The sequence below is a fragment of the Saccharothrix coeruleofusca genome (genome assembly GCF_017876325.1).
In the GTDB taxonomy this organism is placed as follows: domain Bacteria; phylum Actinomycetota; class Actinomycetes; order Mycobacteriales; family Pseudonocardiaceae; genus Actinosynnema; species Actinosynnema coeruleofuscum.
Genome location: NZ_JAGINV010000001.1, coordinates 1,383,101 through 1,495,175, shown reverse-complemented (window position 1 = coordinate 1,495,175; position 112,075 = coordinate 1,383,101). Strand labels below are relative to the sequence as shown.

General features: G+C 72.6%; 106 protein-coding genes and 2 pseudogenes (1 of these 108 only partly in view). 41 read left to right on the top strand and 67 right to left on the bottom strand.

The genetic code is table 11. The features are described from left to right. From JOF41_RS07085 to JOF41_RS07075, 3 genes are all read right to left on the bottom strand, one after another. Positions 1 to 133: the 5' end (the start) of a hypothetical protein gene (locus JOF41_RS07085; RefSeq protein ID WP_209617236.1), read on the bottom strand. The gene continues 800 nt to the left of window position 1, outside the view; 133 of the gene's 933 nt are visible here — the first part of the coding sequence; its start codon is at positions 131 to 133; its stop codon lies off the left edge, out of view. A gap of 114 nt (positions 134 to 247) precedes the next feature. After that, entirely contained in the window at positions 248 to 1,030 is a 783-nt protein-coding gene (locus tag JOF41_RS07080) for a lipase family alpha/beta hydrolase (protein ID WP_209617233.1), read from the bottom strand. A 150-nt stretch (positions 1,031 to 1,180) separates the two neighbouring features. Then, entirely contained in the window at positions 1,181 to 3,481 is a 2,301-nt protein-coding gene (locus JOF41_RS07075) for a Tex family protein (protein WP_209617230.1), read from the bottom strand. Between the two features lie 68 nt (positions 3,482 to 3,549). Between JOF41_RS07075 and JOF41_RS07070 the strand changes: the two genes are divergently transcribed. Both JOF41_RS07070 and JOF41_RS07065 read left to right on the top strand, forming a co-directional pair. After that, the gene (locus tag JOF41_RS07070) at positions 3,550 to 4,581 is read left to right on the top strand and encodes an NAD-dependent epimerase/dehydratase family protein (RefSeq protein WP_209617227.1); all 1,032 of its coding nucleotides are present in this window, start codon (positions 3,550 to 3,552) and stop codon (positions 4,579 to 4,581) included. Further along, positions 4,578 to 6,158 carry a phytoene desaturase family protein gene (locus JOF41_RS07065; RefSeq protein ID WP_189225851.1) on the top strand — a complete coding sequence of 527 codons (1,581 nt, stop codon included), beginning with the start codon at positions 4,578 to 4,580 and terminating at the stop codon, positions 6,156 to 6,158. The genes JOF41_RS07070 and JOF41_RS07065 overlap by 4 nt, the downstream gene beginning before the upstream one ends. A 120-nt stretch (positions 6,159 to 6,278) precedes the next feature. On the opposite strand, the gene JOF41_RS07060 is transcribed toward JOF41_RS07065, so the two are convergent. The 4 genes from JOF41_RS07060 to JOF41_RS07045 form a co-directional block, all read right to left on the bottom strand. Then, on the bottom strand, positions 6,279 to 6,725 hold the full coding sequence (locus JOF41_RS07060; protein WP_189225850.1) for an SRPBCC family protein: 447 nt from the start codon (positions 6,723 to 6,725) through the stop codon (positions 6,279 to 6,281). Positions 6,726 to 6,773: 48 nt separating this feature from the next. Further along, positions 6,774 to 8,003 (bottom strand): ABC transporter substrate-binding protein, encoded by a 1,230-nt coding sequence (locus tag JOF41_RS07055; RefSeq protein WP_189225849.1) that lies wholly within the window; start codon positions 8,001 to 8,003, stop codon positions 6,774 to 6,776. 93 nt (positions 8,004 to 8,096) lie between these two features. Next, complete coding sequence (locus JOF41_RS07050; protein ID WP_229796074.1) at positions 8,097 to 8,588, bottom strand: LuxR C-terminal-related transcriptional regulator; 492 nt, start codon at positions 8,586 to 8,588, stop codon at positions 8,097 to 8,099. A gap of 157 nt (positions 8,589 to 8,745) precedes the next feature. After that, positions 8,746 to 9,213: a GNAT family N-acetyltransferase gene (locus tag JOF41_RS07045; RefSeq protein ID WP_209617223.1), complete on the bottom strand. Its 468-nt coding sequence runs from the start codon at positions 9,211 to 9,213 to the stop codon at positions 8,746 to 8,748. A 76-nt stretch (positions 9,214 to 9,289) separates the two neighbouring features. On the opposite strand from JOF41_RS07045, the gene JOF41_RS07040 reads away from it, so the two are divergent. After that, positions 9,290 to 10,075, top strand: a complete 786-nt coding sequence (locus JOF41_RS07040) for an enoyl-CoA hydratase/isomerase family protein (protein ID WP_189225846.1) — start codon at positions 9,290 to 9,292, stop codon at positions 10,073 to 10,075. A gap of 93 nt (positions 10,076 to 10,168) precedes the next feature. Here the strand turns inward: JOF41_RS07040 and JOF41_RS37655 are convergent, their stop codons facing one another. Continuing rightward, positions 10,169 to 11,719: a serine/threonine-protein kinase gene (locus JOF41_RS37655; protein WP_189225845.1), complete on the bottom strand. Its 1,551-nt coding sequence runs from the start codon at positions 11,717 to 11,719 to the stop codon at positions 10,169 to 10,171. Between the two features lie 75 nt (positions 11,720 to 11,794). Continuing rightward, positions 11,795 to 12,340: a TetR/AcrR family transcriptional regulator gene (locus JOF41_RS07030; protein WP_209617219.1), complete on the bottom strand. Its 546-nt coding sequence runs from the start codon at positions 12,338 to 12,340 to the stop codon at positions 11,795 to 11,797. Positions 12,341 to 12,422: 82 nt separating this feature from the next. Here JOF41_RS07030 and JOF41_RS07025 point away from each other — a divergent pair, with 82 nt between their 5' ends. From JOF41_RS07025 to JOF41_RS07015, 3 genes are all read left to right on the top strand, one after another. Next, the gene (locus tag JOF41_RS07025) at positions 12,423 to 12,878 is read left to right on the top strand and encodes a nuclear transport factor 2 family protein (protein WP_307867283.1); all 456 of its coding nucleotides are present in this window, start codon (positions 12,423 to 12,425) and stop codon (positions 12,876 to 12,878) included. Next, entirely contained in the window at positions 12,875 to 13,384 is a 510-nt protein-coding gene (locus tag JOF41_RS07020) for a hypothetical protein (RefSeq protein WP_189225842.1), read from the top strand. Before JOF41_RS07025 ends, JOF41_RS07020 begins: the two co-directional genes overlap by 4 nt. A gap of 275 nt (positions 13,385 to 13,659) precedes the next feature. Further along, a complete protein-coding gene (locus JOF41_RS07015) occupies positions 13,660 to 14,019 on the top strand; it encodes a peptidase inhibitor family I36 protein (RefSeq protein WP_209617213.1) in 360 nt (119 codons plus the stop codon). Between the two features lie 365 nt (positions 14,020 to 14,384). Here the strand turns inward: JOF41_RS07015 and JOF41_RS07010 are convergent, their stop codons facing one another. Further along, a complete protein-coding gene (locus tag JOF41_RS07010) occupies positions 14,385 to 14,615 on the bottom strand; it encodes an RNA-binding S4 domain-containing protein (RefSeq protein ID WP_189225840.1) in 231 nt (76 codons plus the stop codon). Between the two features lie 118 nt (positions 14,616 to 14,733). On the opposite strand from JOF41_RS07010, the gene JOF41_RS38160 reads away from it, so the two are divergent. Both JOF41_RS38160 and JOF41_RS36745 read left to right on the top strand, forming a co-directional pair. Next, positions 14,734 to 15,462: a DUF742 domain-containing protein gene (locus tag JOF41_RS38160; protein ID WP_209617210.1), complete on the top strand. Its 729-nt coding sequence runs from the start codon at positions 14,734 to 14,736 to the stop codon at positions 15,460 to 15,462. 59 nt (positions 15,463 to 15,521) lie between these two features. Next, complete coding sequence (locus JOF41_RS36745) at positions 15,522 to 15,764, top strand: Scr1 family TA system antitoxin-like transcriptional regulator (RefSeq protein WP_307867282.1); 243 nt, start codon at positions 15,522 to 15,524, stop codon at positions 15,762 to 15,764. An 84-nt stretch (positions 15,765 to 15,848) separates the two neighbouring features. Here the strand turns inward: JOF41_RS36745 and mug are convergent, their stop codons facing one another. From mug to JOF41_RS06985, 4 genes are read right to left on the bottom strand one after another with little or no spacing between them, the layout of a single operon-like run. Then, complete coding sequence (gene mug / locus JOF41_RS07000; RefSeq protein WP_307867280.1) at positions 15,849 to 16,385, bottom strand: G/U mismatch-specific DNA glycosylase; 537 nt, start codon at positions 16,383 to 16,385, stop codon at positions 15,849 to 15,851. Further along, on the bottom strand, positions 16,382 to 18,181 hold the full coding sequence (locus JOF41_RS06995) for a bifunctional metallophosphatase/5'-nucleotidase (RefSeq protein WP_209617208.1): 1,800 nt from the start codon (positions 18,179 to 18,181) through the stop codon (positions 16,382 to 16,384). Before JOF41_RS06995 ends, mug begins: the two co-directional genes overlap by 4 nt. 36 nt (positions 18,182 to 18,217) lie before the next feature. Continuing rightward, a complete protein-coding gene (locus JOF41_RS06990; protein WP_209617205.1) occupies positions 18,218 to 18,889 on the bottom strand; it encodes a copper resistance CopC family protein in 672 nt (223 codons plus the stop codon). 9 nt (positions 18,890 to 18,898) lie between these two features. Further along, positions 18,899 to 19,456 (bottom strand): hypothetical protein, encoded by a 558-nt coding sequence (locus JOF41_RS06985; protein WP_209617202.1) that lies wholly within the window; start codon positions 19,454 to 19,456, stop codon positions 18,899 to 18,901. A gap of 147 nt (positions 19,457 to 19,603) precedes the next feature. Here JOF41_RS06985 and JOF41_RS06980 point away from each other — a divergent pair, with 147 nt between their 5' ends. The 6 genes from JOF41_RS06980 (at position 19,604) to JOF41_RS06955 (ending at position 26,403) form a co-directional block, all read left to right on the top strand. Continuing rightward, a complete protein-coding gene (locus JOF41_RS06980) occupies positions 19,604 to 20,335 on the top strand; it encodes a response regulator transcription factor (protein WP_307867279.1) in 732 nt (243 codons plus the stop codon). Further along, entirely contained in the window at positions 20,313 to 21,779 is a 1,467-nt protein-coding gene (locus tag JOF41_RS06975; RefSeq protein ID WP_189225835.1) for a sensor histidine kinase, read from the top strand. Before JOF41_RS06980 ends, JOF41_RS06975 begins: the two co-directional genes overlap by 23 nt. A gap of 62 nt (positions 21,780 to 21,841) precedes the next feature. Continuing rightward, entirely contained in the window at positions 21,842 to 22,414 is a 573-nt protein-coding gene (locus tag JOF41_RS06970) for a Uma2 family endonuclease (RefSeq protein WP_209617199.1), read from the top strand. A 139-nt stretch (positions 22,415 to 22,553) separates the two neighbouring features. Next, a complete protein-coding gene (locus tag JOF41_RS06965) occupies positions 22,554 to 24,362 on the top strand; it encodes a glycosyltransferase family 39 protein (RefSeq protein ID WP_209617196.1) in 1,809 nt (602 codons plus the stop codon). 47 nt (positions 24,363 to 24,409) lie between these two features. Next, positions 24,410 to 24,553: a hypothetical protein gene (locus JOF41_RS06960; RefSeq protein WP_209617194.1), complete on the top strand. Its 144-nt coding sequence runs from the start codon at positions 24,410 to 24,412 to the stop codon at positions 24,551 to 24,553. Further along, positions 24,550 to 26,403, top strand: a complete 1,854-nt coding sequence (locus JOF41_RS06955) for a glycosyltransferase family 39 protein (RefSeq protein ID WP_209617191.1) — start codon at positions 24,550 to 24,552, stop codon at positions 26,401 to 26,403. Before JOF41_RS06960 ends, JOF41_RS06955 begins: the two co-directional genes overlap by 4 nt. Positions 26,404 to 26,509: 106 nt before the next feature. On the opposite strand, the gene JOF41_RS06950 is transcribed toward JOF41_RS06955, so the two are convergent. The 5 genes from JOF41_RS06950 to JOF41_RS06930 all read right to left on the bottom strand — a co-directional run bounded on the left by JOF41_RS06950 (position 26,510) and on the right by JOF41_RS06930 (position 33,561). After that, positions 26,510 to 27,715, bottom strand: a complete 1,206-nt coding sequence (locus JOF41_RS06950) for a hypothetical protein (RefSeq protein ID WP_189225831.1) — start codon at positions 27,713 to 27,715, stop codon at positions 26,510 to 26,512. A gap of 130 nt (positions 27,716 to 27,845) precedes the next feature. Further along, complete coding sequence (locus JOF41_RS06945) at positions 27,846 to 28,787, bottom strand: DUF389 domain-containing protein (RefSeq protein WP_189225830.1); 942 nt, start codon at positions 28,785 to 28,787, stop codon at positions 27,846 to 27,848. A 6-nt stretch (positions 28,788 to 28,793) separates the two neighbouring features. Continuing rightward, entirely contained in the window at positions 28,794 to 30,572 is a 1,779-nt protein-coding gene (gene aspS, locus JOF41_RS06940) for an aspartate--tRNA ligase (RefSeq protein ID WP_189225829.1), read from the bottom strand. A 172-nt stretch (positions 30,573 to 30,744) separates the two neighbouring features. Then, the gene (locus JOF41_RS06935; RefSeq protein ID WP_189225828.1) at positions 30,745 to 31,932 is read right to left on the bottom strand and encodes a S8 family peptidase; all 1,188 of its coding nucleotides are present in this window, start codon (positions 31,930 to 31,932) and stop codon (positions 30,745 to 30,747) included. Positions 31,933 to 32,394: 462 nt separating this feature from the next. Beyond that, entirely contained in the window at positions 32,395 to 33,561 is a 1,167-nt protein-coding gene (locus JOF41_RS06930; protein ID WP_209617188.1) for a S8 family peptidase, read from the bottom strand. A 355-nt stretch (positions 33,562 to 33,916) separates the two neighbouring features. On the opposite strand from JOF41_RS06930, the gene JOF41_RS06925 reads away from it, so the two are divergent. Further along, the gene (locus JOF41_RS06925) at positions 33,917 to 34,882 is read left to right on the top strand and encodes a hypothetical protein (RefSeq protein ID WP_189225826.1); all 966 of its coding nucleotides are present in this window, start codon (positions 33,917 to 33,919) and stop codon (positions 34,880 to 34,882) included. Between the two features lie 13 nt (positions 34,883 to 34,895). On the opposite strand, the gene JOF41_RS06920 is transcribed toward JOF41_RS06925, so the two are convergent. The 9 genes and pseudogenes from JOF41_RS06920 to JOF41_RS06880 form a co-directional block, all read right to left on the bottom strand. Continuing rightward, entirely contained in the window at positions 34,896 to 36,056 is a 1,161-nt protein-coding gene (locus tag JOF41_RS06920; protein ID WP_189225825.1) for an acyl-CoA dehydrogenase family protein, read from the bottom strand. After that, complete coding sequence (locus JOF41_RS06915; protein WP_209617185.1) at positions 36,056 to 37,918, bottom strand: acetyl/propionyl/methylcrotonyl-CoA carboxylase subunit alpha; 1,863 nt, start codon at positions 37,916 to 37,918, stop codon at positions 36,056 to 36,058. Before JOF41_RS06915 ends, JOF41_RS06920 begins: the two co-directional genes overlap by 1 nt. 7 nt (positions 37,919 to 37,925) lie before the next feature. After that, positions 37,926 to 39,521 (bottom strand): acyl-CoA carboxylase subunit beta, encoded by a 1,596-nt coding sequence (locus tag JOF41_RS06910; protein ID WP_209617182.1) that lies wholly within the window; start codon positions 39,519 to 39,521, stop codon positions 37,926 to 37,928. Beyond that, positions 39,518 to 40,666 (bottom strand): acyl-CoA dehydrogenase family protein, encoded by a 1,149-nt coding sequence (locus JOF41_RS06905; RefSeq protein WP_209617179.1) that lies wholly within the window; start codon positions 40,664 to 40,666, stop codon positions 39,518 to 39,520. Before JOF41_RS06905 ends, JOF41_RS06910 begins: the two co-directional genes overlap by 4 nt. Next, positions 40,663 to 42,161 (bottom strand): annotated as a pseudogene (locus JOF41_RS06900) (acyclic terpene utilization AtuA family protein). Before JOF41_RS06900 ends, JOF41_RS06905 begins: the two are co-directional and overlap by 4 nt. A gap of 56 nt (positions 42,162 to 42,217) precedes the next feature. Continuing rightward, a complete protein-coding gene (locus JOF41_RS06895; protein ID WP_209617176.1) occupies positions 42,218 to 42,958 on the bottom strand; it encodes a TIGR03084 family metal-binding protein in 741 nt (246 codons plus the stop codon). After that, entirely contained in the window at positions 42,955 to 43,542 is a 588-nt protein-coding gene (locus JOF41_RS06890) for a TetR/AcrR family transcriptional regulator (protein WP_209617173.1), read from the bottom strand. Before JOF41_RS06890 ends, JOF41_RS06895 begins: the two co-directional genes overlap by 4 nt. A 63-nt stretch (positions 43,543 to 43,605) precedes the next feature. Beyond that, positions 43,606 to 43,989, bottom strand: a complete 384-nt coding sequence (locus tag JOF41_RS06885) for a nuclear transport factor 2 family protein (RefSeq protein WP_189225820.1) — start codon at positions 43,987 to 43,989, stop codon at positions 43,606 to 43,608. A gap of 47 nt (positions 43,990 to 44,036) precedes the next feature. Further along, positions 44,037 to 44,966, bottom strand: coding sequence for a hypothetical protein (locus JOF41_RS06880; protein WP_209617170.1), 930 nt, complete (start codon positions 44,964 to 44,966; stop codon positions 44,037 to 44,039). Between the two features lie 145 nt (positions 44,967 to 45,111). Between JOF41_RS06880 and pnuC the strand changes: the two genes are divergently transcribed. Genes pnuC through JOF41_RS06865 form a run of 3 tightly spaced genes read left to right on the top strand, consistent with a single transcriptional unit; the run spans position 45,112 to position 48,302 of the window. Next, positions 45,112 to 45,753, top strand: a complete 642-nt coding sequence (pnuC, locus tag JOF41_RS06875; protein WP_307867277.1) for a nicotinamide riboside transporter PnuC — start codon at positions 45,112 to 45,114, stop codon at positions 45,751 to 45,753. After that, complete coding sequence (locus JOF41_RS06870) at positions 45,750 to 46,835, top strand: AAA family ATPase (protein ID WP_209617167.1); 1,086 nt, start codon at positions 45,750 to 45,752, stop codon at positions 46,833 to 46,835. The genes pnuC and JOF41_RS06870 overlap by 4 nt, the downstream gene beginning before the upstream one ends. Positions 46,836 to 46,856: 21 nt before the next feature. Then, a complete protein-coding gene (locus JOF41_RS06865) occupies positions 46,857 to 48,302 on the top strand; it encodes a YibE/F family protein (protein ID WP_209617165.1) in 1,446 nt (481 codons plus the stop codon). Here JOF41_RS06865 and JOF41_RS06860 read toward each other — a convergent pair. Further along, on the bottom strand, positions 48,223 to 48,585 hold the full coding sequence (locus JOF41_RS06860) for a DUF1304 domain-containing protein (protein ID WP_189225816.1): 363 nt from the start codon (positions 48,583 to 48,585) through the stop codon (positions 48,223 to 48,225). The two genes, JOF41_RS06865 and JOF41_RS06860, sit on opposite strands and share 80 nt — an antisense overlap. Positions 48,586 to 48,664: 79 nt before the next feature. Here JOF41_RS06860 and JOF41_RS06855 point away from each other — a divergent pair, with 79 nt between their 5' ends. Beyond that, positions 48,665 to 49,528: a spermidine synthase gene (locus tag JOF41_RS06855; protein ID WP_189225815.1), complete on the top strand. Its 864-nt coding sequence runs from the start codon at positions 48,665 to 48,667 to the stop codon at positions 49,526 to 49,528. A gap of 103 nt (positions 49,529 to 49,631) precedes the next feature. Here the strand turns inward: JOF41_RS06855 and JOF41_RS06850 are convergent, their stop codons facing one another. Genes JOF41_RS06850 through JOF41_RS06840 form a run of 3 tightly spaced genes read right to left on the bottom strand, consistent with a single transcriptional unit; the run spans position 49,632 to position 52,215 of the window. Continuing rightward, a complete protein-coding gene (locus tag JOF41_RS06850) occupies positions 49,632 to 50,255 on the bottom strand; it encodes a hypothetical protein (protein WP_189225814.1) in 624 nt (207 codons plus the stop codon). Continuing rightward, positions 50,252 to 51,514 carry a histidine--tRNA ligase gene (hisS, locus tag JOF41_RS06845; protein WP_209617162.1) on the bottom strand — a complete coding sequence of 421 codons (1,263 nt, stop codon included), beginning with the start codon at positions 51,512 to 51,514 and terminating at the stop codon, positions 50,252 to 50,254. Before hisS ends, JOF41_RS06850 begins: the two co-directional genes overlap by 4 nt. 2 nt (positions 51,515 to 51,516) lie before the next feature. Further along, entirely contained in the window at positions 51,517 to 52,215 is a 699-nt protein-coding gene (locus JOF41_RS06840) for an MBL fold metallo-hydrolase (protein WP_189225812.1), read from the bottom strand. 147 nt (positions 52,216 to 52,362) lie between these two features. Here JOF41_RS06840 and JOF41_RS06835 point away from each other — a divergent pair, with 147 nt between their 5' ends. Beyond that, on the top strand, positions 52,363 to 53,208 hold the full coding sequence (locus tag JOF41_RS06835; protein WP_209617159.1) for a peptidylprolyl isomerase: 846 nt from the start codon (positions 52,363 to 52,365) through the stop codon (positions 53,206 to 53,208). Between the two features lie 84 nt (positions 53,209 to 53,292). On the opposite strand, the gene JOF41_RS06830 is transcribed toward JOF41_RS06835, so the two are convergent. The 8 genes from JOF41_RS06830 to ruvC form a co-directional block, all read right to left on the bottom strand. Beyond that, positions 53,293 to 55,593 carry a RelA/SpoT family protein gene (locus JOF41_RS06830; RefSeq protein WP_209617156.1) on the bottom strand — a complete coding sequence of 767 codons (2,301 nt, stop codon included), beginning with the start codon at positions 55,591 to 55,593 and terminating at the stop codon, positions 53,293 to 53,295. Between the two features lie 522 nt (positions 55,594 to 56,115). After that, on the bottom strand, positions 56,116 to 56,634 hold the full coding sequence (locus JOF41_RS06825) for an adenine phosphoribosyltransferase (RefSeq protein ID WP_209617154.1): 519 nt from the start codon (positions 56,632 to 56,634) through the stop codon (positions 56,116 to 56,118). Continuing rightward, complete coding sequence (gene secF / locus JOF41_RS06820) at positions 56,631 to 57,809, bottom strand: protein translocase subunit SecF (RefSeq protein WP_209617151.1); 1,179 nt, start codon at positions 57,807 to 57,809, stop codon at positions 56,631 to 56,633. Before secF ends, JOF41_RS06825 begins: the two co-directional genes overlap by 4 nt. A gap of 1 nt (position 57,810) precedes the next feature. Continuing rightward, positions 57,811 to 59,643, bottom strand: coding sequence for a protein translocase subunit SecD (secD, locus tag JOF41_RS06815; RefSeq protein ID WP_209617148.1), 1,833 nt, complete (start codon positions 59,641 to 59,643; stop codon positions 57,811 to 57,813). A 148-nt stretch (positions 59,644 to 59,791) separates the two neighbouring features. Next, positions 59,792 to 60,145, bottom strand: a complete 354-nt coding sequence (gene yajC / locus JOF41_RS06810; protein WP_372448471.1) for a preprotein translocase subunit YajC — start codon at positions 60,143 to 60,145, stop codon at positions 59,792 to 59,794. Between the two features lie 102 nt (positions 60,146 to 60,247). Continuing rightward, positions 60,248 to 61,306, bottom strand: a complete 1,059-nt coding sequence (gene ruvB / locus JOF41_RS06805) for a Holliday junction branch migration DNA helicase RuvB (RefSeq protein ID WP_189225806.1) — start codon at positions 61,304 to 61,306, stop codon at positions 60,248 to 60,250. Next, positions 61,303 to 61,890 carry a Holliday junction branch migration protein RuvA gene (gene ruvA / locus JOF41_RS06800; protein ID WP_189225805.1) on the bottom strand — a complete coding sequence of 196 codons (588 nt, stop codon included), beginning with the start codon at positions 61,888 to 61,890 and terminating at the stop codon, positions 61,303 to 61,305. Before ruvA ends, ruvB begins: the two co-directional genes overlap by 4 nt. After that, positions 61,887 to 62,465 carry a crossover junction endodeoxyribonuclease RuvC gene (gene ruvC / locus JOF41_RS06795; RefSeq protein WP_189225804.1) on the bottom strand — a complete coding sequence of 193 codons (579 nt, stop codon included), beginning with the start codon at positions 62,463 to 62,465 and terminating at the stop codon, positions 61,887 to 61,889. The genes ruvA and ruvC overlap by 4 nt, the downstream gene beginning before the upstream one ends. Positions 62,466 to 62,657: 192 nt before the next feature. Here ruvC and JOF41_RS37650 point away from each other — a divergent pair, with 192 nt between their 5' ends. Further along, positions 62,658 to 64,181 (top strand): GGDEF domain-containing protein, encoded by a 1,524-nt coding sequence (locus JOF41_RS37650; RefSeq protein WP_209617145.1) that lies wholly within the window; start codon positions 62,658 to 62,660, stop codon positions 64,179 to 64,181. Next, positions 64,178 to 64,642: a cupin domain-containing protein gene (locus JOF41_RS06785; protein ID WP_307867273.1), complete on the top strand. Its 465-nt coding sequence runs from the start codon at positions 64,178 to 64,180 to the stop codon at positions 64,640 to 64,642. The genes JOF41_RS37650 and JOF41_RS06785 overlap by 4 nt, the downstream gene beginning before the upstream one ends. A 59-nt stretch (positions 64,643 to 64,701) precedes the next feature. Here the strand turns inward: JOF41_RS06785 and JOF41_RS06780 are convergent, their stop codons facing one another. The 4 genes from JOF41_RS06780 to JOF41_RS06765 all read right to left on the bottom strand — a co-directional run bounded on the left by JOF41_RS06780 (position 64,702) and on the right by JOF41_RS06765 (position 66,694). Further along, positions 64,702 to 65,202: a DinB family protein gene (locus JOF41_RS06780; protein ID WP_209617128.1), complete on the bottom strand. Its 501-nt coding sequence runs from the start codon at positions 65,200 to 65,202 to the stop codon at positions 64,702 to 64,704. A gap of 178 nt (positions 65,203 to 65,380) precedes the next feature. Then, positions 65,381 to 65,566, bottom strand: a complete 186-nt coding sequence (locus JOF41_RS06775; RefSeq protein WP_189225801.1) for a DUF397 domain-containing protein — start codon at positions 65,564 to 65,566, stop codon at positions 65,381 to 65,383. 52 nt (positions 65,567 to 65,618) lie between these two features. Further along, positions 65,619 to 65,816, bottom strand: coding sequence for a DUF397 domain-containing protein (locus JOF41_RS06770; protein WP_209617125.1), 198 nt, complete (start codon positions 65,814 to 65,816; stop codon positions 65,619 to 65,621). Between the two features lie 20 nt (positions 65,817 to 65,836). Next, a complete protein-coding gene (locus tag JOF41_RS06765; RefSeq protein ID WP_209617122.1) occupies positions 65,837 to 66,694 on the bottom strand; it encodes a helix-turn-helix domain-containing protein in 858 nt (285 codons plus the stop codon). 361 nt (positions 66,695 to 67,055) lie between these two features. Between JOF41_RS06765 and JOF41_RS38155 the strand changes: the two genes are divergently transcribed. Then, on the top strand, positions 67,056 to 68,111 hold the full coding sequence (locus tag JOF41_RS38155) for a helix-turn-helix domain-containing protein (protein WP_209617119.1): 1,056 nt from the start codon (positions 67,056 to 67,058) through the stop codon (positions 68,109 to 68,111). 85 nt (positions 68,112 to 68,196) lie between these two features. On the opposite strand, the gene JOF41_RS06755 is transcribed toward JOF41_RS38155, so the two are convergent. The 3 genes from JOF41_RS06755 to JOF41_RS06745 are packed head-to-tail and all read right to left on the bottom strand — an operon-like array spanning position 68,197 to position 70,329. Then, on the bottom strand, positions 68,197 to 68,937 hold the full coding sequence (locus JOF41_RS06755; RefSeq protein ID WP_209617116.1) for a DUF427 domain-containing protein: 741 nt from the start codon (positions 68,935 to 68,937) through the stop codon (positions 68,197 to 68,199). 10 nt (positions 68,938 to 68,947) lie between these two features. After that, positions 68,948 to 69,469, bottom strand: coding sequence for a DUF305 domain-containing protein (locus tag JOF41_RS06750; RefSeq protein ID WP_209617114.1), 522 nt, complete (start codon positions 69,467 to 69,469; stop codon positions 68,948 to 68,950). Continuing rightward, the gene (locus tag JOF41_RS06745; protein WP_209617111.1) at positions 69,466 to 70,329 is read right to left on the bottom strand and encodes a DUF1996 domain-containing protein; all 864 of its coding nucleotides are present in this window, start codon (positions 70,327 to 70,329) and stop codon (positions 69,466 to 69,468) included. Before JOF41_RS06745 ends, JOF41_RS06750 begins: the two co-directional genes overlap by 4 nt. A gap of 246 nt (positions 70,330 to 70,575) precedes the next feature. Between JOF41_RS06745 and JOF41_RS06740 the strand changes: the two genes are divergently transcribed. Continuing rightward, positions 70,576 to 72,708, top strand: a complete 2,133-nt coding sequence (locus JOF41_RS06740) for a discoidin domain-containing protein (RefSeq protein ID WP_209617108.1) — start codon at positions 70,576 to 70,578, stop codon at positions 72,706 to 72,708. 350 nt (positions 72,709 to 73,058) lie between these two features. Here the strand turns inward: JOF41_RS06740 and JOF41_RS06735 are convergent, their stop codons facing one another. The 7 genes from JOF41_RS06735 to JOF41_RS06705 all read right to left on the bottom strand — a co-directional run bounded on the left by JOF41_RS06735 (position 73,059) and on the right by JOF41_RS06705 (position 80,661). Further along, positions 73,059 to 73,340 (bottom strand): DUF4287 domain-containing protein, encoded by a 282-nt coding sequence (locus tag JOF41_RS06735; protein WP_189225791.1) that lies wholly within the window; start codon positions 73,338 to 73,340, stop codon positions 73,059 to 73,061. A 219-nt stretch (positions 73,341 to 73,559) separates the two neighbouring features. Then, positions 73,560 to 74,972, bottom strand: a complete 1,413-nt coding sequence (locus tag JOF41_RS06730; RefSeq protein WP_209617106.1) for a GH1 family beta-glucosidase — start codon at positions 74,970 to 74,972, stop codon at positions 73,560 to 73,562. Positions 74,973 to 74,988: 16 nt separating this feature from the next. Beyond that, the gene (locus tag JOF41_RS06725) at positions 74,989 to 75,996 is read right to left on the bottom strand and encodes an ABC transporter ATP-binding protein (protein ID WP_189225789.1); all 1,008 of its coding nucleotides are present in this window, start codon (positions 75,994 to 75,996) and stop codon (positions 74,989 to 74,991) included. Further along, complete coding sequence (locus JOF41_RS06720) at positions 75,993 to 76,976, bottom strand: ABC transporter permease (RefSeq protein ID WP_189225788.1); 984 nt, start codon at positions 76,974 to 76,976, stop codon at positions 75,993 to 75,995. Before JOF41_RS06720 ends, JOF41_RS06725 begins: the two co-directional genes overlap by 4 nt. Positions 76,977 to 76,979: 3 nt before the next feature. Then, the gene (locus JOF41_RS06715; RefSeq protein ID WP_209617103.1) at positions 76,980 to 77,960 is read right to left on the bottom strand and encodes an ABC transporter permease; all 981 of its coding nucleotides are present in this window, start codon (positions 77,958 to 77,960) and stop codon (positions 76,980 to 76,982) included. Further along, complete coding sequence (locus JOF41_RS06710) at positions 77,957 to 79,000, bottom strand: ABC transporter ATP-binding protein (protein ID WP_209617100.1); 1,044 nt, start codon at positions 78,998 to 79,000, stop codon at positions 77,957 to 77,959. The genes JOF41_RS06715 and JOF41_RS06710 overlap by 4 nt, the downstream gene beginning before the upstream one ends. Further along, entirely contained in the window at positions 78,997 to 80,661 is a 1,665-nt protein-coding gene (locus JOF41_RS06705; protein WP_209617097.1) for an ABC transporter substrate-binding protein, read from the bottom strand. Before JOF41_RS06705 ends, JOF41_RS06710 begins: the two co-directional genes overlap by 4 nt. A gap of 191 nt (positions 80,662 to 80,852) precedes the next feature. Between JOF41_RS06705 and JOF41_RS06700 the strand changes: the two genes are divergently transcribed. From JOF41_RS06700 to JOF41_RS06690, 3 genes are all read left to right on the top strand, one after another. Beyond that, entirely contained in the window at positions 80,853 to 82,115 is a 1,263-nt protein-coding gene (locus JOF41_RS06700; RefSeq protein ID WP_209617095.1) for an ROK family protein, read from the top strand. After that, positions 82,112 to 83,158: a LacI family DNA-binding transcriptional regulator gene (locus JOF41_RS06695; RefSeq protein WP_189225783.1), complete on the top strand. Its 1,047-nt coding sequence runs from the start codon at positions 82,112 to 82,114 to the stop codon at positions 83,156 to 83,158. The genes JOF41_RS06700 and JOF41_RS06695 overlap by 4 nt, the downstream gene beginning before the upstream one ends. A gap of 115 nt (positions 83,159 to 83,273) precedes the next feature. Beyond that, positions 83,274 to 85,472 carry a discoidin domain-containing protein gene (locus JOF41_RS06690; protein WP_209617093.1) on the top strand — a complete coding sequence of 733 codons (2,199 nt, stop codon included), beginning with the start codon at positions 83,274 to 83,276 and terminating at the stop codon, positions 85,470 to 85,472. A gap of 40 nt (positions 85,473 to 85,512) precedes the next feature. Here the strand turns inward: JOF41_RS06690 and JOF41_RS06685 are convergent, their stop codons facing one another. After that, positions 85,513 to 85,854, bottom strand: coding sequence for a VOC family protein (locus JOF41_RS06685; protein ID WP_209617091.1), 342 nt, complete (start codon positions 85,852 to 85,854; stop codon positions 85,513 to 85,515). 95 nt (positions 85,855 to 85,949) lie between these two features. Here JOF41_RS06685 and JOF41_RS06680 point away from each other — a divergent pair, with 95 nt between their 5' ends. Continuing rightward, complete coding sequence (locus tag JOF41_RS06680) at positions 85,950 to 86,777, top strand: helix-turn-helix domain-containing protein (RefSeq protein ID WP_307867272.1); 828 nt, start codon at positions 85,950 to 85,952, stop codon at positions 86,775 to 86,777. Here the strand turns inward: JOF41_RS06680 and JOF41_RS06675 are convergent, their stop codons facing one another. Then, positions 86,778 to 87,818 (bottom strand): MerR family transcriptional regulator, encoded by a 1,041-nt coding sequence (locus JOF41_RS06675; RefSeq protein ID WP_209617089.1) that lies wholly within the window; start codon positions 87,816 to 87,818, stop codon positions 86,778 to 86,780. 93 nt (positions 87,819 to 87,911) lie between these two features. On the opposite strand from JOF41_RS06675, the gene JOF41_RS06670 reads away from it, so the two are divergent. The 3 genes from JOF41_RS06670 (at position 87,912) to JOF41_RS06660 (ending at position 89,794) form a co-directional block, all read left to right on the top strand. Next, the gene (locus JOF41_RS06670) at positions 87,912 to 88,520 is read left to right on the top strand and encodes a TetR/AcrR family transcriptional regulator (protein WP_209617087.1); all 609 of its coding nucleotides are present in this window, start codon (positions 87,912 to 87,914) and stop codon (positions 88,518 to 88,520) included. A 174-nt stretch (positions 88,521 to 88,694) separates the two neighbouring features. Further along, positions 88,695 to 89,111 carry an ester cyclase gene (locus JOF41_RS06665; protein ID WP_189225778.1) on the top strand — a complete coding sequence of 139 codons (417 nt, stop codon included), beginning with the start codon at positions 88,695 to 88,697 and terminating at the stop codon, positions 89,109 to 89,111. Continuing rightward, a complete protein-coding gene (locus JOF41_RS06660) occupies positions 89,108 to 89,794 on the top strand; it encodes an SDR family NAD(P)-dependent oxidoreductase (protein ID WP_209617085.1) in 687 nt (228 codons plus the stop codon). Before JOF41_RS06665 ends, JOF41_RS06660 begins: the two co-directional genes overlap by 4 nt. A 19-nt stretch (positions 89,795 to 89,813) precedes the next feature. Here the strand turns inward: JOF41_RS06660 and JOF41_RS06655 are convergent, their stop codons facing one another. Then, positions 89,814 to 90,932, bottom strand: a complete 1,119-nt coding sequence (locus tag JOF41_RS06655) for a DUF418 domain-containing protein (protein WP_209617083.1) — start codon at positions 90,930 to 90,932, stop codon at positions 89,814 to 89,816. 219 nt (positions 90,933 to 91,151) lie between these two features. On the opposite strand from JOF41_RS06655, the gene urtA reads away from it, so the two are divergent. The 5 genes from urtA to urtE are packed head-to-tail and all read left to right on the top strand — an operon-like array spanning position 91,152 to position 95,733. Next, positions 91,152 to 92,375 (top strand): urea ABC transporter substrate-binding protein, encoded by a 1,224-nt coding sequence (gene urtA / locus JOF41_RS06650; RefSeq protein WP_209617079.1) that lies wholly within the window; start codon positions 91,152 to 91,154, stop codon positions 92,373 to 92,375. Between the two features lies 1 nt (position 92,376). Further along, positions 92,377 to 93,255 carry an urea ABC transporter permease subunit UrtB gene (gene urtB / locus JOF41_RS06645; protein ID WP_209617076.1) on the top strand — a complete coding sequence of 293 codons (879 nt, stop codon included), beginning with the start codon at positions 92,377 to 92,379 and terminating at the stop codon, positions 93,253 to 93,255. Beyond that, on the top strand, positions 93,252 to 94,292 hold the full coding sequence (gene urtC / locus JOF41_RS06640) for an urea ABC transporter permease subunit UrtC (RefSeq protein ID WP_209617074.1): 1,041 nt from the start codon (positions 93,252 to 93,254) through the stop codon (positions 94,290 to 94,292). The genes urtB and urtC overlap by 4 nt, the downstream gene beginning before the upstream one ends. After that, entirely contained in the window at positions 94,289 to 95,038 is a 750-nt protein-coding gene (gene urtD / locus JOF41_RS06635; RefSeq protein ID WP_189225773.1) for an urea ABC transporter ATP-binding protein UrtD, read from the top strand. The genes urtC and urtD overlap by 4 nt, the downstream gene beginning before the upstream one ends. Continuing rightward, entirely contained in the window at positions 95,038 to 95,733 is a 696-nt protein-coding gene (gene urtE / locus JOF41_RS06630; protein ID WP_189225772.1) for an urea ABC transporter ATP-binding subunit UrtE, read from the top strand. The genes urtD and urtE overlap by 1 nt, the downstream gene beginning before the upstream one ends. Before the next feature lie 3 nt (positions 95,734 to 95,736). On the opposite strand, the gene JOF41_RS06625 is transcribed toward urtE, so the two are convergent. The 4 genes from JOF41_RS06625 to JOF41_RS06610 are packed head-to-tail and all read right to left on the bottom strand — an operon-like array spanning position 95,737 to position 98,400. After that, on the bottom strand, positions 95,737 to 96,849 hold the full coding sequence (locus JOF41_RS06625; protein WP_209617072.1) for a hypothetical protein: 1,113 nt from the start codon (positions 96,847 to 96,849) through the stop codon (positions 95,737 to 95,739). Beyond that, on the bottom strand, positions 96,846 to 97,604 hold the full coding sequence (locus JOF41_RS06620) for a bestrophin-like domain (RefSeq protein WP_209617069.1): 759 nt from the start codon (positions 97,602 to 97,604) through the stop codon (positions 96,846 to 96,848). Before JOF41_RS06620 ends, JOF41_RS06625 begins: the two co-directional genes overlap by 4 nt. A 43-nt stretch (positions 97,605 to 97,647) precedes the next feature. Beyond that, positions 97,648 to 98,130: a hypothetical protein gene (locus tag JOF41_RS06615; RefSeq protein WP_209617066.1), complete on the bottom strand. Its 483-nt coding sequence runs from the start codon at positions 98,128 to 98,130 to the stop codon at positions 97,648 to 97,650. A 30-nt stretch (positions 98,131 to 98,160) separates the two neighbouring features. Continuing rightward, a complete protein-coding gene (locus JOF41_RS06610) occupies positions 98,161 to 98,400 on the bottom strand; it encodes a hypothetical protein (protein WP_209617064.1) in 240 nt (79 codons plus the stop codon). A gap of 680 nt (positions 98,401 to 99,080) precedes the next feature. On the opposite strand from JOF41_RS06610, the gene JOF41_RS06605 reads away from it, so the two are divergent. Continuing rightward, complete coding sequence (locus tag JOF41_RS06605; protein ID WP_209617061.1) at positions 99,081 to 100,043, top strand: helix-turn-helix domain-containing protein; 963 nt, start codon at positions 99,081 to 99,083, stop codon at positions 100,041 to 100,043. Positions 100,044 to 100,293: 250 nt separating this feature from the next. Then, positions 100,294 to 101,901, top strand: coding sequence for a glycoside hydrolase family 27 protein (locus JOF41_RS06600; protein ID WP_189225766.1), 1,608 nt, complete (start codon positions 100,294 to 100,296; stop codon positions 101,899 to 101,901). Between the two features lie 51 nt (positions 101,902 to 101,952). Here the strand turns inward: JOF41_RS06600 and JOF41_RS06595 are convergent, their stop codons facing one another. The 4 genes and pseudogenes from JOF41_RS06595 to JOF41_RS06585 form a co-directional block, all read right to left on the bottom strand. After that, positions 101,953 to 102,327 (bottom strand): hypothetical protein, encoded by a 375-nt coding sequence (locus JOF41_RS06595; RefSeq protein WP_229796062.1) that lies wholly within the window; start codon positions 102,325 to 102,327, stop codon positions 101,953 to 101,955. A 103-nt stretch (positions 102,328 to 102,430) separates the two neighbouring features. Next, complete coding sequence (rnhA, locus tag JOF41_RS06590) at positions 102,431 to 102,913, bottom strand: ribonuclease HI (protein ID WP_209617059.1); 483 nt, start codon at positions 102,911 to 102,913, stop codon at positions 102,431 to 102,433. A gap of 10 nt (positions 102,914 to 102,923) precedes the next feature. After that, complete coding sequence (locus tag JOF41_RS38780) at positions 102,924 to 103,442, bottom strand: beta-sandwich domain-containing protein (protein WP_504739846.1); 519 nt, start codon at positions 103,440 to 103,442, stop codon at positions 102,924 to 102,926. Positions 103,443 to 103,598: 156 nt separating this feature from the next. After that, positions 103,599 to 105,827 (bottom strand): annotated as a pseudogene (locus JOF41_RS06585) (GH92 family glycosyl hydrolase); the annotation flags it as partial. 194 nt (positions 105,828 to 106,021) lie between these two features. On the opposite strand from JOF41_RS06585, the gene JOF41_RS06580 reads away from it, so the two are divergent. From JOF41_RS06580 to JOF41_RS06570, 3 genes are all read left to right on the top strand, one after another. Continuing rightward, positions 106,022 to 106,657 (top strand): DUF4232 domain-containing protein, encoded by a 636-nt coding sequence (locus JOF41_RS06580; RefSeq protein ID WP_189225764.1) that lies wholly within the window; start codon positions 106,022 to 106,024, stop codon positions 106,655 to 106,657. A gap of 158 nt (positions 106,658 to 106,815) precedes the next feature. Then, entirely contained in the window at positions 106,816 to 107,535 is a 720-nt protein-coding gene (locus JOF41_RS06575; protein WP_209617044.1) for a hypothetical protein, read from the top strand. Positions 107,536 to 107,640: 105 nt separating this feature from the next. Next, positions 107,641 to 109,860, top strand: a complete 2,220-nt coding sequence (locus tag JOF41_RS06570; RefSeq protein WP_209617040.1) for a PQQ-dependent sugar dehydrogenase — start codon at positions 107,641 to 107,643, stop codon at positions 109,858 to 109,860. A gap of 81 nt (positions 109,861 to 109,941) precedes the next feature. Here the strand turns inward: JOF41_RS06570 and JOF41_RS06565 are convergent, their stop codons facing one another. Both JOF41_RS06565 and JOF41_RS06560 read right to left on the bottom strand, forming a co-directional pair. Further along, positions 109,942 to 111,021 (bottom strand): GDSL-type esterase/lipase family protein, encoded by a 1,080-nt coding sequence (locus JOF41_RS06565; RefSeq protein WP_307867268.1) that lies wholly within the window; start codon positions 111,019 to 111,021, stop codon positions 109,942 to 109,944. A 141-nt stretch (positions 111,022 to 111,162) separates the two neighbouring features. Next, positions 111,163 to 111,657: an RICIN domain-containing protein gene (locus JOF41_RS06560; RefSeq protein WP_189225761.1), complete on the bottom strand. Its 495-nt coding sequence runs from the start codon at positions 111,655 to 111,657 to the stop codon at positions 111,163 to 111,165. Between the last annotated feature and the right edge of the window lie 418 nt (positions 111,658 to 112,075).

Genomic DNA, 112,075 nt, shown 5'->3' with positions numbered 1-112,075 from the left:
TGTCCTGGTAGTGGATCGGCGCCCAGCGCAGCGCCAGCTCGGCGTCGGAGACCGCGTGCGCGGGGTGGACGAGGGCAGCGGAGAGCGCGACGGCCGCGGACAGGGCGGCGACCGCTGTGCGTGCAGGGATCATGCTCCACCTCTCGGGATCGGGGGTGCCCGCCGTGGAGCGAACGGGCCGCCCGGAACCCTGGGGTGAACCACCGGCCAACACAAGGGGCGGTTCAGGTGATCTTTCCCCGCCGCGTCAGGCAGCGGGGAACATGCGCGCCATGCCGGGCGGCGGGGCGAACGGCCGCCAGCGGCCGTGCCGCTGGGCCAGCCGGTCGGCGATCACCCACAGCACGGTGGCGTTGTAGCCGTAACCGAGGTGGCTCGACGCCACGGCCACGTTCTCGCGCGGCGGCGCGGGTTCCTCGACGCAGGTCCGCCACGCCACGATGCCGTCGGAGCGGGAGTACACCGACGTGGCGGCCACCGGGAACGGCGGTCGGGTGTGCTCGGGCGGCGGCAGGCCCGCGCCCGCCACGTAGAACCGGGCCAGCAGCTGGTAGACCGGGTTGACGCGGGTCTGCCGCAGGTCGCGCATGGCGTACGGGCTGCCCAGCGTGATCACCTGCCGCACCAGGTCGGGGTACTGGCGGGCCAGCTCGCGGGCGAAGACCCCGCCCAGGCTCCACCCGACCAGGCTGACCTTCCCCTCGCGCGCCAGGGACAGCAGCAGCAGCCTCAGCCCCTCGACGACCCGGACGGAGGGACCGATGTTGCGCCCCAGTCCCCAGCCGTGCACGTCGTAGCCCAAGCCCGCGAGGAACCCGCGCAGCACGGCGGTGGCGCTGTCGGTGGTGCCCAGGCCGGGCAGCACCAGCACGGTGTGACCGTCACCGCTGGGCGCGGCGCGCAGCAGCCGCCGGGCGGCGGTGTACTGACCGATGTCCACCACGGCGCGGGTCGGCTCGGTGAGGTACCACAGGAGTCCGGGCGGCGGCACCGCGTCCGGCTCCGCTCGGGTGCACGGCTGCTCCGACATGGCCACCCCCCGACTCGCCGTCGAGCCACCGGCCTCCATGGTGTTCGCCGCCCGGCGACCGCGCCAGCACCGGCGCGTCTCGATCGCGCACCACTTCGGGGCAGGCCGACGCCGTGGCGCGGTCCCGTCGGACCGCGCCACGGCGAGCGGTCAGCTCAGGCCCGCGCGCCGCAGCGCCTCGGCCATCGCGCCGTTGACCGGCGGCCGCTCCTGGCGCTGCGGGCGCTGCTGCTGGCGCGGCTTGCCGTTGCCGCCGCCACCGCCGCGCTGCTGCTCCTTGGGCTTGCGGCCCGGCTCGTCCTGCAACCGCAGGGTCAGGCCGATCCGCTTGCGCGGGATGTCGACCTCCAGCACCTTCACCCGCACCACGTCGCCGGACTTGACCACGTCGCGCGGGTCCTTGACGTAGGTGTTGGACAGCGCGGAGATGTGCACCAGGCCGTCCTGGTGCACGCCGATGTCGACGAACGCGCCGAACGCGGCCACGTTGGTGACCACGCCCTCCAGCACCATGCCGGGCTTGAGGTCGGCGATCTTCTCCACGCCGTCGGCGAAGGTGGCGGTCTTGAACGCCGGTCGCGGGTCGCGGCCGGGCTTCTCCAGCTCGCGCAGGATGTCGGTGACCGTCGGCAGGCCGAAGGTGTCGTCGACGAACTCCTCCGGCCGCAGCTTCTTGAGCACCGCGGTGTTGCCGATCAGCGGCTGGTCGCCCGCGCGCTGCTGGATGCGCCGCACCACCGGGTAGGCCTCGGGGTGCACGGCGGAGGCGTCCAGCGGGTCGTCGCCGTTGGGGATGCGCAGGAAGCCCGCGCACTGCTCGAACGCCTTGGGGCCCAGGCGCGGCACGTCCTTGAGCGCCTTGCGGCTGCGGAACGGGCCGTGGGTGTCGCGGTGCTGCACGATGTTCTCCGCCAGCCCCGCGGTGATGCCCGAGACGCGGGTCAGCAGCGGCGCGGAGGCGGTGTTGAGGTCCACGCCCACGGCGTTGACGCAGTCCTCGACCACCGCGTCCAGCGAGCGGGAGAGCTTGGACTCGGACAGGTCGTGCTGGTACTGGCCGACCCCGATGGACTTGGGGTCGATCTTGACCAGCTCGGCCAGCGGGTCCTGCAGGCGGCGGGCGATGGACACCGCGCCGCGCAGCGACACGTCCAGGCCGGGCAGCTCGGCGGAGGCGAACGCGGAGGCCGAGTACACCGACGCGCCCGCCTCGGACACCACGACCTTGGTCAGCTTGAGCTCGGGGTGGCGCTTGAGCAGGTCGCCCGCGAGCTTGTCGGTCTCCCGCGAGGCGGTGCCGTTGCCGATGGCGATCAGCTCGACGGAGTGCCGCTTCGCCAGCGCCGCGAGCTTGGCGATCGACTCGTCCCACCGGTTGGCGGGCACGTGCGGGTAGATCGTGTCGGTGTCCACGACCTTGCCGGTCGCGTCGACCACGGCCACCTTGACGCCGGTGCGGAAGCCGGGGTCCAGGCCCATCGTGGCGCGGGTGCCCGCGGGCGCGGCCAGCAGCAGGTCGCGCAGGTTGGAGGCGAACACCCGCACGGCCTCGTCCTCGGCGAACTGGCGCAGCCTGCCGCGCAGGTCGATGCCGAGGTGGACCAGGATGCGGGTGCGCCACGCCCAGCGCACGGTGTCGGTGAGCCACTTGTCGGCCGGGCGGCCCCGGTCGTCGATGCCGAACTTGGCGGCGATGGCCACCTCGTAGCCGCTGGGCCCGGTCTCGGGGGCCTGCTCCGGCTCCAGCGCGAGGTCGAGCACCTCCTCCTTCTCCCCGCGGAACAGCGCCAGGATGCGGTGGGAGGGCAGCTTGGTGAACGGCTCGGAGAAGTCGAAGTAGTCGGCGAACTTGGCGCCGTCGGCCTCCTTGCCCTCGCGGACCTTGGAGGTCATCCGGCCCTGCGCCCACATCCGCTCGCGCAGCTCGCCGATCAGGTCGCCGTCCTCGCCGAAGCGCTCGACCAGGATCGCCCGCGCGCCCTGCAGCGCGGCGGCGGGGTCGGCGACCTCGGCGGTGAGGAACTGCCGCGCGAACTCCTGCGGGTTGCGGGTCGGGTCGGCGAGCAGGCCGTCGGCCAGCGGCTCCAGGCCCTGCTCGCGGGCGATCTGCGCCTTGGTGCGCCGCTTGGGCTTGTAGGGCAGGTACAGGTCCTCCAGCCGCGCCTTGGACTCGGCGGCGAGGATCTGCGCCTCCAGCGCGTCGTCCAGCTTGCCCTGCGAGCGGATCGAGTCCAGCACCGCGGCGCGGCGGTCCTCCAGCTCGCGCAGGTAGCCCAGCCGCTCCTCCAGCGAGCGCAGCTGGGCGTCGTCCAGCGCGCCCGTCGCCTCCTTGCGGTAGCGGGCGATGAACGGCACGGTCGCGCCGCCGTCGAGCAGCTCGACGGCGGCGGTCACCTGGCCCGCCCGCACGCCGAGCTCGTCGGCGATCCTCTGGTGAATGGCTGTCGTCACAGCCGGTCATTGTGCCCGGTGGCGCGCGGCCGGTGGTTGCCCGGCTCCGAACGGGGTACAGCACCGGCATGGAGGTCGTCGTCACCGGTGCCAGCGGCAACGTGGGCACGGCCCTGCGCCGGGTGCTCGGCGCGCGTTCGGGCACCCGCGTCGTCGGCATCGCCCGGCGGGTGCCCGCCAGCGGCCACTGGGTGCGCTGCGACCTCGGCGACCCGACCGCCGAAGATCTGCTGACCAGGACTTTCACCGGGGTGGACGCGGTGGTGCACTTGGCGTGGGCGATCCAGCCGGGCACCGACGAGCCCGCCATGCGGCGCACCAACATCGACGGCAGCGCCCGCGTGCTGCGCGCGGCCGAGCGCGCCGGGGTGCCGCACGTGGTGGTCGCCTCGTCGGTGGCCGCCTACTCCCCCGGACGCCGCTGGGAGCGGGTGGGCGAGGACTGGCCGTGCGGCGGGGTGACCGGCAGCGCGTACAGCGAGCAGAAGGCCGAGCTGGAGCGGATGCTCCAAGATCACCCGAACGTGGCACGGGTGCGGCCGTGCGCGGTGGTCCAGCCGGACGCGGCCGGGGAGGTGGAGCGGTGGACCATGAGCCCGCTGCTGCCCACCTCGCTGGCGGGCCGGTGGTGGCTGCCGGTGCCGCTGTGGTCCGGACTGCGGCTGCAGCTGGTGCACGCCCAGGACGTGGCGCGGGCGATCGCGCTGATCCTGCGCGAGCGGGCGGTGGGCGCGTTCAACGTGGCCTCGGAGCCGGTGCTCGACGCCGACGAACTGGCGCGGGCGTTCGGCGGGTTCCGGGTGCCGGTGCCGCTGCCGCTGGCGCACGCGGTGGCCTGGCCGACCTGGCGGGTGGGTCTGCAGCCGCTGCACCCCGGCTGGCTGCGCCTGGCCGACCGCGCCGCGCTGGTGGACACCGGGCGGCTGCGCGCGCTGGGATGGGCTCCCCGCCACGACGCCCGCGCGGCGCTGGAGGAGTTCGTCGAGGCGCTGGCGGCGGGGCGTGGCACGTGGGGACCGCTCGCGCCGGGTGGCGCGCGGCGGTGGCGCAGGCTGGGCTGGGGTCGCCCGGCCCGCCAGGACCAGGGAGGAGACCGGTGAGCGAGACCGTCGACGCGGTGGTGGTCGGGGCGGGGCCCAACGGGCTGGTGGCGGCGAACCTGCTCGCCGACGCCGGTTGGGACGTGGCGGTGCTGGAGGCCGCCGACCGGCCCGGTGGCGCGGTGCGCACCGAGGAGCTGACCGCGCCGGGGTTCCGCAACGACGTGTTCAGCGCGTTCTACCCGCTGGGCGCGGGCTCGCCGGTGCTGGCCGGGCTGGACCTGGAGCGGCACGGGCTGCGCTGGCGGCACGCGCCCGAGGTGCTGGCGCACGTGCTGCCCGACGACCGGGCGGTGCTGCTGTCGCGGGACGTGGACCGCACGGCGGCGTCGCTGGACTCCTTCGGCGCGGGCGACGGCGAGGTCTGGCAGGAGGAGTTCGCGCTGTGGCAGCGGATTCGCGACGACCTGCTGGACGCGCTGCTGCGGCCGTTCCCGCCGGTGCGGGCGGGCGCCCGGCTGCTGCGGGCGCTGGGCGCGGCGGACGCGCTGCGGTTCGCGCGGACGTTCGTGCAGTCGGTGCGGGCCTACGGTGACGACCGGTTCGCGGGCGAGGGCGCGCGGGTGCTGCTGGCGGGCAACGCGATGCACACCGACCTGGGGCCGGACCAGGCGGGCGGGACCGCGTTCGGCTGGCTGCTGACCATGCTGGGGCAGGACGTCGGCTACCCGGTGCCCGAGGGCGGCGCGGGCGTGCTGGCCGAGGCCCTGGTGCGGCGGCTGGGCGGGGTGGTGCAGTGCGGGCGGCCGGTGGCGCGGATCGTCGTGGCGGGCGGCCGGGCGCTGGGCGTGCGGGACGCGGCGGGCGGGTTCGTGCGGGCGCGCAAGGCCGTGCTCGCCGACGTGCCCGCGCCGTCGCTGTACCTGGACATGGTCGGGGAGGAGCACCTGCCCGCGCGGTTCCGGTCGGACCTGGCCAAGTTCGAGTGGGACGACGCGACGATCAAGGTGGACTGGGCGCTGTCGAAGCCGATCCCGTGGACCGCGCCGGAAGCGCGCGGCGCGGGGACCGTGCACGTGGGCGGGGACCTCAACGGGCTGGCCGCGTTCAACACCGAGATCGCCTGCGGGCGGCTGCCGCGCACGCCGTTCCTGATCATGGGGCAGATGACCACCGCCGACCCGACCCGCTCACCGGAGGGCACCGAGTCCGCGTGGGCCTACACCCACGTGCCCAGGGGCGAGACGTGGACCGCCGACCGGCTGCGCAGGCGTGCGGACCGGATGGAGCAGGTGATCGAGCAGCACGCGCCCGGCTTCCGGGCCTCGATCCTGGCCAGGGCCGTGCACGGGCCGCAGGAGCTGCAGGAGCGCAACCGCGCCCTGGTGGCGGGGTCGACCAACTCCGGCACCGCGGGCATCCACCAGCAGCTGGTCTTCCGGCCGGTGCCGGGGTTGGGCCGCCCGGACACCCCCGTCGACCGGCTCTACCTGGCGGGCGCCTCGGCCCACCCCGGCGGGGGCGTGCACGGCGCGCCGGGGGCCAACGCCGCGCGCGCCGCGCTGGCCCGCAACGGCCTGGCGGGCGAGGCGTACCGCCTCACCGTCCAGTCCCTGCACCGCGCCCTCTACCGCTGACCCATGACGCCTGCAAGTACTACCCGCCGCACTCATGAGGGCCGGTAACTACTACCCGGAAGCTCGGTTCGGGCACCGAGAACGCTCGGTTCGCGGTGCCCGAACACGCGACTCGCGGGATCAGCCGCCTTCCCGCCGCACGGCCAGGTCGGCGAGCCTGCGCAGCGCCTCCTTGTTGCGCGGGGCCAGGAACAGCGCCTGCACGGGCTCCGGCAGCACCGACAGCGGTCCCTTGATGACCTCTTCCACCATCCGCACCGTGGTCCCCGTCCCGCCGGGGTCCTCGGTCAGCTCCAGCCGCACCACGGCCGCCCCCAGCGGCCACATGCCCGCCTCCAGCTCCAGCAGCCGCTCGGGCTCCACCGCGCGCACCGTCGAGACGTCCTCCACCTGCACCGGCCACGCCCCGATGCTGTGGTGGATGCGCGCCCCCACCGCGGGCCACGTCGAGTCCACCTGGCGGATGTGCGACGCGCCGACCACCCACCCTGCGTAGGACCACCCGTCGGCCAGAACGGCGAAGACCTGGTCGGCTGGCGCGGGCACGTGCAGGCTGACGTCGCTCATGGTCAGCGGGTTTCCCCACGTCACCAGCCCGAAAACTACCGGGCGGGACTACCGGGCGCGGGTGCCCTTGAGCGGCACCAGCTCGGACTCGAACAGCTCCGCCACCACCTCCAGCCCGCCGGGCACGTCGCGGGAGGGCCTGGCCACGTAGGACTGCGTGCTGGAGGGCCTGCCCGCCAGTGAGAAGCGCAGCGGACCGGTCAACCCGCCGGTGTCGACCGACGCGGTGTCCTGGAAGGCGCGCAGCACCCCGTCGCGGGTCAGGTCACCGGCCTGGCAAGCCTTCTCCAGCACGGTCGCGAACGCCGTGGCGGTGGCGTAGCCGTGGTCCACGAACGCGCTGGGCACCAGGTCCGGGTGGGCCTTGCCGAACGCCTCGGCGACCGCGCGCGGGCCGGGCTGGTCGGTGGCGAACGGCGCGATCGGCGAGACGACCAGCACCTGCTTGAGCACCGCAGGCGCGGCGGGCGTGTCGAGCATCTGCGGGTCGTAGCCCACCGCGTTGACCATGAACGGCACCTGCCAGCCCAGTTGCGCGGCGACGCCGACGGCGACCGCGGTCTGCGTCGGCGCGGTGCTGAGCAGGACCGCCTTCGCGCCTGCGGCCCTGAGCTGGGCGACCTCCTCGGCCAGGTCGGTGTCGGTCTCGGCGACCGACTTGGTCACCAGCCGCATCCCCCACTGCTGCGCGGCGAACTGGCTGCCCTCCAGCCCGTTGTCGCCGTAGTCGCTGTCGACGTGGATGTGCCCGATGGTGTCGCCGTCGCGGATGACGCCGTTGGCGCGCAGGTGGTCCATGCCGTTGATGACGTCGAGGTCGTAGGTGGTGCCGACGACCATCATGTGCGGGTTGCCCAGCAGGCTGGCCGACCACGACGCGGGCGCGGCCAACACGCGGGTCTGCAGGATCTCCGGTTCCAGCGCCTCGGTCATCGGCGCGCCGGTGATGTCGATGAACCCGAGCACCTCGGGTTCGAGGCGGAAGAAGCCCTCCAGCGCCCGGTTCACGTCGTAGCCGTGGTCGGCGGTGCGCAGTTCGACCTCGCGTCCGCACACGCCGCCGCGAGCGTTCAACTGCTCCAGGAACAGCTCGTAGGCGGTGATCCGGAGCTTCGCCGAGGTGGAGAACGGGCCGGTCATGTCCGTGAGCACGCCGAGGGCGATGCTGTCCTGGCCGACGCCCGGCCCGGCCTCGACCCGCGCATCGTCGCCTGCCGGGGAGGAGCACCCGCTCGCGAGCACCGCGGCGGCGGTCAGGACTAGGGCGAAAGCACGCACCGAATACTCCTACCGTCGTAGCCACTGGCCGGTAGGAGTATTCGGCGCGCCCCTCGGAAAACCTAATCCTGTGAGCGGCGGCACACCGCCGCGCTAGAGGTACGAGCGCTGCCCCCAGGGCATCGCCGCGGCCAGCTGCGCGCGGCGGCCGATGTCGAGCTTGCGGTAGATCCTGGTGATGTGCAGCTCGATCGCGCGGGTGGAGACCGAGAAGTGCTCGGCGATCTGGCGGTTGGTCATGCCCTCCAGCATCATCAGCGCGATCCGGTGCTCGTGCGGGGTCAGCGCCTCGCGCGGCCGCGACTCCGCGCCCCGCCCGTCGCGGGGCCGCACCAGGGACGGCACCCGCTCGTGGTCGGGCAGCCCGAGCAGCACGTGCCACTGCCGGATGCGCACCTCGGCTACCGACTGCGAGCGCACGTACGGGTCGCCGCGCACCAGGTCGCGTGCCGCCGCCTCGTCCGGCACCTGGCACACCAGCAGCACTCCGGACCCGTCGGCCCACGGCCCGGTGCCCACGAGCACTCCCTGCTCGGCCAGCGGCCGCCAGTATTCACGGTGCGCCAGGTGAATCGATCTGCGCACTTGGCGCGCATCGCGAAATGTCAACTCAACAGCGAAAGCCACTGGACTGATCCCCATTTCATATCCGCGGCCCGACTTTTCGTCATTACTCAACTGGGACACCCGAAACCTGTCAAGTGAGACAGATCACAGCTGATATACTGAACCCTAATGGACCCTATAGCCGCTTTTCGAACCAGTGCTCGGCGTAGCGGGCGTCGTTGAAGGCGGGCACCTCGCGGTAGCCCTGCCGGGCGTACAGGGCGCGGGCCTCCACCAGGTCGTGCCGGGTGTCCAGGCGCACCGCCGTCGCGCCCAGCGCCGCGGCGGCCCGCTCCACCTCCGCCAGCAGCACCGCCCCGCCGCCCCGACCGCGCACCGCCGGGTCGACGAACAGCCGCTTCAACTCGACCACTCCCGGACGCGCCAGGCGGAACCCCGCGCACCCGCGAGGCGTCCCGCCCCAACTGGCGACGAAGAAGCCCACCAGGTCGTCGGTGGGGTCCTCGGCGATGGCCAGGTCCACTTCCGCCTCGGTGGCCGGGCGGCCGTAGTAGCGGCCGATGATGTCGGTCAGGTAGCGCCGCACCAGCGCGGTGGCGATCGCGCCGTCGTGCGGCACTCGTTGAACGGTCCACGTGGTCATCGGCGGATCATCGACAGCGGCGGGCCGTTCGGTCACCCGGTTTTCACCGCCGCGGGCGCGTGTAAAGTCCCCGCCCGTGGTTGACCAACTGGTCCGCGTGGAGCGGGACGCCGCCGGCCTGGCCGTGCTCACCGTCGACGCGCCCCCGCTCAACCTCTACACCGCCGAGTTGCAGGACCTGCTCGGCGCGGCGGTCGACGACCTGGCCGAGCGGCCCGCGCGGGCCCTGCTGGTGCGGGCCGAGGGCCGGGTGGTCAGCGGCGGCGTGGACGTCAACCTGTTCGCCGCGCAGCGCGACGCCGACGAGGCCAAGGCGCTGTTCGACGACATGCTCGACCTGCCGGAGCGGATCGCCGAACTGCCCTTCCCCACCGTCTTCGCCGCCCACGGCCTGTGCCTGACCTGGGCCTTCGAGGTGGCGCTGGCGTGCGACGTGCTGCTGGCCTCGGAACGGGCCTCCTTCGGGCTGGTGGAGCGGGTCATCGGGCTGACCCCGACCATGGGCGGCACGCAGCGGCTGGCGGCGCGGGCGGGCGTTGGCCGCGCCAAGGAGCTGGTGATGACCGGCGAGCGCTACGGCGCGGCGGAGTTGGAACGCTGGAACGTGGTCAACCGGGTGCTGCCGCACGAGGGCTTCGACGACGCGGCGCTGCGCTTCACCCAGGACCTGGCGGCGGGCCCGACCAGGGCGCACGCGGCGACCAAGCGCGTGCTGGCGCACTTCGAGAGCGGCGGGGTGGCCGAGGCGACCGCGCACGTCACCGGGATCGCCGCGGAGCTGTTCGACACCGAGGACCTGCGCGGCGGGGTGCGCTCGTTCCTGACCGACGGGCCGGGCAAGGCGCTGTTCAGCGGTCGCTGACCCCGCGCGAGTCGCGCGTTCGGAACGCCGGGTGGTGGTCAGCGGCCCGCACGGGCACCTCGGGTGGTACTTGCCCGCGCACCGGTGGGAGGGTCAGCGCGGGTCGTAGACTGCGGAGCCGTACCAGGCCAGCGCCGACCGCAGCTCGACCACGTCCCGCTCACGCCGCTTGCGGTAGCGCTCGTGCGAGATCGGGTAGACCCGCAACCCGCCCTTGTGGGGCTGGAAGCTGCCGCGTCCCAGCGTCTCGGGCTTCTCGGCCGCGCCGACCAGCCACACCTTCAGCCACGGCCTGCCGCGGTGCGATTCCACGCGCACCCGCTCGATGGCGTACCAGGGCAGCCTGCGCGTCCGCTCGCCGTTGGACAGCACGATCCCGTCCGGCCCGACCTCCAGCGACAGCGGCGTGCTCAGCACCCCCACCGCCAGCCGCAGCGTCATCGCGGCGAAGACCAGGAACGCCAGGAACGCCAGCAGGCGCAGCGGCGCCCCGACCCCGGAGGAGTCGTGGGCGATCGCCGCGGACAGCAGCGCCGCGAACCCGTTGACCAGCGTCCAGCTCAGCCCGACCACGCGGGAGGTCTTGAAGCGCACCCCGGCGGGCCGGACGACATCCTCCCGCCCCGGCACCCGCGTCACCGGCACCTGCTTCACCGGCACCTGCTTCACCGGTGCGCTCGCCACCGGCTTGGCCACCGGCGCGACGGGCGGCACGAACGCGGCCGTGGGCGGGCGGTCCCGCACCATCACCCGCGTCGGCGGCTTGGCGGGCAGCTCCCGCAGCTCGGTGTGCCGCTGCTCGACCAGCGTCCGGATGCGCGCGGGCAGCCACGCGCCGTCCGACTGCGGCGGGCCCACCAGCTCCAGCAGCCGGGCGGGGGTGGGTCGGTGGGACGGCTCGCGCACCAGGCAGGGGACGATCAGCGGCACCAGGCCCGGCGGCACGCGGGACAGGTCCGGCTCCTGGTGCACCACCCGGTAGACCAGCGCGGACGTGGCGCCCTCGCCGAACGGGCCGGTCCCGGTGGCGGCGTAGACCAGCACCGAGCCCAGCGCGAAGACGTCGCTCTGCGGTCCGACCTCGGCCCCGACGACCTGCTCGGGCGAGAGGTAGCCCGGCGTGCCGAACACGGTCCCGGCCTCGGTCAGCGCGGAGTGCTCCAGCGCGCGGGCGATGCCGAAGTCGATCACCCTCGGCCCGTCGTCGGCCAGCAGCACGTTCGACGGCTTGAGGTCGCGGTGCACCAGCCCGGCGCCGTGGATGGCGACCAGCGCTTCGGCCAGCCCGCCCGCGAGCCGCCGCACGGCCCGCTCCGGCAGCGGCCCGAACTGCTCGACGGCCTGCTGGAGGGTGGGGCCCGCCACGTACTCGGTGGCCATCCACGGCCGCTCGGCGTCCGGGTCGGCGTCGACCACGGTGGCCGTCCAGAAGCCGCCCACCAGCCGGGCCATCTCCACCTCGCGGCGGAAGCGCTCGCGGAACTGGGGGCTGTCGGCCAGCTCGGGCTTGGCGACCTTCACCGCGATGGGACGGCCGCCTCGGGAGCGGGCCAGGTAGACCGACCCCATCGCGCCGCGGCCCAGCGCGGCGAGCAGCGCGTAGTCACCTACCCGCTGCGGGGCGTTGGGAGGCAGTGGCTGCACGGCATCCACACTAGATGTGTTCGGGAGCGGTTCGCCGCAAGACGACGAGTTCCACGTCTTCGGCGGGGAGTAAGACTACTCACCCCCGGCGCGGGCGAGCAGGATCTCGGCCACCTCGCGGGCGCGGCGGGCGGCCCCGAAGTCGCCGCGGACCGCCGCGGAGGTGATGGCGCCCTCGACCAGGAGCAGCAGCTGTTCGCCCAGCTCCTCGGGGTCTGCGGCGAACCCGCGCACCAGGTCGACGAGGTAGTGCCGGAGGGCGTCCTTGTGCTCCTTGGCGGTCCGCGCCACGGCGTCGGAGGTGGCACCCAGCTCGCCGAAGGAGTTGACGAAGGCGCACCCCCGGAAGCCCGGCTCCCGGAACCAGTTCTCCAGCCAGTCGAACACCGCGGGCACGCGGTCGTCGCGCCGGGCGACCGACTCGGCCAGCGAGGCGCGCCACCGCTGGTCACGACGCCGCAGGTAGGCGACGACGAGCTCCTCCTTGGAGGGGAAGCACTGGTAGAGGCGCTTGAGCGGGACGCCCGAGGCGGCGCGGACCTCGTCCACCCCCACAGCCCGCACACCGCGTTCGTAGAACAGCCGCTCGGCGGCGTCGAGCAGCCGGGTCCGGTGATCCATGGCCACTCCCCTGGTGTCGAGAACGCGCGTTCTCTACAGTAGCAGTCCGGAGAACGCACGTTCTCCAGTGAGGAGGCGCCCGGTGGCGCGACCGCCCTTCCCCCCGTTCACCGAGGAAACCGCCGCGCAGAAGGTGCAGGCTGCCGAGGACGCGTGGAACACGCGCGACCCGGAGCGGGTGGCGCTGGCCTACACCGAGGACTCGGTGTGGCGCAACCGCGACCAGTTCATCACCGGCCGCGCCGAGATCGTGGAGTTCCTGCGCCGCAAGTGGGAGCGCGAACTGGACTACGCGCTGCGCAAGGAGCTGTGGTCGTTCAGCGGCGACCGGATCGCCGTGCGCTTCCAGTACGAGTGCCGCGACGCGAGCGGCCAGTGGTGGCGCAGCTACGGCAACGAGCTGTGGGAGTTCACCGCCGACGGGCTGATGCGCCGCCGCGAGGCCAGCATCAACGACTTCCCGATCACCGAAGCCGACCGGCGTATCTTCGGCCCCCGAGCGGCCGACGAGCGCGGCGGGCTGATCCCGGTCCGATGACGCAGGTCTTCATCCAGCCCTCCTACGGCACCCGCGAGACGCGCAGGCACTGGGCGGACACCCTTGACGCGGAGGCGCGGTTCCGGGACCACGCCGATCTGCTCGACCCCGCGGACCTGGCCCGGCTCGACGAGCTGCACCCCGGCGGGCGGGCGCGGTTCTGGGGCGCGACGGCCAAGCACGACAAGCGGATGGACACCGTGACCACGGGTGACGTCGTGCTGATGACCGGGCAGAAGCACGTGTTGGCGATCGGCGAGGTCGGCCACTCCTTCCGCAACCCGGCGTTCGCGCAGCGCCTGTGGAACCCGGCCCCCGGCACGTGCCTGTGGAGCAACGCCTACTCCCTGCTGCGGTACTGGCCGGTCCGGATGCCCTACGAGGAGATCTGGGCGCTGCCGGGGTTCAACGCGGGCGACAACTTCATGGGCCTGCGCTTCCTCGACGCCGCGAAGGCCGCCGTGGTCCTGGCCCACACCGCCCCGGAGCGGCGGACGACGGGGTAGCCACCCGGCCGTGAGCACGAGGTGAGGACGCGGACGCGACGGCGGGCACGAGCCGCGCGACCGTCGAGGGACCGCTCCCCGCCGGAAGCGGAACGCTGAGCGCACAACCGAACCGGTGCGGCGTCCACAAGCGCCATTCCGCGCTGATCAGCAGCGAGTGGGCGAGCAGCCGCCGTCACCGGCAGACAGGTGCGGAATGCGTTCACGTTCCCTGACGGAAAGGTCGGTCGCTCATGAGTTCCCAAGTCACGTCCTCGTCCCGGAAGAGGGTGCTGGTGAAGGTCGGAAGCGCGCTGTCCGGCGCGGTCATCGCGCTGGGGGTGCTGACCGCTCCGGCGAACGCCGAGGCCACGTGGGACAGGTGTCCGCACGGCAGCTACTGCCTGTTCGAGCACCGCGACGGCGGCGGAGCGCTCTACCGGGTGTCCAACCCGAACGGGAACACGCGCGTCAACCTCCCCGGCTGGTTCAACGACAAGGCATCGGCCGTGTGGAACCGGAGCGGTCAGCTCATGGGGCTGTACAAAGACGCCAACTGCAAGGCCCCACTGGTCAAGGCGGGCCCGTACGGCAACCCCGAGAAATTGGGCGCGCACACGCAGGACCGCGCGAGTTCGATCTGCGGCCTGGCCTGAACCCCGCGCCGCCCCAGCGGCCCGGAAGGGATTTCACCTCGCCCGCCCGTGGTCGCGCATCGCGCCTGCGCACACCACGACCCGTCCATTATGGACCTGACAGGACGGTGGGATGCGCATCGACCCACGGCAGGCAAGCGGCGCTGTCAGAGGTATCCCACGCGGCGAAAATCCGGACTCCACAGGGTTTCCCGCCGCGTCAGAGGACTACCGGTCCGCATTCACGCGGACAGCAACCGGGATACCTCACCGGTGTTGGTCGCCGCGACTGCCGTGGGTCGTCCCGCCGCTGATGCGCTCGGTCCCCACCGTGGTGATGCCGATCAACCCGCCGCACGGGCACCGCCCGACAGCCCGCCCGACGGTCAACGCCCGCCGGCGGCGGAGACCACCCTGGCCTTCTCCCCGCTCACGGCCACCACGTCGCCGTGGTGCAGCTGCGCCCCGCGGCGGTTCTCCACGCGCCCGTTGACGGTCACCTCGCCCGCCTCCACCAGTTCCCTGGCGTGCACCCCGTGCTCGGCCAGACCGGCCAGCTTGAGGAACTGGCCCAACCTGATCATGTCGTCGGCGATCTCCACCTCGCGGATGCGCATCGCACCATCATCGCCCGACCCGGTTCCGGCCGCGCGACCGAGTCCGGTAACAGGGAATGCACGAGGTTGAAACGCAACTGACACGAAACATCCGTGGGGCCGGTTACCTTCTCAGGGCGTGGGCACAGCCAGTTCGGACTCCCAGCCGACCGGCGGGCGCAAGCGCCGCCGATCCTCGCGGGGCGAGGTGGGTGCCACCGGTGCCCGGTTCGGCTCCCCCGCCCTGCGTCGCAGCCTGGACCAGGAACCTCCGCAGGAGGAACCACCGCCCAAGCCCGCCAAACCGCGGCGCTCGTTACGCGGCGAGGTCGGCGCCACCGGCGCCCGGTTCGGCTCGGCGGCGCTGCGGCGCAGCCTGGAGTCGGAGGAGCGGGTGGAGCCGGTGGGGCAGGCGGAGCAGACCGCCCCCTTCACCGACCCGTTCGCCGACGACCCCCTCGACGTGATGCCCCCCGTCGAACTGGACCCCAAACCCGAACCGGAACCCGAGCCGGAGCCGGAGCCGCCCCACTCGCTGGTGCGCCCGTACGCCCGGACCGGTGGCCGCACCACGACCCGCTACGACCTGCGGCTGGAGACGCTGGTGTCGCTGGAGGCCAACGGCATCACCACCGCCATGCGCGACACCAGCGCGGAGCAGCGTTCCATCGTGGAGGTGTGCGCGTCGGCGCCCCGCTCGGTGGCCGAGGTGTCCGCGCTGTTATCCATGCCGCTGGGCGTGACCAAAGTCCTGCTGGGCGACCTCATCGCGATGGGCGTGATGGCCGTGCACGACAACGCCGCCGCGCCCGGCGGCCCCGACCTCCCCCTGCTCGAACGAGTCCTCGCGGGTCTCCGCCGCCTCTGACCCGCGTCGGCAAGTACTACCCGTCCCACCACCGCCCACCGCCAACTACTACCCGACGAGTGCGGTCAGCCTGCGTCCTCCGCCGCCATGCCTGCCAGGATCGCGTCGACTTCCGGCTCGAACGGCAACGACTCCCGGCGAGAGCGGCCCCACCCCGGATGTGGTTCGTCGTCGGTGAAGGCGCCTTGACAAGACCTGTCGGCGGCTACGACGTCCTGCGCGGCCAGCTCGCACACTTGTCCGACGCCACCGAGCAGTGGCCGCACATCACGGTTCAGGTGGTGCGGAACTCGCCCCCCTGACCCCCTGCTCGGTGGCGCCCTCACCCCGTCTGCCTGGCTCTCGAGTAGCGCGGTGCTGTCGAGCGGCGCCGGGCCGGGTAGTGGTCAGCTGCCCTCCGGCGGGGTGCGGGTGGTACTTGCAGGCGCGACCTCGGCGCGCAGGGCGGCGAAGACCTCGGCCAGGTCCCGCAACGAGTAGTGGGCGTTGAGGCCGCTGGGGTTGGGCAGCACCCACAGCCGCGACTCGGCGATCCGCTCGGCCTGCGGCCCCACCTTGGCGTCCTTGCGCCCGAACGCCGTCCGGTAGGCGGTGATGCCGACGACGGCCACCACCGACGGCCGCTGCGCGCGGGCCAGTTCGGTCAGCACCGCGCCGCCCTCGCGCAGCTCCTCGGCGGTCAGCTCGTCGGCCTTGGCGGTCGGGCGGGCGACCAGGTTGGTGATGCCGAGTCCGTAGTCGAGCAGCTCCTCCTGCTCGGACGGCTTGAGCAGGCGCGGCGTGAACCCGGACAGGTGCAGCGCGGGCCAGAACCGGTTGCCCGGCCGCGCGAAGTGCTGCCCCTTGGCCTCGGACATCAAGCCGGGGTTGATGCCGCAGAACAGCACGGCCAACCCCGGCTTGACGATGTCGGGGATGCTCACCCGAAGACCACCGGCTGCCCGTCCGCCACCAGCCGCCAGTCGGTGGAGGCGAACGCGGCCGGGTCGATTTCGCCCCGCGCCCGGACCCACTCGATGAGCAGCTGCCGGATCTCCAACTGCTGGTTGTGCAGCACCGGCGCGCCCGCGATGTGCGGGAAGTTCCCGCCGCCGGACTGGCGGTAGTTGTTCACCGCCACCGCGAACGCCTGGTCGGCCGCGACCGGCGCGCCGCCGTAGGCCAGGTTCGCGATCCGGCTGCCCACCGGTCGGGCGATGTCGATGTCGTAGGTCAGCGGCGCGTCCAGGCCCGCCAGCACGTCGTAGAGGTAGTCCGGCGTGCCGTTGGCGTTGGTCAGCGCGTCGGGCGCGTGCGGACCGGGGCCGGTGACCTGCTGGAAGTAGCTCGCCGAGCGCTCCAGGTAGTCCTTGATCTGCGCGCCGGTCAGCCGCACCCCGTACAGGGTGTTGTCGAAGGTGTAGAGACCGGCCACGTCGCGCACGGACACGTCCCCGGCCGGGATCGCCGCGGCCCGGTTGAACGGGGAGGCCAGCGACAGCACCGGCAACCCCTCCCCCAGCGACTCCTTGAGCTTGGCGGCCTGCACGTGGTTGATGAAGTCCAGCGCGGCGGTGTCCTCGTACCGGGCGTTGGCCCCGGACATGGTCGCCTTGCAGGTGCCGACCTTGGAGTTGACGTAGGCGACGACCTTGTCGTGGTCGCCGCGCAGCAGCCGCACCACCCGCGGGTCCTCGGGCACGGTGTTGCTGTTGAGCACCTGCGACCGGGACGCCCGCAGCCGCCACCCGCCGCGCGGGGCCCACTCCAGGTCGAACTCCACCAGGCTCAGCCGCTTGCCCCAGAACAGCGGCTCGGTCAGCAGCACCTGCCTGCCGGTGGCCTTGTTGGTGACGAACCGCTGCGCGATCTCCTGGTGGGCGTGGCCGACCAGGATCGCGTCGATGCCGGGCACCTCCTCGGCCACCAGCGCGGCGCAGTTCTCCGGGAACGGCAGCTGATCGCCCAGCGAGGACGACAGGTCCGCGCCGGAGTGCGCGGCCACCACGACCAGGTCGGCACCCGCCCGGCGCACCGCGGGCACCCACTCGCGGGCCTGCTCCAGCAGGCCGGGGAAGGTCATCCGCCCCTCGACGTTGGCCTTGTCCCAGACGGCGATGCCGGGGTTGGTCAGGCCCAGCACGCCCACCCGCAGCGGAGGTCCCCCGGTGCGCCACACGGTCTTGATCACGTACGGCCGGAACGCGGGCCTGCCGGTGGCCGCGTCCAGCGCGTTCGCCGCCAGCAGCGGGAAGTCCAGCTGCTTCTCGAACTGGCGCAGCAGGGGGATGCCGTAGTTGAACTCGTGGTTGCCCAGCGCCGCGGCGTCGTAGCCGATGGCGTTCATGGCCGCGGCCATCGGGTGCACGCGACGCCCGCCGATCGGCTCGACCTTGGCGTAGTAGTAGGCCAGCGGGGTGCCCTGGATGGTGTCACCGGCGTCCAGCAGCAGCACGCGGTGCGCGCCGCGCTCCTCCCGCACCGCCTGGACCAGGGTGGAGATCTTGGCCAGGCCCACGTCGTTGCGCCCGGAGTCGTCGAACTCCCGGTCGGCGTAGTAGTCCCAGTTGAAGACGTTGCCGTGCAGGTCGGTGGTGCCCAGGACGGTCAGGGTGAACGTCCGCCGCGACTCGGTCGCGGGGGCGGCGGAGGCCGTCGCCGGGCGGAATCCGGCGGCGGCGAGCACACCGGCCGCGCCGCCCGCGAGCAGGGCACGACGGTGCAGAGGGGTTCCGGTCATGCCCGGCACGGTAGTCATTGACCGTTGACGACCGGGCTATTCGGCCGACCCGGTGTCCCCCTGAGGTCGGTCCTCGCGCTTGCGCCGGACCAGCGCCACCACGACCGCCGCCGCCACGAGCGCCCCCAGCCCGACCAGGGTCCACAGCAGCACCGACGAGCCGCCCTCGTCGTCGACGGTCGACGTGGGAACGCTGCTGGTGATCGCGCCGGTGGCGCTGCTGGTCGTGGTGGTCGCGCTGTCGCCGGAGGCCGTCGTGGCACCGGTGGTCTCCGTCGGAACGGCGGCACCGGTCGTGCCGGCGGGAGGCGGCGTCGGGGTGGTGATGCCGGGTTGGGCGGCGGGCGCGTCCAGCGTGAAGCCGATGGCGCCGCTGACGAAGTCGCCGTCCAGCGACTCCACCCGCCAGCTCACCCGGTGCTGGCCCGCGGCGGCGGGACCGGGGTCGACCGACACGACCAGCGCCGTCCCCCGCGCCACCACCTCCGTGGTGCCCCACGCCCGGTTGTCCGGGCCGGTGACCTGGACCTGGGCGCTCTCGGCGGGCACCGGCTCGCTGAAGGTCAGCGTCAGCTGCCGGGGCACCTGCGCGGCCCGCGACCCGTCGGCCGGGTCGCTGGAGACGAGCCGGGTGTGCGCGAACGCGGGGGTCGCCACGCCCAGCGCGGCGAGGCAGGCCAGCAGTGCCGAGAGCGCCAGTCGGGTCATGCGCCAGTTCTACCGCGTCGGCGGCGCCTGCTGCCCGTTCCACGGCCCGCCACGCCGCTGGTGCCCCGAGGCGTCCCGCTCGGTGATCGCTTCGGCGGTGCTCTTGCCGCTGTCGTCGGTGGAGGCGACGACGGTGACGGTGTCGCCCTTGGCGATGTCGCTGATGTCCCGGTCGCGCATCGGCTCCCCGCCCATCGCCCCGATGAGGGTCTCCGAGTCGACGGTGTAGGTCTTGGTGTAGCCGTCGGCGCTGCGCACCGAGATGGACGAGTCGCTGACCTCGGTGACCTCGCCGACCTGGAACTCCCCGTGCTGGGTGTCCCCGAACAGGGGCCCCATCTGGCGCAGCCCCGGACCGCCGATCATGCCGTAACCGCGCGGACCGCCCATCTGGGCGTCGGTCCCACCCGCGGCCCAGATCACCCCGCCACCCGCCGCGGCGATGCCCACGGCGACCGCGACCGCCGCCAGCGTCTTGCGGCCGGACCAGCCGTTGCCCTCGGGCGCCGGGGACTGACGCGGGGCGGGTTCCTCGCCCCAGGTCGGGTTCTCGGTGTTGTCAGTCATGGGCACAGCGTGGCCGGGGAAGCTGTGCGTGGGCTGTGGGAGCTTTGGGCGTCACCTGTGCGTCGGGCGATTCCGGTTCACAGGTGTTACACAGGATCGCCACAGGGTCCGCTCATCGGTCCGCGTGACGATTCGGAGGTGCGCCCAGTGACCACCGCGGGGAACTCCCCCGAACTGCGCCGCCCGGACGGCAGCCCGGTGCGGGTCCTCGTCGTCGACGACGAGCCCACCCTGGCCGAGCTGATGTCCATGGCCCTGCGGATGGAGCGGTGGGACGTGCGCACCGCGCCGGACGGGGCGAGCGCCGTGCGCGCCGCCCGCGAGTTCCGCCCGGACGCGGTCGTGCTGGACATCATGCTGCCCGACTTCGACGGCCTGGAGGTGCTGCGCCGGATGCGGGCGGACGCGCCGGGCCTGCCGGTGCTGTTCCTGACCGCGAAGGACGCCGTCGAGGACCGCATCGCCGGGCTGACCGCGGGCGGCGACGACTACGTGACCAAGCCGTTCAGCCTGGAGGAGGTGGTGCTGCGGTTGCGCGGCCTGCTGCGCCGCACCGGCGTGACCGAGTCAGGCGCGGGCACCGAGCTGGTGGTCGGCGATCTGGTGCTGGACGAGGAGACCAGGGAGGTGCGCCGGGGCGGGGACGCCGTCGAGCTGACCGCCACCGAGTTCGAGCTGCTGCGCTTCCTCATGCGCAACCCCAAGCGCGTGCTGAGCAAGGCGCAGATCCTGGACCGGGTGTGGAGCTACGACTTCGGCGGCCAGGCCAACATCGTCGAGCTCTACATCTCATACCTGCGCAAGAAGATCGACGCGGGCCGCGCACCGATGATCCACACGATGCGGGGTGCCGGGTATGTCCTCAAGCCCGCGCCGTGACCGCTGGTCGCCCAGCCGCTGGCCGCTGCGCACGAGGCTGGTCGTGGAGCAGGTGGTGCTGCTGTCGCTGGTGTCGGTGATCATCGGCGTGGTCACCGGTTTCGCGCTGCGCGACTTCCTGGTCCACCAGCTGGACGAGCAGCTGGTCAACACGGCGGGGCGGGTCGAGCGGGCGCCGATGCCGGAGCTGCCCGGCAGTGCCCGGCCGCTGGACCGGCCCGGCTTCGGACCGGGCACGCTGCTGGTGGTGGCGCGCGGCGGCGTGGTCGACGCGGGCAGGCTCACCCCCGTGGCGGGCGAGCGCGAGCCGCTGACCGCGCGGCAGCGGGCGCAGGTGATGGCGATCCCGGTGGACGGCGAGCCGCACACCCTGACGCTGGACGGCCTGGGCGGCTACCGGCTGGTGGCCACCACCAACCCGCGCGGCGAGGTGCTGGTCACCGGTCTGCCGCTGGACGAGGTGGACGCCACCGTGGTGCGCATGGGGCTCATCCTGGGCGGGGTGGCGCTGGCCGGGCTGATCGCGGTGAGCCTCGCGGGCGCGCTGATCACCCGGCGCACCCTGGAACCGCTGGAGCGGGTCGCCGCCACGGCCACCAGGGTGGCCGAGCTGCCGCTGGACCGCGGCGAGGTCGCGCTGGCCGAGCGCGTGCCCGAGCAGGACACCGACCCGCGCACCGAGGTGGGGCAGGTCGGCTCGGCGCTGAACCGGATGCTCGGGCACATCGGCAACGCGCTGGCGGCGCGGCACGCCAGCGAGACCCGCGTGCGGCAGTTCGTCGCCGACGCCAGCCACGAGCTGCGCACCCCGCTGGCCGCGATCCGCGGCTACGCGGAGCTGACCCGGCGCGGCCGGGACGAGGTGCCGCCGGAGGTCGCGCACGCCATGCGGCGGGTGGAGTCCGAGGCGGTGCGGATGACATCCCTGGTGGAGGACCTGCTGCTGCTGGCCAGGCTGGACGCCGGTCGGCCGCTGGACCGGGCCGGGGTGGACCTGTCGCGACTGGTCGTGGACACCGTCAGCGACGCGCGGATCGCGGGCCCCGACCACGACTGGCGGCTGGAGCTGCCGCCGGAGGCGGTGTCGGTGCGCGGGGACGCCGACCGGCTGCACCAGGTGCTGCTGAACCTGTTGACCAACGCGCGGGTGCACACCCCACCCGGCACGACCGTGACGACCTGCCTGGCACCGCCGCGCGGCGGTGCCGTGGTGCTGACCGTGACCGACGACGGCCCCGGCATCCCGGCTGGGCTGCGGCCGGAGATCTTCGAGCGGTTCGCCCGCGGCGACTCCTCGCGGTCCCGTGCGGCGGGCGGCACCGGCCTTGGCCTGTCCATCGTGGCCGCCGTGGTCGCCGCGCACGACGGCACCGTCGAGGTCGACAGCCGTCCCGGCGCCACCACCTTCACCGTCCGCCTGCCCGCCCTGGACGTGCAGCGGTGAAAGCAGGCGCGCGTGGGATACCGGGCACCGGAGCACTGGAAGCCGGACAAGGGGCGATGGCTGTGACCACAGCACGGCGTCTGGATGGCTACACGCTGGACGATTGGGAGAGCCTTGAGCCCGTCGAAGGCCACCGGGTGGAACTCGTCGACGGGCGTTTCGTCGTGAACGCCGCCCCCTCGGCCAAGCACCAGCGGGTGGCCGACCGGCTGTGCCGACTGCTCGACGACGCGGTTGCCCCCGAGGGCATGGAAGCACTTACCGCCACCGGCGTCCGCGTCCGCGTCCGCGAAGGGCTGGCCTATATCTCCGACGTGGTGGTTTCCACCGAACGGGTGGAGACCACCACGGTGGGCGTCGACACCGTGGCCCTGGTTGCCGAGGTGGTCAGCCCGTCAACCAAGAAGACCGACCGGTTGGAGAAACCCGCCGCTTTCGCCTCGGCGGGGGTGCCCGCCTACTGGCGCGTAGAGCTGGACGAAGCGGACGGCCCGACGGTCTACTGCTACCAGTTGCACGACGGCGTTTACTCCGAAGTCGCCGTACTGAACCCCGGCGAGGCAGGCCAAGTCGCCGTGACCGGGGCCGTGTCGGTCACCTTCGACCCGAAGGACCTGCACCAGCGCCGCAAGTGAGCCGCGCAGCCGCGCTCACCGAAGTTCACGGTTCGCCCGCCAGTCCCGCGGGCACGCCCAGCGGCACTCCGATCCAGGCACAGGTGGCTCACAGGCAAGGCACAAGGGGCGCCAAGGTGGGCTCGGCACCGTGGTCGCCATGCGAGCGCGACTACCCCTGCTGCTGTTGCTCACCGGCACCGCCGTCCTCTACCTGTGGCGCCTCGGCGATTCCGGCTGGGCCAACGCCTACTACTCCGCCGCGGCGCAGGCGGGCGCGCAGAGCTGGAAGGCGTGGTTCTTCGGCTCCACCGACGCCGCGAGCTCGATCACGGTCGACAAGACTCCCGCCGCGGTGTGGGTCATGGGCCTGTCCGCGCGCCTGTTCGGGGTGAACGCGTGGAGCATCCTCGTCCCCCAAGCCCTCATGGGGGTGGCCGGCGTGGGCCTGCTGCACGCGGCGGTGAAGCGCACCAGCGGTGAGGCCGCGGGCTTGATCGCGGGGACGGTGCTGGCGCTCACGCCCGCCGCCGCGCTGATGTTCCGCTTCAACAACCCCGACGCGCTGCTGGTGCTGCTGCTCATCACCGCCGCCTACTGCGCGGTCCGGGCGACCGCGGCGGGCAGTGGCGGGTGGTTGGCGCTTGCCGGGGTGGCGGTGGGTTTCGGCTTCCTGGCCAAGATGATGCAGGCGTTCCTGGTGCTGCCCGCGCTCGTCCTGGTCTACCTGGTCGCCGCGCCCACGACCACCCGCAGGAAGGTCCTGCACCTGTCCGGCGCGCTCGGCGCGGTGGTGGTGGCCGGGGGCTGGTGGGTGCTGGCCGTCGAGCTGGTCCCAGCGGACCAGCGGCCCCACATCGGCGGTTCGCAGACCAACAGCGTGCTGGAACTCGCCCTCGGATACAACGGCCTGGGCCGCCTCACCGGCGAGGAGGTGGGCAGCGTCGGCGGTGGCGGCGGCTGGGGCTCAACGGGGTGGGACAGGCTCCTCGGTCCCGAGATGGGCGGTCAGATCGCCTGGCTGTTGCCGACCGCCGTGGTGCTGCTGGTGGCGGGCTGGTGGGCGGGCCGCGAGCGGGACCGCGCGGGATTGCTCCTGTGGGGCGGCTGGCTGCTGGTCACCGCCGTGGTGTTCAGCTTCATGAACGGCATCATCCACGCCTACTACACCGTCGCGCTGGCCCCGGCGATCGGCGCGATCACCGGCACCGGGGCGGTGGCGCTGTGGCGGCGCAGGCGGGAACCCGTTGCGGCGGCTGCGCTTTCCGGTGCGCTCGCGGTGGCGGCGTTGCAGTGCTACCTGCTGCTGCTCGACTGGTCCACCGAGCTCGCGGTCACCGTGCTGGTGCTCGGCCTGCTCGCCGCCGTGGGGCTGTTCCTGTCCACTGTGGCCCCGGCCGTGGTCGTGGTGCCGGTCGCGCTGGTCGCGGCGCTGCTCGGTCCCGGCGCGTACTCGGTGGCCACCGCCGCCACACCGCACTCCGGCGCGATCCCGTCCGCGGGTCCTGTGCGGGCGGGTCGGGATGGCGGTGGCACCCGCATGCTCCCCGCCGGCCTCAACGGGGCCGGCGGCGTCGGCGGCGCTCCGGCCATGCGCATGGGCACCCTGCTCAACGCGCCCACGCCCGGCGAGGAGCTGGTGTCCCTCCTGCGAGCAGACAGCGGTGCCCACACCTGGGCGGCCGCGGCGGTCGGGTCCAACAACGCAGCGGGCTACCAGCTCGCCAGCGGGGTGCCGGTGATGGCGGTGGGCGGCTTCAACGGCACCGACCCCGCCCCCACGTTGGAGCGGTTCCAGCGGTACGTCCAAGAAGGACGCATCCACTACTTCCTGGGCGGCATGGGCATGTCCGGCGACAGCGGCAGTGACGCCGCCGAGCGCATCGTCGCCTGGGTCGAGGAGAACTTCACCGCCACCACTGTCGACGGCCTGGCCGTCTACGACCTCACAGCGCGGGCACAGGCATGACGCACCGAGCACCCGACTCCCGCCCCCGTGATCGGGGACACCGGCTGGTGCCTGCGCAGCGGTCCGGCGGGCGACGGGCGGCCCAGCCGACCACCGCCGTCACGGCCGACCTGCTCGCCACCGTCGTGCGGTCCCCGTTGCCGCGCAACCGGCTCTTCCGCACCCGTCCCTCCCAGGAGACCACCTCATGACCACCCTGACCGCCGACGGGTCCGCCACCGACATCCCGCCCGCCGAGGGCGGCGCGCACCGGCGGCGCGACCCGCAGTGGTGGACCACTCCCGCCCTGTTCGCCCTGCTGGTCGGCACGGCCGCCCTCTACCTGTGGAACCTCACCGACTCCACGTGGGGCAACGAGTACTACGCCGCGGCCACCCAGGCGGGCGCGCAGAGCTGGACGGCGTGGCTGTTCGGCGGGCTGGACGCGGGCGGTGTGATCACCGTGGACAAGCCGCCGGTCTTCCTGTGGGTCAGCGGCCTGTTCGCCAGGGTCTTCGGGTTCTCCAGCTGGACGGTGCTGGCGCCGCAGGCCGTCGAGGGGGTGCTGGCGGTGTGGCTGCTGCACGCCACGGTCAAGCGCACCTCCGGCGCGGTCGCGGGCCTGATGGCGGGCGCGGCGCTGGCGCTCACGCCGGTCGCGGTGCTGATGTTCCGGTTCAACCTGCCCGACGCGCTGCTGGTGCTGCTGCTCGTGGCCGCCGCCTACTGCGCGGTCCGCGCGCTGGAGCACGCGCGGGTGCGCTGGCTGGTGCTGGCGGGCGTGGCGATCGGGTTCGCGTTCCTGACCAAGATGGGGCAGGCGTTGCTGGTGCTGCCCGCGCTGGCCGGGGTGTACCTGCTGGCCGCGCCGACCACGCTGGTCAAGCGCTGCCTGCACGTGCTCGCGGCGGGGGCGGCGGTGGTGGTGTCGGCGGGCTGGTTCCTGGTGCTGGTGGAGCTGTGGCCCGCCCAGTCCCGCCCCTACATCGGCGGTTCGGCCGACGACTCGCTGTGGGAGCTGGCCGTCGGCTACAACGGCCTCGGCCGCATCTTCGGCGGCCAGGGCAACGCGGGCGGCGGCATGGGCGGCAACATCGGCTTCGGCGGCAGCACCGGACTGGGCAGGCTCTTCGGCGCGAGCATGGGCGCGGAGATCTCCTGGCTGCTGCCCGCGGCGCTGATCGGTCTGGGTGCGGGGCTGTGGTTCACCCGCAACGCGCCGCGCACCGACCGCACGCGGGCCGCGTTGCTGCTGTGGGGCGGCTGGCTGCTGGTCTCCGGTGTGGTGTTCAGCTTCATGAACGGCACCGCCCACCCCTACTACACCGTCGCGCTCGCCCCGGCGATCGCCGCGCTGGTGGCCATCGCGGGCCGCGAGCTGTGGCGGGGCCGCGCGCACCCGCCCGCCCGGATCGCGCTGGCGCTGATGGTCGCCGCGACCGGGTTCTGGGGCTTCGCGCTGCTCGACCGGGTGGCCGACTGGCTGCCCGCGCTGCGCTGGTCGCTGCTGGTGCCGACGGTCCTGGTCAGCACCGCCATCGTGGTGGGCGCGCGCCGCGTCGCGGCGCTGGCGCTGGTCACCGCCGCGCTCGGCACGGGTGCCTACGGCGTGGCCACCGCGGCGACCCCGCACGCGGGCTCGATCCCGATGTCGGGTCCGGGGGATCACGCCATCTCGGGCACGGCAGGCGCGGGCGGCGGGTTCGGCGCTGGGTTCGGCGCTGGGTCCGGCGCCGCGGGCTCGACGTCGGCGGCGCTGGTCAGCGCCCTGCGCGAGACCACCGGCACCTGGGCGGCGGCCACCACCAGCGCGCAGGGCGCCGCGAGCCTGGCGCTGAGCAGTGGCAAGGCGGTCATCGGCATCGGCGGCTGGAGCGGCGGCGACCCGGCGCCCACGCTGGAGGAGTTCCAGCGGTACGTGGCCGAAGGGCGCGTCGGCTACTTCGTCCAGGGTGACGGCATGGGCGGCGGGCGCGGGAGCGGGGGCGAGATCGCGACCTGGGTCGCGGAGAACTTCGAAGCAACCTCCATAGGGGGCCGAAGCGTCTACAAGTTGAGCTGAGCTTTCTCGAAGAGGCGGTGGTCGCTGCACAGCCCGCGCGGCCGCCGCCTCGCACGTCCGCGCGCCATCGTCCGGACACCACCGGCCGGGCGCTACCGGCCGGGCGCTACCGGAAGGCCGGGTACAGCGGCAGCTCGGCCGCCTGCTCGCCGAACCGCGCCACCAGCGCGATCAGCACCTCTTCGGCGTGCGCGGCGACCTGCTTGGCCCCCAGCGCCAGCGCCTCGGATCGCATCCGCGCCCACCGCGAGGTCAGCACCGTGCTGCGCGGCGGCGAGTCCAGCGGGCGGTGGCCGCTGGTCTGCCGCGCCGACGAGCTCAGGTTCGGCAGGCCGCGCCAGGTGCTCAACCACAGCCACAGCAGCTGCGCCTCCAGCAGCCGGGGCAGGAACACCGCGTCGTCGTCCAGGTCCGGCCACACCGAGCTGACCTCGGCCCGCCACGCCGCGACCATCGCCTCCGACATCCCCGGCGGCAATCCGTAGGCGCACCAGCAGGACGGGAACGGCACGCGCAGGCAGGCCGCGTCGAACACGATGTCGCGCACGCAGCCGCCCTCGAAGTCCAGGAACCGCACGCCCCGACTGGTCACCAGGTGGTTGTCCGGGCAGGAGGTGGACGGGCTGAACGCGCGCCGCCGCGAGGTGACGAACCCGCGCACCGCCTGGTCGGCGAACTCGCGCACGGCGGGCGGGGTCTCCACCCCGAGCACCTCTTCCAGCAGGCCGGGCAGTCCCGCCAGCGCCACGTGCACGTCCACCGCCACCGGGTCGGCGCAGCACTGGCTGCCCTGGCGGCGCATCAGCGCGTCGAAGTCGGCGTCGCGGCCCGCCGTGGTGGCGTGCAGCCTGCCCATGGCGTGCGCCCAGGACAGCAGCCCGCGCTCGGCCGCCCGCGCGTCCGAGCCGAGCAGCTTCTCCGCCAGCCGGGGCGCCTTGCCCAGGTCCTCCAGCACCACCAGCCGCTTGCGGTTGTCCTGCGCCACCAGCTCCGGGGTCAGCCGCTCCTCCGAGGGCAGCGCGGTCAGCAGCTTGTGGCTGACCGCCTCGTGGGCGAACGGGTCGCGGTCGGCGATCGGCGAGGGGTAGCGCTTGACCACCAGCGTGCGGGGCAGCGAGAACGGCGTGGCCGCGACCCGCACGCGCACCACCACCGACCGGCCCGCGCCCCCGAGGTCCTCGGGGTCGGCCAGCCGCACCGGCGCGCCGAACCGGCCGCTGAGCACGGCTTCGGCGGCGAGCACCGCGTCCCGCAGGTCGGAGGGGGCGTCGTCGTCCATGTCCGAGAGGCCGGCGGTGCTCTGCAAGCTCATCCCCTCCGACCCTACTCCCGGTGGCCACCGGCCAGTGCGAGCTGACAGAACCCGTCCGGGCACCGTGACGGTAATCGGCGGACGTCGCCGGAACCACCACTCGTTGATAACGGAATCACCCCGTCCGGGGCTACCCGTCGGACAGGGGTCTACCCGTGTCCCGGACGGGGGCGCGGCGGTTGCGCAGCGCGAGCACCAGTGCCGCCGCGGTCACGACGCCCACCAGGTTCACCGCCAGCTGGGCCGCGGACCTGGCGCAGATGCCCCACTCCCCCAGGACCGCGCCGATGGCGGCGTACCCGGCGGCGGGCACCGTGGTGACCGAGATGAACACGCCCACCAGCGCCGCGGACTTGGCCGAGGTCATCGACAGCATCCCGGCCGCGCCCGCCAGCAAAGCCACGATCAGCGAGAACGGCCCCACCTGGAACACGAAGTCCAGCTCGTCCCCGGCCAGCACCTCGTCGCGCCGGAACAGGCCGGTCGCCGCGCCCAGCAGCGCGCCGCCCGCGGTGACCAGCATGGCCGCCGGGAAGCCGACGGCCAGCGCCACCGCCGCCCGCCGCACCAGGTCCCGGCGGCGCAGCACCAGGCCCACCGCGAGCGCGGCCAGCGGCCCGAACTCCGGGCCCACCACCATCGCGCCGACCAGGGTGATCGTCGAGTCGGTCACCACGGCGACCCCGGCGAGCAGGCAGGCGATGGACAGGAACGCCAGGAACGTGGCGTTGAGCCGGGACTCCTCGCCGGTGCGGGCGACCAGCTCCTCCCACACCACCGCGTCGGCCGCCTCACCGGGCGCGGCCTCCTCGGCCCGGTCGGCGGCGTCGGAGACCGAGGTGTCGACCTGCTCCAGCGCCACGCCACCGACGCGGTCCACGCCCAGCGCGCACAGGGAGGCCACCACTCCGTCGGCGGCCTCCCTGGCCACGTCCGCCTGGAGCACGTCACCGGCCGGGTCGATCCCGGCGCCGCGCAGCAGCACCACGTGCGTGACGCCGGGGTCGGCCCTGAGCGCGGCCAGCACCTGGTCGGTGGACCCGACCGGGCTGATCACGCGCAGGTGCAGCACGCCGGGCTACTGGGCCTGCTTCTGGGCGGGCTTGGCGTCCACGCCCGCCTCCTTGCGCTGCTGCGCGGTGATCGGCGCGGGCGCGGCGGTCAGCGGGTCGTAGCCGCCGCCGCTCTTGGGGAAGGCGATGACCTCGCGGATCGAGTCCGCGCCCGCCAGCAGCATGGTGATCCGGTCCCAGCCGAACGCGATGCCGCCGTGCGGCGGGGCCCCGTACTTGAAGGCGTCGAGCAGGAAGCCGAACTTCTCCTGCGCCTCCTCCGGCGTGATGCCCATGACCTGGAACGCCCGCTGCTGCACGTCGGCGCGGTGGATACGGATCGAGCCGCCGCCGATCTCGTTGCCGTTGCAGACGATGTCGTAGGCGTAGGCCAGCGCGTTGCCGGGGTCGGTCTCGAAGCGGTCGACCCACTCCGGGGTGGGCGAGGTGAAGGCGTGGTGCAGCGCGGTCCACTTGCCGCTGCCCACAGCCACGTCGTCGCCGATCTTGTCGACCGCCTCGAACATGGGGAAGTCCACGACCCACACGAACGACCAGGCGTCCTCGTCGATCAGACCGACGCGCTGGGCGATCTCGTTGCGGGCCGCGCCCAGCAGCGCGCGGGCGTCGTCGGGCTCGCCCGCGCCGAAGAAGACGCAGTCGCCGGGGTTGGCGCCGACGGCCTTGGCCAGGCCCTCCCGCTCGGCTTCGGAGATGTTCTTGGCGACCGGGCCGGTGAGCGTGCCGTCCTCACCGATCAGCACGTAGGCCAGGCCCTTGGCGCCGCGCTGCTTGGCCCACTCCTGCCAGGCGTCGAGCGTGCGGCGGGGCTGGGAGGCGCCGCCGGGCATGACCACCGCGCCCACGTACGGGGCCTGGAACACCCGGAAGGGGGTGTCGGAGAAGTACTCGGTCAGCTCGGTCAGCTCCAGGCCGAAGCGCAGGTCCGGCTTGTCGGTACCGTACTTGGCCATCGCCTCGGCGTAGGAGATGCGCCGGAAGGGCCGGGGGATGTCGTGGCCCGCCAGGTCGCGCCACAGCGCGGTGATGATCTTCTCGCCCAGCGCGATCACGTCGTCCTGCTCGACGAAGCTCATCTCGATGTCGAGCTGGGTGAACTCCGGCTGCCGGTCGGCGCGGAAGTCCTCGTCGCGGTAGCAGCGGGCGATCTGGTAGTACCGCTCCAGGCCGCCGACCATCAGCAGCTGCTTGAACAGCTGGGGCGACTGGGGCAGCGCGTACCAGGAGCCGGGCCGCAGCCGGGCGGGCACCAGGAAGTCGCGCGCGCCCTCGGGCGTGGAGCGGGTCAGGGTCGGGGTCTCGACCTCGACGAACTTCTCCGCGTGCAGCACCTCGCGGGCGATCCGGTTGGCCTCGCTGCGCAGCCGCATCGCCTTGGCCGGGCCGGAGCGGCGCAGGTCGAGGTAGCGGTGCTTGAGCCGGGCCTCCTCGCCGACCTCCAGGTGCTCGTCGAGCTGGAAGGGCAGCGGGGCGGCCTCGTTGAGGACCTCCAGCTCGGTGGCGTAGACCTCGATCTCGCCGGTGGGCAGGTCGGGGTTCTCGCTGCCCTCCGGACGGCGGGTCACGTCACCGACGACCTTGACGACGAACTCGGCGCGCAGCCGGTGGGCGCGCTCGGCCATCTCGCCCTCGCGGAAGACCACCTGGGCCACACCCGAGGCGTCGCGGAAGTCGATGAAGATGACGCCACCGTGATCGCGCCTGCGGGCCACCCACCCGGTCAGGGTGACGGACTGCCCGGCGTGCTCGGCGCGGAGCGTCCCGGCCTCGTGCGTGCGCATCACGGGTACTGCTCTCCTCGTGGTAGCTCAACTGGCGATTAGTCGTCAAGGCTAGCCAACGACCCGGTAGCCGACGCCACCAGGTTTCCCGTGCGACGCCGCTGCCCCGGTCGGCGGGGGAAAACGGCCGGGGCCGCCTCCCGGTGGGAGGCGGCCCCGGCGTCGTGCGGGTGGATCAGGCCGAGGGGGCCAGGTGGAGCAGGCGGTTCGGCGAGCCGCTGCCGGGGCTGCCGACCACGTTGGTGGTGGCCTGGCCGGTCAGGTAGCTGGACACCTGGGCCGGCGTGGCCGACCGGTTGGTGGACAGGTACCGGGCCGCCGCGCCCGCCACGTGCGGGGTCGCCATGGAGGTGCCGGAGATGGTGTTGGTGGCCGAGTCGCCGGTGTGCCAGGCCGAGGTGATCGACGTGCCGGGCGCGAAGATGTCCAGCACCGAGCCGTAGTTGGAGTAGCTGGCGCGGGCGTCGGTGTTGGTGGTGGCGCCGACCGTGATCGCCTCGGTCACGCGAGCCGGGGAGTAGCTGGAGGCGTTGGCGTTGCTGTTGCCCGCGGCGATGGCGTAGGTGACGCCCGCGGCGATCGACCGGCGCACGGCCGCGTCGAGGGTGGTGGACGCGCCGCCGCCCAGGCTCATGTTCGCGACGGCGGGCTTGACGTGGTTGGCGGTCACCCAGTCGATACCCGCCACGACACCCGCGGTGGTGCCGCTGCCGGAGTTGTCGAGCACGCGCACGCCGTAGACGGTCGCGCCCTTGGCCACGCCGTGGGCCGAACCGGCGATGGTGCCCGCCACGTGCGTGCCGTGGCCGTTGCCGTCCTGCGCCACGTTGTCGCCGTCCACCGCGTCGTAGCCGTTGCGGGCCCGGCCGCCGAAGGCGGAGTGGCTGATCCGGACACCGGTGTCGATGACGTAGACGTTCACGCCCGAGCCGGTGGAGGTGTAGCTGTAGGAGGAGTTCAGCGGCAGGTTGCGCTGGTCGATCCGGTCCAGGCCCCACGACGGCGGGTTGGTCTGGGTCGCCTGGAGGCGGAAGACCTGGTCCTGCTCGACGTACTCGACCGCCGGGTTGGCGGCCAGGCGCTTGGCCTTGGCCTCGGACAGCGAGACGGTGAAGCCGCGCAGCGCGCTGCGGAACTCGTGCTTGACCTGGCCGCCGTACTGGTTGGCCAGGGAGTTGGCGGACGCGGTGGTGCCGTCCTTGAGCTTGACGATGAAGCTGTTCTGCACCTTCTCGGCGGCGTCCGCGGCGCGGATCTCGCCCTCCGCGGCCTGCGCGGGGGAAGCCAGCAGGGAGGTCGCGGCGGCGACCATGCTCGCCACCCCGACACCGGCCAGGAAGCGGACCTGTCGTGACTGTCGCATGCGTTGTCCGTTCTCGATGCGGTGGCCTGACGTCACCCTCCGCAGTGCCTGCAGGGCTCGGGAAGTGACGGAGGGCCACCTGGCCCTCGCTTACGGTCACCGACTCTAGGAAAACGCAACTCCACCCGGAAGTGTGAAAGATTGCCAGTTTATGTTTAAGCGTGAACAAGAGCTCTGATCTGGGCTTTCCCAATAGGTGAACGCCCTGGTAGAGGCCGTGCCGGACAGCCGGTGCCGAGAACGGCGGCGAACGCCGAAGACTGCCCGATCATCCCTTCACGGGATGACGGGGATTCACCATCACTACACCGAGTGATCTACTCCGCTGAACCGTTCGACCCAGCTGAGACACCTCGGGAGTGGCGTCGCGGCCCAGGACGCGAAGCGGCCCCGGCGCGGGTGCGCCGGGGCCGCGTTCGGTGTGACCCGCGGGGTCACATGCCGCGAGTCACATGCCGCGGGTCACAGCATGGGCGAGCAGTAGAGCAGCCGGTTCGGGGAGCCGGGACCGGGGTTGACGACCACCCCGGTGGTCGCGGTGGCGGTCAGGTAGGCCGACACCACCGCGGGCGTGGCCGACGGGGCGGTCTGGAGGTAGCGGGCCGCGCAGCCGACCACGTGCGGGGTCGCCATGGAGGTGCCGGAGATGGTGTTGGTGGCGCTGTCGCTGGTGTGCCAGGCCGACAGGATGTTCGACCCCGGCGCGAAGAGGTCGAGCACCGAGCCGTAGTTGGAGTAGGCGGCGCGGGCGTCGGTGCTGGTGGTGGCGCCGACCGTGATCGCCTGGGCGACGCGGGCCGGGGAGTAGTTGGCGGCGTTGTCGTTGCTGTTGCCCGCGGCCACGCCGTAGGTCACCCCTGCGGAGATCGACCGGCGGACCGCCGTGTCCAGCGACCTGGAGGCCGGACCACCCAGGCTCATGTTCGCCGCGGCGGGCTTGACGTGGTTGGTGGTCACCCAGTCGATACCCGCGATGACGCCGGCGATGGTTCCGCTGCCGGAGTCGTCGAGCACGCGCACGCCGTAGACGGTCGCGCCCTTGGCCACGCCGTACGTGGAGCCGGCGACGGTGCCCGCCACGTGCGTGCCGTGCCCGTTGCCGTCCTGCGCCACGTAGTCGTCGTCCACCGCGTCGTAGCCGTTGCGCGCCCGGCCGCCGAAGTCGTTGTGGGTGGTGCGCAGGCCGGTGTCGATGACGTAGACGTTCACGCCCGCGCCGGTGCTGCGGTAGGTGTAGGTGCCGCTCAGCGGCAGGGTGCGCTGGTCGATCCGGTCCAGGCCCCACGGCGGGTTGTACTGCGTGGCGGCCATGCGCACGACCCGGTCCTGCTCGACGTACTCGACGGCCGGGTCGACGGCCAGGCGCTGGGCGGCCCGCTCGGACAGCGTGGCCGCGAAGCCGTGGAAGGCCGCCGCGTAGACGCGGTCGACCCGGCCGCCGACCTTGGCGACCAGGTCGTCCGCCTCGGCGGTGGACATGTCCTTCACCTTGACGAGGTAGCTGTCGGGAACCGCGTCGGGCGCGCCTGCGGCCAGCACCGGCCCCTCGGCGGCCTGGGCGGGGATCATCGCCACGGTCGTGGCCAGGACCGCGGCGCTGAGCGCCGCGGTCCACGTGAGCTTGCGCATGGAGTAGTCCTGTCGTTCGCGAGGAACGGTTCGAAGGACCCGGAGTCGGCACAGGGGACGGCGGGACCCGGTCGACCGCGCGGATGTGACTGATCTCACCCCGCGTCCAGAGGCTACGGCCGTCCGCGCAGGCGGGGAAGCATCGAAAGGGTCAGATCGGGCATAGCCACCCGCTAGGGTGACCGACCTTCACACGGACGATGTTAATGAGAATTCAAACATTCCGCCACCGACCCGGGATTTCGCCCGCCGATACGGTTCAATTCACCCCGGCAAACCCGATCGGCTGTACCGCGCGGGTGATTTAACACGATACCGTCGCTCGCCTTGTCCTCAAACCAGAACGGGAGCGCAGATGTCTACGCAAGTCGTCAGGCAGGAATCCCCTGCGGACGACCTCCGGCGGATCGGCGGGGGAGGCGACCAGTTCGCCAACGCATTGCGGGCGGCGATCCGGGCCAAAGGGCTGAGCCTGGAGCGCATCCAACACCGGCTGCGCGCCAGGGGGGTGGCGGTGAGCATCGCCGCGCTGAGCTACTGGCAGTCCGGGCGGCGCAGGCCGGAGCGGCCGGACTCGCTGGCCGCGCTCGCGCACCTGGAGGAGATCCTGGAAGTCGGCGAGGGTGCGCTGCGCACCCTGCTGGGACCGCCCCGCCCGCGCGGCAAGGCCAGGCCGAGGGGGCTGCCCCCGGCCAACCCGCTGGGCTGGGCGCCCGCCGCCGACCACGAGCCCATGGCCGAGCTGCTGGCCGACGTGGACACCAGCGCCGACCAGGACCTGACCCGGCTCAGCCTGCGCGACCAGGTGGAGCTGGCGATGGACGGCAGCACCCGCCGGGTGCGCTCGCGGCAGGTGCTGCGCGCCGAGCGCACGGGCGTGGACCGGGTGCTGCTCAGCTACGACACCCGGCTGCCCGGTGACCCGCTGCCGGTCATCGGCACGCTGCGCTCGTGCAGGCTGGGACGGGTCTCGGCGGACCCGCGCAACGGCCTGATGGTCGCCGAGCTGCTGTTCGACCGGCCGCTGCGGCGCGGCGAGCGGACCGCGGTGGAGTACGAGCTGATCCACGTCGCGCCCCACCACCCGACCTTCGACAACTCCCACACGCGCCGTTTCCGGCACACCGTGAAGGAGTACGTGCTGGAGGTCCGCTACGACTCCCGCTGCCGCCCGGCGCGTTGTGAACAATTCACCACTTCGCTGACCGGTGGAGAACCAACCGACATCCGCGAAACTCCGGTGGACGCATGGGGCTACGCCTACGCGGTGGCCCTGGACTTCGGCCCCGGCGTGGTCGGGCTGCGCTGGGAATGGCGCTGAGCCGACCGCCCGGTCAGTAGGAGCGCGGCAGCCCCAGGGTGTGCTGCGCCACGAAGTTCAGGATCATCTCCCGGCTGACCGGGGCGATCCGGGACAACCGGGACGCGGCGAGCAGGGCGCCCAACCCGTACTCCGCGGACAGCCCGTTGCCGCCGTGCACCTGGATGGCCTGGTCCACCGCCGCCGCCACCGCTTCCCCCGCCGCGTACTTGGCCATGTTGGCCGCCTCGCCCGCCGCCCGGTCCTGACCGGCGTCGTAGAGCGCCGCCGCCTTCTGGGTCATCAGCCTGGCCAGTTCGACCTGGACGGCGCACTGCGCCAGCGGGTGCGCCACGCCCTGGTGGGCGCCGATGGGCGTGCCCCAGACCGACCTGGTGCGGGCGTACGCGCTCGCCTGGTCGAGTGCGCGGCGGGCCATGCCGGTGGCCAGCGAAGCCGCCATGATCCGTTCCGGGTTCAACCCGGCGAACAGCTGCGCCAGCCCGGCGTCGGGGGAGCCGACCAGCGCGTCCAGCGGCAGCCGCACGTCGTCGAAGAAGCAGGTGAACTGCTTCTCCGGGGACACCACCTCCATGGGGATGTGCCGGTAGGTGAAGCCGGGGGCGTCGGTGGGCACGACCACCAGCGACGGCAGCAGCCGCTGGCCCTCGGCGTCGACGTGGCGGGCGACCACGAGGACCGCCTCCACCTCGTCCACGCCGGAGATGTAGTACTTGCCGCCGGAGAGCACCCACCGGTCGCCCTCGCGCCGCAGGGCGGTGGACAGCCGGTGGGAGTTGGACCCGGCCTCGGGCTCGGTGATGGCGAAGGCCATCTTGGTGGTGCCGTCGGCGAAGCCCGGCAGCCAGCGCAGCTTCTGCTCCTCGGTGCCGAAGCGGGCGATGACCGTGGCGCAGATGGCGGGTGAGACGACCATCAGCAGCATCGGGCAGCCCGCCCTGGCCAGCTCCTCGCACACCGCGGCCAGGTCGCCGATGCCGCCGCCCCCGCCGCCGTACTCCTCCGGCACGGCCACGCCGAGGTAGCCCAGCCTGCCCGCCTCGGCCCACAGCTCGTCGGTCTTCTCCCCGGCGCGGGCCTTGGCCGCGAAGTACTCCTGCCCGTAGCGGGCGGCGAACGCGGCGACGGCCTCGCGCAGCGCCTGCCGCTCGGGGCTCTCGGTGAAGTCGGTCATCACGCCTCCACGACGGCGAGCACGTCGCCCGCGTCGACCTGCTGCCCGCGCCGGGCGGACAGCCGGGTGACGGTGCCGCCCGCGGCGGCGAGCACCCGGTGCTCCATCTTCATGGCCTCCAGCACGAGCAGTTCCGCGCCCGGCTCGACGCGCTGGCCCTCGACGACCGCGACGCGGACCACCGTGCCGGGCACGGGGGCCACCGCCGCGCCCTCGACGACCTCGGCCCGCGGGTCCGGGAAGCGCGGAAGCAGCTTCAGCGACACCGCGCCGACCTCGACCCGGTCGCCGTGGACGGCGACCGGGAACGGTGTGCGCACACCGTCGCGCTCCAGCACGACGACATTCGCGGAGGTATTAACAACAGTGACTCCAAAACTCGTCTCCACCCCCGAACGGGCGTGCCGATAGTCCACCTCGATGATTTCTCCGTCGTGTTCGAATACCGTTTTTTGCGGTTGCGAAACAATGTTCCGCCATCCCAGTGGGAGGGTTCCGCGCCGCCGCTCGGCCAGCGCCAGCGCCGCGGCCAGCGCCGCCGGGCGCGCGTCGACCTCCGGGCGGGCGGTCAGGCCGTGCTCGTCGAGGAACCCGGCGTGCGTGGCGCCGCGCTCGAACTCCGGGTGCCGCAGCACCCGGACCAGCAGGTCGCGGTTGGTCACCAGGCCGTGCACCTCGGCGCGCTCCAGCGCGGCGGCCAGCTTGCGGACCGCGGCGGCGCGGGTGGGCGCCCACGCGATCACCTTCGCCAACAGCGGGTCGTAGTGCACGCCGACTTCGCTGCCGTCCTCCACGCCGCTGTCCACCCGCACGTCGCCGGGCACCCGGAAGCGGTGCAGGGTGCCGGTGGAGGGCAGCCAGTCCCGGCCGGGGTCCTCGGCGCACAGGCGGGCCTCCACGGCGTGCCCGCGCGGCGCGGGCGGTCGCTGCGGCAGCCGCTCCCCCTCGGCCACGGCCAGCTGCCAGGCCACCAGGTCCAACCCGAAGACCGCCTCGGTGACCGGGTGCTCGACCTGCAGCCGGGTGTTGACCTCCAGGAAGTGGAACCGCCCGTCGTCGGCGAGCAGGAACTCCACGGTGCCCGCGCCGACGTAGCCGATGGCCTCGGCGGCCCGGACCGCGGCCTGGTGCAGCCGCTGCCGCACCTCGGCGGTGATCGTCGGGGCGGGGGTCTCCTCGACGAGCTTCTGGTGGCGGCGCTGGATCGAGCACTCCCGCTCCCCCAGCGCCCACACCGCGCCGTGCGCGTCGGCCAGCACCTGCACCTCGACGTGCCGGGCGCGCTCCAGCAGCGGTTCGCAGAACACCGTGCCGTCGCCGAAGGCCGACTCGGCCTCGCGCCGCGCGGCGGCGACCTGCCCGGCCAGCTCGTCCGCGCCGCGCACCACGCGCATCCCGCGCCCGCCGCCGCCCGCGGAAGCCTTGACCAGCAGCGGGAACTCCGTCGCCGACTCGGGGTCCAGGTCGGGCAGCACCGGCACGCCCGCGGCGGCCATCCGCCGCTTGGCCGCCACCTTGGCGCCCATCGCGTCGATGACCTCGGGGGCCGGTCCGACCCAGGTCAGCCCGGCGGCCAGCACCGCGCGGGCGAAGTCGCCGCTCTCCGACAGGAACCCGTAACCGGGGTGCACCGCGTCGGCGCCCGCCTTCCGGGCGGCCGCCACCAGCAGGTCTGCGCGCAGGTAGGTCTCGGCGGGCGCGGCGCCGGGCAGCCGCACCGCCGCGTCGGCCTCGCGCACGTGCGGCACCCCCGCGTCCGGGTCGGAGAACACCGCGACCGGCGAGATGCCCAGCTCCCGGCAGGTGCGGATGACCCGGCGGGCGATCTCGCCCCGGTTGGCGACCAGCAGCTTGCGGATCATCACGCCCTCACATCCGGAAGACGCCGTAGCCCTCGGCACCCTCTATCCGCCCGCTGTGGACGGCCGACAGGCACAGGCCGAGCACCGTGCGGGTGTCGCGCGGGTCGATCACGCCGTCGTCGTAGAGCCGCCCGGACAGGAAGGCGGCCAGCGACTGCTGCTCGACCTGCCCCTCGATCACCTGCCGCATGGTCGCGTCCTGCTCCTCGTCGTAGTCCTGCCCCCGCGCGGCGGCGGCCTGCCGCGCCACGATCGACAGCACCCCGGCCAGCTGCGCCGGCCCCATGACCGCGGACTTGGCGCTGGGCCAGGTGAACAGGAACCTCGGGTCGTAGGCCCGGCCGCACATGCCGTAGTTGCCCGCGCCGTAGGACGCGCCCATCACCACGGTCAGGTGCGGCACGCGGCTGTTGGACACCGCGTTGATCATCATGGCGCCGTGCTTGATGATGCCGCCCTGCTCGTACCGCGCGCCGACCATGTAGCCGGTGGTGTTCTGCAGGAACAGCAGCGGCGTGCGGCTGGCGTTGGCGAGCTGGATGAACTGGGTGGCCTTCTGCGCCTCCTCGCTGAACAGCACGCCGCGCGCGTTGGCCAGGACGCCGACCGGGTAGCCGTGCAGGTCGGCCCAGCCGGTGACCAGGCTGGTCCCGTAGTCGGGCTTGAACTCGTCGAACCGCGAGCCGTCCGCGATCCGGGCGATCACCTCGCGCGGGTCGAACGGGACGCGCAGGTCGGTGGGCACCAGGCCGAGCAGCTCCTCCTCGTCGAACAGCGGCTCGTCCACCGGTTCGGGCGGCGGTCCGAGCTTGCGCCAGTTGAGCCGGGCGACGATCCGCCGGGTCAGCCGGATCGCGTCCACCTCGTCCTCGGCCACGAAGTCCGCCAGGCCGGAGGTGGTGCCGTGCATCCGCGCGCCGCCCAGCGACTCGTCGTCGGCCTCCTCGCCGGTGGCCATCTTCACCAGCGGCGGCCCGCCCAGGAACACCTTGGCCCGGTCCCTGACCATCACCACGTAGTCGGACATGCCCGGCACGTACGCGCCGCCCGCCGTGGCGTTGCCGAACACCGCGCTGATGGTCGGGATGCCCGCGGCGGACAGCCGGGTCAGGTCGCGGAAGGCCCGGCCGCCGGGGATGAAGATCTCGCTCTGGCCCGCCAGGTCCGCGCCGCCGGACTCGACCAGCCCGATCAGCGGCAACCGGTTGCGCAGCGCGATGTCGTTGGCGCGGAAGGTCTTGCGCAGGGTCCAGGGGTTGCTCGCGCCGCCGCGCACGGTCGGGTCGTTGGCGACGACGACGCACTCCACGCCCTCGACCACGCCGATGCCGGTGACCACGCTCGCGCCCACCGGGTAGTCGGTGCCCCAGGCGGCCAGCGGGGACAGCTCCAGGAACGGGCTGTCCTGGTCCACCAGCAGCTCGATCCGCTCGCGGGCCAGCAGCTTGCCGCGCTCGTGGTGCCGCTGGGTGTACTTGGGGCCGCCGCCCGCGAGCGCCTTGGCGTGCTCGGCGTCCAGCTCGGCGAGCTTGGCCAGCAGCGCCTGGCGGTTGCGCCGGTACTCGGCCGAGGCGCTGTCCAGCGCCGAGCGCAGCACGGTCATGCCGAGAACCCCAATCGCCTGGCCGCCAACTCCGCCATCACCTCGGTCGCGCCGCCGCCGATGCCCAGCACGCGCGCGTCCCGGTAGTGCCGCTCCACCTCGGCGTCGCGCAGGTAGCCGAAGCCGCCGTGCAGCTGCACCGCCGCGTCCACGACGAAGGAGCACGCCTCCACGGCGGCGTTCTTCGCGAAGCACACCCGCGCCACGCACTCCCGCCCCTCGGCCACCATGGCGGCGACCTCCCTGGTGTGGGTGCGGGCCACGTCGGTGCGCTGCGCCATCTCGACCAGCTTGTGCCGGACCACCTGGCGGCCCACCAGCGGCCTGCCGAACGCCTCGCGCCCGCGCACGTAGGCGGCGGTCAGGTCCAGGCACCGCTGGGCCGTCGCGTACGCCTGCACCGCCAGCGAGACCCGCTCGACCTGGAACTGCCGCATGATCAGCCCGAACCCGGCGTTCTCCGCACCCACCAGGTTGCCCACCGGCACTCGCGCGTCCACGAAGGACAGCTCCGCGGTGTCCGAGCAGTGCCACCCCATCTTGTCCAGCCTGCGGTCGACGCCGAACGCGCCCTTCTCCACCACCAGCAGGCTGATGCCCTGGTGGCCGGGGCCGCCGGTGCGCACCGCCGCGGTGACGAAGTCGGCCCGCGCACCGGAGGTGATGAACGTCTTGGTGCCGTTGACGACGTAGTGGTCGCCGTCGCGCCGCGCGGTGGTGCGCAGCGCCGCCACGTCGGACCCGCCGCCGGGCTCGGTGATCGCCAGCGAGCCGATCAGCTCGCCCGCCAGCGCCGGACGCGCGAACCGGTCGATCAGCCGCCGGTCGCCCGAGTCCACGATGTGCGGCACCGCGATGCCGTGCGTCATCAGCCCGGCGACCAGACCGGACGAACCGCCCGCCTGGATCAGCTCCTCGGTGACCACCACCGTGTCGAGCAGGTCGCCGCCCGCGCCGCCGACCCCCTCCGGGAACCCGACGCCCAGCAGGCCGATCCCGGCCGCCGCCCGGTGCAGCTCACGGGGCAGCTCGCCCTCGCGCTCCCACCGCGGCAGCGAGGGCACGACCTCCCGCTCCACGAACCGGCGCACCAGGGCGCGCAGGTCGCGCCGCTCGGGCGTGTCGAACAGGTCGGAGGTGATCACAGCAGCGCCTCCGGGATGTCGACGTGCCGCGACCGCAGCCACTCGCCCAGCGCCTTGGCCTGCGGGTCGAACCGCGTCGATGCGGCCACGCCCTCGCCGAGCAGCCCGCGCAGCACGAAGTTCAGCGCCCGCAGGTTGGGCAGCTCGAACCGCTCCACCTCGCCTGCCTCGGGCAGCAGCTCCTTCAGCCGCGCCGCGGTCAGCTCGCCGACCAGCCACGCGTACTGCTCGTCGGTGCGCACCCACACGCCGAGGTTGGCGTCCCCTCCCTTGTCCCCGGACCGCGCGCCCGCGATCGCGCCCAGCGGCAGCCTCATACCCGCACCACCTCACCGCCGGGCAGGACAGCTTGGTGCGCCACGGAGTCGCGCGGCACGTAGGCCGCCTCGCAGACCCCGTAAGGCGAGCCGTCGCCAGGCGGGGCGGTGACGTGGAAACCGGGGTAGGAGGCCAGCGCCAGCTCGACCGCCGCCCGCGAGAACGCCTTGGCGCGCCGGGGATCGGTGGTCCTGATGGTGGCGTGCAGCAGTGCGCTGGCCGCCTCCTGGGTGTCCGCGTCGACGTGCTCGGTACGGGCCAGGGTCCAGCTCAGCCCTTCCGCGCCGATCGCAGCTTCCAGCTGCCGACGCACCAGGGCGGCCTTGCGCTCGATCTCCAGTCCACAGAGGACGAACGTGGTGGCGTTGCGGAAGCCGCCAAGGGAGTTCAGGCACACCTTCAGCGTCTCCGGCGGCGCGCTGCCCCGCACGCCCGAGATCCGCACGCCCCGCGCGTGCGGCGCCAAGCGGATGGTGTCGAAGTGGCTGACCACATCCGGCCCGAGGTAGGCGGGCGGGCCGATCTCGTACAGCAGTTGGGCGGTGACCGTGTCGACGGTGACCGCGCCGCCCGTGCCGTCGTGCTTGGTGATCAGCGACGACCCGTCCGCCTCGACCTCCGCGATCGGGAAGCCGGGCCGGTCGGCGTCGATCTCGGCGAAGAACGCGTAGTTGCCGCCGGTGGCCTGCGCGCCGCACTCCAGCACGTGCCCGGCGACCGTCGCGCCCGCCAGCGCGTCGAAGTCCTCGCGCCCCCAGCCGAAGTGCGCCGCCGCCGGGCCGACCACCAGCGAGGCGTCGGTGACGCGGCCGGTGACCACGACGTCCGCCCCGGCGCGCAGGCACTCCGCGATGCCCCACGCGCCCAGGTAGGCGTTCGCGGTCAGCGCGTCCGGGAACCGCTCGCGCAGGTCGTCCCCGGTCACGTGGGCCACCCGCGCGCCGAGCCCGAGCCGGTCGATCGCGCGGGCCAGCCCTGCGGGGTTGAGCCCGCCCGCGTTGCTGACGATCCTGACGCCGCGCTCCAGCGCCAGGCCGAGCGCGTCCTCCATCTGCCGCAGGAACGTCCTGGCGTAGCCGAGATCGGCGTCCTCGAGGCGGTCGCGGCCCAGGATCAGCATGGTCAGCTCGGCCAGGTAGTCGCCGGTGAGCACGTCGAGGTGGCCGCCCTCCAGCATCTCCCGCACCGCCGAGAAGCGGTCGCCGTAGAACCCGGAGGCGTTGCCGATGCGGATCACGCCTTCGCCCGCCCCGCTCCGGGCGGTCCGGCGAAGGCCTGCGCGATCGGCAGCCACGCCTCGGCGGCCGGGCCGGACGCGGTGACGGCCAGGTCGTCGCGGTGGCGGCGCTGCGTGGCCAGCAGGCAGAAGTCCAGCGCCTGCCCGGAGATCCGGTCGGTCGCGTCCTCCGGCCCCCACGCCCACAGCCCGCCGTCCGGCGCGGTCAGCTCCACCCGCACCGGTATTTCCGGCACCGGCAGCCCGTTGACCAGGAAGGCGTAGCCGAAGGCGCGGACCGCGATGTGCGCGACGTGCTTGAGCCGGTGCGTGGGCTCGCGGACCACGCCGAGCGCGTCGGCCACGTCCTGGCCGTGCGCCCACGTCTCCATGATCCGCGCGGTCGCCATGGAGGCCGCGCTCATCGGCGGACCGAACCACGGCAGTTTCACACCCCTCGGCACGGCCGCCAGCGCCTCGGCCAGCACCGCCCGCCCCCGCCGCCACTGCTCCAGCGTCACCGGCTCCTCGGCCCCGCGGTCCACCGCGTCCGCGCCCGCCCCGCGCAGCGCCTCGGCGAAGGCGTCCGGGTCGGTGACCGCCAGGTGCGCGATCCGGTCGGTCCACCTCAGGTGGCTGATCTGGTGCGCGATGGTCCAGCCGGGCGCGGGCGTGGGGGTGGTCCAGTCCGCCCCGGCCACCAGGTCGTCCAGCTCCTGGCCCTCCGCGCGCAGGTCGTCGAGCAGCTGCCCGATCACAGCACCGCCTCCAGCATCTGCGCCCAGTGCCGCACGAGCCGCTCGCGCCGCCTGGTGTCGTCGGTGAGCTGGTTGGCCAGCGCCAGACCGCGCACCAGGTCCAGGGTGATCTGCACGGCCTCGCGGACGCCGGGCCTGGTCTCGTCCGCGCCCAGCAGCTCGACGGCCAGCCGGTGCGTCTCGCGGCCGATGCGGGCCTGCAGCGGCACCACCACCCCGCTCAGCTCGGGGTCGGTGCGCGCGGCCACCCACAGCTCCAGCGCGGCGGTGAACAGGTCGCTGGCGTAGAAGTCGGCGATCAGCTCGACGACCGCGGCCGTGCTGCCGCCGACCCGGCTCGCCCGCTCCTTCAGCTGCAGCACGCTCTCCGCGCCGAGGTGCTCGACGGCGGCGGCGACCAGCTCGCCGCGGGTGCGGAAGTGGTGCAGCTGCGCCCCGCGCGAGACGCCCGCCCGTTCGGCGACCATGGTCGTCGTGGTGCCCGCCCAGCCGCGCTCGACCAGGCACTCGACCGTCGCCGCCATGAGCTTGCGGCGGGTCTCGCGGCTGCGGTCGACCTGCCGCTGCCTGGTCTCGGTGGGCATCGGCCGAGTGTCGCGCGTCACTTACAAACAGTCAAGACTGTTTGTAAGTGACGCGCGAGTGGACTACCAGCCGCCCTGCGCCATGGTCTGGAACAGCCAGCGACCATCGGACTTGACCAGCAGGTCGCCGTAGCGCACCGCCTGCGAGCCGCCCTCGAAGGTGAAGGTGGCGTCGGTGATCACGAAGACCAGGTTCTCGTTGATGAAGTGCGGAGTCCGGGTGGACTCCATCTTCACCTCGCCCTCCCCCAGCGACGCGGCCATGTCCCGCAGGAACCGCTCCCGGTCCCACTGCTCGGCCGAGCCGTCGGTGACGGCGTTGACCGGGAACAGCGCCATGTCCGCCATCGCCTCGACGTCCTTGGCCGCCGCCAAGGCGTCCCACCGCTCGAACCACTCCAGCACATCCGCCACGTCCCGCTCGGTGGGCACGAATCCAGCACTCATGCCACCCACTATACCGTACGGCGTACGAAGTACGGGGTGCCGCGGGTTCACCCCGCGGCACGACCAGAGCAGTTGTGGCTGACCAGGCCGTTGGCGATGACGTCACCGGTGCCCGTGGCGATGTCGTACAGCCGGTGCGTCACCGCCAGCGGCTCCACCGACACCACCCCCAGCCGCGCCGCCCTCGGCACCGGCACGCCCTCCAGCACACCCGCCCGCGCGGTCGCCGGGTCGACCAGGTGCAGCAACCGCAGCCGCTCGGCCGGCCCGCCGGTGATCCGCACCCCGCGCACCTCCACCGCGTGCGGGACCTCCAGCCGCGCCAGCGCCACCAGCGCGGCGTCGAACACCGCGCTGTCGGAGCTGGACAGCACCAGCTCGCCCGCCACCGCGCTGCCGCGCGCGTCGAACAACCCGGCCAGGAAGCCCCTCACCCAGTCCTCGTCCGCCGCGGTGGGCCACTCGACCAGGTCACCCTCGCGCGGCAGCTCGCCCCGCGCGTACGCCCGCGCCCGCGCCAGCACCTCCGGGAGGGCGGGCAGCCCGCCGCGCACCACGCCCCACAGGTAGCCCCGCCGGTACCGCTCACCCGGCGCGGGCGGCTCGGCGAACCGGCCCGTCCCCACCAGCCTGGTCCCCTCGGCCAGGAACGGCCGCTCCTCGAAGTCCGCGCGCCTGCCGGGCGCGAGGTGCCGCCAGCCGTCCTCGGCGAGGAACCGGTGATCACCGCCCGCCACCACCCGCGTGCCGTCCTCCAGGGTGACGCGGTAGGCGGGCTCGACCGCGGACCAGTGCGCCAGCACGCGCGTGGCGGTGTAGCGGCCCTCGCGCGTGCCGAAGACCTCGTCGCCGACCGCCAGCTCCGCGATGGGCTTGGCGCGCCCGTCGGCCAGCAGGACCGGCGTGTCCCCGGCCAGGCAGTGGGCGCGGGCGCGCGGGCGGCCGCGCCGGGGTGTGGCGTTCACCTCGTGGGACACCACACCCCCGAAGCTGTTCGGAGTTCGTACGCTGCGCACCAGTCCCGGCGGACCCGACAGACCCCGTCGCGGGCCCACCCCGTCCCCCTGCCCACCCCACCGCATTGCCCCATTCGAACACGTGTTCGATCTACCGTCAATCGGAGTGCCCGTGTCCCCGCTGGACCTCGTCCTGGTGCCCTACAACACGCCCGCGCTGTCGTTCGCGGGTGCCACCACGAGCTGGGGGGAGGTGATCGGGTTCGTCACCGGCGCGCTCTGCGTGTGGCTCGTGGCCAGGCAGAACCCGTGGAACTGGCCCATCGGCATCCTCAACAACCTCGCCTTCCTGGTGCTGTTCGCCACCAGCGGCCTGTTCGCCGACTCCGGCCTGCAGGTCGTCTACATCGTCCTGGCCCTGTACGGCTGGTGGGCCTGGCTGCGCGGCGGCGACGAGCACACCGCCCTGCCGGTGAGCACGACCTCCCGCGCGCAGTGGTGGTGGCTGCTGGCGGCGGGCGTGGCGGGGACGCTGCTGCTGGTGTGGGTGCTCACCTCGTTCACCACCTCGACGGTGCCGTGGGGCGACTCGGTCACGACCGTGCTGTCGCTGCTGGCGACCTGGGGCCAGACCCGCAAGAAGGTCGAGTGCTGGTGGCTGTGGATCGCCGCGGACGTGATCTACGTCCCGCTCTACGCCTACAAGGACCTGTGGCTGACCGCGATCCTCTACGTCGGGTTCATGGGGCTGTGCGTGCTGGGCCTGGTCAACTGGCGCAAGGCGCTGCGGGAACCGGTGGCGGCGTGACGGAGTTCGACCACGCCCTGGTGCTGGGCAAGTTCTACCCGCCGCACGCCGGGCACCACCACCTGATCCGCACCGCCGCGGCGCGCAGCGCCCGCACCACCGTCACCGTCCTGGCCTCCTCCGCCGAGTCGATCCCGGTGGCCGACCGGGTGGCGTGGCTGCGCGCCGAGCACGCGGGCACGCCGGGGCTGGTGGTGCTCGGCGACCTCGACGACCACCCGATGGACTTCCACAGCGACGAGGTGTGGCAGCTGCACATCGGGGTGGCCCGCGCGGTGCTGGCGCGCCGGGCGATCCTGGACGGGGCGCCCGCGACCGCGCCGGTGGACGCGGTGTTCTCCAGCGAGGACTACGGCGACGAGCTGGCCAAGCGGCTGGGCGCGCGGCACGTGCCGGTCGACCCCGACCGCACCGCGTTCCCGGTGTCGGGCACGGCGGTGCGGGCCGACCCGCGCGGGCGGTGGGCCGACCTCGCGCCCGCCACCCGCGCGGGGCTGTGCGCGCGGATCGTGGTGGTGGGCGCGGAGAGCACCGGCACGACCACGTTGTCCCGACAGCTCGCGGAGCACTTCGGCGCGCCCTGGGTGGCCGAGTACGGACGCGCCCACACCGAGCACAAGCTGGCCGCCGCACGCGCCTTCGACCCGTCCGCCACGCTGGAGGATCTGGTGTGGACGGTGGGCGACTTCGCGGACGTGGCTGCGCGGCAGCGGGAGCTGTCCGACGCCGCTGTGGACGGACCGGTGCTGGTGTGCGACAACGACGCCTGGGCGGCGACGGTGTGGGCGCACCGGTACCTGGGCGCGCCGCACCCGGAAGTCGCGCCGGACGCTCCCCTGCCCGCCCTGTACCTGCTGACCGACCACGTCGGCGTGCCGTTCGAGCAGGACGGCTGGCGCGACGGCGAGCACCTGCGCGGCTGGATGACCGACCTGTTCCGGGAAGGGCTGGCCGCGCGGGCAGCGCCGTGGGCGGTGGTGAGCGGAACGGCCGAGGAGCGGTTGCGCACGGCGGTGGAACTGGCGGAAGCGGCCGTGGAACGGCACTTCCGCTTCTCCGCGCCCCTGTTGCCCAGGGGTTGAGGTCCGGGTTCATCGGGCACTATGTGCGACGTGCGCGCCAAGGACCTCATCGCAGCCCACGGACACGGCCACGGCCACGGGCACGGCCACGGGCACTCGCCCGCTCCCCCGGCGTCCGCGCGCGTCCGCAAGCTGCTGCTGGTCCTGCTGCTGCCCCTGGTGCTGGCCACCGCGCTCGGCGCGGTCCTGCTCTACCCGTTCGGGCACGACCAGCGGACCGGCGCGGCGGTGGGGCTGACGCAGACGCCGGTGCGCGGCGAGGTCACGGCGGTGGCCCGCAGCGGGTGCGGCGGACCGTCGGTCGACCAGCCCGGCGACGGCGGGTGCTTCCAGGTCACCGTGAAGATGACCGACGGCGCGGCGGCCGGGCGCGAGGTGCGCATCCCGATGCCGGACGAGCCGGGCACACCGCTGTTCGAGGTCGACGACGAGGTGGTGCTGTCCTTCGCGGGCGGCGACCCGAACGCCAGCGAGTCCTACCAGCTGGTGGACTTCCAGCGCGGCGCGCCGATGGTGCTGCTGGTGGTGCTGTTCGTGGCCGCGGTGCTGCTGCTGGGGCGCTGGCAGGGTCTCAAGGCGCTGGGCGCGCTGGTGCTCAGCTTCGCCGTGCTGCTGCTGTTCGTGCTGCCCGCGCTGCTGGCCGGGGAGAGCCCGCTGGCGGTGGCGGTGGTCGCGGCCGGGCTGATCATGTTCGTGGTGCTGTACGCGACGCACGGCGTCAGCGCGCGCACGTCCACCGCGGTGCTGGGCACGCTGGGCAGCCTGGTGCTCATCGGCGGGCTCGGGGCGCTGTTCTCCGCGGCCACCGAGCTGACCGGGCTGGACCAGGAGACGGCGAACCTGGTGGGCGTCCTCGGGCACGGCATCGACGCCCGCGGGCTGCTGCTGGCGGGCACCATCATCGGCGCCCTGGGCGTGCTGGACGACGTGACGGTGACCCAGACCAGCGCGGTGTGGGAGCTGCGGCGGGCCAACCCGGCGCTGGGGTTCCGCGAGCTGTACGCGGCCGGGTCGCGGATCGGCCGCGACCACCTGTCGTCGGTGGTGAACACGCTGGTGATGGCCTACGCGGGCACGGCGCTGCCGCTGATGCTGGCGTTCGCGCTGTCCGGGCGGGACCTCACCGACATCCTGACCGCCCAGCAGGTGGCGCAGGAGGTGGTGCGCACGCTGGTGGGCAGCATCGGCCTGGTGGCGGCGGTGCCGATCACCACCGCCCTGGCCGCGTTCGTGGCGGGCCGGGAACCCGTGCCCGAAGCCGAGCCCGAACCGGAACCCGAGCCGGAGCCGGAGCCGGAGCCGGAACCCGCTCGGCCGCAGCCCAGGACGCGGATCACCGGCGACCTGCGCACCGGCTACGACCCGGCCAAGGGGCCGTGGCGTCGAGTCAGCGAGCCAACACCGCGACCAGCAGCGCGACCGCGGCGGGCGCGCTCTGCACCACGAGAATCCGGCGGCTCACGGTGAACCCGCCGTACAGGCCCGCCACGATCACGCAGACCAGGAAGAACACCGCGAACGCGAACCCGGTGCTCCCGCCCGCGACCAGCGCGAACACCAGGCCCGCGACCAGGAACCCGTTGTAGAGGCCCTGGTTGGCGGCCAGCGGGGCGGACTCTGCGGCGAACTCCTCGGTGGTGCCGAACACCGCGCGCCCGCGCGGCTTGCTCCACAGGAACATCTCCAGCACCACGATGTAGACGTGGATCAGCGCGACCAGCGCGATCAGGACATCCGCCAAGATCTTCACCGCGGCAACGTACCCGCCGCCGCGCGCGCCTGCCCCACCAGGCTCGGAGGTGCCGGGGAGCGTCCCGGATAATGAGCCGGTGGGACGCACCCGGAAAGCCGACGAAACCCTCACCAGGGAGGTCGACTCGGGCATCGCCGAACTCGTCCCCGACCCCTACGTGACCAACGCGTGGACGCTGCACCTCAACGGCACACCCCAGTCGCACGTCGACCTGGACGACCCCCGGCACCTGGAGTTCGAGTACGTCCGCAGGCTGGGCCACGTGGTGGACCTGATGCGCGAGCCCGGTGAGCCGATCCGCGCGCTGCACCTGGGCGGCGGGGCGCTGTCGCTGCCCCGCTACATCGCCGCCACCCGCCCCCGGTCCACCCAGCAGGTGGTGGAGGTGGACGCGGCGCTGATCGAGCTGGTGCGCGGGCTGCTGCCGCTGGACCGGGGCTGGCGGGTCAAGATCCGCAACGGGGACGCGCGCGAGGTGCTGTCCCGCGCGCCCGAGGACACCTTCGACCTCGTGGTGACCGACGTGTTCGCGGGCGCCCGCACACCCGCCCACCTGACCTCGGTGGAGTACGTGGAGCTGGCCGCCCGGACCATGCGGGCGGGCGGGGTCTACGCGGCCAACATCGGCGACGGCGGCAAGCTGGCGTTCGCCCGCGCCCAGGCGGCGACCGTGCGGCGGGTGTTCCGCCACGTGTGCGTGCTGGCCGAGCCCGCGGTGTTCCGCGGTCGCCGGTTCGGCAACTTCGTGATCGTCGCCTCGCAGGCGGTGCTGCCGATCATCTCGCTGGCCCGGCTCACCGCGGGCGACCCGTTCCCCGGCCGCGTCGAGCACGACGACTCCCTGGAGAAGTTCATCGGCGGCGCTCCCCCCACCACCGACGCCACCGCCACCCAGTCCCCGTCCCCGCCCAAGGGCACCTGGGGTCTCCCCGACGACTGACCCGCGCGAACCGAGCGTTCGGGCACCGCGAACCGAGCGTTCGCGACGCCGGGTGGTGGTTACCGGCCCTTCCCGGCGTGACGGGTGGTACTTGCCGACGTGTTCAGTCGAGGCTGGACACGAAGCGGGAGATGGCGTCCGGGGTGAGCTTCTGCGCCAGCTTCCCCGACGGGGCCAGCGTGCCCAGCCGGTACAGCGGGCGGTCGGCCGCCGCCGCGCCGCGCGCCTCCGCCTTCAGCTGCGCCACCAGCAGCTCGGAGAACACCAGCCCGCGGGTGTCCCCCCGGCCCGCCAGCACGTCGGCCAGCGTGCGCAGCGCGTACACGCCCTGCTCCCGCCCGCCGGTGCCCGCGTAGATGGCCAGCGCCAGGTTGATCGCCTTGCCGCCGCCCCGGACGAACAGCCCGATCGTGCGGGTGCCGCGCACGTCGGTCACCAGCAGGTCCAGCTGGTCGGCCGCGCGCAGGTCCACCGAGCGGGTGCCGAAGGCGCGCACGGACAGCACGTGGCCCTCCAGCCACACCCGCCTGCGCGCCTCCGACCACGCCAGCAGCAGCAGCGGCACGGCGAACACCGCCGCCGTGACCAGTCCGGCCGTCCGCCCGGCGAGCAGCCCCAGCAACCCGCCGAACGCCGCGGCCACGATGAGCGCGCCGACGGCGACCGTCCGCGCGCGCTTGCGGACCGCCGCCGGGTCCAGCAGGTCCAGAGGGGTGCGCTCGCTCACCGGCCCAACGCCTCCCGCACCGCGACCACCGCGTCCACCAGCGGCACCTCCCGCTGGTCGCCGGTCGCCAGCTCCTTGAGCTGCACCACGCCCGCCTCGATGTCCCGCTCGCCGAGCACCAGGGCGAACCGCGCCCCGGACCGGTCCGCGCCCTTCATCGCGCCCTTGAGGCCCTTGCCGCCGTAGGCCAGGTCGAACCGGACGCCAGCCGCGCGCAGCGGCGCGGACAGCGCCACCAGCCGCGCCTTGGCCGCCTCCCCCAGCGGCACGCCGTAGACCTCGCAGCGCGCCGGGTCACCGGGCACCACGCCCTCCACCTGGCAGGCCAGCAGCGCCCGGTCCACGCCGAGGCCGAAGCCGACGCCGGACAGCGGCTGCCCGCCCAGCTGCTCCATCAGCCCGTCGTAGCGCCCGCCGCCGCCGATGCCCGACTGCGCGCCCAACCCGTCGTGCACGAACTCGAAGGTCGTCTTGGTGTAGTAGTCCAGCCCGCGCACCATCCGCGGGTTCTCCGCGAACTTCACGCCCAGCTCGCCCAGGTAGCCCTTGACCCGCTCGTAGTGCTCGCGGGTCTCCGGCGAGAGGTGGTCGACCATCAGCGGCGCGTCGGCCACCAGCTCGCGCACCTCGGGGCGCTTGTCGTCGAGCACCCGCAGCGGGTTGAGCTCGGCGCGGCGGCGCGTCTCCTCGTCCAGCGGCAGCTTGGCCAGGAACGCCTGCAGCTTCTCCCGGTACTGCGGGCGGCACGTCGAGTCGCCCAGCGAGGTCAGCTCCAGCCGGTACCCGGTCAGGCCCAGCGCGCGGAACCCGGCGTCGGCCACCGCGATGACCTCGGCGTCCAGCGCCGGGTCGTCGACCCCGATGGCCTCCACGCCGACCTGGTGGAACTGCCGGTAGCGCCCGGCCTGCGGCTGCTCGGCGCGGAAGAACTGGCCCGCGTAGGCCAGCTTCACCGGCAGCTGGCCGCGGTCCAGGCCGTGCTCGATCACCGCCCGCATCACGCCCGCGGTGCCCTCGGGGCGCAGCGTGATCGACCGGCCGCCGCGGTCGGTGAAGGTGTACATCTCCTTGCTGACCACGTCGGTCGACTCGCCGACACCGCGCGCGAACAGCGCGGTGTCCTCGAAGACGGGCAGCTCGATGTAGCCGTAGCCCGCCCGGCGCGCGGACTCCACGAGGGTATCGCGGACCGCCAGGAAAGCGGCGGAGCTGGGCGGGAAGTAGTCCGGCACGCCCTTGGGCGCGGAAAAGGTGCTCACTTCTACAGTCCTCGGTGCGGTGCGGCCTGCGCGCCCTGGCCCAGCTCCAGCAGGAACGGGTTGCTAGCGCGCTCGCGGCCGATGGTCGTGGTGGGCCCGTGGCCGGGCAGCACCACCGTGTCGTCCTGCAGCGTCAACACCTTGCGGCGCAACGACGTCAGCATGGCCCGGTGGTCCCCGCCCGGCAGGTCGGTGCGGCCGATCGAGCCCGCGAAGAGGGTGTCGCCGGACAGCACCAGCCGCCCGCCCTCCTCGGTGCCCGCGCGGAACATCACCGACCCGCCGGTATGGCCCGGGGTGTGGTCGACGACCAGCCGCAGGCCCGCCAGGTCCAGCTCCGCGCCGTCGGCCAGCTCGCGCACCTCGCCCGGCTCGCGCATCTCCAGCTGCCCGCCGAAGAACGCCCGCGACTCGGCGCTGATGCCCTTGAGCGGGTCCGACAGCAGTTCGCGGTCCTGCGGGTGCACCCACGCGGGGATGTCGTTGCCGTCGCAGACCGGGGCGACGGAGAAGCAGTGGTCGAAGTGGCCGTGGGTGAGCAGCACCGCGACCGGGGACAGGCGGTGCTCGCGCAGCGCCTCGGCGATCGGCTCGGCGGCGTCCTGGCCGGGATCGACCACGACGCACGCGCCGCCCGCTTCGGCCGCCAACAGGTAGCAGTTGGCCTGCAGGGCGCCGGTGGGGAACCCGATCACCAGCACGCGGACACCTCTCGACGGCAACAGATCGACAACGGATCGCGAAGGACCCCGGCACCAGCCTATCCGGCACACACCAGTCATATGCGAGCCCCCTAGACTGCTGGCCGGTCGTCGCCGTCAACACAACGAGGTCAAGGAGGGTGCAGGGTGCCGAACAACGTGCAGCGCCGCGAGCAGGCCAAGCGGAAGCTGGAGCGGCAGATCGCCCGGCGGGCGGAACGCGCGAAGCGGCGCCGGATCACCGCCGTCATCGCCACCGCCGTCGCGGTCGTGCTGGTCGCGGGCGGCATCTACTTCCTGGCGACGTACGACTTCAGCGGCGGCGACGACGCGGCCGCCAGCACCACGCCGTCCGCGCCCGACGACAAGCCCTCGTCCATCCCCACCGCGCTGCACCCGGCGGTGAAGCGGCCCACCCCGCTGGCCGCCAAGGTCAACTGCGAGTACCCGGCGGGCCAGGAGCAGGCCAGCAAGCAGGTCAACGCGCCCGCCGCGGGCGAGGTCTCCGCCGAGGGCACCGTGGGCGCCACCCTGGCGACCTCCATCGGCGACCTGAAGCTGACCCTGGACCGGGCGCTGGCGCCGTGCGCGGTCAACAGCTTCGTCAGCCTGGCCGAGCAGGGCTTCTACAACGACACCACCTGCCACCGGCTGACCACCTCCGGCATCCAGGTGCTCCAGTGCGGCGACCCGAGCGCCACCGGCCGCGGCGGCCCCGGCTACAGCTTCAAGGACGAGGTGTTCCCCGAGCTGAGCTACGGCCGCGGCGTGCTGGCCATGGCGAACTCGGGCCCGGACACCAACGGCAGCCAGTTCTTCATCGTCTACGGCGACGGCTCGAACCTGGAGGCCAAGTACACCGTGTTCGGCACGGTGGACGAGGAGAGCCTGAAGAAGGTCGACGAGGTCGCCATGCAGGGCACCGACAGCGGCTCCGGTGACGGGAAGCCGAAGACCCCGGTGGACATCAAGACGGCCACCGTCGTCAAGTAACCCCCTGGACGGCGATCGGGCGGGCCATCCCCGGATGGCCCGCCCGATGTCGTTCCCGGCGTCGTTCCCGGCTCGGAACGTCCCTCAGGACGCCGAGGTCACCCGGTAGACGTCGTAGACGCCCTCCACGCTGCGCACCGCCTTGAGCACGTGGCCCAGGTGCTTCGGGTCGCCCATCTCGAAGGAGAACCGGCTCACCGCCACCCGGTCGCGCGAGGTGGTCACCGACGCGGACAGGATGTTGACCTTCTCGTCGGCCAGCACCTTGGTCACGTCCGACAGCAGCCGGTGCCGGTCCAGCGCCTCGACCTGGATGGCCACCAGGAACACCGAGGACGACGAAGGCGCCCACTCCACGTCCAGCAGCCGCTCGGGGGTCTTGAGCAGCTCGTCGGCGTTGGTGCAGTCGGTGCGGTGCACGCTCACCCCGCCACCGCGGGTGACGAACCCGAGGATGTCGTCACCGGGCACGGGCGTGCAGCAGCGGGCCAGCTTGACCCACACGTCGGCGGCGTCCTTGACGATCACGCCCGCGTCGCCGGTGACCCGCCTGCGGACCACCGTGGACGGGGTGGACCGCTCGGCCAGCTCGTCCTCGGCGTGCTCCACGCCGCCGAGCTGGGCCACCAGCCGCTGCACCACGTGGCGGGCGGAGGTGTGGCCCTCCCCCACCGCCGCGTACAGCGCGCTCACGTCCGGGTAGTGCAGCTCCTTGGACAGCGCGCCCATCGCGTCGGCGGACACCAGGCGCTGCAGCGGGAGGCCGACCCGCCGCACCTCCTTGGCGATCGCATCCTTGCCGACCTCGATGGCCTCTTCCTTGCGCTCCTTGGCGAACCACTGCTTGATCTTGGCCTTGGCGCGCGGCGAGGCGGCGAAGCTCAGCCAGTCGCGGCTGGGCCCGGCCCCCTCGGCCTTCGAGGTGAAGATCTCGACGACCTCGCCGTTCTCCAGCTTGCGCTCCAGCGCGACGAGGCGGCCGTTGACGCGGGCGCCGATGCAGCGGTGCCCGACCTCGGTGTGCACGGCGTAGGCGAAGTCGACCGGCGTGGACCCGGTGGGCAGGGTGACCACGTCGCCCTTGGGGGTGAAGACGAAGATCTCCCGCGCGGCCAGGTCGAAGCGCAGCGACTCCAGGAACTCGCCGGGGTCGGCGGCCTCGCGCTGCCAGTCCAGCAGCTGGCGCATCCAGGCCATCTCGTCGACCTCGACGCCCTTGCCGCTGTGCGTGCCCCTGGTCTCCTTGTACCGCCAGTGCGCCGCGATGCCGTACTCGGCGGTGCGGTGCATGTCGTAGGTGCGGATCTGCACCTCCAGCGGCTTGCCGTCCGGGCCGATGACGGTGGTGTGCAGCGACTGGTAGACGCCGAACCGGGGCTGGGCGATGTAGTCCTTGAAGCGGCCGGGCATGGGCTGCCACAGCGCGTGCACGACACCCATCGCGGCGTAGCAGTCGCGCACCTCGTCGACCTGGATGCGCACGCCAACCAGGTCGTGGATGTCGTCGAAGTCGCGGCCCCGGACGATCATCTTCTGGTGGATCGAGTAGTAGTGCTTGGGCCTGCCCTCGACCTTGGCCGCGATCCGGGCGCCCTCGAGCTGGCTGCTCAGCTCCGTGATCACCCCGCTGAGGTAGGTGTCGCGGGACGGGGCGCGGTTGGCGACCAGGCGCACGATCTCGTCGTACTTCTTGGGCTGGAGGATGGCGAAGGCCAGGTCCTCCAGCTCCCACTTCACCGTGGCCATGCCCAGCCGGTGCGCCAGCGGGGCCAGCACCTCCAGCGTCTCGCGGGCCTTGCGGGCCTGCTTCTCCGGCGGCAGGAAGCGCATGGTGCGCATGTTGTGCAACCGGTCGGCCAGCTTGATGACCAGCACGCGCGGGTCCTTGGCCATGGCGATGACCATCTTGCGGATGGTCTCGGCCTCGGCCGCGGCGCCCAGCTTGACCTTGTCCAGCTTGGTCACGCCGTCGACCAGCAGGGCGACCACGTTGCCGAAGTCCTCGCGCAGCTGGTCCAGCGAGTAGTCGGTGTCCTCGACCGTGTCGTGCAGCAGGGCGGCGACCAGGGTCGTGGTGTCCATGCCCAGCTCGGCCAGGATGGTGGCCACGGCCAGCGGGTGGGTGATGTAGGGGTCACCGGACTTGCGGCGCTGCGGCCGGTGCTTCTCCTCGGCCACGTCGTAGGCGTGCTGGAGCAGCGCCAGGTCGGCGTTCGGGTGCATGTCGCGGTGCACGGTGGCGAGCGGCTCGAGCACCTGCTTGACCGGTGCGGCCCGCTGGGCGGTGATCCGCCGGGCGAGCCGCGCGCGCACGCGCCTGGTTGCCGACGGTGGCCGTGCGGGCACGGGCTGCGCCGCCGCTGCGGGTTCGGTGTCCTGGCTCAACCACGCTCCTAGAGGTCTAGGTCCCGAGGATAACTCCGCTCGCGAGCGCTCCTCGCCGAGGAACCGGTGAGCGGCGCGGTTCGCACGACGAGCAGCACCACCCGATCGGTCCAACCCGTCACGGAGACGTCCATCACGACGCCCCCTGGGTACCCCGCTCGGTCCCCCACATCCTGAACTGACCGTTCCGCTCCCAACCTCCCACCGCAGCGCGTCAGCAAGTACTACCCGAGGGGCGTGCGGGAGTCGGTGACTACTACCCGGTGGGTGGGGGTTCAAAAGCGGCGCTCGCGGGCACCCCGCTGCGCGCGCGCCTGGTGCGTGGGCAAGTACTACCCGACGGGGTTGGCAGGGCCGGTAACTACTGCCCGAGGGGCGCGGAAGCGCCGGTCAGGGCGGGAAAGTGCGGGTCGGGGTACGCGAATGTCGAGTTCAGGGTGTCTGAGCGTTCGACTCGCGGGGGCGACACGCCCAACACGCCCATAGGTGGGTGACACCAGGGGCGGGCGTGGAGGGCGTGGGCTAGACGGCGAGGAGGGCGTGGACCTGGCGGCCCGCCAGGTGGGCCCGGCCGCCCAGGGCGGGCAGCTCGATCACCACGGAGACGCCGGTGACCACGCCGCCCGCGCGCTCGACCAACTCGCAGGCCGCCGCGGCGGTGCCGCCGGTCGCCAGCACGTCGTCCACGACGACGACCTTCTGACCAGGGGTGATGGCCCCTTCCGGCAGTTCGAGGGACGCCGTGCCGTACTCCAGGTCGTAAGAGACCCGGTGCGCCACGGCAGGCAGCTTGCCGGGCTTGCGCAGCGGCACCACGCCGTAGCGCCAGCCGTAGCCCAGCGCCGCGCCGAGCAGGAACCCGCGCGACTCGACGGCCGCCACGACCTGGGTGGACGGCTCGACGTGGACTTGCAGGGCGTCGACCACGGCGCGCAGCGCGTCGGGATCGGCCAGGACGGGCGTGAGGTCCCGGAACACCACCCCCGGTTGGGGGAAGTCCGGGACCTCACGCAGGAGCCCTAGCGCTCGTTCCAGCTTCAACGCTGCTTCTTGCCGGTCGGCCTGCCGCGCCGGACGTCGCCCGCCTTGCCGTGCCGGGCGGGCACGCTCGCGGCGGCGGCCACGGCCTTCTCGCGGCGCAGCTCGGCGTCGAGCGCCTCGTCGTCGGTCGACTCGACCACGTCGACCGCCGGGACCTCGCCGCCCGCCTTGCGGGCCAGGTTCGCCCGCCGGGCCATGACCCGCTGGGCCTGGGCCTTGTAGCGCGGGTCGCGCATCTTCAGGTCCACCGCCACCGGGGTGGCGATGTAGATCGACGACAGCGCGCCGACCGCCATGCCCGCCAGCTGCACCAGCGCCAGGTCCTTGAGCGTGCCCACGCCCAGCAGGCCCACGCCGATGGCCAGCAGGCCGATCACCGGCAGCAGCGCGATCAGCGAGGTGTTGATCGAGCGCATCAGCGTCTGGTTGACCGCCAGGTTGGCCGCCTCGCCGTAGGTGCGCCTGGTCAGGCCCAGGATGCCGCGGGTGTTCTCCTTGACCTTGTCGAACACCACCACCGTGTCGTACAGCGAGAAGCCCAGGATGGTGAGCAGACCGATCACCGTCGCGGGCGAGACCTCGAAGCCGACCAGCGAGTAGATGCCCGCGGTGATCAGCACGTCGTGCAGCACCGCGACCAGCGCGGCGACCGCCATGGACAGCTCGAAGTACAGCGCCAGGAAGATCGCCACGGCCAGGAAGAACACGCCCAGCGCGATCAACGCCTTGGTGGTGATCTCCCCGCCCCACGAGGCCGACACGGCGCTGTCGCTGATCGCGCCGATCCCGCCGTCGGGCTTGAGGTCGTCGTTCAGCCCGGTCTTGACCTTGGTGACCTGGTCGGCGTTGAGCGTCTCGGAGCGGATCTGGATGGTGGCCGCGTCACCGGTGCCCACGGTCTGCACCGACGTGGGCTCCTCGCCCATCGCCTTGCCGAAGCTGTCCTTGACCGCCTCGACCGTGATGGTGCCCGACGAGCTGGCGGCGGGCAGCTGGATGCGCGTGCCGCCGGTGAAGTCGATGCCCAGGTTGAAGCCCCGGAACACGATCGAGGCGATGCACGCCAGCAGGATCAGGCCGAAGATGACGTACCACCGCTTGCGCTTGCCGACGATGTCGAACGCGCCGGTCCCGACGTACAGGCGGTGGAACACGCTGCCCTTGGACTTCGCCACGTCAGACCTCCTTCACGGCGGTGCTCTTGGCGGCGGTCGCGCCCGCGCGCTGCTCGGCACCGGCCTGGACCGCCCCGCCGAGGCCGGAGAGCTTCGGGCTGGACAGGGACTTCGACTTGGACACCAGCGCCACCAGCGGGTGCGTGACCAGGAAGACCACGACCAGGTCGAGCACGGTGGACATGCCCAGGGTGAACGCGAAGCCCTTCACCTGGCCGACCGCGATCACGTACAGGATCGCCGAGGCCAGGAAGCTCACCGCGTCCGCGGACAGGATGGTGCGGCGGGAGCGGACCCAGGCGCGCGGCACGGCCGAGCGGAACGTGCGGCCCTCCCGCACCTCGTCCTTGAGGCGTTCGAAGAACACCACGAACGAGTCGGCGGTGATGCCGATCGAGACGATGAAGCCCGCGATGCCCGCCAGGTCCAGGGTGAACCCGATCCAGCGGCCCAGCAGCACGAGCACCGCGTAGACCACCGCGCCGGACAGCGCCAGCGACAGGATCGTCAGCAGGCCCAGCAGGCGGTAGTAGAGCAGGCAGTAGATGAACACCAGCGCCAGGCCGATGCCGCCCGCGATCAGGCCCGCCTGCAGCGAGGCCAGGCCCAGCGTCGCGGACACCGTCTCGGCCTCGGAGGCCTCGAACGACAGCGGCAGCGAGCCGTACTTGAGCACGTTGGCCAGCTGGTCGGCCTCGCGCTGGGTGAACTGGCCGCTGATCTGGGTGCTGCCGCCGAGGATGGCCTCGTTGATGTTCGGCGCGGAGACCACCTGGCTGTCCAGCACCACGGCGACCTGCTGGCCGACGTTGGCGGAGGTGAACTTGCCCCACTTCTCGCCGCCGGGGCCCTTGAAGGTCAGGTTGACGATGAAGCCGGCGCCCTGCGGGTCGGTGCCCGACACCGCGTTGTCGATGTCCTCACCGGTCAGCCGGGAGTACAGGCTGTAGTCGTCCTCCTTGACCGAGCCGTCCGACGGCGGGGTGACCGGCGCGAGCACGTACTTGTACTCGAGCTTCTGGTCGCAGGTCAGCAGCGGCAGGGCCGGGTCGTCGTTGCCCAGCAGCGGGTCGTTGGTCGGGCAGGTGAACGCCTGCAGCGCCTGCTGGACCGTCTGCGGGTCCAGCGTGGTCAGCTGCGGGTCCTGCCTGCACTGGCGCGACTCGGTGATGGCCTGCGTGGGGTCGTCGGAGTACTGGCCCATGAACACCGCGCGGCAGTCCACCTGCTGCTGCTCGGCGGGCGGCTGGCTGGACGGCGGCGCCTCGCCGGTGGTGCTGGGCGGCTGCCCGGTGGTCTCCGGCTGGCCCTCGTGGGCCGGGGCCGGGCGGCCCTGCGCGGTCGTCGTGGGCGCGGCGCCCGCGCTCTCCGACGCCGGGGGGGTGCTGCTGGGCGGCGCGGAACCGCTGGTCGACGGCGGCGCGCTGGAGGAGCTGGGGGCGGGCTGCTCGTTGGGCAGCGGCGAGCCGACCACCTTGCGGAAGTTCAGCTTCGCGGTCTGGCCCAGGCTCTTGGCGCCCTCGCTGTCCTCGCCGGGGACCGTGATGACCAGGTTGGTGCCGTCGCGGACGACCTCCGCGCCGGACACGCCCAGGGCGTTGACGCGGGTCTCGATCAGCGTCCGGGCCTGGTTGAGCGCCTCTTCCGTCGGCGTCTGGCCGTCCGGGGCGCGCGCGGTCAGCGTGACGCGGGTACCGCCCTGGAGGTCGATGCCGAGCTTGGGGGTCGCCTTGCCGTTGCCGGTGAAGAACACCAGGGCGTACAGCGCGACCACGATGAGGACAAACGCGCCCAGATACTTCGCGGGGCGGATTTGCCCGGCCGGAGGTGCCACGGTCCGTCCGTCTCCTGTAGTTGACAAGTTCAGCGAGGGCGCAGCGTACCCCTAGGGGTGTGAACTGCGCGTCACTGCCTGGAGTCGGCGTTGTTCACAGTTGCCGGCTCCAGGCGGTGCGCGGCGCGGTTCGCGCCGCCGGTTCTTCTTACTTCTTGGTGTCCTGCTGCGCGGGCTCGGCCTCCACCGCCGGGGCGTCCTCGACGTCGTCGACGACGGCGTCGGTGGTGGTGTCCGCGACAACCTTCTCGCGAACGGCCTGCCGCAGCCAAGTGGTCACCACGCCGGGCGCCACCTCCAGCTTGATCTCGGAGTCGTCGGAGGCGTCGACCACCGTGGCGAACACGCCGGAGGTGGTCATCACCCGGTCGCCGGGCTCCAGCGAGTTGAGCAGCGCCTGCTGCTCGGCGACCGCGCGCTTCTGCTTGCGCGCGCTGAGGAACAGCGGCACGGCCAGCAGCACGAGCAGCAGCGGGAACATCAAGGAAGACAGGTTGCCCATCATTCTCCGTTCGGTCGGCCGCACGGGCGGTGCCCGGAACGTCCGAATCTGTGGGATCCGCCGCCGATTGTGCCAGGTCGGTAGCGCGGATCACCCGGCACGTCAGCCCTCGGGGTCGTCGAACAGCGAGCGCACCTGCTCGCCGGGAGTCCCCTCGGGTGGTTGCAGCCCCAGGTGCAGCCACGCCGAGGCGGTGGCCACCCGGCCGCGCGGGGTGCGCGCCAGCATCCCGGCCCGCACCAGGTACGGCTCGCACACCTCCTCGACCGTGGTCGGCTCCTCCCCGACCGCGACCGCCAGCGTCGAAACGCCCACCGGGCCGCCGCCGAAGGAGCGCACCAGCGCGCCCAGCACGGCCCGGTCCAGCCGGTCCAGGCCCAGCTCGTCCACGTCGTAGACGGCCAGCGCGTCGCGGGCGACCGCGCGGTCCACCGCGCCGTCCGCGCGCACCTCGGCGAAGTCGCGCACCCGGCGCAGCAGCCGGTTGGCGATGCGGGGCGTGCCCCTGGAGCGGCCCGCGATCTCGGCCGCGCCGTCCGGCCGCAGGTCGACGCCGAGGATCTTGGCCGAGCGGCGCAGGATCAGCTCCAGCTCCTGCGGGCTGTAGAACTCCATGTGCCCGGTGAAGCCGAACCGGTCGCGCAGCGGCCCGGTCAGCGCGCCGGACCGGGTGGTGGCGCCGACCAGGGTGAACGGGGCGATGTCGAGCGGGATGCTGGTCGCCCCCGGTCCCTTGCCGACCACCACGTCCACCCGGAAGTCCTCCATCGCCAGGTAGAGCATCTCCTCGGCGGGCCGGGCCATCCGGTGGATCTCGTCGATGAACAGCACGTCGCCCTCGACCAGGTTGGACAGCATCGCGGCCAGGTCGCCCGCGCGCTCCAGCGCTGGGCCGGAGGTGATCCGCAGCGACGCGCCCAGCTCGGCGGCGATGATCATGGCGAGGCTGGTCTTGCCCAGGCCGGGCGGGCCGGACAGCAGCACGTGGTCGGGCGGAGCGCCGCGCCGCATGGCGCCGTGCAGCACCAGCTCCAACTGCTCGCGCACCTTCGGCTGCCCGACGAACTCGTGCAGGTCCTTCGGGCGCAGGGTGGACTCGACGTCCCGCTCGAACGGGTCGGGCAGCGGGTCCAGCGCGTTGTCCTCGGCGAACTCGCTCACCGCTTGCGCCCCAGGGTCGCCAGTGCGCGGCGCAGCACCGCGGAGGTGCTCTGCGCGCCGTCCTCGGCCAGCACCGCGTCCACCGCCTGCTCGGCCTGCTTGGCCGGGAAGCCCAGGCCGAGCAGCGCCTCGGTGACCTGGGTGCGCACCAGCGCGCCGTCGGCCGCGGCGGGCGCGGTCGGCAGCTGGCCGACCTTGTCGCGCAGCTCGATGACCAGCCGCTCGGCGCCCTTGCGGCCGATGCCGGGCACCTGGGTGAGCACGGTGGTGTTGCCCTCGGCCAGCGCCGCGCGCAGCTTGTCCGGCTCCAGCACCGCCAGCGTGGCCAGCGCCAGCCGGGGGCCGATCCCGGAGACGGTCTGGAGCAGGCCGAACAGCTCGCGCGCGTCGGCGTCGGCGAACCCGAACAGGGTCAGCGAGTCCTCCCGCACCACCAGCGCGGTGGCCAGCTGGGCCTCCTCGCCGCGGCGCAGCGTCGCCAGCGTGGCCGGGGTGGCCTGCACGGCGAAGCCCACCCCTCCGACCTCGACCACCGCGTGGTCGAGCCCCACGGACAGCACCTGCCCCCGCAGCGACGCGATCACTGTGCCTTCCTCCCCGTCTCGGCGACTGCTCGGGCAAGTCTCGCGCGGTGCGCCTTGGCCAGTTCAGCCGCCCTCGCCTGGGCCTGCTCCAGGCGCGAGCGCATGGGCGCGCGCCACAGGTGGCAGATGGCCAGCGCGAGCGCGTCCGCGGCGTCGGCGGGCTTGGGCGCGACCTTGAGCCCGAGCAGCTTGGTGACCATGGCGGTGACCTGCGCCTTGTCCGCCCGGCCCGAGCCGGTCACGGCCGCCTTGACCTCGCTGGGGGTGTGGAACATGACCGGGAGGTCGCGTCGCGCGGCGGCCAGCGCGACGATGCCGCCCGCCTGGGCGGTGCCCATCGCCGTGCGCACGTTGTGCTGGCTGAACACCCGCTCCACCGCGACGACCTCCGGCTGGTAGCGGTCCAGCCACACCTCCACCGCGTCGGCCAGTCGCAGCAGCCGCCGCGACAGGTCCTCGTCCGCGGGGGTGCGCACCACGTCCACCGCGACGCAGCGCACGGTCCGGCCCGGTCCCCCGTCGACCACCCCGAACCCGCACCGGGTCAGGCCGGGGTCGACTCCGAACACGCGCACGCTGATCCCTTCGCCGAGCGGTGCCGCGACCTGGTGGCGAACACCAGTTCGAACCTTACGGCCTGACCCCGGTCACGCGCCTCGCCGACACGCGCTGGGTGACGAACCGCTACCCCTTGTCGACACAGCGTCACCGTCTTACTACAGTGGCCCGGTCCACTGATCGACTCCAGTCGCGGCGAGCGGGGTGCCATGACCCTGAGGCGGTTCAGCGTCCTCGCGGTCGCCGCCTGCGCGCTGCTGACCGGCGTCGTGGTGCTGGTGGTCTCCGGGGTGCTGGAGCGCTCGACCTCGGTGGCCGTCGACAAGTTCAGCCAGCTCGTCGCGGCCGTGGCGGCGCTGGTCTGCTACTGGCGGGCGGCCCTGCGGCGCCAGGGCACCGCCCGGCGCTGGCGGATGTGGCTGGTCGCGGCCACCGCGTCGCTGGTGCTGGGGCTGGGCGCGTGGATCTGGGGCCAGGTCTTCCTCGGCGTGCCGATGCCGACCTCGACGCTGGCGCCGCTGGGCTTCCTGCTCGTGCCGTGCCTGGCGCTGGGCGGGGTGATGGTGCTGGCGCACGGCTCGTCAGGCTCGCTGACCGACCACCGCAGCCGGGTCGTGCTGGTGCTCGACGGGCTGATCGTGGTCGGCTCGCTGTTCGTGCTGACGTGGGTGTCGGCGCTGGAGTCGATGGTGCGGGCCTGGGCGGCCACGGGCGTGGGGTTCGCCACGGTGGTCGCCCACCCGGCGGCGTACCTGGTGCTGCTGGTGGTGCTGCTGGTGCTGTCCTGGACGCACCGGGCGGTGCGCCAGCTGCCGATGCTGTTCCTGGCCTTGGCGGCGCTGGCCCAGTCCGCGTCCGGCTGGGTGTTCGCCTACCTGGTCAGCCAGGGGGTGACGACCATCCCGACCGCGGCCGACATCGGCTTCATGGCCAGCCCGGTGCTGCTGTTCCTGTCCTCGGTGGCGCCCGGCAGCCCGCGCCGCGAGCGGCTGCCCGCCGACCGGCTGCGCGCGGGAGAGCTGCTGCACCTGCTGGCGCCCTACCTGCCGCTGCTGGTCACCGGGCTGTTCGTGGTGGTGGGCACGGCCACCGGGGTGCGGCTGAACCCGCTGGAGGTCTACGTCGGGCTGGGCGTGGTGGGGCTGGTGATCGCCCGGCAGCTGTTCACCCTGATCGACAACGTGCGGTTGCTGGAGCAGCTCAAGGACAGCCGCGAGCGGCTGCGCCACCAGGCCTACCACGACCCGCTGACCGGGGTGGCCAACCGGGCGCTGTTCCGCGAGCGGCTGACCGCCGCGCTGGCCGGGCCCGAGCCGGTGGTGGTGCTGTTCATCGACGTGGACGGGTTCAAGGACGTCAACGACAACTTCGGCCACGCCGAGGGTGACGAGGTGCTGCGGATCGTGGCGCAGCGGTTGCAGCGGTGCGTGCGCCACGAGGACACCGTGGCGAGGCTGGGCGGCGACGAGTTCGGCGTGCTGGTCGAGGGCCGCGCGCCCGCGCCGGAGGAGATCGGCGAGCGGGTGCTGGAGGCGCTGCGCTCCCCGCACCGCACCAGGAGCGGGGAGCACCTGATCCGGGCCAGCGTGGGCATCTCGCACAGCGCCAGGAGCGGGACCAGCGCCGACGAGCTGCTAGGCAGCGCCGACGCGGCGATGTACACGGCGAAGCGACTGGGCAAGGGCGTCGTGGTGGTGCACGGCGCCGAGCCGGTGGAGGCGGAGCTGACGTGACCAGGGGGAGCGCGATTTCAGCCGATGAGGTGATCGCCCGGCTCGGACTGGTGGAGCTGCCCGTGGAGGGCGGCCACTTCGCCCAGTCCTACCGGTCCGAGCAGGTCTCGGCGATCTACTACCTGCTGCGGTCGCCGGAGTTCTCCGGGCTGCACCGCCTGGACCACGTGGAGATCTACGCCCACCACGCGGGCGCCCCGCTGCGGATGCTGCTGCTGCACCCCTCCGGTGAGGTGGAGGAGCCCGTGCTCGGCCCGGACCTGGCGCAGGGGCAGCGCCCGCAGGTGGTGGTGCCCGCCGGCGTGTGGCAGGCCAGCGCGCCCGCGGGCGAGTGGTCGCTGGTGGGGACCGTGGTGGTGCCGCCCTACACCGACGACGTGGTCACCTTCGGCGCGGCCGACGAGCTGGCCGCCGCCTACCCCTCCCACGCCGACCTGATCCGCCGCCTGTCCCGCTTCTGACCGCGTCGGCAAGTACTACCCGAGCGGTGTCCCCACGCCCCCAACTACTACCCGCCCGCTCACCCCATCGACTTCTGCCCGTCGATGCCCTCCCGGATGATGTCGGCGTGCCCCGCGTGCTGCGAGGTCTCCGCGACCAGGTGCACCAGCACCCGCCGGAACGACCACTGGGCGCCCGGCTCGAACCAGGGGGCCTCGGGCAGCGGCTGCCGCGCGTCCAGGTCGTGCGTGGCCACCAGCTCGTCGGTGCGGCGCGCGACCTCCTCGTAGCGGTCCAGCAGCCCCTGCAGGGTCTCCCCCGGCAGCATCCGGAAGCCGTTGGCGTGCTCCTCGTAGTCCTGGTTCATCGCGGCCGGGCCGTCGAGGACGAAGTCGATCCACTTCTCCTCGACCTGCGTCACGTGCTTGATCAGCCCGGCGACGGTCAGCTCGCTGACCGTGGTCCGGGTGGTGGCCTGCTCGTCGGTCAGCCCTTGGGCGGTGAACCGCAGGAAGCCCCGGTGCTGGGTCAGCGCCTGCAGCAGTTCCGCGCGCTCTCCGGTGGTGATCACGGTGGTCATGGCGTCCGCCTCTCTCGTCGTTGAGAGCACGCTATGACCCATCGAGGACAACTTCCGCCCTCGATCCCCCGCGAGTCGAACGCCCAGAACCCCTGAGTTCAACGCTCAGGACATCCGAACGTCGAACTCGCACGACCGGAACGTTCGACTCGCGGTGGCCGGGGATGCGCGAGGGTGATCACCGAGCGCGCAGGAACGCCTTCCACGACGCCGCGCTGACCGCGATGACCGGCCCCGCCCCGTCAGCCTTGCTGTCCCGGACGCGCACGATCCCGTCGTCGAAGCGGACCTCGACGCAACTCTGCGCCGGATTGGAGTAGCTGGACTTGAACCAGCCCGTGCGGATCGGGTTCCGGTGGCTCATCAGGTCTCCACTTTCCAACACCTCTGGAAACGTGAGGTGAGTTCGAGTGCGGCTACCGGTCGCGTTGCCGAGCCCCGCCGGTGAAGAGTCGCCACGCGGCAGGACCGAATGCGAGGATCCCAGCCGCCGGATTCTTCGAGTCGCGGACCAGCGCCTTGCCCCCGGCGAAGGTCATCTCCACGCAAGCGCCGTTCTGCCCGTTGGAACGGCTGCTCTTCCTCCATGCCAACCGGTTCGCGGCCGCCCTCATCCCGCCCCCTCCGCTTGCGCTCACAGGCTCGAGCGCAGCCTATCCATCAGGTCGACCGATTCGGAAGGAGTGAGCGCGAGCTGTCCGGCTTGCTCGAACATCTCCCGGTACCGGGCGACTTCGGAGGGGTGGTCGAGGTATTCCGCGACGAGGTCGCTCTCGATGAAGACCACGTCCTTGCGAGGTTCCGGAGGCAGTCGCAGCACCGCGAAACCCGCGCCTTGTGCCGCATATGCCCCGGCCTCGAACGGGATGATCCTGAGATCCACGTTCGGCAACCCGGCAACGTCCGCCAGCAGGCCGAGTTGCTCCCGCATCACCTCCCGGCCACCGACTTCACGGCAGAGAACCGCTTGATCGAGCACGATGTCGACCGCCGGAGCCCGATCACCGGTGAGGTCCTTGAACCGGAACTGCCGAAGCTCGACCGAGGCCGCCAGATCATCCTCGTCGCTGTCCGGCTTCGCGGCCCTGCGGATCGCACGCACGTAGTCGGGGACTTGGAAAGGACCGAACACCAGGCCGGGCTCGTGCACCCAGATGGCCTCCGCCTGTCCCTCCATCTCGTGGTAATCCACGAAATCGCCGCGCAGAATCGTGCTGTACCGACTGAGCCGCCCAGGCTTGCCCGACTCCTCCGCCATGCGGAGCAGGCGGGCGCGCTCCTCCGCGTCGACCGCGTACAGCGGCCACATGAGCTTCACGTAGGCGGGTTTGACCGCTTGCTTGCCAGTTTCGATCTTGCTGAGGGTGGCGGTGGAGATGCCTATCTCCGCTGCCACCTCCTTGGGCGTCAGGCCCGCTGCTTTGCGCAACTCGCGCAGTCGGTCACCGAGACGCCTCCGCAGGAACGGCGCTCGCTGCTCGACATCACTCATCCAAGCCTCCACCGGTCGGCGTCGCCGCCAAGTGTGGTTCATGCGCGGCGATTCGGGAGGAAGACCACCCTAACGAATGATTTCTTAACGAAATTTCGTCCCGTAAGTTTTCGTCATCAGTCCGGTGTGGACTGACAGACCCCAGGAGATGCCATGCACATGTCGATGACCAGTCGTGTCACAGCGGAGGTGTCGTGATGGGCGTCCGACAGTTCCGCCGGTTCCCTCACGAGGGCGGTCCTTACGCAGTCACGCGCCAACTCGTGGCGGACGACGAGGGTCTGACGTTGTGCGGTGCTCCGGCGACGATCGCGTGCGGGCCCCACCCCGCGTTCCTCCGCAGCGGCAGGCCGGTGGGGCGATGACCGGGTTCCGCGAGTTCGTGACCGCGGAGTACGCCCGTGGCAGGACGATCCGCGCGCTGGCGGCGCTGACCGGCCGCTCGTACGGGACGGTCCGCGCGGCGCTGGTCGCGGAAGGCGTCGCACTGCGGTCGCGCGGCATCCGGGCGGACCGGCGCGAGTGCGGCGACGCGCGTTCGGAGCTGTCCGCCCTGCTGCTGTCCTGCCGCCTGAGCGCGGGCTTGACGGGCCGGGAGGCGGGCGCGCTGGCGGGCATGAGCCAGTCGAAGCTGTCGAAGCTGGAAACCGGTCGCCTCGCGCCCAAGGCCGTCGACGTGGCGCGGCTGGCCGAGGGCTACCGGGTCGCCCCGGAGGTGCGGGAGCACCTGGTCGGACTGGCACGGCTGGTGGCCGAGGAGAGCGGGCACCGCAGGGCGGTGCTGTGCCTGGGCACCACGCGCCGAGTCGCGCAGGTCGAGCAGTCCGCGTCGGTGGTGCGGGTGTTCGGCCTCGGCAGCTTCCCGGAACAGCTGTGGGAACAGGACGCGGGCAAGGAGTTGATCGTCCTGGTCACCGAGGGCGTGGCCCGCTCGTCCCGGTACGCCGGGCGCGTGCGGGAGCTGATGGCGCGGGACGACCTCCGAGCGGGGATCATCCCGTTCGCGGCCGATGTCGAACTGCCCGACGCGGGTTTCCGGATCATCGACGAGCGGATGGTCGTGGCGGAACTGCCCGCGGGCACGGTGGTGGTCACCGGTCCGACCGACGTGCGCGAGCACCTGCGGCAGTTCCACCGCCTGCACGAGCACGCGGTGTTCGGCGAACCCTCTCGCCCGCCGCGGTGGGGCTCAAGCGGCGAGGAGCGCCCTGCCGGACTCGGTCAGCCGGGCCGGACCCGGCTGCGCGGCGATCAGCCCCGCGGCGGCCAACCGGCGGCCGACGAACTGGTCGCAGCACCCGATCCCGTCCACGAGCAACCTGCCCGCGTGGAACTCGCAACGGCCCGCCGCGACGGCCCTGAGCACGGCGCGGTCTCTGGGGGTGAGCTGAACGGTCATGGCACAGCCTCCTCCTGACGTAGTTATCTCCTACACCAACGTCGAAGAAGCGTGCCCCGGTTCGACATGCGATCCATATATTCCACTAGTCGGCCGAACCCGGTCAGCCGGGCCGCTCCTGGAGCACCCCGTCCAGCGTGATGTCGACCTTCTCGTTGTAGAACGCCACCAGTCCGGCGATCTTCTGGCTCTCCGGCAGCGGTGTCCGGTACCCCCACACGACGTTCTCGTGCACCTCGTCCCCCACCACCACCGACCAGTACTCGGCGGTCCCCTTGTAGGGGCACCCAGTCCTCAGGTCCGTGGGCCGCAGCAGGTCCATCCGCACATCGGTCATCGGCAGGTAGTAGCGCGGGGGCAGGCCGGTCTCGAACAGGACCACCGGCCTGCGCGAGTCCGCCACCAGCACGCCACCGACGGAGACCTGGACGTGCCTGCTGCTGGCCAGCGCGTCGATCCGCGTGTACGGGCTGCGGGGGTGGACGTAGACTGGCTCGTCCTCCTCGAACCACTCGTCCACCGCGTCCCACTCAACACGCACCAGGCCGCGCAGCGGCTCCAGCGGGGAAGTCGGGTAGCGCAGCGCCGCACCTCCGGCCACCGCCGCGCCCGCCTTGACGTCGAACACCTCGCCGTCGCCGCGGCTGGGCGAGCGGCGGATCTCGCCGGTGGGCACGAGGGTGGCCCGCACGTCCTCGACGGGCACGTAGTACGTCGGGTAGTACGGCTTCTCCCACACCAGGAACGGGCGCACGGTGTCCAGGACCGGTTCCCCCGCCAGGTACGCCCGGACCCGCTTGGCCCCGGCCTCCACCCGCACCCGCCCGCGCTCGGCAGCAGTCATGCCACCGACGTTACGCCGATTCCAGGCGGCTCAGCTCCGCCAGCTGCGCGGTCCTGGCGCTGGACACCGCCGCGGCGAGGTCCTTGACCGCCAGGTTCGCGCCCGCGTCCAGTTCACCGCGGGCCACCAGGGCGGACTGGTCCAGGTGCTCGCGCAGCTCGCCCGCCAGACCCGAGGGGAAAAGCCGCAGAGCGGCCAGGTCCGCCTCGGTGACCAGGCCGGGCATCTGGTGGCCCGCGTGGAGGTTGGTGTCGGGCAGACCGGCCTCGGCTCGCAACCGTCTCAAGTGGACAAGTTCGCGCTGGTGGCTCTCCTTGACGGCGGCGGCGAAACCGGCCAGCTCCGGCGGGGCCAGGTCCAGCGCGGGAAGCGCCTGCTCGTTCATCGGGATCATCAGTTGCAGCCACGCGGTGTCGGTGGGGTTGAACGCAGGCGGGGGCGGTGGGGTTGGCGTGGAACAGGCTGCCAGGAGCAGCAGGGCCAGCAGGCCACCCCGGCGCGTCCGCTCCGGGGTGGCCGGGGTGCTGCTCACCGGGGCAGCCGGTAGTCGGGGCCGAGCGCGGCGCCCCGGTTCGGCTTGTACTGGTCGAAGCCGCGCGGGTCGCACTGCAGGCCGCCGTTGACGCAGTGGCTCACCAGCGCCTGGAGCGTCGGCCCGTCCCAGGCGTTCATGAAGTCGTAGTGCCAGGAGTACCCGCGTCCGCTGGACAGCCGGACCCGCGACATGTCGCCCGACACCGGGAAGGCCATCTTGAACTCCAGCATCGGCACCGCGACGGGGTGCGACGGCGGGCAGACCAGCGTCGCCCGGTCCGGGTAGGCCATGTGCGACTTGTGGTCGACCGAGTCAAGGTCGCGGCCGTTCCAGCAGCTGGGCGCCTGGTAGCGGATGTTGAGCTGGCTGCCCGGCGGGCACCACGACGGGAAGTCCCAGTTGTGGAAGCTGTCGCCGCACTCCCAGCCCTCGACCGCGCCGGGGGCGTGCTGGAACTGCTCGCGGGTCGCGGCCTGGTCGCCGACGACGAAGCGCAGCCCGGCCGGGAACGACCGCACCTGCTGGTAGGCCAGGATTCCGGACTTGTAGTAGATGACCTGCGGACCGCTGGGGGCGACCACGGCGTCACCGTTGTAGAGCGTGGGGAACCAGTAGGCGGACTTGTCGTCGGGCGTCTTGCAGTTGGTGGCGCCCGCTTTGAGCGAGTCGTTGGTGCTGCCCGCGTTGGTCGAGTCGTTGCCCAGGAACGTGTGCATGTGGGAGGCCCCCGGCAGACCGGGGTAGACGATCGGGTCGTCCGGGCGGTGGGTGGTGACCGAGCAGTTGGCCTGGAACTCGTGGTGGGTGACCAGCTCATCGGCTTGCGCCGCTCGGTCGGCGGCCGAAAGGGTGGTCATGGTCAGGACCGCCGCGAGAACGGCGGGTAGCAGTAGTCGCTTTCGGGACACGGTTCCTCCTGCCTACGTGGGACGAGCCAGGCAGGAGAGCGCTCTCCAAACAGAGGCTCCCGGCATCCCACGCGACTGTCAAGAGGGCCACCGGAAGCCATTCCTTGACAGCTGCGTAGCACTGACGTAACACTCCGTACGGGTTGTGAGAGCGCTCTCCCGCACATCAGCCCGCGAACCCCGGCAGGAGACGCCATGCAACGCCTCCGATCCGCCAGCCCGCTCGTCGCCGTGATCGCTCTGCTCGCGAGCCTGGTGCTCGCGCCCGACGCCGCGAACGCCGCACCCGTGCTGCTGTCGCAGGGCAGACCCGCCGTGGCGTCCTCCACCGAGGGCGCGGGCACACCCGCCGAGGCCGCTGTCGACGGTGACGGCGGCACCCGCTGGTCCAGCGCCCGCAGCGACCCGCAGTGGCTGCGCGTGGACCTGGGCGCGACCTCCGCGATCAGCCGGGTCGAGCTGGACTGGGAAGCGGCCTACGCGACCGCGTTCGAGCTCCAGGTCTCGGCGGACGGCGCGAACTGGACGACCGTGCGCTCGGTCGCCAACGGCACGGGCGGGCGCCAAGGCTTCGACGTGACCGGCACCGGCCGGTACGTCCGCGTGCACGGCACGCAGCGCGCCAACGGCTACGGATACTCCCTGTGGGAGTTCAGGGTTTTCGGCACTCGGGGGGACGGCCCGCAGCCCGGCACGGGGGTCCGGGTCACCGGTGGCCAGGGCGACTGGCAGCTCACCGTGGACGGCGCACCGTGGGTGGTCAAGGGCCTGACGTGGGGGCCACCTGCCGCCGACGCCGCCCGGTACATGCCGGAACTGCGCTCCATGGGCGTGAACACGCTGCGCACGTGGGGAACCGACGCCTCGACCCGGCCGCTGCTCGACGCCGCGGCGGCCAACGGCCTGCGCGTCATCAACGGTTTCTGGCTGCAGCCCGGCGGTGGCCCCGGCAGTGGCGGCTGCGTCAACTACGTCACCGACACCGCCTACAAGACGTCCATGCTCGACACCATCCGGCAGTGGGTCGCCGCCTACAAGGACCACGCGGGCGTGCTGATGTGGAACGTGGGCAACGAGTCCATCCTCGGCTTGCAGAACTGCTTCTCCGGCGCCGAGCTTGAGAACCAGCGCGTCGCCTACGCCCGCTACGTCAACGAAGCGGCGCGGGCCATCCACGCCATCGACCCCGACCACCCGGTGACCAACACCGACGCGTGGACCGGCGCCTGGGTCTACCTCAAGGCGCACGCGCCGGACCTGGACCTGTACGCGGTCAACTCCTACGGCAACGTGTGCCAGGTGCGCCAGGACTGGATCGACGGCGGCTACACCAAGCCCTACATCCTCACCGAGGCCGGGCCCGCCGGTGAGTGGGAGGTGCCCGACGACGTCAACGGCGTGCCCGCCGAGCCGACCGACGTGCAGAAGCGCGACGGCTACACGCGGGCGTGGAACTGCATCATCGGCCACACCGGCGTTTCCTTCGGTGGCACGCTGTTCCACTACGGCACCGAGTACGACTTCGGCGCGGTGTGGTTCAACCTGACCCCTGCGGGCAAGAAGCGGCTGGGCTTCTACGCGGTGCAGCGCGCGTTCGGCGGCGCGACGCCCGCCAACACCCCGCCGGTGATCACGTCCATGTCGTTGAGCCGCACCACCGACGTCCCGGCGGGCGGCCAGTTGTCGATCGACGTGGCGGCCGCCGACCCCGACGGCGACCCGATCACCTGGTCGGCGGCGTTCAACAGCAAGTACGTCGACAACAGCGGCGCGCTGGTGCCGACCCCGGTGTCGGTCAGCGGCAACCGCCTCACCGTCACCGCGCCGGACCGGCTGGGCGTGTGGAAGGTCTACGTGATGGCCGAGGACGGTCGGGGCAACATCGGCATCGAGACCAAGTCGATCCGCGTCGTCGCACCGCCGGTGGCGGGCACCAACGTGGCGCTGGGCAAGCCCACCACGGCCTCGTCCTACCAGCAGGTCGGCGACGGCGCACCGTTCCCGCCCTCCAACGCCACCGACGGCGACGCGGGCTCGCGCTGGGCCAGCGACTGGAGCGACCCGCAGTGGCTGCGCGTGGACCTGGGCGCGTCGACCACCTTCCAGCACGTGCAACTGGTGTGGGAGGGCGCTTTCGGGCGCGCGTACGAGATCCAGGTTTCCGACGACGGCAACACCTGGCGGTCGGTCCACGGAACCACTTCGGGCAACGGCGGCGTCGACTCGATCGACGTGACGGCGACCGGCCGGTACGTGCGGGTCAACGGCACGCAGCGCGGCACCGGCTACGGCTACTCGCTCCACGAGTTCGGCGTCTACCGACGCTGACCCCACACGCCCGCCTCCAGCGCCACCCACCTATGGGCGTGTTGGGCGTGTCGCCCCTGCGAGTCGCGCGTTCCGACACCACGAACCGAGCGTTCAGACACCTCGGGCGGTACTTACCGGCCCTCCCAACCCCGCCGGGTAGTACTTGCCCACGCACCAGAGGGGCGTGCGCGAAGCGCGCGCAGCGGGGTGCCCGTGAGCGCCGTCCTTGGCGACCTGCCGCGCGGCGAGCGCCGCTTTTAAAGCCTCCAACGCTCAACTCGCAGTGCCTGAACGCTCAGTTCGCGCGACCTGAACGTAGAACTCAGGGGTTCTGAGCGTTCGACTCGCGGAGGGAGCGGGGCGGGTGGTCAGCGGTTGGCGAGGCCGTCCACGCGCAGCGTCGTGGACTCGTCCCGGTGCGCCCCGGCGCTGCCCACGTGCTTGTCGCCGATCTCGGTGCCGTTCTTGAGCACGTGGTACAGCGCCATCCCGTGCCCACGCCCCAGGTCGTAGTCGGCCTTGAGCCACTCCAGGACCACCCCGGCCTTGGTGGTCGCGTCGTAACCGCGCTCACCGGCCTCGGCCAGCAGCTCGGCGGGGGTCTTGCCGGTCTTCTTCTCGATGCCGTCGAGGTAGGCCTGGAAGGACACGTCGTTCTCCGTTCATCAGCGGTACTGGGACGACCCTACGACGAACCACCCCTAACCGACAACTTTTATTTTCGGTCCGGACGTGCTCGACTCCGCCGTCGTGCTCCCCCGCCGTGCTCATCACCGACGCGCCGGACACCACGACGCGGGCCCCGGCCGGGAACGTCGAGGCGATCCTCGACGGCCCGACCGGGGCCCGCGTCCGACTCGGGTGAGCTCTCAGCTCCCCCGCACCCGGCGGATGACGTCCCGGTACCACAGCGCGCTGCGCTTGGGCGTGCGGACCTGCGTCTCGTAGTCCACGTGCACGATGCCGAACCTCTTGTCGTACCCGTAGGACCACTCGAAGTTGTCCATCAGCGACCACGCGAAGTAGCCCCGCACGTCCGCCCCCGCCTGGCGCGCCTTCGCGACCGCCGCGATGTGCGAGTCCAGGTAGGCGGTGCGGTCGTCGTCCCGCACGAAACCGGACTCGTCGGGCCGGTCCTCGAACGCGGCGCCGTTCTCGGTGATGACCATCGGCACACCGGGGTACTCCCGGCTCAGCTGCACCAGCAGGTCGGTGAAGCCCTCCGGAACGATCTCCCAGTCCATCGCGGTGACCGGCTTGCCGAAGCGCACCACGCGGTCCACCGGGTGGCCGTCCTCGTCGGCGACCGCGCCGTCCTCTGCCACGCCGGAGTGCTTGGAGCTGGAGTAGTAGTTCACGCCCAGCACGTCGATGGGCTGGGAGATGATCTCCAGATCCCCGTCCCGCACCGGGATCTCCACCAGGCGCTTGGCCAGGTCCGCCACCACGTCCTCGGGGTAGTGCCCGCGCAGCAGCGGGTCCAGGTAGATGCGGCGGGACAGGCCGTCCGCGCGGCGGGCCGCCTCGCGGTCGGCTTCGCTGTCGGTGGCCGGTGAGGCGTGGCCCATGTTCAGCGTGATGCCGAACTCGGTGGGCGGAGTGGCCGCCTCGCGCATCCGCCCCAGCGCCAGGCCGTGACCCAGCAGCAGGTGGTGCACCGCGTGGATGGCGGCGGTGAAGTCCTGCCTGCCCGGCGCCTGCCTGCCCTCGTAGTAGCCCAGCATCGCCGAGCACCACGGCTCGTTGAGCGTGGTCCAGGTGCGCACCCGGTCGGACAGCGCGTCGAACACCATCATCGAGTAGTCGGCGAAGCGGTAGGCGGTGTCGCGCACCGGCCAGCCGCCCGCGTCCTCCAGCTCCTGGGGCAGGTCCCAGTGGTAGAGCGTGACCCAGGGGTCGACGCCCTTGCCCAGCAGCTCGTCCACCAGCCGGTCGTAGAAGGCCAGGCCCTTCGGGTTCACCGGGCCGCGGCCGCCGGGCTGCACGCGCGGCCAGGCCACCGAGAAGCGGTAGGTGTCCACGCCCAGTGAGCTGATCAGCGCGACGTCCTCGGGCATCCGGTGATAGTGGTCGCAGGCGACGTCGCCGTTGTCGCCGTTGTGCACCATGCCAGGAACGCGGCAGTAGGTGTCCCAGATGGACGGTCCGCGACCGTCCTCGTCCACCGCCCCCTCGATCTGGTAGGCGGAGGTCGCCACGCCCCAGCGGAACGAAGCGGGCAGGGTGTCGATCGCGGGGTCGATCGCGAGATCGATCCCGACGGTCGGCGCCGTGGTGTCCATTGATCTCCTCAGGAGGTCAGAACCTGTTGTCCTGAACGGGATGCAACCAGCAGGCCACGGTGCGGTCGGAGCCCCGGCGATCGCCGGGGACGCCGAGCACCGGGACCTCAACACCGCAGCGCTCCATTGCGCGCGGACATCGGGGGTGGAAGGAGCAGCCGGACGGCATCGACCGCAGGTCCGGCGGAGCGCCGGGGATGCCGGTCAGCTCCCGGCGCGGCCCGCGCAGGGCGGGGAACGAGTGCAGCAGGCCGTCGCTGTAGGGGTGCAGCGGGTCGCGGTACAGGTCGGCCGCGGCGGCCTCCTCGACGATGCGCCCGCCGTACATGATCGCGATGCGGTCGGAGAACTCCACCAGCAGCGACAGGTCGTGGGTGATGAACACCACCGAGAAGCCCAGCCGCTCGCGCAGGTCGACCAGCTGGCGCAGGATCTGCCGCTGCACCACCACGTCCAGCGCGGTGGTCGGCTCGTCCATGATGACGACCCTGGGCTCCAGCGCCAGCGCCATGCCGATCATCACGCGCTGCCGCATGCCGCCGGAGAGCTGGTGCGGGTAGCTGTCCAGCCGGTCCGGCGCGATGCCGACCAGCGCCAGCAGCTCGCGCGCCCGCGCCAGGCGGGAGGCGGTGGTGCTGCGCGGGTCGTGCGCCTTGATGACGTCGGTGAGCTGGGTGGAGACGCGGTGCACCGGGTTGAGCGAGTTCATCGCGCCCTGGAACACGATCGCGGTCTCCGCCCAGCGGAACGCGCGCAGCTGCGCGTGGTCCATGCGCAGCACGTCCACCGGGTCGCCGCCGTCGCGGTGGTAGAGCACCTCCCCGCTCGCGACCACGCCGGGCGGCGGGAGCAGCCGGGTCATCCCGTAGGCGAGGGTGGACTTGCCGCTGCCGCTCTCCCCCGCCAGCCCCAGCACCTCGCCCCGGTGCAGCGTCAGGTTGACGTCGCGCACCGCGTGCACGGCGTCCGCGCCAAGTCCGTAGTCCACGTTGAGGCCGCGGATCTCCAGCACGGCGTCGCTCACGGCTTCTCCTCCCGAGCGGTCCCGTCGCCCAGCACGGGGGTGAAGCCGACGCGCATCCGGACCGTCCGGCCGTCGACCGTCTTGACGCTGGTCCTGCCGCCGCCGCGCAGGCGGGGGCTGACGAACTCGTCGATGCCGAAGTTCACCAGCGACAGCGCGGTGCCCAGCAGCGCGATGGCCAGGCCGGCGGGCACGAACCACCACCACGCGCCCTGCGCCAGCGCCTGCTGGCTCTGCGCCCAGTACAGCACCGTGCCCCAGTTCCAGCCGCTGGAGACCGAGACGCCGATGAACGCCAGGGTGATCTCCGAGATGACCGCGAAGATCACCGTGCCGACGAAGCCGGAGGCGATGACGGCGGTCAGGTTCGGCATGATCTCGAACAGGATGATCCGCCAGGTGGACTCGCCGGTGGCCCTGGCCGCTTCCACGTAGTCCCGGCGGCGCAGCGACAGGGTCTGCGCGCGCAGCACCCGCGCGTTCCACGCCCACGACGTCAGACCGATGACCAGCGCGATGGTGAGATCGGTGGTCTCGGGCAGCGACGAGGTGATGATGATGATCAGCGGCAGCGCCGGGATCACCAGGAACACGTTGGACAGCGCGGAGAGCCCTTCGCCGCCCATCCCGCCGAGGTAGCCGGAGGTGACGCCGACCAGCACCGACAGCACGGTGGCGACGATCCCGGCGAGGAAGCCGACGAACATGATCGAGCGGGTGCCCACCAGCACCTGGCTGAAGATGTCCTGGCCCAGGTGGGTGGTGCCGAACCAGTGCGCCCCCGAGGGGCCCTGCATCAGGTCGCCGCCGCGCTCGGAGGGGTCGAACGGCGCTATCCACGGGCCGATGACGGCCAGCACCGCGAAGGCGCCCAGCAGCACCAGGCCGGTGGTGGCCTTGGGGTTGGCCACGAAGCGCAGCCTGCGGCGCTTGGCGGGCGCCGCGACCGGGGTGGCCTCCGTGGTGGTGATGACGGCCATGGGTCAGCCCTCCCGTCGGGTGCGCGGGTCGAGCGCGAGGTAGGCCAGGTCGGCCAGGAAGTTGGCCAGCAGCACGGACAGCGTGATGACCAGGAAGATGCCCTGCATCAGCGGGTAGTCCTGGGCGCCCACCGCCTGGAACAGCAGCAGGCCCAGTCCGGGGTAGGAGAACACGATCTCCACCAGCAGCGTGCCGCCGACGATGAAGCCCAGCGACAGCGCGAAGCCCGACACGTTGGGCAGCAGCGCGTTGCGCGCGGCGTAGCCCACCATCACCCGGCGCTCGGGCAGGCCCTTGGCGTGCGCCACGGTCACGTAGTCCTCGGAGGCGACCGTGACCATCATGTTGCGCATGCTCAGCACCCAGCCCGCCATGGACGAGATCAGGATCGTCGCGGCGGGCAGGATGCCGTGCTGCACGACGCTGCCGATGAACTCCAGGTCGAAACCGGGCACCAGGCTCGTGTCGTAGGCCCCGGTGGCGGGGAAGAAGCTGTCCGGTCCGGTCAGCAGGGCGATGGCGAGCAGGCCCAGCCAGAAGTACGGGATCGACGACAGGAACGTGGTCACCGGGATCAGCAGGTCGGCCAGCGACCCGCGCCGCCAGCCGATGAGCGTGCCCGCCGCGGTGCCCAGCAGGAAGCCCAGGACGGTGGTGAAGCCGACCAGGCCGACCGTCCACGGCAGGCCGTCGCCGATCACCTCCGCCACCGGGGTGGGGAAGAAGGTGAACGACATGCCCAGGTCGCCGCGGGCGAGCTGGCCGAGGTAGCGGAAGTACTGCTCCACCACGCTCTCGTCCTTGTCCAGCCCGAACAGCACGTACAGCGACTGCACCGCGTCGGTGGTCATCTGCCCGCGCGCCCTGGTGATCAGCGCCTGCACCGGGTCGCCGGGCATCAGGCGCGGGATGAAGAAGTTGATCGTGATCGCGGCCCAGGCGGTGAACAGGTAGAACGCGATCCGCTTGAGCAGGTAGCTCATCCCGCCGCTCCCTCGCCGTACAGCCAGCACGCGGCGAAGTGACCGGGGCCGTCGTCGAGCGGGAACGGCGGGGGCACCTCGGTGCGGCAGATGTCCATCGCGAACGGGCAGCGCGGGTTGAAGCGGCAGCCCCGCGGCGGGTCGATCAGGCTCGGCGGCTCGCCCGAACCGCCGTCCTTGTCCTCGGCGGCGGGCCGGTCCGGGTCGGGCGCGGAGTCGATCAGCAGCTGGGTGTACGGGTGCGCGGGGTGCTGGGTGACGGTTTCGCTGTCGCCGCCCTCCACCACGCGCCCGGCGTACATCACGAACGTCTCGTCGGCGAAGTAGCGCGCCGAGGCGATGTCGTGGGTGATGTAGAGGATCGCCAGGCGGAGCCGGTCCTTGAGGTCCCGCAGCAGGTTCAGCACGCCGAGCCGGATCGACACGTCGAGCATCGACACCGGTTCGTCGGCCAGCAGCACCTCGGGGTCCGCGCCCAGCGCCCGCGCGATCGCCACGCGCTGTCGCTGGCCGCCGGACAGCTCGTGCGGGAACTTGTCGAGGTAGCGCTCGGGCGGGCTGAGCTGCACCCTGGTCAGCAGGTCGGTCAGCGCCTGCTCCGAGTCCTGCGCGGTTTTGCCCGCGCGGCCGTGGATCTTCAGCGCCCTGGTCAGGTGGTAGCGCACGGTGTGCACCGGGTTCAGCGAGGCGAACGGGTCCTGGAAGATCATCTGGACCCGCTTGCTGTAGGCGCGGAAGGCCCTGCCGCGCTTGACGGCGACCTCCTCGCCGCCCAGCCGGAGGGTGCCCGAGGTCTGCGGGTGCAGCTGCGCCAGCAGCCTCGCCACGGTGGACTTGCCCGAGCCGGACTCGCCCACCAGCGCGGTGACCCGACCCCGGCGCAGCACGAGGTCCACGTCGTCGACGGCGTGCACGCCGCGCGTGCCCCTCGACAGCAGCTCGCGCCCGCGCTTGCGGATCGGGAAGTGCTTGGTCAGGCCGTCGGCCTCCAGGACCACTTCGGTGGTCCCGGAGGCCGCCGGTGCGGTGCTGTGCGTCATGCGGCCGGCTTCAGGCGCATGACGACGTCGAGGGCGTTCTCCAGCGTGGGCTGGACCGGCCCGTAGGGGTTGCTGTCGTCCGGCCAGCCGACCCAGTTCTTGGTGCTGTACTGGCCGCCGCCGTTGGCCGCGGAGGTGATCACGACCGGCATGTCCTTCACGTGCAGCCGCTGGAGCACGTGCAGCGCCTCGGTGCGGGTGGCCTCGTCGGCCGCGTTGGCGTAGTCCTGCAACGCCTTGGTGGCCTCGGCGCTCTCGTAGCGGCCGTAGTTGCCGTTGATGCCGCCCTGGCCGATCGGCTTGTAGAGCGCACCGTCCATGATGGACTGGTAGATGTCGTACATGGTGGGGCCGTTGTTGGTCCAGTGCATGGCGGCCTGGAAGTCGCCGGTGTCCAGCGCCTTGGTCCAGGAGTCGGCGTTCTGCAGGTCGACCGTGGCCTCGATGCCGATCTTGGACACGTTGTCCTTGATGATCTCCAGGTCGGTGACGTAGTCCGACCAGCCCGAAGGCACGGTCATCTTCAGCGTGACCGGCGCGCCCGAGGGGTCCTTGAGCTTGTCGCCGTCGAAGGTGAAGCCGTTGTCGGTCAACTCCTTCTTGGCTGCGTCGACGTCGACGGTGACGACCTTGTCCTTGAACTCCGGCGCGATGAACGACTCACCGGCAGGGGTGGGGATGCCGGTGATGTTGTCCACCTTGGGGTAGAAGTACCCGGCCTCGCCCTGCATGAAGATGTCGTCGCGGTTGACCACCAGGTTGACCGCGCGGCGCAGGGCCGGGTTGTCCCACGGCTTGCTCTTGGTGTTGAACCACAAGCCGTGCACGCCCAGCACCGGCGGGAACCACAGCTTGTAGTGCTGCGGGTCCTTGCTGGTGTAGACCGCCTGGTAGTTGGGGATGAACACGAAGCTCCACTCGCTGGCGCCGGTGGCCAGCGCGGTGGTCTGCGCGTTGTTGTCCGCGTAGGAGGTGTAGCGGACTTCCTTGACCTGGGGCTTGTCCTGCCAGTACGTGTCGCGGGCGGTGAGCGTCACCGTCTGCGGGGTGAAGGACTTGAGCGTGAACGGCCCGCTGCCCACGGGCTCCTTCACGGTCTCGGTGCTGGGGTTGCCGTAGGTGGACCAGATGTGCTTCGGCACCACGAACTGCTCGAAGATCTTCTTCTGGTTGACGAACTGCGGCCGGGGGAACGCGACGGTGACCTGGTTGCCCGACGCGGTGGTCTCGCCGTAGGGCACGCCCTCGATGTTCAGGCCGGGGTTGTTCTTCAGCAGCTCGAAGGTGAACGCCACGTCCTCTCCGGTCAGCGGCTTGCCGTCGGACCAGGTGACGCCGTCGCGGATGGTCAGCGCGAGCTTGGTGTAGTTGTCCGACCACTCCCACCCGGTGGCCAGCCACGGCTTGAACGGCTCGGTGACCTTGACCTCGTTGACCATGGCCAGCGGCTCGAAGATCAGCCTGCGGTAGCCCAGCGAGGAGGCGGCCGAGGAGTTGAGGAACGGGTTGTTGTTCTCGGTCTGCGGACCGTTGGGCATGCCCACGTTCAGCACGCCGTTCGCGCCCGAGCCGCTGCCCTGGTTGCTCGTCGAGCAGGCGGCCAGTGCGGTGAACGCCAGGGTGGCCGCGACGGCGAGGGCGGATGTTCGCCTGAGTCGCATGGATTCTCCTCGGGGGACGGGTTCTGCGAGCGCAAGTGGGGCGGACCGCGCGTGCCATCGCGGGTGGGACGTGGCCGACGTCCTCGGTGCCGCAGACTCAACCCCGGTGAGCCAGGTCACGTCAATAACGAACAAGTTACAAACTTAGGCTAATTTTAAGTCGAAAAGTAAGTGCCGGTCATGCTGTGGCCATGCCGCCCAAGCGCACCACCGTCCGTGACCTGCGTCGACAGAACCGCTCCGCGCTGCTGTCCACCCTCTACTTCGACGGGCCGCTGAGCAGGCACGAACTGGGCGCGGCGACCGGCCTGAGCGCGGCGACGGTGAGCAACGTGGTCGGCGAACTGGTCGAGGAGGAGCTGGTCGTCGAGGCCGGGTCGGTGGACTCCGACGGCGGCAGGCCCAGGGTGCTGCTGCGGGTGAACCCCTCGTACGGCCACGTCGTCGGCGTCGACATCGGGGAGACCGGGGTCAAGGTCGAGCTGTTCGACCTGGTGATGACCAAGCTGGCCGCCGTCGAGCGCCCGCTGCCGCCGCTGGCCCCGCCCGCGGTGGGACGGGTGGTGTCGTCCTGCCTGCTGGAGGTGCTCGACCGCGCGGGGATCGCCGAGGACCGCGTGCTCGGGGTCGGCATCGGCGTGCCGGGCACGGTGGAGCAGGGCCCGAGCCCGCTGGTGCACGCGCAGAGCATCGGGTGGGACCGCGTTCCGCTGGTGGAACTGGTGCGCTCGGGCGGGACGTCGCTGCCGCTGTTCGTGGAGAACGGGGCCAAGACGCAGGGGCAGGCCGAGATGTGGTTCGGCGCCGGGCGGGGCGCGCGGCACGTGGTGGTGGCGCTGATCGGCTCCGGGGTGGGGGCGGCCGTGGTGGCCGACGGCGAGGTGTACCGGGGAACGACGAGCAGCGCGGGCGAGTGGGGCCACACCACGATCGTCTACGGCGGCAGGCGGTGCCGGTGCGGCGCTCGGGGGTGCCTGGAGGCTTACGTGGGCGCGGAGGCGATCCTGGCCCGGTACCGGGCCGTCCGGGGGCGGGCGCCCGACGGCCGGTCCGGGGTGGACGAGCTGATCGCCGAGGCCGAGCGCTCGCGGGAGGCCGCGGCGGTGCTGGAGGAGACGGCGGGGTTGCTGGGGGCGGGGATCGCCAACCTGGTGAACCTGTTCAACCCGGAGCGGATCGTGCTCGGCGGGTGGGCCGGGTTGGCGCTGGGCGCGCGGTACCTGCCGCGGATCGTCGCGGCGACCGAGGAGCACGCGCTGCGGCACCCCTACGGGCAGCTCTCGATCGAGTTGGGCAGGCTGGGCCCGGACGCGGTGGCCGTGGGAGCGGCGACCCTGCCGGTGGCGGCGCTGCTGGACCGCGCCACCGACCCGCGCGAGGGCCGCCCCACCGGCTCCGAGGCGGCGCGAATCCTCTCGGAGAGCGCTCTCCCGCATGGCAGAATGGGCGCATGAGCAGACCGACGCCGGGCACGCCCACGCTGGAGGACGTCGCCCGTGTCGCCGGTGTCTCCCGCGCGACGGTCTCGCGGGTGGTCAACGGAACCCGCAACGTGGACCGGCGCATCCAGGAAGCCGTGCGCAAGGCCATCGCCAAGACCGGCTACGCGCCCAACCGGGCGGCCCGGTCGCTGGTCACCCGGCGCACCGGCACCATCGCGCTGGTGGTCTCCGGGGCCGGGGAGTCCGGCGAGGCCGAGGAGGCGTTCGCCGCGCGGGTGTTCGCCGACCCGTTCTTCGGCCGGGTGGCGGGCGGCGTCGTGGGGTTCCTGCGCACCCGCGGCGTGCACCCGGTGCTGATGTTCGCCGAGACCGAGCGGGCCCGCGCGGAGGTGGTGGGCTTCCTGCGCCAGGGCAGCGCGGACGGCGCGCTGCTGGTGTCCACGCACGCCGAGGACCCGCTGCCCGCGCGGCTGGTCGAGGCCGGGGTGCCCGCGGTGCTGTTCGCCCGGCCCGCGCGGCCGCTCCCGATCAGCTTCGTCGACCTGGACCACGAGGCCGCCGCCCGACTGGCCGCCGACCACCTGGTCGCCAGGGGCTGCGCGCGGGTGGCCACCATCTCCGGGCCGCTGGACGTGCCCGCGGGCCGGGACCGGCTGAGCGGGTTCCGCGACGCGATGGCCCGGCACGGCCGCGCGTACGTGCCCAGCGCCGAGGGCGGGTTCACCGCGGACAGCGGCGCGGCGGCGATGGCCCGACTGCTGGCCGAGCACCCCGACCTGGACGGGGTGTTCGCCGCCAACGACCTCATGGCGCAGGGGGCGCTGGAGGTGCTGCGCGAGCACGGCAGGCGGGTGCCGCAGGACGTGGCGGTGGTCGGGTTCGACGACAGCAGCCCGGCGCTGCTGTGCCGCCCCCGGCTGACCACCGTGCGCCAACCGGTGGAGGACATGGCCGCCGAGATGGCGCGACTGCTGCTGGACCGGGTGGAGCGGCCCGGCTCGCCCCCGACCTCGGTCGTCTTCGACCCGGTGCTGGTGCGGCGCGAGTCGGCCTGACCGCGCGTTGACGTTCGCGCGACCCCGGCGTTACGCTCCGAGAGAGCGCTCTCCCAGCCTCCGGTGCCACGGGGGCACGTCCACGGGTCTTCGCCCCCTCCCGTCAGGTAGGACCATGAGCTCTCCCCGCACGCGTTCACGGGTGCTGGCGTTCGCGACCGCCTTGGGCGTCGCCGCGGTGCTCAGCCCCTCCTCCCCCACCGCCCAGGCCGCCGAGTGCGGCACCACCAACGTCGCGCTGAACCGGCCCGCCACCGCCTCGTCCACCGAGAACGGCGCAACCCCCGCCTCCGCCGCCGTCGACGGCGACACCGGCACCCGATGGTCCAGCGCGTTCAGCGACCCGCAGTGGCTGCAGGTGGACCTCGGCTCCGCGCAGCGGGTCTGCCGCGTGTCGCTGAACTGGGAGGCCGCCTACGGTTCGGCCTTCCAGATCCAGTTGTCCGACAACGGGTCCACGTGGACGACCGCCTACTCCACCACGACCGGGACCGGCGGCGCGCAGGCGCTGCCCGTGGCCGGTTCCGGCCGCTACGTCCGCGTGCACGGCACGACGCGGGCGACCGGCTACGGGTACTCGCTGTGGGAACTGGGCGTCAACACTGAGACGACCGGGACGCCCGCGGTTCCGCCCACCGACCCGCGCAACCCCGACTTCGGACCCAACGTCCTGGTCTACGGACCGGAGTCGTCCCAGGCGGACATGCAGAACCGGCTCAACGCCATCTCGAACCAGATGTGGACCAACCAGTTCGGCCCCGAGCGCTACGCGGTGCTGTTCAAGCCCGGCTCGTACGACGCCGACGTGAATCTGCGCTTCTACACCCAGGTCGCCGGTCTGGGCCTGCACCCGGACGACGTCGACATCAACGGCCACGTGCGCGTGGAGGCCGACTGGCTCCAGCAGGGCGACGACCCGAACAACAAGGGCAACGCCACGCAGAACTTCTGGCGCGCGGCGGAGAACATGTCCGTGACGCTGCCCCCCGGCCAGATCGAGCGCTGGGCCGTCTCGCAGGCCGCCGCGTACCGCCGGATGCACCTGCGCGGCCAGGTGCAGCTGTGGAACGGCGGCGACGGCTGGGCCAGCGGCGGCCTGATCGTGGACAGCAGGATCGACGGCGTCACGGTCTCCGGTTCGCAGCAGCAGTTCCTGACCCGCAACAGCGACCTCGCGGGCGGCTGGAACGGCTCGGTGTGGAACATGGTGTTCGTCGGCTCGCCGGGCTCACCCGCGCAGCACTTCCCCAACCCCTCGCACACCGTCGTCGACACCACCCCGGTGGTGCGCGAGAAACCGTTCCTGCACTTCGAGAACGGCGAGTACAAGGTGTTCGTCCCGGCGCTGCGGCACAACTCCCGCGGCACCAGCTGGGGCAGCGGCACCCCGGCGGGCCGGTCGATCTCGCTGGCCGAGTTCTTCATCGTCAAGCCGGGCACCCCGGTGGCCACCACCAACGCCGCGCTGGCGCAGGGCAAGCACCTGCTGCTGACCCCCGGCGTGCACCGCCTCGACGACACCATCACCGTCACCCGGCCCGACACCGTCGTGCTGGGCCTGGGCCTGGCGACGCTGTCGCCTGACACCGGCAGGCCCGCGATGACCGTGTCCGATGTGGACGGTGTGAAGCTGGCCGGATTCCTGGTCGACGCGGGCGTGGTCAACTCGCCGGTGCTGCTGCGGATCGGCCAGCCGGGCTCCTCGGCAGACCACTCCGCCAACCCGACCTCGCTGCACGACGTGTACCTGCGCGTCGGCGGGTCGCAGGCGGGCAAGGCCACGGTGAGCCTGGAGGTCAACAGCGCCAACACCATCATCGACCACACCTGGGTGTGGCGGGCCGACCACGGCGCGGGCGTCGGCTGGGACGTCAACACCGGGCGCAACGGCGTGGTGGTCAACGGCGCCAACGTCACCGCGTACGGGTTGTTCGTCGAGCACTACCAGCAGCACAACGTGGTGTGGAACGGCAACGGCGGCCGGACGTACTTCTTCCAGAACGAACTGCCCTACGACCCGCCGAACCAGGCGGCGTGGATGAACGGCTCGTCGCCGGGCTGGGCGGGCTACAAGGTCGCCGACCACGTCACCTCGCACGAGGCGTGGGGTGTGGGCGTGTACTGCTTCAACAACGCCAACCCCGCCGTGGTGACCGCCAACGGCTTCGAGGCGCCGCGCACGCCCGGTGTGCGGTTCCACGACTTGGTGACGGTGTCGCTGGGCGGCGTCGGCACGATCAACAACGTGATCAACGGCGTCGGTGGCGTGGCGAACACCGCCACCCAGGTCCGGTACCTGGTCGACTATCCGTGAGCCGAGGGGCCTGCCGCGGCGCACGGCAGGCCCCTCGCCCTCACTCGGCGACGCAGAGCAGGTGGCCCTCCGGGTCGGCGAGCACCACCCACTTCCCCGCACCGGGCTGGAAGTCGGGCTTCGTCGCGCCGAGGGCCACCAGCCGTTCGACCGCCTGGTCCACGTCGCCCACGGTGAAGTCCAGGTGCGCGTGCTTGCGGTCGTCGGGCCACCCCGGCCCCGCGTACCCGGCGACCCGCTGGAAGCCGATCTTCACCGGCCCGTCGCCGACGACGGCGAAGTCCTCGTCGCTGTAGCCGACCTCCCACCCGGTGGCGCGGCTGTAGAACCCCGCCAGCGCAGTCGGGTCGGCGCAGTCCAGGACGATCGTCGCGAGTTGCATGTGATCCCTCCTCGGTGTGTCGGCGGTCAGCCTCGCCGACACCGGCGCACGAGGTATTGAACATTCTTGTCCTCCCCCGGCGTACCTTGGCCACCGTGCGCGACGCGACCGATGTGGTCCACTGCGAGGACTTCACCGTCAGCGCGGTCACCTGCCGCGACGACCACGCGGGCTGGTCGGCGGCGGAACCCGCGGGCGAGCACCGGATCGTCCTGGTGCGGCGCGGGCGGTTCCGCCGGTGGACCCGCGACGGCGTGGCCGACCTGGACCCGACGAGGGCCTACCTCGACGTGCCCGATGAGGAGGCGCGCTTCGCCCACCCAGCGGGCGGTGACGTGTGCACGGCGGTGCGGGTGCGGCCGTCGCTGTGGCTCTCCGCGGCGGGTGAGGTCCGGCTGTCGCGGTCGACGCTGCACCTGGACGCCCGCTTGGACCTGGCGCACCGCAGGCTGCTGCGCGCGGAGGACCCGTTCGCCGCAGGCGAGGTGCTGGTGGACCTGCTGGCGCGGGCGGTGGCCCAGGTCGCGGTCGGTGCCACGCCGACGGGTCCAGCCGACCGCGCGGCGGTGGACGCGGCCCGCGCGGCGGTGCTGGTCGAGCACCCGGACTCGGCGGGGCTGGTCCCGCTGGCGCGGTTGGTCGGTGTGTCGCCGCACCGCTTGAGCCGGGCGTTCAGCCGCGAGGTGGGGATGTCGCTGACCCGGTTCCGCAACCGGGTCCGGGTGGGGCGGGCGCTGGACCGGCTGGAGGCCGGTGAGCGCGACCTGGCCGGGTTGGCCGCGGACCTCGGCTTCGCCGACCAGGCGCACCTGACCCGCACCGTCCGCGCGCACGTCGGCTGGACCCCAGCCGCCCTGCGCGCCGCCCTCGCCCCGAGCACCACCGGGACGGTCCCGCCGGGCGCGCGGCGGGCCGGGTGGTAGTTATCGGCCCGTCGCGGCGGGTCGGGTGGTACTTGCCGGTGGGGTGAGGGCGGCGGCGATCCACTCGTCGCTCGGGCCCGCGCCCAGCACGTCCCACTGCGCCGTCCCGTTGATGGTGTCCATCAGCGTCAGGAAGCGGTCGAACAGGTCGGTGTACTCGGCCACGGCGCGTTCGACGTGCCGCTCGACGGCGCCGGTGGGGTCGGGCTCGGCCATGGAGCGCCTCAGCTCGGCGATCTCGTGCTCGCCCAGCGGCCTGCCGGTGGCTTCGGCGGTGAGCCCGGCGAGCGAGTCCACGAGGCGTTCGGCGATCTCCCTGGCTCGCGGCGAGTCCGGGGACAGTCCGGACAGCTCGGCCGTGCGGGCCTCCACCTCGGCCCGCCGGTGCTCCTCGATCCGCGCCAGCATCGCGGGCGTGGCCAGGTCGACCGGCATGGGGGTGCCGAAGCCCTTGTGGAGGAACTGCCGGACCTCGCGGCGGAACGCGCCGTCGCGCACCAGCTCGGCCAGCTCGATCCAGGCTTGCAGCTGTTCGGTGGTGGGCTCCTCGGGCAGGTCGGGGCGCAGCTGGTGCAGCTGCTCGACCAGGTACGGCGGGATGGTCAGGCCGTCGGTGACCTCGTCCCAGAACTCGCCGATGAGCCGGGCGCGGTCGTCGTCGGACATCGAGACGAGGTTGTGCATGAGTGCCACCTGCTCGGGTTCGGTGTGCTGGTTGACGATGGTGCGCAGGACCGCCCGCCTGGCGCTCAGGTCGCGCAGCTGGCGCTCGACCAGCGCGAGGTGGGTCGCGGCCAGCTGGCGCAGGGTCGTCCCCTCCGCCAGCAGCTCGCGGATGTCGTCCAGGCTCGCGCCCAGTTCGCGCAGGGTGCGGACGAGCTCCAGCCTGGCGATGGCGTCGACGTCGTAGAGTCGGTGACCCGCCCGGGTGTGACTGGTGGGGGCGATGACGCCTTCGTCGGCGTAGAACCTGATGGCGCTCACGCTGAGCCCGGTGCGGCGCGCCACGTCCCCTATCGGGTACAGGTGGTTGTCGTCCATGGCCGCCACCCTGCTACCTCAAGCGGGTTGAGGTGCAACTCCTCCCGACGGACATTTCCGCATCGGTCGATGCGGAAGGGGTAGTCTGCGGGGGTGGGGACCGGACAGCGCCGCCCGACCGGCCGACCGCGGGGATTCGACGCCGACGAGGCCCTGGAGCGCGCCCTGCTGGTCTTCTGGGAGCGGGGCTACGAGGGCGCCAGCCTGGCCACCCTGACCGAGGCGATGGGCATCTCCACCACCAGCATGTACGCGGCCTTCGGCAACAAGGAGGAGTTGTTCCGCAAGGCCCTGGAGCGCTACAGCGAGGGTCCCAGCGCGTATCTGGCCCGCGCCCTGGAGGAGCCCACCGCTCTTCGCGTCGCCACCGCGATCGTCGCGGGCGCCATCCGGACCACGACCCGCCCGACGGGCCCCAACGGCTGCCTGGGCGTCCAGGGCGCCTTGGCCACCGGCGACTCCGGCCGCGCGGCCCGCGACCTGCTCATCACTTGGCGCGGCAACGACTACTCCCGCATCCGGGATCGGTTCCAGCGCGCCGTCGACGACGGCGACCTGCCCGAGGGAGCCGATCCGGCACTGCTGGCCCGCTACGTCACCACCCTGACCTACGGCATCGCCGTGCAAGCCGCCAGCGGCGTGCACCGCGACGAGCTCCAGGAGATGGCCGATGCCGCCCTGCGCGGCTGGCCGCTCCGCTGAGCACGACGCGCCCTTCACCCCTCCATTTTTGTACCGATCGATGCAGAACGTGCTACAGTCGATTCCGCATCGATCGATGCGGAAGTCGGCCCAGGCCAGCCCGCGTGGAACTGCCCTGGGCGATCACCGCGAGCGACCGCTGCGGTGCGACTGCCACGCGGAAGGGGACCTCCGATGTCCGACAGCGCTCTGCGCGAGTTCTACCTTCGCTACATCCAGCAGCTCAACGCCCACCAGTTCGACCGGATGGACGAGTTCATCAGCGAGCGGACCACCTTGAACGGTGAGCCCGCCACCCTGGACGACCTCATCGCCGTGCAGAAAGCCGACGTGGACGCGGTGCCGGACCTGCACTGGGAACTCGAGGAACTGCTCTTCGACGGTGACCGCCTGGCCGCACGCCTGGTCAACACGGGCACCCCGGTCAAGCGGTGGCTGGGTGTGGCGCCCACCGGCGCCTCGTTCGAGATCACCGAGTACGCCATCTACCAGGTCCGCGACGGGCGCTTCGTGCACATGACAGCCCTGCACGACGCGGGCGAGCTGCGCAGGCAGCTCTCAGCGGCCACCCGATCCCGAGGAGAAGCATGACCATCACACTGATCACCGGGGCCAACAAGGGCATCGGTTTCGAGACTGCCAAACAGCTGCTGGTCCTGGGGCACGTCGTCTACATCGGCGCGCGTGACGCCCGGCGGGGCGAGGAAGCCGCGGCGGCGCTCGGCGCGCGGTTCGTCCAGCTCGACGTGACCGACGACGCCTCGGTGAGCAGCGCGCTGGGGACGATCGGTTCGGCCGAGGGGCGGCTGGACGTCCTGGTGCACAACGCGGGCGTGCTCGGCGACGACGGCATGGACGGTCCCACGGCGCTGCGGGTCTTCGACACCAACGCGGTCGGCATCGTGCGCGTCACCGAGGCGGCGCTCCCCCTGCTGCGCAAGTCGGCCAACCCCACCGTGGTCACCGTCTCCAGCAGCGCCGGATCGTTCTGGGCGGTGACCAACCCCGACCGGCCCGAGTTCCACCTGCCCCTCGCGCTCTACTCCGCGTCCAAGGCGGCGGCCACCATGCTGACGGTCCAGTACGCCAAGTCGCAGCCGGGCATCAAGTTCAACGCGCTCGAACCCGGCACCACGGCCACCGACATGACCGCGGCCTTCGGGATCGGCCGCTCCCCGGAGGAGAGCGCCAGAGCCGTCGTGCGCCTGGCGACCCTCGACGCGGACGGCCCGACGGGGACCTTCCAGGACGAGAACGGGGAGCTGCCCTGGTAGATCCCCGTTCGGAAAGCGGTTACACGGACGCGGTCGCGCGGCGGGGCGCTCGGTAGGCCCACTGCCACAGCGCCTCCAGCGGTCCACGCGGGAAGCGGCGCATCCACCACGACGCGCCCGCCAGCAGCAGCGCCGAGATCACCAGCCACACCGCCGCGGTGAACCACACCCCCAGGTGGCCGAACCGGTCGGCCAGGCCCAGCCCCCACTGGTAGCACAGCACCGACGCCAGCAGGTTCTGCGCCACGTAGCAGCTCAGCGCCGAGCGACCGACCGCCGTCACACCGCGCCGCAGCACACCCGCCTCGGCGCGCATCCGGTGCACCAGCGCGGTGATCAGCCCCAGCAGGCCGAACGCCACCAGCGGCGCGCTGAGGTACCGGTCGACCAGGAACCACCCGTTCCCGGCCAGCGCCGTGGCGAGGTTCAGCGGCACGCCGACCCCCAAGCCCCACAGCATCAGCCGCCGCCGCACGCGCAGCCCCCGCGCGGTGTCCTCCAGCGCACCGGCGCGGAACAACCGCGCGCCCGCGAGGAAGAGCGCCGCGGTCAGCGGCAGCACCAGCACCGCCTCCGCCCGGTACAGCCCCCAGAACTCCAGTCGCGTTTGGACTTGCGCGGGCCAGCTCGCCGTGTCGGGGGACGTCTCCGTGCCGGTGAGCGACGCGCCCGCCGACAGCATCGCCGCGGTCAGCAGGCCGATCACCGCCGAGTGCAGCGCGACCAGCGCGACCGTCCACCCGCGCACCACCCGGTCACCGCGCCCGACCAGGAACGCGACCAGCACCGAGACCGCGGCGTAGGACATCAGCACGTCGAACTCGAACACCAGCACGTAGTGCAGCGCGCCTTCCAGCAGCAGCAGCGCCGACCGCCACAGGTACCAGCCCGGCCACCGCTCCCCCCTGCGCACCGCCGAGCGGTGCTGCACCGCGAGGCCGATGCCGAACATGATCGACAGCAGGCCGAGGAACTTGCCGTTGCTGACCGTGCGCAGCAGCAGTTCCCCGATGCCGTCCGCCCCGTCGAGGAACCCGGCGGGCCCCCTGGGATCGGTGAAGATCCAGACGTTGGTACCCAGCGTGCCCAGGATGGCTACGCCGCGCAGCACGTCCAGGGCTGTGATCCGACCGCTCATCCGTCCCCCCTCCGCAAGTCGTCACGGCGAAGGTAGGCGGCGGTCGTGGCGGAGGTCGTCGGCCGATCGTGCCGTCAGCGGTCGCACCTTCGTAGGACCCGCACGAAGGCCCACCACGTGCGGTGAAGAAGTCGCCACGCAGACGTAACAACGCGCACGTCGCGCGCAACATCCGGTTCATAGCTTCGCTATTCCACCACCTGCCGAAAGGAGCCGCTGGTGCGATTAGGAAACCTTCACCGCGCTCTGCTCGCCCTCCTGCTGCCCGCCCTGGTGGCGACCGGGTGCGTGAGCGAGCCGGGAGCCGGGTCGACCGACGGCGCGTCCGGGGACGAGATCAGGGTCGGCGTGCTGCACTCGCTCAGCGGCACCATGGCGATCAGCGAGGTCACCGTGCGCGACGCGGAACTGCTGGCCGTCGAGGAGCTCAACGCGGCGGGCGGGGTGCTGGGCAAGAAGCTGGTCCCCGTGGTCGAGGACGGCGCGTCGGACTGGCCGACCTTCGCCGAGAAGGCCCAGAAGCTGATCTCCCAGGACCGGGTCGCCGCGGTCTTCGGCGGGTGGACCTCGGCCAGCCGCAAGGCGATGCTGCCGGTGTTCGAGCGCAACAAGGCGCTGCTGTGGTACCCGGTGCAGTACGAGGGGCTGGAGAGCTCGCCCTACATCTTCTACACCGGCGCGACCACCAACCAGCAGATCGTGCCCGCGCTGGACTACCTGGCCTCCCAGGGCAAGAGGCGGATGTTCCTGGTGGGCAGCGACTACGTCTTCCCGCGCACCGCCAACAAGATCATCAAGGCGTACGCGGCGGCCAAGGGCGTCGAGGTGCTCGGCGAGGAGTACACCCCGCTGGGGCACACGGAGTACAGCACGCTGGTCAACAAGATCTCCGACGCCCGGCCGGACGCGGTGTTCAACACCCTCAACGGCGACAGCAACGTCGCGTTCTTCAAGCAGCTGCGCGGTTCCGGCATCACCGCCGGGACCACGCCGGTGGTGTCGGTGAGCGTGGCGGAGGAGGAGGTCAGGGGGATCGGCCCGGAGAACATCGCGGGCCACCTGGTGGCCTGGAACTACTACCAGACCACCCGGACGCCCGCCAACGAGTCGTTCGTCAAGGCGTTCAAGGCCAAGTACGGCGCGGACAAGGTGACCTCCGACCCCATGGAGGCGGGCTACAACGCGGTGAAGCTGTGGGCCGAGGCGGTGAAGAAGGCGGGCACCGCGGAGGTGGAGGCGGTCAGGCAGGCGTCCGGCGGCATCGCGCTGGACGCGCCCGAGGGCCGGACCACCATCCACGGCGACAACCAGCACGTGGCCAAGACCGCGCGCATCGGCGTGGTGCAACCGGACGGGCAGATCCGGGAGGTGTGGGCGTCCGACGGGCCGATCGAGCCCGACCCCTACCTCAAGGGCTACGACTGGGCCTCGGGGCTGAGCTGACGTGGCGGCGCTGGCCAACCAGCTCCCCATCGGGCTGAGCATCGCCGCGGTGCTCCTGCTGATCGCGCTGGGCCTGACGTTCACCTTCGGCCAGATGGGCGTGGTCAACATGGCGCACGGCGAGTTCATCATGGTGGGCGCCTACACCGCGTACCTGCTGCAGGGCGCGGTCGGCGGCCAGTCGCTGCTGGTGGCGCTGCCGGTGGCCTTCGCGGTGGCGGGCCTGCTGGGCCTGCTGCTGGAGTGGTCGCTGATCCGGCGGTTCTACGGCCGCCCGCTGGACACCCTGCTGCTGACGTGGGGGATGAGCCTGGTGCTGCAGCAGCTCGCGCGGGACGTCTTCGGCGCGCCCAACGTGCAGGTGACCGCACCGGCCTGGCTGGTCGGCGGGGTCGACGTGCTCGGCGTCCGGCTGCCGCACAACCGGGTCTTCATCACGGCGCTGGCCGCGCTGTGCGTGCTCGGGGTGTGGCTGTACCTGGCCAAGCTGCCGCAGGGCAAGCGGATGCGGGCCGTGGTGCAGAACCGCGAGCTGGCCGCGTGCAGCGGGATCGCCACCGGGCGGGTGGACCGCTCCACCTTCCTGCTCGGCTCCGGGCTGGCCGGGGTGGCGGGCGTCGCGCTGACCCTCGTCGGTCCGGTCGGCCCCGGCCTGGGCACCTTCTACATCGTCGACGCGTTCCTGGTCGTCGTGGCGGGCGGGCTCGGCCGGCTGCGCGGCGCCGTGCTGGCCGCGCTGGCGCTGGGCTTCCTCAACGGCTACCTGGAGTTCTGGACCGACGCCAGCCTGGCCAAGGTGCTGGTGTTCGTGGCGGTCATCGCGTTCCTGCAGGTCCGCCCGCAGGGCATGGTCGCGCTGCGCGGGAGGTCGTTGGGATGAGCGGGCGGATCTCCCTGGTGCTGTGCGTGGTGCTGCTGGCCGTGGCGCCGCTGGTGCTCTCGCCGTTCCGCCTGGGGCTGCTGGCCAAGTACCTGTGCTTCGCGATCGTCGCGGTCGGCATCGCGCTGGCGTGGGGCCGAGGCGGGATGCTCACGCTGGGGCAGGGCGTGTTCTTCGGTCTGGGCGGCTACGCGATGGGCATGCACCTGAAGCTGCGCGAGGCCGGACCGGCCGGGCTGCCGGACTTCATGGTCTGGAGCGGGGTGGAGGAGCTGCCCGCGCTGTGGAAACCCTTCGCCAACCCGGTGTTCGCGCTGGCCGCCGTGGTCGTGCTGCCGGGGCTGGTGGCGTTCCTGCTGGGGCTGCTGGTGTTCCGGCAGCGGGTGCGCGGCGCGTACTTCGCGATCCTGTCCCAGGCGCTGGCCGCCGCGTTCGTCATCCTGCTGGTGGGCAGGCAGGGGTTGACCGGCGGGACCAACGGGCTGACCAACTTCAGCCGGTTCTTCGCGCTGGACCTGACCGACCCCGGCGGCAGGCGGGTGGTCTACGCGATCACCGCCGCGGCGCTGGTGCTGACCTACCTGGCGGTGAAGCTGGTGGTGCGCAGCCGGTTCGGCGCGCTGCTGGTCGCGGTGCGCGACCACGAGGACCGGGTGCGGTTCCTCGGCTACGACCCGGCGCTGGTCAAGACCATCACCTTCACCGCATCCGCGGTCGTGGCGGGCTTGGCCGGGGCGCTGTTCGTGCCGGTCGTCGGCATCATCTCCCCGGCGCTGCTGGGCGTGGTGCCGTCGCTGGAGCTGCTGGTGGGCGTGGCGCTGGGCGGCCGGTTCTCGCTCGCGGGAGCCGTGGCGGGCGCGATCGCGGTCAACTACGCGAAGACCTTGTTCAGCGAGGACTTCCCGGAGGGCTGGCTGTACCTGCAGGGCGGGCTGTTCGTGCTGGTGCTGGTGTTCGCGCCGAGGGGGCTGGCCGGGGTGGTCGAGGCCGCGCGCGACCGGTTCCGCCGCCGCCCGCGCGAGGAGGTGGCGGGGTGAACCCGGTGCTGGAGGTGCGCGGGCTGCGCGTGGTGTTCGACGGGTTCGCCGCGCTGGACGGGGTGGACCTGACCGTGGCGGAAGGGGAGCTGCGCTTCCTCATCGGCCCCAACGGGGCGGGCAAGACCACGCTGATCGACGTGATCACCGGGCTGACCAGGCCGGCGGCGGGCAGCGTGCGGTTCGACGGGGTCGAACTGGTCGGCCTGCGCGAGCACCGCGTCGTGCGGCTGGGCGTGGGGCGCACGTTCCAGACCGCCGCGGTGTTCGAGGAGCTCAGCGTGGTGGACAACCTCGACCTGGCGGCGGGCTTCCGGCTGCCCCTGCGGTCGTTGCTGCGCCGCCGCCGCGGGATCTCCGACGAGGTCGCCGCGGCGCTGGAGACCGCCGGTCTGACCGCGCTGGCCGACCGGCCCGCCGGGGTGCTCTCGCACGGCCAGCGGCAGTGGCTGGAGATCGGGATGCTGCTGGTGCAGCGCCCCCGACTGCTGCTGCTGGACGAACCGGTCGCCGGGATGAGCAGGGACGAGCGGGAGCGGACCGGCGGGCTGCTGGAGCGGATCGCCCGGACGCACACGGTCGTCGTCGTGGAGCACGACATGGAGTTCCTGCGGCGGTACGCGCGCGAGGTGACCGTCCTGCACCAGGGGCGGGTGCTGCGGGAGGGCTCGGTGGCCGAGGTGCAGGACGACCCGCGAGTGCGCGAGGTGTACCTCGGGCGCTCCAAGGGGGAGGCGGTGACCTGATGCTCTCGGTGTCCGATGTGGACGTTCGCTACGGCCGTGCGCGTGTCCTGCACGGGGTGAGCCTCGAAGTGCCCACCGGCTCGCTGGTGTGCCTGATGGGTCGCAACGGGGTGGGCAAGACGACGCTGTTGAAGACCACCATGGGACTCCTGCGGCCCGCCGCGGGCCGCGTCGAGCTGGAGGGCGAGGACATCACCGGACTGCCCACGCACCAGCGGGTGCGCCGCGGCATGGCGTTCGTGCCGCAGGGCCACGTGTCCTTCCCGCAGCTGACCGTGTGGGAGAACCTCCAGGTGACGCTGGAGGCCACCAGCCACCGGCAGGCGTCGGCGGTGGAGGAGGCGCTGGCGGTGTTCCCCACCCTGCGCCCGCTGTTCAAGCGGCCCGCCGGGTTCCTGTCCGGCGGGCAGCGCCAGCAGTTGGCCATCGCGCGGGCGCTGATCACCCGCCCGCGCTTGCTGCTGCTGGACGAGCCGACCGAGGGCGTGCAGCCCTCGGTCATCGACGAGATCGAGCTCGCGGTGCGGCGGCTGCACCGGCAGGCGGGGCTGACGGTGCTGCTGGTCGAGCAGTACCTGGACCTCGCGCTGCGGCTGGCGGACAGCTTCGTCGTGCTGGACGCGGGGCGGGTGGCGCACGCCGGTCCGGTCGCCGAGCTGCACGACGAGTCCGTGCGGCGCCTGCTGTCGGTGTGAGGGTCAGCGGCGGCGGGTGGCCATCCGGCCCAACGCCGCCGCTCCCACGATGAGCAGGAGCGCGGTCAGACCCCAGCGGCGCTGGTCGCGCACGTCGTGGTCGAGCGGGACCGCCGCCTCGGCCCGCTGCTGCGGGACCCTCAGTCCGGTGCGCCCCCGCGACGACGTGGACGCCTCGGTCGGCGCGGCGCTCGACGCCGTGGTCGTGGGCGTGGTCGTCGGGGTGGTCGTCGGGGTGGTCGGGGCGGTGGTCTCGGCCGTGCCCGGTGCGGTCGTGGGGTCGGCTGCCGGAGCGGACGTGCGGGACGGGGTGCCGGGACCGCCCGGCGGGACGACCGCGGTGCCCGTCGGCGGGGTGGTCGGGGTCGCGGTCGTCGTCGGGTCGACCACCGGCGGTGCGGCCAGGCAGCCCGACGAGTCCAGGGTGCGGAACTCCGGGCCGGAGCCGAGCCGGACCACCGCGCCCGAACCGTCCAACGCCACCCTCCACAGCGTGCTGCGGCCGTGGTGCCGGTTGCTGGTGGTGTACAGCGCGCCGTCGCGCCCCAGCGCCACCGACCCGTAATCCGGACCGCCCGGCAGCTCCCCGGTCCCCGGCACGGTGCGCACGGCTCCGCCGGCGGGGTCGATCGCGACGACGTGGGCCTTGCCGTGCTGCCCGCTGGCCACGCCGTGCAGCAGCCCCGTCACCGGGTCGGCGTCGAAGTCGTCCACAGCCAGCGCCTCGGGGTGCAGCCACGTCTCGCGCACCACCCGCAGGTAGCTCGCGCTGGCGGGGTCGACGTCCACCGACAGCAGCCGCAGCCCCGACCGCACCACCAGCCGCTCCCCCACCACCGCGCCCGCCACCGCGGCGCGCAGCGGCAACGAGTGCCGCGAGGGCAGCTGCCGCTGGTTGCCCGCGCGGTCGAAGGCGACCACCCGGCCGGACTCCGCGACGCCGTAGACCAGGTCCTGGGGCGCGGAGTAGCCGATGGCGTTGACCCGCTCGCCGAGCACGGCCACCGGCGTGGCCGCGCCGCTGGGCAGGTCGACCCGGACCAGCGCGGAGGGGCCGCGCTCGGCCGTCTCCACCTGGAGGGTGGCGCACGCCGCGAGGGCCAGCGCCTCGATCATCCGAACCGCTCCAGGGCGGCCCGGAAGGCGCCCGGATCGACGTCCGCGCCGCCGCCGAACGGGTTCTGCATCTGGTAGGTCGCGTACAGCAGCAACGCGATGGTCGCGGTGAGGGTGCCGACGATGATCACGTGCGCGCGCACCGACGGACCGCCGAACAGCAGCGGCAGCCCGATGGACAGCACGCTGCCCAGCAGCAGGGTGAACCACACGACCGCGTCCACGCCCGAGCCCGCCGCGTCGAGCCGGTCCTGGCGGGCCTCGTAGACCAGCCAGAGCTGGTGCGCGGCCTCGGTCTTGCGCTCGACCTGCCACTCGTCGTCGACCTGCGCCCGCGCCACGGCCTGCCGCAGCCGGTCCAGCTGGGACCAGCCGGTGGACGGCACCGCCGCGCCCCCGCTCATCCTCGGCCACTCGTCGTTGATCACCGTGGTGGCGTAGGCCCGCGCCAGCGCGCGGACCTGCTCCCCGGTCCCGGCGGGCAGGGAGTCGCTCGCCCACGCGGCGGCGACCAGCCCGTCCGCCTCCCGGTACGACGCGTCGTCGGCTTCCTTGGCCGCGTCGAACAGGGCGATGAGCACGAAGGCCATCAGCACGGCGTTCAGCCCCGCGACGATGGTGAACACCTGGCCCGCGGCCTCGTTGTTGCGCGCGCGCTCTTCATGCGCCCAGAAGCGGCGGATGAGGTACGCCAGCACGGCGGCGCCGATCGCCGCGCCGCCGACCCACAGCGCGCTGAGGAGGTACAGGTTCATGCGGGCGCTCCCGGTGCTCCAGGCACCGCCCCGACAAGCGGATTCACGCCGCGCAAGCTAGCGACGCGCTTCGGGGGCGGACAAGACCGCGCGCTCGGACGTCCGGAAATACCAACCGATCAGGTGATATTTGCCTTGAGGCCGCTGAAATGCGGAAACGATCCGGCGAACAGCAGTTCCAGCCCGCCGAGGTGCAGCCGATCATGAGCACCAGCAGGGGCACCACCGCGGCCACCTGCACGGCCACCAGTCCCACCCAGTCCGGCACCGGGGCTGGCCGCGACCAGTCCGGGCGGTCCGGTGTGGCCACCAGCGAGCGAGAAGGGTTGCCGCGCAACGGGGACAGCTTGCCCAGCAAGGTCGAACGTTCTGCCCCGGTCGGCGGTGAGGTCCAGTCTCGCGGGCTTTCCCGCCTCCGCGGCGAGGGATCGTCCGCGGACAGCTCCAGCAGCAGCGGTCCGTCGGAGGCGGACGACGCGGCCGAGCACCCGACGAGCGGCAGGGCGGGCAGGAGCAGACGGATCACTGGGCCAAATCCCTTCTCGTGGAAGCGAAATCACCGGCGGCCACCCGCGTGCTTCGCCTGCGGCACCAGGAAAACCAGCACCAGCAGGCACGCCACCAGCGTGGCGGTGCCGAAGGGCGACTGCCACCGGCGCAGCGCGAACAGCGGCACCAGCGACGCGCGGAACGCCAGGGACAGCACGGCGGGCAGCAGCTCGCGCAGCGACGGGCGGCGGTCCGGCGAGCTGTCGCTCCACGCGGTGCGCAGCGGAGTGGCCAGGATGATCACCACCGACGCGACCAGCCCGAGGTGCGTGGGGCCGAACGGGATGTCGACGCCGGTCTCGATGCCCAGGAAGGTGTGCCAGAGGTAGTCGTCCAGGCCGCGCCTGCCCCGCTGGAGGTCGCGGCGAAGCCGGAGTAGAACACCGCGTGCACCGTGACGAGGTCCGGGCGGTAGCCGGCCCTGATCCGGCCCTGTCGCGGCATGACCACCGGCATCGCGGGCAGCCTGGGAGCCGGTAAGCGTGCTGCCCGCACTCCGTGGTGCGGTTAACCGCACCACGCCGGCCCGAACACCGACCCCGCCCGTTCCGAACGCTCAGCTCGCGGTGCCTGGACGCGCGACTCGCCCGCGTGGAGCGGGGGGCGGTCAAGCGCCACCGTTCAGTAGCGCAGGACGGCCAGGACGCGGCGGTGGTCGTGCGGGCCGCCTGCGCCAGCAGGTCCTCGGCGTCCTCCACGGCGCCTTCCGCAGCAGCGTCGAGTTCTCCGCGATCACGACCCGCACGGCAGCACCACCAGCGGGCCGACCCGGTTGCGCGGCTGCGCGCGACGACGTACACCGCGCACACCACCGTGACGCCGTATCCGAGCAGCACGTGCTCGACGTGGCCGCCCGGACTGCCCGGTAACGCCCGCGTGATCGGCCCCGCTATTCCTGTCGAGAGACGCACAACGGGGGTGACGTGCATGGTCGGGTCCGGTTTATCCGAAGGGGACGGCCGCTGCGGCCGGTGGTACGAGGCGGCGATCGGGGTGCTCGTGCCCGGCGCGGTGCGCCCGGACCGCGGCGAGGCGGTCACCCGGTCCCGCGACCTGGGCGCGGTGCGGGTCTGCGAGGTGGTGGCGTCCGGGCCCCGCGCACCCCGGACTCCCGAGCTCGTCCCCGCGCAGGCCCCTTCGCGCTACCACCTGGTGCTCGCTCTCAGCGGGACGTTCGGCATCGCCCAGGCGGGACGGGAGGCCGTGCTGGGGGCGGGCGACCTGGTGCTGTGCGGCACCTCCCGCCCGCTGCGCCGCTGGGCCGTCCCCGACCGCGAGCTGAGCGCGAGGGTGGTCGTGCAGTTCCCCGAGGAGCTGCTGCCGCTGCCGCCGGAGCAGGTGGACCGGCTGCTGGCGGTGCGGCTGCCCGGCCGCGAGGGGCTGGGCGCGCTGCTGGCCGGGTCGCTGCGGGAGCTGCTGGCGGGTGCCTCGGGCGGGCACGCCGCGCGGCTGGCCGACATCTCGCTGGACCTGCTGGCGGCGCTGCTGGCGCGCGAGCTGGCGGTGGAGCCGGAGCCGTTCGGGCGCGGCAGGCACCGGGCGCTGCTGGCGCAGGTCCGCCACCACATCGCCGAGCACCTGTCCGACCCGGATCTGTCCCCGGCCTCGGTGGCCGCGGCGCACCACCTGTCCGTGCGGCACCTGCACCGGTTGTTCGCCGAGCGGGGCACGTCGGTGGCGGCGACAATCCGCGCGCTGCGGTTGGAGCGGTGCCGCCGGGACCTGGCCTCGTCCGGCGAACTGGTGCACGTGGTGGCCGCACGGTGGGGTTTCACCGATCCGGCGCACTTCAGCAGGTTGTTCCGCGGCACGTTCGGGCTCTCGCCCAGCGAGCACCGGGAGGTGTGGGCGGGCCTTCGTGTTCCCGAAGGCCCCTCGGAGCCCGCCTGAAGGTTCCTCACATGCCCGCTGAGCGCTCCGTTCGGGCATCTCGAACAGGTGAGCGACAGCCGTGGTGTGCGTTTGGCGACACGTGCGGCGCCGACTCCCCCGTGGTCGAATGCTTTCGGTCCGGCCGATCGCCCGACAGGCGGTTGACTCGGAATCAGTGAATTGGTAACAAAGATTCATCATTCCTGAAAATAAGATCACGGCCGCCCCGGCCCGTTGTCCCCGCCCAGCACCGCGCCAGGGAGGCACCATGCTCAGACGTTCCCTCACCGCGCTCTTCTCGGTCCTGCTGATATCCACCGCGCTCCCGCTCGCCGCCGCCGCACCGGCCGCGGCGGTGCCCATGCCGACCGACCCGGTGGTCCCCCTGCTGGACAACGGCGCTTCCCGCACGCCGCCCATGGGGTTCAACAACTGGAACTCCTTCGGCTGCGACGTGTCCGAGGCGCTGATCAAGCAGACCGCGGACATCTTCGTCTCCTCCGGCCTGCGCGACGCGGGCTACGAGTACGTCAACATCGACGACTGCTGGTCGCTGCACCAGCGCGACGCCGCGGGCAACCTGGTGCCCGACCCGGCGAAGTTCCCCAGCGGCATCAAGGGAACCGCCGACTACGTGCACTCCAAGGGCCTCAAGCTGGGCCTCTACGCCGACGCGGGCACGATGACCTGCGCGGGCTACCCCGGCAGCCTCGGCTACGAGCGGCAGGACGCGGCCCTGTTCGCCTTGTGGGGCGTGGACTACCTGAAGTACGACAACTGCTACAACCAGGGCATCGACGTCAAGCAGCGCTACCAGGCGATGCGCGACGCGCTGCTGGCCACCGGCAGGTCCATCGTGTTCAGCATCTGCGAGTGGGGCGAGAACCAGCCGTGGCGGTGGGGCCGGGAGGTGGGCCACCTGTGGCGCACCACGCCCGACATCACCGACACCTGGGGCAGCGTGGTCGACATCTTCCACCGCAACGTGGGCCTGCACAACGCGGCGGGCCCCGGTGGCTGGAACGACCCGGACATGCTGGAAGTCGGCAACGGCGGCATGACCGACACCGAGTACCGCAGCCACTTCACGCTGTGGGCGGCGATGTCCGCGCCGCTGCTGATCGGCGCCGACCTGCGCACCATGTCGCAGGAGACCATGTCCATCTTCCTCAACCGCCAGGTCATCGCGGTCAACCAGGACTCGCTGGGCGTGCAGGCCAGGCCGGTGTGGAGCGACGGCACGCGGCACGTGCTGAGCAAGCCGCTGGCCAACGGCGACCGCGCGGTGGTGCTGTTCAACGAGGGCGGCGCGGCCACGACGATCAGCACCACGCTGCAGGCCGTCGGGCTGCCCGGCGGCGGTTCCACGCTCACCGACGCGTGGACCGGCCGGACCAGCCGCACCGGCGAGGTCGTCGGCGCCGTGGTGCCCGCGCACGGCGCGGTGATGTACCGCATCCGCGCCGACCAGAGCCCGCCCGCCGGGGCGACCAACCTGGTCGGCGGCTCGTCGGGCCGGTGCCTGGACCTGCCCAACGGGGCCACCGGCGTGTCACTGCACATCTGGGACTGCAACGGCGGCCCCAACCAGCAGTTCGTCGGCACCGCGTCCGGTGAGCTGCGGGTGTTCGGCGACAAGTGCCTGGACGCCTACAACAACGGCCGCGCCGAGGGCACCGCGGTGGTGGCGTGGACCTGCCACGGCGGGCCGAACCAGCGCTGGGTTCGCTACCCGAGCGGGCAGTACGTCGGCGTGGAGTCGGGGCTGTGCCTGGACGTGACCGCCGGGCACCTGCCGGAGAACAACCGCAACGGGGCCCAGGTCGCCCTGTGGCGCTGCAACGAGGGCCCGAACCAGGTGTGGTCGCGCCAGTGACCGGAGTGTGATCCCCGCCCGCCGCGCCGGGCGGGGATCACGCGGCGCGGGTCACGAGCAGGGCGGCCGGGTGCGCGCGGCGGCGCGGAACGCCTCGATGTACTTGGGCAGCTCCACCATCGCCCGCTCCCACCGCTCGGCGGCGACCTGGCCCTCGAACACCGCGTCCACCGCCAGCCGGTCCACCTCCTCGGTCATCGGGCAGCCCGAGTCGCGCAGCTTGCGCGACAGCTCCAGCCGGTAGAGCCGGGCGGCGACCTCGTCCAGGGTCGTCCGCAGGCTGGCCACCACGCGCTCGGCCTCGTCGGGTTCCAGTACCAGCAGGCCCTGCTCGGCCAGGCGCAGGAACAGATCTCCGGCGAAAGCAGTGCCCTCGTCGGTCAGCACACCCATCACGCCTCCGCCTGCCGCCGGGGTTGTCGACACGACTCCATCACGCGCGTCGGATCGGATACACGCGCGTGCACCGGTTCTGCCCGCGCGTACCGGACTTCTGCCCTCCTGTCCCCTGAACTCCCGAGCGGGGTTCTCAGCGCCGGGCGCGCCACCGGGCCGGGTCCACTCCCGCGGCCCGCAGCGCCTCCTCCAGCCCGCGCAGGGCCAGGCGGTCGGCGCGCTCGTTGTCCGGGTCACCCGCGTGGCCCTTGACCCAGTGCCACTCGACCCGGTGCCGTCGCGCGGCCCGCGCCAGCTCCTGCCACAGGTCGGCGTTCTTGACCGGCTGCTTCGCCGCGGTCGTCCAGCCGTTGGCCCGCCACTTCACGATCCACGACGTGATGCCGTTGCGGACGTAGGTGCTGTCGGTGTGCAGCCGCACCGAGGAGGGGCGCTTGAGCGCTTCCAGCGCCCGGATGGGGGCCAGCAGCTCCATCCGGTTGTTGGTGGTGGTCCCGGCGTCGCCGCCGCACAGCTCCTTCTCGTGCGGCCCGTGCCTGAGCACCGCGCCCCAGCCGCCGGGGCCGGGGTTGCCCCAGCACGCGCCGTCGGTGTAGATGTCCACTGCCCCGTCCACCGGGGGAAATCTACACGCGGGCCGCCTGGGCGCTGAGCGCGAACACCTTGAGGTTCTGGTTGGCCGACAGGACGACGGACGTGGCGGTGCGGGCGGCGTCCACTGGCACGCTCACGTGCCAGATCCGCACGGCCCTGCCGTCCGCCGTGCCGTCAGTGCGGTAGCGGGTGGTGGTGGACAGCGCGGTGCGCTCGCCGAAGCGCGCGGCGGGGCTCGCCCAGTCGGTGACCGACAGCCGGGCGGTCGAGGTGGTGCCGTCGGCGTAGGCCACGGTCAGGTCGGCGTGCTGGTCGCCGTTGACCGCCGTGACGAGCAGGTCCAGCGCCGCGTACCGGTCCGCGGTGAGGTGCAGGCGCTGCCCGCGCGCGGTCAGGAAGTTGCGCGCCGCGCCCGTGGTCGGCGGGACGGCGTACTCGCCGCCGTCGATCGTGCGCGGACCCGCGGCGGGCAGCTGCTCGGCGGGGAAGCTCCACCCCTTGCCGTCCAGGTCGCCCTGGTGCTTGGCGTCCGCGGTCGCCGCACCGTCCACATCGTACTGTCCACTCAGGTCCTGGGCACACCACGAGCCCGATTCGGCGCACGGGCGGGGCAGGTTCGGGACCGGCCCGGCGGCGGGCAGCACGTGGTCCACGGGCAGCTCTTCGACGCCCCACGAGGTGTTGGGCGTGGCGGCGACGTCCACGACGAGGTGCCCGCCCCCGGTGACGAACCGCTCCGGCAGCCACGACCTGCCGTGGTCGCGGCCGTCGTACCGCACGCCTCGGACGTAGACGTTGCTCGGGGAGGCGTTCGGCGCGGTGATCGTGATGGTCGGGGCGCCGTCGCGGTTGATCCTCGCCCGTGGGAAGACCGGGCTGGACAGCAGCATCTCCGCCCGGCTGGGAGTCTGCGGGTACAGGCCCAGCGCGGCGAAGACGTACCAGGCGGACATGGTGCCCAGGTCGTCGTTGCCGGGCAGTCCCGCCGGACCGGTGCGGTAGACCAGGGAGGCCATCGCGCGCACCGTCTCCTGCGTCTTCCAGGGCTGTCCGAGGGCGTTGTAGAGCCAGGGCGCGTGGATGCCGGGCTCGTTGGTCGGGTCGTAGCGCAGCGGGTCGCCGCCGGTGGCCCACGACCCGTCGGGGCGGTGGAAGAACCCGTCCAGCCGCGCCGCGGCCCGCTCGCGCCCGCCCATCGCCGCCGCCAGGCCGGACACGTCGTGCGGCACCATCCAGGTGTAGGTGGCGCTGCTGCCCTGCGCGAAGCCCCGGTCCGAGGACGGGCTGAACGGCCACACCCAGCCGCCGTCGGAGTCGCGCGCCTGCTGGTAGCCGCCGTCGGCGGCGGACGGGTTGAACGTGTTGCGCCACCAGCCCGCCCTCGGCAGCAGCGCGGCCCGCACGTCCGGCCTGCCCAGCCGGGCCGCCCAGTCGGCCAGCGCGAAGTCCGCGACCGAGCCCTCCAGCGTCTCCGCCGCGCCACCCCAGCAGTGGCAGGCGTCCTGCGGCGCGTAGCCCAGGCGCAGGTACTCGGCCAGGTTGGGGCGCTGCCCCTCGCACTGGCCGGGGCAGCCCTCGTCGGACAGGCCGTCCGGGTGCGGGGTGGTGGCCTGGGCGACCAGCGACTCGAACGCCCCGCGCACGTCGAAGTCGCGCGCTCCCATGGCGTGCATGCCCGCCAGCGCGGGCGCCGAGGGGTCGCCGGTCATCACGTGCGTCGGCCCGTTGACGTGCACCCAGCGGTCCCACACCCCGCCGTTCTGGCGGGCCAGGTTGAGCAGGGACTGCGCCTAGTCGCTCGCGACACCGGGCGCGAGCAGGGCCAGCAGCTGGGTGTGCGCCCGGTACTGGTCCCAGCCGGAGAAGTTGCCGTACTGCGCGGCCTGCCCGCGTTCCAGCCGGTGCACCCGCTGGTCGCTGCCGAGGTAGGTGCCGTCGACGTCGCTGGTGATGTTGGGCTGGAGGAACGAGTGGTACAGCGCGGTGTAGAAGGTGGTGCGCAGGTCGTCCGAGCCGCCGGTGACCTCGACGGCCTTGAGCCTGCGCGCCCACTCGCGACGCGCGTCGGCGGCCACGGAGGCCACGTCGTCGCGCGGGCGGACCTCGCGTTCGAGGTTGCGCCGGGCGGCCTCCGCGCTGGTGTAGGAGATGCCGACCTTGACCAGCACGTCGTCGTCCGACGAGGTGTCGAACGTGACGTAGCCGCCGGACCCGCGCCCGGCGCGGGCCGCGCCGGTCTCGTAGCCCTCGCCGCCGCGCGCGGTCGTGCCGCCGGGGCGCAGCTCACCGTCCACCCAGGTGCCGGTGGAGGCGAACGGGCGGTCGAAGGTGGCGGTGAAGTGCAGGCGGTAGTAGGACTTCTTGTTGTTCGCGCCGCCGTTCGCGCGCCTGCCGCAGAACGCGCCGGTGAGGACGGAGCCGGACACCGCGCGCCCCGCCGGGTCGATGGTGATCTCGGCGTCCTCGCTGCCGTTGAGCGAGTTGGAGACGCGGAACAGCAGCGCCGCCGCGCGGTCGCGGGGGAAGCTGAACTCGCCCACGCCCGCGCGGGCGGTCACCGAGAGGTCCGCGGTCGCGCCGGAGGCCAGGCCGACCCGGTAGCGGCCGGGGGTGGCCGTCTCGTCCTCGTGCCGGAAGTCGGCGGCGTAGACCTCGTCGCGGGTGTCGGCGGTCGGCGAGCTGGTCACCTCGCCCACGAACGGCATGATCGGCACGTCGCCCGCCGCGCCAGGGTGGCAGCCCGCGCCGTTGACGTGGGTCAGGCTGAACCCGCGCACGCGGGTGGCGTCGTGGGCGTAGCCGTTGGCCGCGCCGGTGTTGGTCTGGTCACCCCTGGTGGTGGTGGGGCTCCAGGAGATCATCCCGAACGGGCGGACCGCGCCGGGGTAGGTGTTGCCGCCACCCGCGGAGCCGATCAGCGGGTCGACGTGGTCCACGGGCGCTCTCCCCGGCTCCGCCCGCGCGGGAACCGCCGTGATCGGACCGGCCAGCAGGACGGCCGCCAGGCCGACCACGATCGCACGCACCGCGCCTCCACCCGTTCGACGACACCGCAGGTCTATACCAACCGAGGGGGCGGCGGAAGGGGCCTGGTCGGATGGTCGCCGACTGGTCGTGCGACGATCACCTGGTGGACACGAGATCTTGGGGGCTCGTGCTGGTCCTGGCGTTGACCGCGTGCGGCGCCACACCCACCCCGCAGCCCCCTCCGCCCGCTCCCACGACGACCGAGCAGCCGCCTCCGCAGGAGGGTTGCCCGGACTCGGGCGTGCGGATCAACGCGGGCGACAGCGATGCCGCCATGGGGTTGCGGGTGATGGCGCTGGAGATGACCAACTGCGGCGAGGAGACCATCACCGTGCAGGGCTACCCCGGCGTGGTGGTGCTGGACGGCGAGCAGCAGCCGTTGAACGTCGCGGTGCTCCAAGGGGCGCAGAGCATCACCAGCGACAGCCGGTACGACCAGCCGACGACCGTGGTGCTGGAGCCGGGGGCCACGGCGCGGTCGGGGATCGCCTGGCGCAACACCTACACCGACGTCACCGCGCCACCGCTGGTGGGCGAGCACCTGCGGGTCGCGCCGTGGAGCGGGGCCGAGGAGCAGCTCATCTCCCGCGCCCCGGCGTCGACGTCCTCCGGCGCCGCCCCGATCAACATCGACCTGGGCAGCACCGGGAAGGTCGGCGTGTACCCGTGGCGGCTGGGCGACCGCCGTGTCCCGCCCGGTGAGGACGTGGACCAACCGCCGCCCACCGAGGACCTCTGAGGGCCGGGTCCTCCCTCCTCGGTGGACCCTCGGGGGCGTCCGCGCGGGCCGGTGCGCAGCGCCGGGTGCTCGTGCCGCTCTGCTGCTCGGGTGAAGCTGTTGCGCGACGGGGTGACGTCCGTGCTGGGGGAGCGTGACGCTCACTAGCGTGCCGGGTCATGGCTGCCTTGGACGACCTGGTCCGCTCCGCTCGGGCCGACATCGCCGCCCGCGTCGTCGCCGACCTGCGCGCACGACTGCTGGAGCAGCCGCACGAGTGGGTCGTCGACCAGCTGCTGGCCGAGATCGCTCCCCGGCTCGGCCTGGACCGGCTGCCCACGCTGCCCGTGCAGCGGGCGCGGGCGCACCGGGTCACCCCCGTCCCGCTGACCGCCGAGTCGCTGGTGGAGGCCACCAGCCACCTGGCCGCGTGGACCTCGGAGCGGCTGGTGGCCGAGGGCTGCCTGCTGGTGCCGCCGCTGCCGGGCGGACCGCTGGTGGAGCCCCGCCACCGCTCGCCGCTGGGCGAGGCGCTGCTGGCCGGGGCCAAGGACCTGCTGCACGCGCTGCTGTTCGGCACCCCGGCGGAGGGGGTGCTGCTGGACCGGGTGCACCGCGAGCAGCTGACGCTGACCCTGCCCGGCGCCAAGGCAGAGGTGTTCGCCTTCCTGCGCGAGGCTGCCACCGAGTTCGGCGCGCCCAGCACCTGGGTGGACCCCGACGGCGGGGCGCGGCACGACCAGGGGGCGAACGTGCTGATGCAGGTCGAGTACGGCGAGGTGGCCGAGGAGCTGGTGGGCAACGGCATCGTCGCGGCGCTGCGGTTGATCAACAAGCTGGAGGTCAACGAGGTCGTCCTGTACGCCCGCATGGAGGACGTGGAGCAGAGCCCCCTGTAGGCCCCATCCGGTTCCCCTGAGGACGGCCCTCCCTTCGGCGGTTGTCGTCGCGAGCGCACCTGCGAACCTGGACCGACCGGGTTCTTCGCGCGAGGGGGGCGTGCCATGCGGTCGGCGAAGGCGATTCGACTGTCCGCCGCGGTCGTGCTGGTCACCGCGGCGCTGCCCGCGCCCGCCGGGGCGGCCCCGGCGGCGCCGTTCACCGCGCGGGTGAACTTCTCCGACGAGGCGACCACGCCGCCCGCCGGGTACGCGCGCGACTTCGGCGAGGCGTACGGGGCCAGGCCCGGCGGGCAGAGCTTCGGCTGGGTGGCGCTGGGCACCGGCACGCCGCTGAACCTGGTCGGCAACGGGCGCAACCGCGGCTCCGCGCAACCCGACGTCCGGCTGGCCACGTTCGTGCACGCGCAGCTGCCCGCCGGTTCCCCCGGCGTGCCCACACCGGGCAGCTGGGAGATCGCGGTCCCCGACGGCGCCTACGCGGTGACCGTGGCCGTCGGTGACGCGGGGACGGCCACCGACAGCGCGCACTACGTCAACGTCGAGGACCAGAACGGCGTGGCCGCGTTCGAACCCGGCTCGGCGGTCAGGCACGCGACGGCCACCAGGGTGGTCGTGGTGACCGACGGGCGGCTGACGCTGAGCCCGGGGGCCGGCGTGAACTCCAAGTTCGCCTACGGCGACATCACCGGCGTGCCGGACGGGACCGCGCGGCCCTCGGTGCGCACGCTCACCCCCGCCAACCTGGCCACGGGCGTGAGCCCGACCGCCGGCGTGGTGGCCGACCTGAGGCTGCCCGGCGGCGCGGTCGACCCCGCCACGCTCACCAGCGCCACCGTCCGGCTCACCAGGGTCTCCGATGGTGCGGTGGTGCCCGCAGGCGTCATCACCAGCGGTGGCGGCGACGTGGTCAGCCTCTCCCCCACCGCGCCGCTGGCGGCCTCCGCGCTGCACCGGTTCGAGCTGACCGACGGCGTCCGGGACGTGGCGGGCAACCGGTTCCTGCCGTACTCCGGCGTGTTCACCACCGGCACCGGCGGTGGCGGCGGGCCCGCCGCCTTCGAGCAGGTCTTCGGCGTGGCCACCGGGGCGCCCTTCACCAGCGTCGCGTTCGGACCCGACGGCAGGCTGTACGCGGCCACCACCACCGGTCGGCTGCACCGCTTCCCGGTCAACGCCGACGGCACGCTCGGCGCGGCCACCGTGATCGACACCGTGCGCGCGCACGCCACCGCGGCCGGGTTGCCGGGCGCGCCGGACCGGACCGTGATCGGCCTGGCGTTCGACCCGGCGTCCACGGCGGCGAACCCGGTCCTGTGGGTCACCGACAACCACGGCGGCACGGCGAACGCGCCGGACTGGTCGGGCAGGATCGCCCGGTTGTCCGGGCCGGACCTGTCGGTCTACACCGAGGTCGTCACCGACCTGCCGCGCTCGGTCAAGGACCACGAGAGCAACTCCCTGGTGTTCGGCCCGGACGGCGACCTCTACCTCTCCCAGGGCTCGATGAACGCCATGGGCGCACCGGACACCACCTGGGGCAACCGGCCCGAGCACCTGCTCAGCGCCGCGGTGCTGCGGCTGCGGCCCGCGCGGCTGCCCGCGAGCCTGCCGGTGAACGTGCGGACCGAGGCCGGTGGCGGCTACGACCCCTACGCCGCGGCGGCCCCGCTGACCATCCACGCGACCGGTGTGCGCAACGCTTACGACCTGGTGTGGCACCGCAACGGCCACCTGTACGCGCCGACCAACGGTTCGGCGGCGGGCGGCAACGCCCCCGCCACGCCCTCGCCGCTGCCCGCGTCGTGCGCCACCCGGATCGACGGTCCCTACACCGGCCCGGCGGTCGCTTCGGTCACCGACAACCCCGTCGCCGAGACCGACTACGTGTTCGACGTCAAGCCGGGCCGCTACTACGGCCACCCCGCGCCGATCCGCTGCGAGTGGGTGCTGGCGGGCGGCAACCCGACGGCGGGCGCGGACCCGTTCCAGGTCGGGGCCTACCCGGTCGGCACACCGCCGGACCGCAACTTCGACCTCGCGGGCACCTACGACGCGGGGTTGCACGCCTCGGCCAACGGCGCGATCGAGTACCGGGGCGGGCGGCTGGACGGCAAGCTGCTGGTGGTGCGCTACTCCTCCGGTCAGGACGTGCAGACCTTCGACGTGGCCCCCGACGGCGCGCTGTCCAACCGCACCACCGGCATCACCGGTCTGACCGGCTTCCGCCAACCGCTGGACATCACCCAGCACCCCGACCGCGGCCACCTCTACGTCACCGAGCTGGGCGCGAACCGGATCACCCTGCTGCGCCCCACCTCCTGAGCGGTGGCGGCCCGCCGCGACGGGACAGCCGGGGCAGCGGGACTTCCCGCCACCCCGGCCTCTTGCGCCCCGACGAGCCGGTCAGGCCACCGCGTGCAGGTTGCCGTCCGAGCCCTCCAGGCACCGGGCGCTGCCCGCGCCGCTGGTGACGAACTCGGTCAGGCAGCGGCCGAGCTGGCCGTGCGCGGCGGCGTTGGGGTGGAAGGACTGCTGGGCCAGGTGCAGGCCGATCGCGTCGAGACCGCCGGTCACCAGCGCGTACGGGTCCACGGTGAGCCTGCGCTGCCACTCCCCCGAGGTGGTGATCCCCTTGCTGCACGCCTCGCGGTTCTCCGTGGCGCGGGAGAGGTCGAGGAACTTCACGCCGGTGCGGGTGGCCACGCCGCGCAGCGCCTCGGACAGCTGGGGCACCGCCACGGTCCGGCCGTAGCCCGCGTCGTCGATGCGCAGCGGGCAGCCCTGCGGGCCGTGCAGCAGGCGGTCCATCTTCTCGGTCACCGGCGAGGCGTAGGAGGTGAGCACGAACGAGTAGGACGAGTCGGCGTACCCGGCCTGGCTCATCGCCGAGCGCACGTCGCGCACCGCCTGCTCGACCTTGGGCGCCATCGCGGCCAGTCGGGAGGGCCACTCGGCCTGGAGCCGGGAGCGGCAGCTCGGGCCGAGCGCGTTCACCCACGCCGCGACGCAGTCGACCATGGTGTCGGCGAACCGGGGGTCGTCGTTGGCGCCGACCTGCACCACCACCGCGGTGACCCGGTTCTGCCTGGCGATGTCGATCAGCCTGCGCGCCTGGGAGCCCTCGGTGTAGTGCACGGTGTCGGCCAGCGAGACGTTCGCCGAGTCCGCGCCGGAGCAGGCGAGGTTGAAGGTGCGGTCGGCCAGCCGCGTGCGGTGCACCATCGCCTGGGTGGAGCGGTGGCACCAGTTGCCGTTCTCCCCCATGGTGCCCGGCTCGTAGGAACCCGCGCCCTCGCCGGAGATGGCGCTGTCGCCCAGCGACACCACCGCCGTCGGCCGGTCGTCGACCGCGCCCGCCGCTCCCGGCAGGACGACCACGGCGGCGGCGGCGAGCAGCAGCGCGCCCCCTGCCGAGGCAACCCGATTCCACGACATCGCGACCCCCTGGGTGATCAGCGTCGACCACGGCACTGGACCGCTCACGGTAGGGCCGTTGCGGCACAAGGACAAAGGGCCGTTCGGGGGGTGTCGCCGCCGCTTCGGCGGTCCGCAGGCCGCCCGCCGCAACACTGCGGTCGCGGCGGGCGGGTGCGCGGGGTCCGCCTGGTCGGGGGTCCGGTCAGGTCAGAACGTCCACTTCTGGTTCAAGCCGTCGTGGCAGGCCCAGAGGATCACCCTGGTGCCGTTGTCGCCGATGGTCGACATGTCCGCGTCCAGGCAGCGCCCGGAGTGGCGGTTGTACATCCGCTGGCTGCTCGGGTCGTAGTACCACCGCTGGTTCAGACCGCCGTTGCACTGCCACAGCTGCACCGTGGTGATGGCGTCGTCGATGGTGTCCATGTCGGCGTCCAGGCAGCGCCCGGAGTGCTCGCTGTGGATCATGCCGGAGTACTGGTTGAAGTGCCACTGCTGGTTGGCGGCGCCGTGGCAGTCCCACAGCAGCATCCTGGTGCCGTCCTGGTCCGCGCTCTGCAACTCGGCGTCCAGACAGCGCTCGCTGGCCCCGTTGCGGATCAGGATCCCGTCCTCCTCGTCCGCGTTCGCGGGCGCGGCGGGCAGCAACCCGCTCAACGCGACCGCCGCCAGGACAAGGGTCTTGCTCACACTCGCGCGTGCCATGCCGATTCACTCCTCGTTGCCTGCTTCCCATGGGCCGGGGGGACCGAGCGGAGCGGGGCGACGGCGACGCTACCCACGGGTCACAGCACTCACAAGCGGTAGCACTCACGCGAGTGACCGCGCCGGAAATGGCGCGGCCTGAACGGTTCCGGGGCCGGTTCACACTCCGTCCCCGGCCGTCATGCCTGCGGATTACCAAGCCGTCACCGTCCGCGTCCTGGCCCATCCCGGAACGAGCGGTGGACCGTCCACGACCGGGGCCGCGATCGGGTCGGGCGCGTTCCGGGTCGACCGCTCGGCGGATCGCGCACCGGTCACCGCGACCGGAGCCGGTAAGCCATCGCGGGGTGAGCGGGCACCGTGGCGCGCGGTTCTCCGGTCACCCCGTGCGGGTGACGAAGGTGGCGCGCGCCGGGCG

Excerpts from the sequence above, each read along its gene's own strand:
- JOF41_RS07080 (WP_209617233.1), bottom strand. The coding sequence starts at position 1,030 with ATGTCGGAGCAGCCGTGCACCCGAGCGGAGCCGGACGCGGTGCCGCCG.
- JOF41_RS07070 (WP_209617227.1), top strand. The coding sequence starts at position 3,550 with ATGGAGGTCGTCGTCACCGGTGCCAGCGGCAACGTGGGCACGGCCCTG.
- JOF41_RS07060 (WP_189225850.1), bottom strand. The coding sequence starts at position 6,725 with ATGAGCGACGTCAGCCTGCACGTGCCCGCGCCAGCCGACCAGGTCTTC.
- JOF41_RS07045 (WP_209617223.1), bottom strand. The coding sequence starts at position 9,213 with ATGACCACGTGGACCGTTCAACGAGTGCCGCACGACGGCGCGATCGCC.
- JOF41_RS07030 (WP_209617219.1), bottom strand. The coding sequence starts at position 12,340 with ATGGATCACCGGACCCGGCTGCTCGACGCCGCCGAGCGGCTGTTCTAC.
- JOF41_RS07020 (WP_189225842.1), top strand. The coding sequence starts at position 12,875 with ATGACGCAGGTCTTCATCCAGCCCTCCTACGGCACCCGCGAGACGCGC.
- JOF41_RS07010 (WP_189225840.1), bottom strand. The coding sequence starts at position 14,615 with ATGCGCATCCGCGAGGTGGAGATCGCCGACGACATGATCAGGTTGGGC.
- JOF41_RS06995 (WP_209617208.1), bottom strand. The coding sequence starts at position 18,181 with ATGACCGGAACCCCTCTGCACCGTCGTGCCCTGCTCGCGGGCGGCGCG.
- JOF41_RS06990 (WP_209617205.1), bottom strand. The coding sequence starts at position 18,889 with ATGACCCGACTGGCGCTCTCGGCACTGCTGGCCTGCCTCGCCGCGCTG.
- JOF41_RS06985 (WP_209617202.1), bottom strand. The coding sequence starts at position 19,456 with ATGACTGACAACACCGAGAACCCGACCTGGGGCGAGGAACCCGCCCCG.
- JOF41_RS06975 (WP_189225835.1), top strand. The coding sequence starts at position 20,313 with ATGTCCTCAAGCCCGCGCCGTGACCGCTGGTCGCCCAGCCGCTGGCCG.
- JOF41_RS06965 (WP_209617196.1), top strand. The coding sequence starts at position 22,554 with ATGCGAGCGCGACTACCCCTGCTGCTGTTGCTCACCGGCACCGCCGTC.
- JOF41_RS06955 (WP_209617191.1), top strand. The coding sequence starts at position 24,550 with ATGACCACCCTGACCGCCGACGGGTCCGCCACCGACATCCCGCCCGCC.
- JOF41_RS06950 (WP_189225831.1), bottom strand. The coding sequence starts at position 27,715 with ATGAGCTTGCAGAGCACCGCCGGCCTCTCGGACATGGACGACGACGCC.
- JOF41_RS06935 (WP_189225828.1), bottom strand. The coding sequence starts at position 31,932 with ATGCGACAGTCACGACAGGTCCGCTTCCTGGCCGGTGTCGGGGTGGCG.
- JOF41_RS06930 (WP_209617188.1), bottom strand. The coding sequence starts at position 33,561 with ATGCGCAAGCTCACGTGGACCGCGGCGCTCAGCGCCGCGGTCCTGGCC.
- JOF41_RS06925 (WP_189225826.1), top strand. The coding sequence starts at position 33,917 with ATGTCTACGCAAGTCGTCAGGCAGGAATCCCCTGCGGACGACCTCCGG.
- JOF41_RS06920 (WP_189225825.1), bottom strand. The coding sequence starts at position 36,056 with ATGACCGACTTCACCGAGAGCCCCGAGCGGCAGGCGCTGCGCGAGGCC.
- JOF41_RS06915 (WP_209617185.1), bottom strand. The coding sequence starts at position 37,918 with ATGATCCGCAAGCTGCTGGTCGCCAACCGGGGCGAGATCGCCCGCCGG.
- JOF41_RS06910 (WP_209617182.1), bottom strand. The coding sequence starts at position 39,521 with ATGACCGTGCTGCGCTCGGCGCTGGACAGCGCCTCGGCCGAGTACCGG.
- JOF41_RS06890 (WP_209617173.1), bottom strand. The coding sequence starts at position 43,542 with ATGCCCACCGAGACCAGGCAGCGGCAGGTCGACCGCAGCCGCGAGACC.
- JOF41_RS06885 (WP_189225820.1), bottom strand. The coding sequence starts at position 43,989 with ATGAGTGCTGGATTCGTGCCCACCGAGCGGGACGTGGCGGATGTGCTG.
- JOF41_RS06865 (WP_209617165.1), top strand. The coding sequence starts at position 46,857 with ATGTGCGACGTGCGCGCCAAGGACCTCATCGCAGCCCACGGACACGGC.
- yajC (WP_372448471.1), bottom strand. The coding sequence starts at position 60,145 with ATGGGCAACCTGTCTTCCTTGATGTTCCCGCTGCTGCTCGTGCTGCTG.
- JOF41_RS37650 (WP_209617145.1), top strand. The coding sequence starts at position 62,658 with ATGACCCTGAGGCGGTTCAGCGTCCTCGCGGTCGCCGCCTGCGCGCTG.
- JOF41_RS06780 (WP_209617128.1), bottom strand. The coding sequence starts at position 65,202 with ATGACCACCGTGATCACCACCGGAGAGCGCGCGGAACTGCTGCAGGCG.
- JOF41_RS06775 (WP_189225801.1), bottom strand. The coding sequence starts at position 65,566 with ATGAGCCACCGGAACCCGATCCGCACGGGCTGGTTCAAGTCCAGCTAC.
- JOF41_RS06770 (WP_209617125.1), bottom strand. The coding sequence starts at position 65,816 with ATGAGGGCGGCCGCGAACCGGTTGGCATGGAGGAAGAGCAGCCGTTCC.
- JOF41_RS06765 (WP_209617122.1), bottom strand. The coding sequence starts at position 66,694 with ATGAGTGATGTCGAGCAGCGAGCGCCGTTCCTGCGGAGGCGTCTCGGT.
- JOF41_RS38155 (WP_209617119.1), top strand. The coding sequence starts at position 67,056 with ATGACCGGGTTCCGCGAGTTCGTGACCGCGGAGTACGCCCGTGGCAGG.
- JOF41_RS06755 (WP_209617116.1), bottom strand. The coding sequence starts at position 68,937 with ATGACTGCTGCCGAGCGCGGGCGGGTGCGGGTGGAGGCCGGGGCCAAG.
- JOF41_RS06745 (WP_209617111.1), bottom strand. The coding sequence starts at position 70,329 with ATGACCACCCTTTCGGCCGCCGACCGAGCGGCGCAAGCCGATGAGCTG.
- JOF41_RS06740 (WP_209617108.1), top strand. The coding sequence starts at position 70,576 with ATGCAACGCCTCCGATCCGCCAGCCCGCTCGTCGCCGTGATCGCTCTG.
- JOF41_RS06730 (WP_209617106.1), bottom strand. The coding sequence starts at position 74,972 with ATGGACACCACGGCGCCGACCGTCGGGATCGATCTCGCGATCGACCCC.
- JOF41_RS06720 (WP_189225788.1), bottom strand. The coding sequence starts at position 76,976 with ATGGCCGTCATCACCACCACGGAGGCCACCCCGGTCGCGGCGCCCGCC.
- JOF41_RS06715 (WP_209617103.1), bottom strand. The coding sequence starts at position 77,960 with ATGAGCTACCTGCTCAAGCGGATCGCGTTCTACCTGTTCACCGCCTGG.
- JOF41_RS06710 (WP_209617100.1), bottom strand. The coding sequence starts at position 79,000 with ATGACGCACAGCACCGCACCGGCGGCCTCCGGGACCACCGAAGTGGTC.
- JOF41_RS06705 (WP_209617097.1), bottom strand. The coding sequence starts at position 80,661 with ATGCGACTCAGGCGAACATCCGCCCTCGCCGTCGCGGCCACCCTGGCG.
- JOF41_RS06700 (WP_209617095.1), top strand. The coding sequence starts at position 80,853 with ATGCCGCCCAAGCGCACCACCGTCCGTGACCTGCGTCGACAGAACCGC.
- JOF41_RS06695 (WP_189225783.1), top strand. The coding sequence starts at position 82,112 with ATGAGCAGACCGACGCCGGGCACGCCCACGCTGGAGGACGTCGCCCGT.
- JOF41_RS06690 (WP_209617093.1), top strand. The coding sequence starts at position 83,274 with ATGAGCTCTCCCCGCACGCGTTCACGGGTGCTGGCGTTCGCGACCGCC.
- JOF41_RS06685 (WP_209617091.1), bottom strand. The coding sequence starts at position 85,854 with ATGCAACTCGCGACGATCGTCCTGGACTGCGCCGACCCGACTGCGCTG.
- JOF41_RS06675 (WP_209617089.1), bottom strand. The coding sequence starts at position 87,818 with ATGGACGACAACCACCTGTACCCGATAGGGGACGTGGCGCGCCGCACC.
- JOF41_RS06665 (WP_189225778.1), top strand. The coding sequence starts at position 88,695 with ATGTCCGACAGCGCTCTGCGCGAGTTCTACCTTCGCTACATCCAGCAG.
- JOF41_RS06660 (WP_209617085.1), top strand. The coding sequence starts at position 89,108 with ATGACCATCACACTGATCACCGGGGCCAACAAGGGCATCGGTTTCGAG.
- JOF41_RS06655 (WP_209617083.1), bottom strand. The coding sequence starts at position 90,932 with ATGAGCGGTCGGATCACAGCCCTGGACGTGCTGCGCGGCGTAGCCATC.
- urtC (WP_209617074.1), top strand. The coding sequence starts at position 93,252 with ATGAGCGGGCGGATCTCCCTGGTGCTGTGCGTGGTGCTGCTGGCCGTG.
- urtE (WP_189225772.1), top strand. The coding sequence starts at position 95,038 with ATGCTCTCGGTGTCCGATGTGGACGTTCGCTACGGCCGTGCGCGTGTC.
- JOF41_RS06625 (WP_209617072.1), bottom strand. The coding sequence starts at position 96,849 with ATGATCGAGGCGCTGGCCCTCGCGGCGTGCGCCACCCTCCAGGTGGAG.
- JOF41_RS06620 (WP_209617069.1), bottom strand. The coding sequence starts at position 97,604 with ATGAACCTGTACCTCCTCAGCGCGCTGTGGGTCGGCGGCGCGGCGATC.
- JOF41_RS06605 (WP_209617061.1), top strand. The coding sequence starts at position 99,081 with ATGGTCGGGTCCGGTTTATCCGAAGGGGACGGCCGCTGCGGCCGGTGG.
- JOF41_RS06600 (WP_189225766.1), top strand. The coding sequence starts at position 100,294 with ATGCTCAGACGTTCCCTCACCGCGCTCTTCTCGGTCCTGCTGATATCC.
- JOF41_RS06575 (WP_209617044.1), top strand. The coding sequence starts at position 106,816 with ATGGCTGCCTTGGACGACCTGGTCCGCTCCGCTCGGGCCGACATCGCC.
- JOF41_RS06570 (WP_209617040.1), top strand. The coding sequence starts at position 107,641 with ATGCGGTCGGCGAAGGCGATTCGACTGTCCGCCGCGGTCGTGCTGGTC.
- JOF41_RS06560 (WP_189225761.1), bottom strand. The coding sequence starts at position 111,657 with ATGGCACGCGCGAGTGTGAGCAAGACCCTTGTCCTGGCGGCGGTCGCG.